General features: G+C 71.9%; 29 protein-coding genes, 1 tRNA gene and 3 pseudogenes. 17 read left to right on the forward strand and 16 right to left on the reverse strand.

Features of this window, described 5'->3' with window-relative positions; genetic code table 11:
* The 4 genes and pseudogenes from ATM97_RS34730 to ATM97_RS32020 form a co-directional block, all read left to right on the forward strand.
* Positions 1 to 129: pseudogene (locus ATM97_RS34730) on the forward strand (1-phosphofructokinase); the annotation flags it as partial.
* Between the two features lie 175 nt (positions 130 to 304).
* A complete protein-coding gene (locus ATM97_RS32010; RefSeq protein ID WP_218721953.1) occupies positions 305 to 2,500 on the forward strand; it encodes a fructose-specific PTS transporter subunit EIIC in 2,196 nt (731 codons plus the stop codon).
* A 26-nt stretch (positions 2,501 to 2,526) separates the two neighbouring features.
* Positions 2,527 to 2,784, forward strand: coding sequence for an HPr family phosphocarrier protein (locus ATM97_RS32015; RefSeq protein WP_218721954.1), 258 nt, complete (start codon positions 2,527 to 2,529; stop codon positions 2,782 to 2,784).
* Between the two features lie 137 nt (positions 2,785 to 2,921).
* On the forward strand, positions 2,922 to 3,674 hold the full coding sequence (locus ATM97_RS32020; protein ID WP_218721955.1) for a thioesterase II family protein: 753 nt from the start codon (positions 2,922 to 2,924) through the stop codon (positions 3,672 to 3,674).
* A 42-nt stretch (positions 3,675 to 3,716) separates the two neighbouring features.
* Here the strand turns inward: ATM97_RS32020 and ATM97_RS32025 are convergent.
* The 6 genes and pseudogenes from ATM97_RS32025 to ATM97_RS32050 all read right to left on the reverse strand — a co-directional run.
* A pseudogene (locus ATM97_RS32025) lies at positions 3,717 to 25,022 on the reverse strand (type I polyketide synthase); the annotation flags it as partial.
* A 5-nt stretch (positions 25,023 to 25,027) separates the two neighbouring features.
* Positions 25,028 to 40,789 carry a type I polyketide synthase gene (locus tag ATM97_RS32030; RefSeq protein ID WP_218721957.1) on the reverse strand — a complete coding sequence of 5,254 codons (15,762 nt, stop codon included), beginning with the start codon at positions 40,787 to 40,789 and terminating at the stop codon, positions 25,028 to 25,030.
* The gene (locus ATM97_RS32035) at positions 40,786 to 51,558 is read right to left on the reverse strand and encodes a type I polyketide synthase (protein WP_218721958.1); all 10,773 of its coding nucleotides are present in this window, start codon (positions 51,556 to 51,558) and stop codon (positions 40,786 to 40,788) included. The genes ATM97_RS32030 and ATM97_RS32035 overlap by 4 nt, the downstream gene beginning before the upstream one ends.
* Before the next feature lie 24 nt (positions 51,559 to 51,582).
* On the reverse strand, positions 51,583 to 66,120 hold the full coding sequence (locus ATM97_RS32040; RefSeq protein ID WP_308248696.1) for an SDR family NAD(P)-dependent oxidoreductase: 14,538 nt from the start codon (positions 66,118 to 66,120) through the stop codon (positions 51,583 to 51,585).
* A 1,006-nt stretch (positions 66,121 to 67,126) separates the two neighbouring features.
* Entirely contained in the window at positions 67,127 to 67,339 is a 213-nt protein-coding gene (locus tag ATM97_RS32045; RefSeq protein WP_218721959.1) for a ferredoxin, read from the reverse strand.
* A complete protein-coding gene (locus ATM97_RS32050; RefSeq protein ID WP_218721960.1) occupies positions 67,336 to 68,778 on the reverse strand; it encodes a cytochrome P450 in 1,443 nt (480 codons plus the stop codon). Before ATM97_RS32050 ends, ATM97_RS32045 begins: the two co-directional genes overlap by 4 nt.
* A 117-nt stretch (positions 68,779 to 68,895) precedes the next feature.
* On the opposite strand from ATM97_RS32050, the gene ATM97_RS32055 reads away from it, so the two are divergent.
* Complete coding sequence (locus ATM97_RS32055) at positions 68,896 to 69,606, forward strand: TetR/AcrR family transcriptional regulator (RefSeq protein ID WP_218721961.1); 711 nt, start codon at positions 68,896 to 68,898, stop codon at positions 69,604 to 69,606.
* Positions 69,607 to 69,731: 125 nt separating this feature from the next.
* On the opposite strand, the gene ATM97_RS32060 is transcribed toward ATM97_RS32055, so the two are convergent.
* Positions 69,732 to 69,805, reverse strand: a tRNA-Met gene (locus ATM97_RS32060).
* Positions 69,806 to 70,169: 364 nt separating this feature from the next.
* Between ATM97_RS32060 and ATM97_RS32065 the strand changes: the two genes are divergently transcribed.
* Positions 70,170 to 70,715 (forward strand): transglycosylase family protein, encoded by a 546-nt coding sequence (locus ATM97_RS32065; protein WP_218721962.1) that lies wholly within the window; start codon positions 70,170 to 70,172, stop codon positions 70,713 to 70,715.
* Positions 70,716 to 70,785: 70 nt separating this feature from the next.
* Here the strand turns inward: ATM97_RS32065 and ATM97_RS32070 are convergent, their stop codons facing one another.
* Positions 70,786 to 73,770 (reverse strand): UPF0182 family protein, encoded by a 2,985-nt coding sequence (locus ATM97_RS32070; protein ID WP_218721963.1) that lies wholly within the window; start codon positions 73,768 to 73,770, stop codon positions 70,786 to 70,788.
* A gap of 157 nt (positions 73,771 to 73,927) precedes the next feature.
* Here ATM97_RS32070 and ATM97_RS32075 point away from each other — a divergent pair, with 157 nt between their 5' ends.
* Complete coding sequence (locus ATM97_RS32075) at positions 73,928 to 74,506, forward strand: PPA1309 family protein (protein WP_218721964.1); 579 nt, start codon at positions 73,928 to 73,930, stop codon at positions 74,504 to 74,506.
* Here the strand turns inward: ATM97_RS32075 and ATM97_RS32080 are convergent, their stop codons facing one another.
* On the reverse strand, positions 74,507 to 75,532 hold the full coding sequence (locus ATM97_RS32080; RefSeq protein WP_218721965.1) for a PDZ domain-containing protein: 1,026 nt from the start codon (positions 75,530 to 75,532) through the stop codon (positions 74,507 to 74,509). It lies immediately after the preceding gene.
* A gap of 127 nt (positions 75,533 to 75,659) precedes the next feature.
* Here ATM97_RS32080 and ATM97_RS32085 point away from each other — a divergent pair, with 127 nt between their 5' ends.
* The 3 genes from ATM97_RS32085 (at position 75,660) to ATM97_RS32095 (ending at position 79,553) form a co-directional block, all read left to right on the forward strand.
* A complete protein-coding gene (locus ATM97_RS32085) occupies positions 75,660 to 77,057 on the forward strand; it encodes a zinc-dependent metalloprotease (protein ID WP_218721966.1) in 1,398 nt (465 codons plus the stop codon).
* A gap of 214 nt (positions 77,058 to 77,271) precedes the next feature.
* Positions 77,272 to 78,144 (forward strand): TOMM precursor leader peptide-binding protein, encoded by an 873-nt coding sequence (locus ATM97_RS32090; protein ID WP_218721967.1) that lies wholly within the window; start codon positions 77,272 to 77,274, stop codon positions 78,142 to 78,144.
* A 59-nt stretch (positions 78,145 to 78,203) separates the two neighbouring features.
* The gene (locus ATM97_RS32095; RefSeq protein ID WP_374104927.1) at positions 78,204 to 79,553 is read left to right on the forward strand and encodes an ABC1 kinase family protein; all 1,350 of its coding nucleotides are present in this window, start codon (positions 78,204 to 78,206) and stop codon (positions 79,551 to 79,553) included.
* A 178-nt stretch (positions 79,554 to 79,731) separates the two neighbouring features.
* Here ATM97_RS32095 and ATM97_RS32100 read toward each other — a convergent pair whose 3' ends face one another.
* From ATM97_RS32100 to ATM97_RS32110, 3 genes are all read right to left on the reverse strand, one after another.
* A complete protein-coding gene (locus ATM97_RS32100) occupies positions 79,732 to 80,025 on the reverse strand; it encodes a WhiB family transcriptional regulator (RefSeq protein ID WP_374104928.1) in 294 nt (97 codons plus the stop codon).
* Positions 80,026 to 80,162: 137 nt separating this feature from the next.
* On the reverse strand, positions 80,163 to 80,489 hold the full coding sequence (locus ATM97_RS32105; RefSeq protein ID WP_218721969.1) for a hypothetical protein: 327 nt from the start codon (positions 80,487 to 80,489) through the stop codon (positions 80,163 to 80,165).
* Between the two features lie 109 nt (positions 80,490 to 80,598).
* Positions 80,599 to 82,755, reverse strand: coding sequence for an ATP-dependent DNA helicase UvrD2 (locus tag ATM97_RS32110; RefSeq protein WP_218721970.1), 2,157 nt, complete (start codon positions 82,753 to 82,755; stop codon positions 80,599 to 80,601).
* Between the two features lie 253 nt (positions 82,756 to 83,008).
* Here ATM97_RS32110 and ATM97_RS32115 point away from each other — a divergent pair, with 253 nt between their 5' ends.
* A complete protein-coding gene (locus ATM97_RS32115) occupies positions 83,009 to 83,239 on the forward strand; it encodes a mycoredoxin (RefSeq protein ID WP_218721981.1) in 231 nt (76 codons plus the stop codon).
* Between the two features lie 14 nt (positions 83,240 to 83,253).
* Here the strand turns inward: ATM97_RS32115 and nudC are convergent, their stop codons facing one another.
* The 4 genes from nudC to ATM97_RS32135 all read right to left on the reverse strand — a co-directional run bounded on the left by nudC (position 83,254) and on the right by ATM97_RS32135 (position 92,790).
* On the reverse strand, positions 83,254 to 84,147 hold the full coding sequence (gene nudC, locus ATM97_RS32120) for an NAD(+) diphosphatase (protein ID WP_218721971.1): 894 nt from the start codon (positions 84,145 to 84,147) through the stop codon (positions 83,254 to 83,256).
* A 33-nt stretch (positions 84,148 to 84,180) separates the two neighbouring features.
* Positions 84,181 to 85,236: a TrkA family potassium uptake protein gene (locus tag ATM97_RS32125; RefSeq protein ID WP_218721972.1), complete on the reverse strand. Its 1,056-nt coding sequence runs from the start codon at positions 85,234 to 85,236 to the stop codon at positions 84,181 to 84,183.
* 79 nt (positions 85,237 to 85,315) lie between these two features.
* Positions 85,316 to 88,963, reverse strand: coding sequence for an ATP-dependent helicase (locus tag ATM97_RS32130; protein ID WP_218721973.1), 3,648 nt, complete (start codon positions 88,961 to 88,963; stop codon positions 85,316 to 85,318).
* A complete protein-coding gene (locus ATM97_RS32135) occupies positions 88,960 to 92,790 on the reverse strand; it encodes an ATP-dependent helicase (protein ID WP_374104929.1) in 3,831 nt (1,276 codons plus the stop codon). Before ATM97_RS32135 ends, ATM97_RS32130 begins: the two co-directional genes overlap by 4 nt.
* An 88-nt stretch (positions 92,791 to 92,878) precedes the next feature.
* Between ATM97_RS32135 and ATM97_RS32140 the strand changes: the two genes are divergently transcribed.
* The 6 genes and pseudogenes from ATM97_RS32140 to ATM97_RS32165 form a co-directional block, all read left to right on the forward strand.
* Positions 92,879 to 93,670 carry an alpha/beta fold hydrolase gene (locus tag ATM97_RS32140; protein WP_218721974.1) on the forward strand — a complete coding sequence of 264 codons (792 nt, stop codon included), beginning with the start codon at positions 92,879 to 92,881 and terminating at the stop codon, positions 93,668 to 93,670.
* Positions 93,671 to 93,675: 5 nt separating this feature from the next.
* A complete protein-coding gene (locus tag ATM97_RS32145; RefSeq protein ID WP_218721975.1) occupies positions 93,676 to 93,966 on the forward strand; it encodes an MGMT family protein in 291 nt (96 codons plus the stop codon).
* Positions 93,967 to 95,373: 1,407 nt separating this feature from the next.
* Positions 95,374 to 97,116 (forward strand): NTP transferase domain-containing protein, encoded by a 1,743-nt coding sequence (locus ATM97_RS32150; protein WP_218721976.1) that lies wholly within the window; start codon positions 95,374 to 95,376, stop codon positions 97,114 to 97,116.
* Positions 97,117 to 97,584: 468 nt separating this feature from the next.
* Positions 97,585 to 98,112 (forward strand): DUF3558 domain-containing protein, encoded by a 528-nt coding sequence (locus tag ATM97_RS32155; RefSeq protein WP_308248697.1) that lies wholly within the window; start codon positions 97,585 to 97,587, stop codon positions 98,110 to 98,112.
* 9 nt (positions 98,113 to 98,121) lie between these two features.
* The gene (locus ATM97_RS32160) at positions 98,122 to 98,499 is read left to right on the forward strand and encodes a hypothetical protein (RefSeq protein ID WP_218721978.1); all 378 of its coding nucleotides are present in this window, start codon (positions 98,122 to 98,124) and stop codon (positions 98,497 to 98,499) included.
* A pseudogene (locus ATM97_RS32165) lies at positions 98,499 to 99,591 on the forward strand (hypothetical protein); the annotation flags it as partial. The gene ATM97_RS32160 and the pseudogene ATM97_RS32165, both read left to right, overlap by 1 nt.

Genomic DNA, 99,591 nt, shown 5'->3' on the forward strand with positions numbered 1-99,591 from the left:
GTCGCCTACGGCAGCGCGGCCACCGCGCTGCCCGGGACCGAACTGCCCGGTCCGGCCGATGTCGACCTCGACGCGGTCACCGCCCGCCCGCTCCGAACGGCCTCCGATCGCCCACCGGGCTCGGCATGAGTACCGCGCGCCGACCCCCTGACGACCGCCGTCCGCCGCGGCACCCCGGCCGACGACGCACCGCGGCCCGGCTGCCGCACTGCGCCCGGCCCCGCCCGTCGACTCCCGTTCGCCCCACCCGCCCCCACTGCCGACCTGCTGACCCGCTCCACCCCCACTCGCGAAAGACACCACGATGGCCGATTCGATCATCACCACCGACCTGATCACGCTCGACACCGATCTCGGCGCCGACAAGGACACGGTGATCACCGCGCTCGCGGGCAGGCTCGCCGCAGCGGGCCGCGCGAGTGACGCCGACGCGGTGAGCCGGGCGGCGCTGGACCGGGAAGCGCAGTCGGCCACCGGGCTCCCCGGCGGCATCGCCATCCCGCACTGCCGCGCGGCCGCCGTCACCACCGCGTCCCTGGCCTTCGCCCGCCTCTCCCCCGGCGTCGACTTCGGTGCCCCCGACGGCCCCGCCGACCTGGTGTTCCTGATCGCCGCGCCCGAGGGAGCGGGCGCCGAGCACATGAAACTGCTGTCGTCGCTGGCCCGCGCCCTCGTCCGCCCGGCCTTCGTCGCCGACCTGCGAGCAGCCGCGACACCCGCCGACATCGTCGCCCTGGTCGACGGCGTCATCAACCCACCGCCCGCCCCGGCACCGGGCACCACCATCGCGACGGGCGCCACCGCGCCACAGACACCCGATGCCCGCAACTCCACCAGCGGCTCCCCGGCCGCGAGCACCGCCCCTGGCACTGCCACCGCAGCCGGCACAGGCGCACCGGCCGCCGAAACATCCTCGGCCACAGCCATCGCCGCTCCGACGGGAGAATCGGTCTCGGCCGCAACGACTGGCACTGCGACCGCCGGAACAGTCGGCGCCGCACAGACTTCCGCCGGGAGCGCGGCCGAGGGGGCGCGACCGAGGATCGTCGCGGTCACCGCCTGTCCGACCGGCATCGCCCACACCTACATGGCCGCCGACTCCCTCGTCGCCGCGGGCGAGCGCGCCGGGGTCGATGTGGCCGTGGAGACCCAGGGCTCCAGCGGCGGCGACAAGCTGGACCCCGCCACCATCGCGGCGGCCGACGCGGTCATCTTCGCGACCGACGTGGGCGTGAAGGATCGAGGCAGGTTCGCGGGCAAGCCGGTCGTCGAGTCCGGCGTCAAGCGGGCCATCAACGAACCGGACACGATGATCGCGGAGGCGGTGGCGGCGAGCGCCACGCCGGGCGCGGCCACGGTCGGCGGGTCGGCACCGGCACCGGCGGCCGCGGCGGCCAAGGGGATCGGCTGGGGTACCCGGCTGCGGCAGATCCTGCTCACCGGCGTCAGCTACATGATCCCGTTCGTCGCGGCGGGCGGTCTGCTGATCGCGCTGAGCTTCCTGCTCGGCGGGTACGAGATCTCCGACAGCGCGAAGGACATCGTGCTGAACAACTCGATCACCGACCTGCCCGACGGCGGCCTGGCCACCTATTTCGGCGCGGTCCTGTTCCAGATCGGCGCACTCGCCTTCGGCTTCCTGGTGCCCGCGCTGGCCGGCTACATCGCCTTCGCGATCGCCGACCGGCCCGGGCTCGCACCGGGTTTCACCGCGGGCGCCATCGCGGTGTTCGTCGGGGCCGGGTTCCTCGGTGGTCTGGTCGGCGGTCTGGTCGCCGGTTTCGCGGCCCTGTGGGTCGGCAAGCTGCCGGTACCGACGTGGGCGCGCGGCCTGATGCCCGTGGTCGTGATCCCGCTGCTCGCCTCGCTGATCGTCGGCGTCGCGATGTTCGTCCTGCTCGGCAAGCCGCTGGCCGCCGTGACCAACGGACTCACCGATTGGCTCAACGGCCTGTCCGGCACCTCGGCGATCGCGCTCGGTGTCATCCTGGGCGTGATGATGTGCTTCGACCTCGGTGGGCCCGTCAACAAGGCGGCCTATTCCTTCGCGGCCGCGGGCCTGTCGGTGACCGACACCGCGACGCTGCGGATCATGGCCGCGGTCATGGCGGCGGGCATGGTCCCGCCGCTGGCGATGGCGCTGTCGACCACCGTGCGCCCGCGCCTCTACACCGAGGCCGAGCGGGAGAACGGCAAGGCCGCCTGGCTGCTGGGCGCCTCGTTCATCTCCGAGGGCGCGATCCCGTTCGCCGCGGCCGACCCGCTGCGCGTGCTGCCCTCGATGATGCTCGGCGGCGCGGTCACCGGCGGCCTGGTGATGGCGACCGGGGTGACGCTGAGCGCACCGCACGGCGGCATCTTCGTGTTCTTCGCGATCGGGCACCTGGCCTGGTTCGTGCTCGCGCTGCTGGCGGGCACCGTGGTCGCCGCGCTCAGCGTCACCCTCGCCAAGGAGTTCACCCGCAAGCAGTCCGTGTCCCCCGTCCTCACCACCGCGTAACCCGTTCACCCACAAGGAGATATCCCATGGCCAGCACCACCGTCACCGTCGGCTCCTCGGTCGGCCTGCACGCCCGTCCCGCCGCCCTGATCGCCGAAGCGGTCGGCGCGGCCGGGGTTCCGGTCACCCTCGCGCTGGTCGGCGGCGACCCGGTCGACGCGGGTTCGGCGCTGATGATCATGACCCTCGGCGCGGGCCAGGGCGCCGAAGTGGTGATCACCAGCGACGACCAGCCGACCCTGGACAAGATCGCCGAGATGGTCGCCAGCGACCTCGACGCCTGACCATCCGGCAGCCGCGCGGCCACCCGTCGACCGGGTGGCCGCGCCGCGTTCGGCCGCCGCCGACAGGCGTACCGGCGTTACTCCCGGGTACATTCGAGGAGCTCGTACTTCGGTTCTCTCGAAAGGCCCTCTGCCCTATGGGTACTCGCTGGCTGCGTCGCCTGTCCCCCGCCCCGGGCGCGGAATCCCGGAAGCTGGTCTGCTTTCCGCACGCCGGCGGTTCCGCCCTCGCGTACGGGCCGCTGGCCAAGTCGCTCGGCACGGACTACGACGTGCTCGCCGTGCAGTACCCCGGTCGCCAGGACCGGCGGCAGGAACCGCTCGTCGACAGCATCTCGGGCCTGGTCGACGGGTTGGCGTCCGAGCTGATCGAAGCCGTCGACGGCGACGAGAACTTCTTCGTCTTCGGCCACAGCATGGGTTCGGTGGTCGCGTTCGAGGCATGCCGTCGGCTGGAGCGGGCGGGCGCGACCGCGCGCGTGCTGTTCGCCTCCGGTCGCCGCGCCCCCTCGGCTCCGCAGCCGGGAACCGTGCATCTGCTGGGCGATCGGGAACTGGCCGCCCAGCTGCTGGACTTCGGCGGCACCCCGCCTGCCTTGCTCGCCGATCCCGAGTTCCGCCGGTTGATCCTGTCGATCACGCGCAACGACTACCGCGCCATCGAGACCTACACGTGCCCGCCCGAGACCACCGTCGCGAGCCCGATCGTCGCGCTCGCGGGCGTGAGCGACGCCGACGCGCAGCTCGCCGACATCCAGGCGTGGGGTACCCACACCACGGGCGACTTCGTCGCGACGACCTTTCCCGGCGGCCACTTCTACCTCGACGCGAATCTCGACGGCATCGGCCGCCTGATCCGCGAGCACAGCGCCCGCGCCTTGTCGCGGTAGCCGCGTGGCCGGGTGCGCCGCTCGCGCACCCGGCCACGCGGTTCAGGACCCCAGCCAGTCCTCGATGGCGGCGGCGGTATCGGCGGACCCGCTCTCCAGGACGGTGAAGTGGTCGGCCTCGACCGGCACCACCGTGTGCGCCGGATCCCAGGCCCTGGCATGCCAGTCCGGCCGCTCCGCCGTGCTCGCCAGGAACGACTGCGCGCACTGGATGAGCAGGGCCGGGGTGGCGACCGTTCCAGGCACCATCTCCTGCATCAGCTGGACGTACCAGCCCATACCGGAGAGCCGGGCACTGTCGAATCGGCCGAACTCGGCCTCCCGCGACACCATGTGCTCGGCCATCTCCCGCAGCAGCCATTCGCCACCGTCGTGCACCCGGTAGGTGTCGATCATCGCGACGCCCTCGGGCACCGGACCCTGCGCCGCCTCCAGGTACTCGGTCACGAGGTAGGCCAGCAGCCCACCCGAGGAGTACCCGAGCAGGACGAACGGCTCGCCCTGCGCCGCGTCGAGGACACCGCAGGCCAGCGTCTCCAGTGCCGCCTCCGGGGTCGCGGGCAGGGGCTCGTCGGCCGCGAAGCCGATCGGCGGCAGCACCACGACCTCGCGACCGGCCCGCAATTGCGCGGTGACCCTGGCGTACTGGTGCGCGCCGCCGGTGGCCAGCGGCGGGTTGATGCAGATGATCCGCGGAAGATCCGAACCCGCCGCCAGCCGGGTCGGCGCCGGGAGTTCGTCCAGGTCCGCCGCCGAGGCGAACCGCTCCCGCAGCTGCGCGGCGACCCGCAGCAGGGCGAAGCCGGTGCGGGCCCGACCGCCCTGCACCGCGCCACGGAACATCCCGTACAGCGATTCGTCGGTGCCCGATCGCTGCCCCGGCTGCGCGACCGCGGCCAGTTCCGCGCGCAGGAAGCGGGCCAGCCCCGCCGGTGTCTTCTGGTCGAAGATCGCGGCGGTCGGCAGCGTCAGCCCGGTGGAAGCGTTGAGGGTGGTGCGCAGTTCCATCGCGGCCAGCGAGTCGAAGCCGGACTCGAGGAAGTCCCGCTCGGCGTCGAGCGCGTCGGCGCTCTCGTGCCCGAGCAGTCGGGCGGCGGTCTCGAGAATGTGCTTCTGGAGCCACTGTTCCTGCTCGGCCTCGGACAGGTGCGCCAGCTGTGCGCGCACCGCGCCCGCGTCGGGTGCGCCGCCGCTGGGCCTGCGCCCGGCCCGCCGGACCAGGTCGCCGAGCACCGGCGGCACCGTCGCCCTGGTCCGCAGGACGGCCGGGTCGATCTCGACCAGCACCTGCGCCGGTCGGTCGGCCGCCACCGCGGCATCGAACAGGGCGAGCGCCTTGTCCGCGGCCAGCGGCGGTAGACCCTGGCGACGCATCCGCTGCCGGTCGGCCTCGCCGAGCCACTGCGCCATGCCCGTATCGATGCCCCACAGACCGTAGGCGAGCGAGGTGGCGGGCAGCCCAGCGCCGTGCCGGTGCGCGGCGAGCGCGTCGAGGAACACATTGGCCGCCGCGTAGCCGCCCTGGCCCGCGGGCAGGATCGACCCGGCCACCGACGAGATCAGCACGAAGGCCGACAGCGCGGTATCGCGGGTGAGCTCGTGCAGGTGCCACGCGGCGTCGGCCTTGGCGCCGAGGGAGACGTCGATCTGCTCCGGTGTCAGGGTGTCGACGAGGCCGTTGTAGGCCGTGCCCGCCGCGTGGACGATCGCGCCGAGCGGATGGGCGGCGGGGATCGAGGCGAGCAGCTCGGCCACGGCGTCCCGGTCGGCGACATCGCAGGCGGCGATGCGGGCCTGGGCACCGAGCGCCGCCAGCTCGTCGACGAGCCCCGGCGCGGCGTCCGGACCGCGCCTGCCGACCAGCAGCAGGTGCCGCACCCCGTGTTCCACCACCAGGTGCTCGGCGAGCAGACGGCCGATCCCGCCGGTGCCACCGGTGATCAGGACGGTGCGGTCGGGATCCCACGGCGTCGCGCGGTCGGTGGTCGCGACCGCGCGGACGAGCCGCGGTACCCAGGTCCCATCCGCCCGCACAGCCACTTCGGGTTCGCCGGTCAGCGCGGCGGCGACCAGCTGGTCCGTCGGCTGATCCGCGGCGGCCTCGAGCAGCACGATCCGGCCGGGGTTCTCGGCTTGCGCCGCTCGCACCAGCCCCCAGACCGCCGCGGCGGCCGGGTCGTTCGCGCTGTCGGTGACCATCGCCAACGTGCTCGCCGCGTAACGCTGTTCCTCCAGGAAGTCCTGGAGGACGCCGAGGGTCCCGTGCAGCGCGGCCCGCAGCCGGTCGGGCGTCTCGGCACCGTCGACCGCTACCCGGTGGACGACGACCGAGGCCGCCGCCTGCGCGTCCCACTCGACCCAGGACGCCGTGGCCGGGGTGAGCGCCGGCCCGGGCCGCCAGCTCATCTCGTAGCGCGCGTCCCGCGCGGACCGGGCAGGCGCGGACAGCAGTTCGGCCGACATCGGTCGCAGCGCCAGCGACCCGACCGACAGCAGCGGCGCGCCGGCGGCGTCGGCCATCGTCAGAGTGACGGTGCCCTGGTTGAGCCAGCTCAACCGAACCCGCACCCGCCGAGCGCCTTCGGCGTGCACCCGCACCGACGACCACGCGAAGGGCACGAGCGTTGGCCGCTCGGCGGTCTCGTCGACGCCGTCCGGCAGCCCGAAGGACAGCGCGTGCATGGCCGCGTCGAGCAGTGCCGGGTGCACGCCGTAGCCCTGTGCCGAGGTCTGTTCGGGCAGGGCGACCTCGGCGAAGAGGTCCTCGCCGCGCCGCCACAGCGACCGCAGTCCCTGGAAGGCGGGGCCGTAGTTGTACCCGTGGTCGGCGAGTTCGGCGTAGGCGCCGTCCAGCCGCACCTCGGCGGCGTCGGCGGGCGGCCAGTGCGCGAAGTCGGCCCAGGCCGTGGCGTCGGACGCCGCGGCGGGGCGCACGGTGCCCTCCGCGTGGTGGGTCCACGGGATCGACGGATCGTCGTCGTCGCCGCGCGAGTAGATGTCGAGCCTGCGATGACCGTTGTCGTCGCCGTCGCCCACGATGACCTGCAGGTGCGCGCCCGCGTGCCCGTCGAAGACGAGCGGCGCCAGCAGCGTGAGTTCCGCCAGCTCCGGGCAGTCGACGAGTTCCGCGGCGTAGGTGGCCAATTCGACGAATCCGGTGCCGGGCAGCAGCACTACACCGAGCACGTCGTGGTCGGCCAGCCACGGATGGGTCGCCGTGGACAGGCGGCCGGTGAGCCGCACTCCGCCGCTCTCGGGCTGCGCCACCAGCGCACCCACCATGGGGTGTTCGGTGGCGCGCAGGCCGAGGGTGTTGGCCTCGCCGGTGCCCAGCGGGCTGGTGGCCCAGAACCGGCGGTGCTGGAAGTCGTAGGTGGGCAGCTCCGTTCGGGTGGCCCCGGTTCCGTCGAGATAGCGCACCCAGTCGACGGTCCCGCCCGCGACGTGGAGCCGGGCCAGGCCCGTCACCAGGGTCGTGGGGTCGGCCTTGTCGCGCCGGGTCAGCGGGAGGACGGTGGCGGTGTCCAGGGTCTGCGCCACCATCGGCGTCAGGACGGCGTCGGGTCCGGCCTCGCCGAACCGGGTCACCCCCAGCTCCGCCATCGCGGTGACGGCATCGGCGAAGCGCACCGTGGCCGCGACCTGGCGCACCCAGTACGCCGGATCGGACATCTCGTGCTCGACGCGAGTTCCGGTGACCGTCGACACCAGCGGGATGCCGGGCCGCTGGAAGGTCAAACCTTCGACCACCGAGGCGAAGTCGGCCAGCATCGGCTCCATCAGTGCCGAATGGAAGGCATGCGACACCCGCAGCCGGTGTGTCCGCCAGCCGTTCTCCGCACACACCGCGACCACGGCCAGGACCGCGTCCTCGACACCGGAGAGCACCACCGAGGACGGACCGTTGACCGCCGCGATCGACACCCCGGCGGTCAACAACGGCAGCACATCGGCTTCCGGTGCACCCACCGCGACCATCGCCCCACCCGCGGGCAACGCCTGCATCAACCGGCCACGCGCGGCGACGAGCACACAGGCGTCGGCGAGCGAGAGCACCCCCGCCACCTGCGCGGCCGCGATCTCACCGATCGAATGACCGGCCACCACATCGGCGTGCACGCCCCAGGATTCGAGCAGCCGGAACAACGCCACCTCGAACGCGAACAACCCCGCCTGCGCGAACACCGTGTCATCGACCAGTGCGTCGTCGGCCAGGGCCTCGCCCAGCGAAACCGACTGTTCGAGTAGCGGTTCCAAGCGATCGACGATGCCGTCGAAATGCTCGGCGAACACCGGATACACCCGGAGTCCGGCGGCCATGCCCGCCCACTGCGCACCCTGCCCGGAGAACACGAGACCGGTCGATCCCGCGACCACCCGGCCGCTCACCACACCGGGAGCACCCTCGGCTACCGCCCGTGCCCCCGCGAGCAGACCGTCGCGTCCGTCGGCGAGGACCACCGCGCGATGCTCGAACGCTCCGCGCGTGGCGACCAGCGAGAACGCGACGTCGAGCGGATCCTGACCGTGCTCGGCCACATGGTCGGCCAGGCGGGCAGCCTGACCGGCGAGCGCCGCCCGACCGCGGGCGGAGACCACCCACGGTACGACGCCACCGGCCGGAGCGGCCTTCACCGCCGGAGCCGAATCCGCCACCGGCGGGGCCTGTTCCACGATGACATGCGCGTTCGTGCCGCTGATGCCGAACGAGGACACCCCCGCGCGCCGCGGCCGATCCAGCGCGGGCCACTCGACCGATTCGGTCAGCAGGCGGACATGTCCTTCGGACCAATCCACCTTGGTACTGGGCTGATCCGCGTGCAGAGTGCGCGGCAGCACCCCGTGCCGCATCGCCATGATCATCTTGATCACGCCACCCACACCGGCCGCCGCCTGCGCGTGACCGATATTGGATTTCAGCGAGCCCAGCCACAACGGACGATCCTCGGCGCGATCCTGGCCGTAGGTGGCCAACAGGGCTTGCGCTTCGATCGGATCACCCAATGTCGTTCCGGTGCCATGGGCTTCGACGACGTCGACCTCGACGGCCGAGACTCCCGCATTGGCGAGCGCCTGGCGGATCACCCGCTGCTGCGAGGGACCGTTGGGCGCGGTGAACCCATTGGACGCACCGTCCTGGTTGACCGCCGAACCCGCGAGCACCGCCAGCACCTGATGGCCGTTGCGGCGAGCGTCGGACAGCCGCTCCAGCACGAGCACACCCGCGCCCTCGGACCAGCCGACACCATCGGCGCTGTCCGCGAACGATTTACACCGCCCGTCCGGCGACAATCCACGCTGACGGCTGAACTCCACGAATGTCTCCGGCGTCGCCATGACGGCCACACCACCGGCCAGCGCCAGGTCACACTCCCCCGACCGCAGCGACTGGGCCGCGAGGTGCATCGCCACCAGCGACGACGAGCACGCCGTATCCACCGACACCGCGGGACCTTCCAACCCGAGCGTGTAGGAGATCCGGCCCGAGACCAGGCTGCCGGTGGCATTGCCGCCGTTGCCCTGCGCGTAGTCGTGGTACATGACGCCGGTGAACACGCCGGTCGAACTCCCGCGCAGCACAGCGGGATCGACACCGGCCCGTTCGAGGGCCTCCCAGGTCGTCTCCAGGAGCTGGCGCTGCTGTGGGTCCATCATCGTCGCTTCGTTGGGGCCGATTCCGAAGAAGTCGGCGTCGAAGTCGGCGGCGGTGTGCAGGAAGCCGCCCTCGCGGGTGTAGGACTTGCCCGCCCGACCGGGTTCCGGATCGTAGAGGCCCGCGATGTCCCAGCCACGGTCGGTGGGCAGCGGCGTGATCGCGTCCCCACCGCGACGGACCAGGTCCCAGAGATCCTCGGGCGAGGCGACGCCACCGGGGTAGCGGCACGCCATGCCGACGACGGCGATCGGGTCACCGTCGGCGGACCTACTCGCGGTGACCGCGACATCCTGACCGGTCCCGGCGAACTCGGCGGCCAGGTAGTCGGCCAGTGCCTGCGGGGTCGGGTAGTCGAACACCAGAGTGGCAGGCAGCGGCAGACCTGTCACCGCCTTGAGCGAGTTGCGGAACTCGATCGCGGTGATCGAGTCGAAACCCAGTTCGCTGAACGCCTTGTCGGCCGCGACCGCGTTCAGGTCCTGATGCCCCAGCACCGTCGCGACCTGGCCGCGCACGATCTCCACGAGCACACCCGGACGTTCACCTTCGGGCGTGCCCGCCAACCGGGTGCGCAGCGCGGTCGCGGCGCCGGAGGCCGCCTTGCGGCGGTGCGGAATCAGGCCGGTGAACAGGGCGGGCGTGGCGAATCCGGCACCGCGCAGGGCATCGAGATCCATCCGCGCGAGCACCAGTGTGGCCGTGTCGATCCGGGTGGCGGCGTCGAAGAGGGCCAAGCCCTGTTCCGGTGACAGCGGCAGCAGGCCCGAGCGGGCGATCCGCTGTCGGTCGACGTCACCGAGCTCGCCCGCCATACCGGCGTCCCACATGCCCCACGCCAGCGATGTCGCGGCCAGACCGACGGCGCGGCGGCGCGCGGCCAGCGCGTCGAGCGTGGCATTGGCGGCGGCGTAGTTGCCCTGGCCGGGGTTGCCGAAGGCACCCGCGACCGAACTGAACAGCACGAACGCCTTGAGGGCGAGATCGGTGGTCAGCTCGTGCAGATACACGGCCGCGTCGACCTTCGGCCGCAGGACGGTCGACAGCCGGTCCGGGGTCAGCGAGCCGATGGCACCGTCGTCGAGGACACCCGCGAGGTGGTACACGCCGGACAGTGGCCGCGCCGCGGGGATATCGGCGAGCACGGCCGCCAGCGCCGCGCGATCGGACACGTCACAGGCGGCGAACACGACCTCGGCACCCGAATCCAGCAGCGCCGCATGCAATTCGGCAGCCTCCGGACCGGTCTCGCCCCGCCTGCTCACCAGCAGCAGACGACGGACGCCGTGCGCGGCGACCAGGTGCCGGGCGAACAGACCACCCAGCGCCCCACTCGCACCGGTGACGAGCACGGTCTCGTCCGGACCGAACAGCGTCTCCTCGGCGGACGCGCCCGCCGGAGCGGAGGTGCGGACCAGGCGCGCGGCGTACACGGCACCGTCGCGCACCGCCACCTGCGGTTCACCGGCGACCAGCAGTCCGCCGATCACGGTGTCCAGCAGTGCATCCGGGGCGGCGTCGACCAGAATGATCCGGCCCGGGTTCTCCGCCTGCGCGGATCGCACCAGACCGCCGATCGCGGCACCGGCCAGGTTCGAGAGGGGCTCGCCCGACACCGAGACCGCGCCGCTGGTCCGGACGATCAGGACCGATTCCGCGTAGGCGGGCTCGGTGATCCAGGACTGGAGCACGCCGAGGACGTCGCGGGTCGCGGCGTGAACGGCGGCCGGGTCATCACCCGCCGGACAGTCCAGGATCACCGCCGGCGGTACCTGCGCACCCAGATCCGGCCACGCGACCGTGGCGATCTCGTTGTCCGGCAGCGAGATCGGTGTCCAGTCGATCCCGAACAGCGCCGAGGCGGTGATGTCGGTCCCGGTGGTGAGCTGCGCGGGGTCGATCGGCCGGGAGGCCAAGTGTCGCACGGTCGCGACCGGCGCGCCGGTCGCGTCGGCGAGGTCGATGGCGACCCCGCTCGCGCCGACCCGGACGAGCCGAACACGCAGGGCGTCGGCCCCGGTCGCGTGGACGGTGACGCCCGACCATTCGAACGGCAGCGCGATGCCCGCGCCGTCGGAAGGCAGATCACCGGCGACCCGCAGCGCGTGCAGGGCGGCGTCGAGCAAGGCCGGGTGCAGGCCGAACCGCTGCGCGTCCACGCGGGCCTGATCGGGCAGCGCGAGCTCGGCGTAGACGGCATCGCTGTCGCGCCAGACCGCGCTCAGCCCACGGAAGACCGGTCCGTAGTGGTAGCCCTGCCCGTCGAGGGTGTCGTAGACGCCGTCGAGGTCGACCACGGTGGCACCAGCGGGCGGCCACTGGGTGAGATCCACCGGCACGGTGTCGCTGTCCGCCGCGAGCACGCCTTCGGCGTTGACGGTCCACGTGGCCGTCGCGCCGTCGGGACGCGAGAAGATCCGCACGGTGCGTCGGCCCGGCTCGTCCTCGGCACCGACGACGACGCGCACCGCGACACCCGCGGCGTCCGGCAGCGCCAGCGGAGCCCGCAGGATCAGCTCCGCCAGGGTCGGGCAGCCGACCTCGGCGCCGGCCTGCAAGGCGAGCTCGACGAACCCGGTGCCGGGGAACAGCACCGTGTCCAGCACGGCGTGGTCGCCCAGCCAGGGCTGAGTCCGCGTCGACAGCCGTCCGCTCAACGCGACGGCGTCGGTCTCCGGCTGCGCGACCACCGCCGATACCAGCGGATGAGCACTGGCGACGAAGCCGAGCGCGCGGGCATCACCACCGGGCGAACTGTCGGTCAGCCAGTAGCGTTGACGCTGGAAGGCATAGGTGGGCAGGTCGACGCGGCGCGCGCCGGTCCCGGCGAACATCGCCGCCCAGTCGACCTCGGCACCGGACACGTACAGCCCGGCCAGTCCGGCCGACAGGGTGACCGCGTCGGCGTGGTCGCGGCGGGCCAGGGCCACCATCGTGGTGGTCTCCGTGGATGTCTCGACGATCTGGCCGATCATCGGCACGAGCACGGCGTCCGGCCCGACCTCGGCGAACCGGGTGACCCCCGCGTCGATCATCGTGGCGACCGCGTCGGCGAAGCGCACCGTGTCACGGACCTGGCCGACCCAGTACGCCGGATCGGACATCTCCTCGCCGACCTGATCGCCGGTCACGGTCGACACCAGCGGCAGGCTCGGGCTCGCGAAAGTCAAACCCTCGACGACCGAGGCGAATTCGGCCAGCATCGGCTCCATCAGCGCCGAATGAAACGCGTGCGAGACTCGCAGACGGTGTGTGCGCCAACCGTTCTCACCGCATGCCTCGACCACCGCGCGCACCGCAGTGTCGAGACCGGAGAGCACAACGGACGACGGGCCGTTCACCGCGGCGATCGACACCCCGTCGATCAGCAACGGCACCACGGCGGCTTCCGGCGCACCCACCGCGACCATCGCCCCACCCGCGGGCAACGCCTGCATCAACCGGCCACGCGCCGCCACCAACGCACACGCGTCAGCGAGCGACAGCACCCCGGCCACCTGCGCGGCCGCGATCTCACCGATCGAATGACCGGCCACCACGTCCGGGCGAACGCCCCAGGATTCGAGCAGCCGGAACAGCGCCACCTCGAACGCGAACAACCCCGCCTGCGCGAACACCGTGTCGTCGACCCGATCGGAATCGGCGAGCGCGTCCGAGAGCGAAACCGGCTGCGCCAGTAGCGGGTCCAGCTGCGCGACGATTCCATCGAATTGCTCGGCGAAGACCGGGTAGACGCGCAATCCGGCGGCCATGCCCGCCCACTGCGCACCCTGGCCGGAGAACACCACACCCGTCGAACCGGACACCACGCGACCGGTCACCACACCCGCGAACGCTTCGCCACGGCCCAGCGCGGCCGCACCGGCCAGCAGACCTTCCCGCTCGGCGGCCAGCAGCACGGCGCGATGGTCGAATCCGACGCGCGAGGTCACCAGCGAGAACCCGATATCCACCGCCGCCGCGTCCCGCCCGGTCACCTGCGATGCCAGGCGGCTCGCCTGCTCCGCGAGCGCCGCGTCGCTGCGCGCCGACAGCACCCACGGCAGCACACCGCCGACGGGCGCGACCGGTTCCGCGGGCACGGGCGCCCCCGGCGCGGCCTCGACGATGACGTGGGCATTGGTCCCGCTGATCCCGAACGACGACACACCCGCGCGCCGCGGCCGATCCACCTGCGGCCACGCGACCGACTCGGTCAGCAACCGCACCTCGCCCTCGGACCAATCCACCTTCGTGGAGGGCTGATCCACGTGCAGGGTCCGGGGCAGCACGCCGTGGCGCATCGCCATGATCATCTTGATCACGCCACCCACACCGGCGGCGGCCTGGGCATGGCCGATGTTCGACTTCAACGAGCCCAGCCACAGCGGACGATCCTCGGCCCGATCCTGGCCGTAGGTCGCCAGTAGCGCCTGGGCCTCGATCGGGTCACCCAACGTCGTTCCGGTGCCATGGGCTTCGACCGCGTCGACCTCGGCCGGGGAGACGCCCGCATTGGCCAGCGCCTGCCGGATCACCCGGCGCTGCGACGGGCCGTTCGGGGCCATCAAGCCGTTGGACGCGCCGTCCTGGTTCACCGCCGAACCCGCGAGCACCGCCAGCACCTGGTGCCCGTTGCGGCGGGCGTCGGACAGCCGCTCCAGCACCAGCACGCCCGCGCCCTCGGACCAGGCCACACCGTCGGCCGCCTCGGCGAACGACTTGCAGCGTCCGTCCGGGGACAACCCGCGCTGACGGCTGAACTCGATCAGCGTCTCCGGCGTCGCCATCACCGCGACACCACCGGCCAGCGCCAGGTCACACTCCCCCGACCGCAGCGACTGCGCCGCCAGATGCATCGCCACCAGCGACGACGAGCACGCCGTATCCACCGACACCGCAGGGCCTTCCAGCCCCAGGGTGTAGGCGATCCGGCCCGACACCAGCGAGCCGGTGACATTGCCGCCGTTGCCCTGCGCGTAGTCGTGGTACATCACGCCGGTGAACACACCGGTCGAACTCCCGCGCAGCTCCGGCGGATTCACCCCGGCGCGTTCCAGCGCCTCCCACGACACCTCCAGCAGCAGACGCTGCTGCGGGTCCATGGCGATGGCCTCGTTCGGACTGATCCCGAAGAACTCGGCGTCGAACTCGGCCGCCGAGTACAGGAACCCGCCGCGGCGGGCGTAGGTCTTGCCGGGCGTGCCGGGAACGGGGTCGTAGATGCCGTCGATGTCCCAGCCACGATCGTCGGGCAGGTCACCGCTGGTGTCGGTACCCGAGGTGACCAGGTCCCACAGGTCCTCGGGCGAGGCGACGCCGCCCGGGTAGCGGCAGCTCATCGCGACCACGGCGATCGGGTCGTCACCGGCCGACCGGCTGGCGGTGACCACGACGTCCCGGCCGGTTCCGGTGAACTCCTCGGCCAGGTACTGGGCGAGGGCCTGCGGGGTCGGGTAGTCGAAGACGAGGGTGGCGGGCAGCGGCAGCCCGGTCACGGCCTTGAGGCCGTTGCGGAACTCGATCGCGGTGATCGAGTCGAAACCGAGTTCGCTGAACGCCTTGTCGGCCGCGACCGCGTTCATGTTCTGGTGCCCGAGGATCGCGGCGACCTGGCCGCGCACGATCTCGACCAGCACGCCCAGCCGTTCGCTGTCGGGCGTGCTCGCCAACCGGGTACGCAGCGCGGTCGCCGTGCCGGTGACGGCCTTGCGACGCTGCGCGATCAGACCGGAGAACAGCGCGGGCAGGGCGAGACCGTGACCGCGCAGCACCTCCAGATCGAGGCGGGCGACCAGCGGCGCGGCGACCTCGGTGCCGGCCACCGCGTCGAACAGGGCCAGGCCCTGCTCGTCCGACATCGCCAGCATGCCCGAGCGAGCCATCCGCTGTCGCTCGACCGCACCGAGCTCGGCCGCCATGCCGCCGTCCCACATGCCCCACGCCACCGAGGTACCGGGCAGACCGGTGGCCCGGCGATGGGTGGCGAGCGCGTCCAGGAAGGCGTTCGCGGCGCCGTAGTTGCCCTGACCGGCATTGCCGAACGCACCGGCCACCGAGCTGAACAGGACGAACGCCCTGAGCGGGAGGCCGGCAGTGAGCTCGTGCAGGTGCGCGGCGGCGTCGACCTTGGGGCGCAGGACGGTGTCCATGCGGTCCGGGGTCAGCGCGGCGATCGCACCGTCGTCGAGGACACCGGCGAGATGGAAGACGCCGGACAAGGGCTGTGCCGCGGGGATATCGGCGAGCACGGCGGCCAGCGCCGCGCGGTCGGCGACATCGCAAGCGACGAACTCGACCTCGGCTCCCGAATTCTCGAGCGCCGCGCGCAATTCGGCGGCACCCGGGCCGGACTCGCCCCGCCTGCTGAGCAACAGCAGGCGCCGGACACCGTGCCGCGCCACCAGGTGCCGGGCGAACAACCCGCCCAGCGCACCGCCGGCACCGGTGAGCAGCACGGTCTCCTCGGCCCCGAAGAGCTCGGCGTCCGCCGAAGTGTGTGCCGCAGTGGCGATTCGAGTGAGCCGGGCGACGTGGACCACACCCTCACGCAGCGCGACCTGCGGCTCGGCCGTGTCCAGAATCCCGCCCAGGGACGCGTCGGTGTCGGCCGAATCGGCGTCGAGCAGGACGATCCGGCCCGGGTTCTCGGCCTGGGCTGCGCGCACCAGGCCACCGACCGCGGCGCCGGCGAGGTTCGTGATGTCCTCGCCCGCCACCGACACCGCGCCCACGGTCCGGACCACCAGGACCGCGTCGGCGAAGCGCGCCTCGGCGCCCCAGTCCCGCAGCACCGCGAGCACCTGATGCGTGGCGGCGCGCACAGCGGCGGGATCATTGCCGCTCGGGCTGTCGAGCACGACCGCGGCAGGCACCTGCTCGCCGAGGTCGGCCCACGACACCGCACCGATCTCGGCGTCGGACACCGTGATCGGGGACCACACGACCTGGAACAGCGCGGAGGAGACAACGGACGCACCCGTGGTGAGCTGCGCCGGATCGATCGGCCGTGCTGCCAGGTGCCGCACGGTCGCGACGGGCGCGCCGGTCGGGTCGGTCAGATCCAGCGCGACCCCGTGGTCGCCGACCCGGGTGAGGCGGACGCGCAGCGCGTCGGCGCCGCTCGCGTGCGCGGTCACCCCGGACCACTCGAACGGCAGGGCCAGCTCGCCGCCCGGCACGGTGGCATCGCCGGCCAGCCGCAGGGCGTGCAGGGCGGCATCCAGCAGGGCCGGGTGCAGGCCGAAGCGCTGGGCCTCGGCCCTGGCCTCCTCGGGCAGCTCGACCTCGGCGTAGAGCAGACCGTCGGCGCCCCGCCAAGCCGCGCGCAGAGCCTGGAACGTCGGGCCGTAGTGGTAGCCCTCCTCGTCGAGCGCGTCGTAGACGCCCTCGACGGGGAGCGCGGTGGCGCCGGCGGGCGGCCACTGAGCGAACTCCGCCGGGGTGCTGTCGGTGTCGGCCGCCAGGACGCCTTCGGTATTGAGGGTCCAGGCCCCCGCGTCGGCGTCGTCGTCAGGGCGGGAGAAGATCCGCACCGCCCGACGGCCCGCCGGGTCCTGCGCGTCGACGACGACGCGCACCGCGACTCCGCCGGAGTCCGGCAGCGCCAGTGGCGCCCGCAGCGCCAGTTCCGCCAGAGTCGCGCAGCCGACCTGATCGCCCGCGTGCAGGGCGAGTTCGACGAATCCGGTGCCGGGGAACAGCACCGTGTCCATGACCCGGTGATCGGCGATCCACGGCTGCGATTCGGTCGAGAGGCGGCCGGTGAGGGTCACCGCGTCGGAGTCCGGCTGCGAGACGACGACCGAGGCGAGGGGATGCCCGGTGGCGACGAGACCCAGGGCCTTGGCGCTGGTCCCGGTCGTGCCTTCGGTCAGCCAGTAACGGCGCCGTTGGAAGGCGTAGGTGGGCAGGTCGACTCGGCGGGCACCGGTACCGGCGTAGAGCGCGGCCCAGTCCACCTCGCCGCCGACGACGTACAGCCCGGCGACCGCGCTCAGCACGCCCACGGCGTCGGCGCTGCCGCGGCGGGCCGTCGCCACCACGGACGCGTCCTCGACGATCTGCGTGATCATCGGCACGAGGGCGGCATCGGGCCCGACCTCGGCGAACCGGGTCACCCCCGACGCGGCCATGGTGGCGACGGCGTCGGCGAAGCGCACCGTGTCACGGACCTGGCCGACCCAGTACGCCGGATCGGACATCTCCTCGCCGACCCGATCGCCGGTCACGGTCGACACCAGCGCGATACTCGGCGCGGCGAAGGTCAAACCCTCCACGACCGAAGCGAAGTCGGCCAGCATCGGCTCCATCAGCGCCGAATGGAAGGCATGCGAGACCCGCAGCCGATGGGTACGCCACCCACGCTCGGCACACACTTCGGCCACCGCAGCTACCGCAGTGTCGACACCGGAGAGCACCACCGCAGACGGTCCGTTCACCGCCGCGATCGACACCCCGTCGACCAGCAACGGCAGCACATCGGCTTCCGGTGCGCCCACCGCGACCATCCCGCCACCCGTGGGCAACGTCTGCATCAACCGGCCACGCGCCGCCACCAACGCACACGCGTCAGCGAGCGACAGCACCCCGGCCACCTGCGCGGCCGCGATCTCACCGATCGAATGACCGGCCACCACATCGATTCGCACACCCCAGGACTCGAGCAGCCGGAACAACGCCACCTCGAAGGCGAACAGACCCGCCTGCGCGAAGACGGTCGCGTCGATCCGCGACTCGTCGTCCATGGCCTCGCTCAGCGGAACCCCCTGTCCGAGAAGAGGTTCCAGCTGGGCGACGATCCCGTCGAACTGCTCGGCGAAGACCGGGAAGGCTCGCAGTCCGGCCGCCATGCCCGCCCACTGCGCACCCTGACCGGAGAACACCACACCCGTCTTGCCCGCCACCGCCCGGCCGGTCACCACACCCGGCAGGATGTCGGCACGACCCAGCGCCTGCGCGCCGGCCAGCAGACCCGCCCGATCGGACGCGAGTACCACGGCCCGATGATCGAACGCGACGCGTGCCGTCACCAGCGACAGGCCGACATCGACCGCGTCCGAATCGTGCTCGGCCACATGGGCGACCAGATTGACCGCCTGATCGCCGAGCGCCGCGCCGGTGCGCGCCGACAGCACCCACGGCAGCACGCCACCGGCCGGGACAGCGGTCTCCACCGGGGCAGCCTGCGCCGCGTCGGGTGCCTGCTCGAGGATGAGGTGCGCGTTGGTGCCGCTGAGCCCGAAGGAGGACACACCGGCACGACGCGGCCGATCCAGCGCGGGCCACGGTGTCGGTTCGGTCAGCAGCCGAATGTGGCCCTCGGACCAATCGACCTTCGTGCTCGGCCGATCCACGTGCAGCGTCTGCGGCAGTACCCCGTGCCGCATCGCCATGATCATCTTGATCACGCCACCCACACCGGCGGCGGCCTGCGCGTGACCGATGTTGGACTTGAGCGAACCCAACCACAGCGGACGATCCTCGGCGCGATCCTGGCCGTAGGTCGCCAACAGGGCCTGCGCCTCGATCGGATCACCCAACGTCGTTCCGGTGCCATGCGCTTCGACCGCGTCGACCTCGGCGGGCGAGACTCCGGCATTGGCCAGGGCCTGCCGGATGACCCGGCGCTGCGACGGGCCGTTGGGCGCGGTCCAGCCGTTCGAGGCACCGTCCTGGTTGACCGCCGACCCGGTGATCACGCCGAGCACCTGGTGCCCGTTGCGCTGCGCGTCCGACAACCGTTCGAGCACCAGTACGCCGGCGCCTTCGGCCCAGGCGACCCCGTCGGCCCCGTCGGCGAACGACCGGCACCGCCCGTCCGGCGACAGCCCGCGCTGACGGCTGAACTCGAGGAACATGTCCGGTGTCGACATCACCGCCACACCACCGGCCAGCGCCAGATCACACTCCCCCGACCGCAGCGACTGCGCGGCCAGATGGAGCGCGACCAGCGACGACGAGCATGCCGTATCGACCGTGACGGCAGGCCCTTCCAGGCCGAACACATACGACACCCGGCCGGAGACCAGGCTGCCGCCCGCGCTGTTACCGGTGCCCGCACCCTGCGCGTAGTCGTGGTACATCACGCCGGTGAACACACCGGTGGCGCTGCCCCGCAGGCCCGCCGGGTCCAGCCCGGCCCGCTCGAGCGCCTCCCAGGACACCTCGAGCAGCACCCGCTGCTGCGGGTCCATCGTCAGCGCCTCGTTCGGGCTGATGCCGAAGAATTCGGCGTCGAATTCCCCTGCGGAATAGAGGAATCCGCCCTGCCGGGTGTAGGTCTTCCCGGCCTTGCCCGGTTCGGGGTCGTAGATGTCGTCCAGGTCCCAGCCGCGATCGGTGGGCAGACCTCCGGTGGCGTGGCCGCCCGAGACGACCAGTCGCCACAGGTCTTCCGGCGAGGTGACCGCACCCGGGTAGCGGCAGCCCATCGCGACCACCGCGATCGGCTCGGCGTCGACCGTCCTGGTCGCGGTGACCGCGACCTCCGCCACCGTGCCGGAGAGCTGGGAGTCGACGAACTCGGCGACCGCCTGCGGGGTGGGGTGATCGAAGATGAGGGTGGCGGGCAGCCGCAGGCCGGTCGCCGCGTTGAGCTTGTTGCGGAACTCCACCGCGCCGAGTGAGTCGAAACCGAGTTGCTGGAAGGCCTGGTGCGATTCCACCGCCTCGGCCGTGGCATGCCCGAGGACCTCGGCCGCCACCGTCTGGACGAGGGCGAGCAGGGTGCTGTGCCGGTCGGCGTCGGACAGCCCGGCCAGTTTCTGCGCGAAGGCGCGGCCCGCGCCGCTGCGGGCGCTGGTGCGGCGCACGGGAATCGGCGCGATGCCGCGGAGCAGGGCGGGCAGCTGCTCGCCCCGGGACCGCAGCACGGCCGGGTCGACGCGCAGGGCCACCAGCTGGGCGGTCTCGGTCGCGACGGCCGCGTCGAACAGGGCTAGGCCGTCGGCCTCGGACAGCGGCGGGAACCCCTGCCTGCGCATCCGGTCGAAGTCGTCCGCGGACAGCTCCGCGCCCAGCCCGCTGGTGCGTACCCACAGGCCGTAGTCCACCGAGGTCGCGGGGAGTCCGGCGGCGCGGCGGTGGGCCGCCAGCGCGTCGAGGAAGACGTTCGCGGCGGCGTAGTTGGCCTGGCCCGCGGTCAGGACCAGCCCGCCGACGGAGCCCAGCAGGACGAACAGCGACAGCGGCTGATCGCGGGTGAGTTCGTGCAGGTGCCAGGCCGCGTCGACCTTGGGCCGGAACACCCGGTCGAACCGTTCCGGTGTCATCGCCTCGATCACGCCGTGGTCCGCGGTGGCGGCCGAATGCACCACGCCCACCAGCGGCTGTTCGGCGGGAACCGACGCGAGCAGCGCGGCCAGCGCGTCACGGTCGGACACGTCGCACGCGGCGACGGTGACCTGGGCGCCGAGCTCGACCAGTTCGGCACTCAGCTCGGCGACACCGGGCGCGTCCCGGCCGCGCCGCGAGGTCAGCAGCAGGTGGCGGACACCGTGCACGGCCACCAGGTGCCGGGCGATCACCGCGCCGATGCCGCTGGTGCCGCCGGTGACCAGCACCGTGCCGGACTCGATCGGGCGCGCGACCGCACCGGGCGCGTGGCGGGTCATCCTGGGCACGAGCAGGGTGGTGCCGCGCAGGGCAGCTTCCGGTTCGCCGGCCGCGCTCGCCGCCGCGACGGCCGACGGCTCGTAGTCGCCGTCGAGATCGAGCAGCTGGAATCGTCCCGGGTGTTCGGCTTGCGCGGCCCGCAGCAGGCCCCACACCGGCGCCTGGGCCAGGTTCACCTGATCGGTCGCACCGATCGTGACGGCATTGCGGGTGAGCACCACCAGGCGAGCGGCGACCAGGCGCGGGTCCGCCAGCCAGCGCTGCACCGTGTCGAGGGCGGCGGTGATCGCCGCGCGCACGGCCGCGGGCGGCGCGCCGTCGTGGTCGGCGCAGTCGTACAGCACGACCTCGGGAACCGCCGGATCCTCGGCGGCGTCCAGGTCGGCGAGCAAGGCGTCGACATCGGCGAAAGCCGCTGTTGTGTCGGCACTTCCGGTGCCGAGCACAGCCACCCGACCCGGCTCGGTCGCGGGCAGCGGGACGCCGACCCAGTCGATGCCGAACAGGGCCTCCGAGATCTGGTCGGCGCCGAGGCGTTCGGCCGACACCGGCCGCGAGACCAGGGCGCCCACCGACAGCACCGGCAGGCCGTGCTCGTCGGCGACCTGCATCGAGTGGCTACCGGTGCCCCGCACGATGCGCACCCGCACCGACGCCGCGCCGCTCGCGTGCGACACCACCCGGTTCCAGGTGAACGGCAGTTCCGGCGCGGCGACTTCACCCCGGCGCCGGGCTTCGACGATGCCGACGTGCAGTGCCGAGTCGAACAGCGCCGGATGGATCAGGAACCCGTCGGCAGCGCGGCGATCGGGCAGCGCGACCTCGGCGAACAATTCGTCACCACGCTGCCACGCCGCCTGCAAGCCCTGGAAGAACGGCCCGTATTCGTAACCCGCTTCGAGCAGTTCGTCGTAGGCGCCGTCGATGACCAGCGGCTGGGCGCCCGCGGGCGGCCAGGCGATGAGGTCGAAATCGACGTCGGACTCCTCCGGGGCCAGAACGCCCTCGGCGTGGATCGACCACGGCCCGCCCGCGATCTGACGCGAGTGCACACTCAGGCGTCGGCGTCCGGCCGCGTCGGCGTCGGACACCACCACCTGCACCGAGACACTCCCCTGCGCGGGCAGGGTGAGCGGGGTGTGCAGGACGAGTTCGTCCACCACCGGGCAGCCGACCAGACCGCCCACGTAGCAGGCCAATTCGACGTAGCCGGTGCCCGGCAGCAGCATCACGCCGAACACGCTGTGGTCGGCCAGCCAGCGCACCGAGTCCACCGACCAGCGGCCGGTGAAACTCACCGCGCCCGATTCCGGATGGGCCACCACGGCACCGAGCAACGGGTGCTCGGCGATCTCGAGCCCGACCGAGGTGGCGCCGCTGAGGTCGGCGCCCAGCCACGACTCGGCGATCACCCGCTTGGCGTCGAGCCAGAACCGTTCGTGCTGAAAAGCGTAGGTGGGCAGATCGACTCGCCTGCCGCCGTCGACCGGACCGGTCCACGCCACCTCGGCGCCGGACACGAACAGCGCGGCGACCCCGGCCAGCACCGACGACGCGTCGGCCTTACCCTTGCGCGCCATCGGAACCATCACCGTGGCCGCGGCATCGGCGGCCGGATCGTCGAGGGTCTGCGACACCATCGGAGTCAGCACCGCGTCGGGCCCGACCTCGGTGAACCGGGACACGCCGAGCGCCGACATGGTGGCGACCGCGTCCGCGAAGCGCACCGTGCCCCGGACCTGGCCGGGCCAGTACGCCGGGTCCGACATCTCGTCGGTGACTCGCGCGCCGGTCACCGACGACACCAGCGCGATGGTGGGCCGCGAGAACGTCAATCCCTGGACCACCGCGCCGAATTCGGCCAGCATCGGATCCATCAGCGCCGAGTGCGACGCGATCGAGATCCGCAACCGGTGCGTGCGCCACCCGCGCTCGGCACAGGCGTCCTTGGCGGCGAGGACCGCCTCCTCCACACCGGAGAGCACCACCGACGCCGGACCGTTGACCGCCGCGATCGACACCCCGTCGGTCAGCAAGGGCAGCACGTCGGCTTCCGGCGCCCCCACCGCGACCATCGCCCCACCCGGGGGCACCGCCTGCATCATCCGGGCGCGCGCGGCCACCAGCACGCACGCGTCGTCGAGCGACATGACCCCGGCGACATGCGCGGCGGCTACCTCACCGATCGAGTGACCGGCCACCACATCGGCCCGCAGGCCCCACGATTCGAGCAGCCGGAACAGCGCCACCTCGAACGCGAAGACACCGGCCTGGGTGAACACCGTGTGGTCGAGCAAGGTGTCGTCGTGCAGGGCCGCGCGCAGCGACTCCGGTTGGGCCAGCAGCGGTTCCAGCCGGGCGACGATCGCGTCGAAGTGCTCGGCGAAGACCGGGTAGACCCGGAGTCCGTCGGCCATGCCCGCCCACTGCGAGCCCTGCCCGGTGAACAGCACGCCGGTGGTGCCGGGGACGGCCCGGCCGGTCACCACGCCGGGAACCCGGGTGTCCGCGGCCAGGGCCCGGACACCGGCCAGCAGGGCGGCGCTGTTCTCGCCGAGGACCACGGCGCGGTGGTCGAAGACGCCACGGGTCGAGGTCAGTGAGAAGGCGACATCGCGCGGATCCAGCGCGGGCGCCACGGCCGCCAGGCGGGCCGCCTGATCGGCCAGCGCCGCGCCGCTGCGGGCCGACAGCACCCACGGCAGCACCCCGGGGACCGGGGCCGGTTCGGGCTGCTCCGGCGCAGGCGGAGCCTGTTCCAGGACGAGGTGCACGTTGGTGCCCGCGACACCGAACGAGGACACCCCCGCTCGACGCGGCCGGTCCAGCGCGGGCCAGGGCACGGCCTCGGTCAGCAACCGCACGTGCCCGGCCGTCCAATCGACCTTGGTGCTGGGCTGATCCACGTGCAGCGTCTTGGGCAGCACACCGTGCCGCATGGCCATGACCATCTTGATCACGCCACCCACACCGGCAGCGGCCTGTGAGTGCCCGATGTTGGATTTCAGCGAGCCCAGCCACAGCGGGCGGTCGGCGTCGTGGTCCTGACCGTAGGTCGCCAGCAGCGCCTGTGCCTCGATCGGATCGCCCAATGTCGTTCCGGTGCCGTGCGCTTCGACGACGTCGACCTCGCTCGCCGCGACGCCCGCGTTGGTCAGCGCCTGGCGGATGACCCGCCGCTGCGAGGGACCGTTCGGGGCGGTCAGACCGTTGGAGGCTCCGTCCTGGTTCACTGCGGACCCGGCGATCACCGCGAGCACCTGATGACCGTGGCGCTGAGCGTCCGACAGCCGCTCCAGCACCAGCATGCCCGCGCCCTCGGCCCAGCCGACGCCGTCGGCGGCCTCGGCGAACGCCTTGCAGCGCCCGTCCGGGGAGATGCCGCGCTGCCTGCTGAACTCGATCAGCGTCTCGGGGGTGGCCATCACCGCGACGCCACCGGCGAGCGCCAGATCGCACTCGCCCGATCGCAGGGCCTGGGCGGCCGAGTGCATCGCCACCAGCGACGACGAGCACGCGGTGTCCACGGTGACCGACGGCCCTTCCAGGCCGAGGACATAGGAGATCCGCCCCGACGCGACGGCGCCGGCGTTCGCGTTGGCCGGATAGTCGTGATACATCATGCCGACGTAGACGCCGGTGCTGCTCCCGCGCAGCGCGGCGGGATCGAGCCCGGCCCGTTCGAAGGCCTCCCACGAGGTCTCCAGCAGCAGGAACTGCTGCGGGTCCATCGTCGCGGCCTCCTTCGGGCTGATCCCGAAGAACGCCGGGTCGAATTCGCCAGCGGCATGCAGGAACCCGCCCTCGCGGGTGTAGACGCTGTTCGGCCGCTCGCCGGTGTGGTCGTAGAGACGCTCGGCGTCCCAGCCACGGTTCACCGGGAACTCCGAGGCGGCGTCCACCCCGTCGGCGACCAGCCGCCAGAGGTCCTCGGGCGAGGCGACGCCGCCCGGGTAGCGGCAGGCCATGCCGACGATCGCGATCGGCTCGCGCAGGGCGGCGTCGAGCTTGCGGTTGCGGGCGCGCAGCCGCTCGGTCTCCTTGAGCGAGACCCGAAGGGCGTCGGCGAGTTTCTGAATGTTGGTGTCGGGCTTCGTCATCGCCGTCAGTCCTCTGAGGAGTTGTGGTAAGCCAGATCGATCAGGTCATCGATGTCGAGGTCGTCGATCGACTCCTCGGTGATGGGCCGATCGGGCTCGTCGTGGCTGTGCTGACCCTGGGCAAGATGCAGGAGCGCGTCCAGCAGGCCCGCGTCGCGCAGCCGCGCGAGGGGGATGGTCTGCAGGGCCCGGCGGATCTCGGCATCGGGGTGATCGGCGTGCGGTTGCCGGTCGGTCAGCTCGTCGTGGAGGTACTCGGCGAGCGCCGCGGGTGTCGGGTAGTCGAACACCAGCGTCGCGGGCAGTGCCAGACCGGTGGCGGTCTTGAGGGCGTTGCGGAACTCGATCGCGGTGATCGAGTCGAAGCCGAGTTCGTTGAAGGCCCGATCCGCGTCGACGGCGTGGGCGTCGCGGTGGCCCAGGGTCGCGGCGACCTGACCGCGGACGATCTCGACCAGCACGCCGTGTCGCTCGCCGTCCGGGGTCTCGGCCAACCGGGCGCGCAGCCCGGCGCTCTCGTCCACGGCTGCGGTCCGGCGTGGCGCGGTCAGCCCGGCCAACAGGGCGGGGGCGAAGCCCGCGTCGCGCATGGTGGCCAGGTCGAGCCGGGCCAGGATCGGGGCCGCCGTGTCGAGGCGGGTCGCGGCGTCGAACAGGGCCAGGCCCTGCGCTCGCGACAGCGGCAGCATGCCCGTGCGGGTCATGCGCAGCCGATCGACCTCGCCGAGTTCGCCTGCCATGCCGCCGTCCCACAGCCCCCAGGCCAGGGACTGACCCGGTCGGCCGGTGGCCCTGCGGTGCGCCGCGAGCGCGTCGAGGGCGGCGTTGGCCGCGCCGTAGTTGCCCTGCCCGGTATTGCCGAACGCGCCTGCCGCCGAACTGAACAGCACGAAGGCTTTCAACGGCAGGTCGCTGGTCAGCGCGTGCAGGTGCAGCGCGGCGTCGACCTTGGGGGCGAGGACGGTGTCCATCCGGTCCGCGGTGAGCGAGGCGACGGCGCCGTCGTCGAGGACGCCCGCGAGGTGGAACACCGCGACGAGCGGGTGCTCGGCGGGGATGTCGGCCAGGACGCGGGCGAGCGCGTCGCGGTCGGCGACGTCGCACGCGTCGATGTCGACGTGCGCGCCCGCGCCCTCGAGCTCCGCCCGCAACTCGGCGGTGCCGGGCGCGGATTCGCCCCGGCGACTGAGCAACCGGAGTCGGCGGACCCCGTGCGCATCCACGAGATGCCGGGCGAACATCCGACCCAGTAGGCCACCGGCACCGGTGATCAGCACGGTCTCCTCCGGCGCGACAGCGGGGCTCGCGACCGTGCCGCTCGCGGCGGCACCGAGGCGGGCCAGCCGTGCGGCGGTGACCTGCCCGTCGCGCACCGCGACCTGCGGTTCACCCGTGGCCAGGATCCCGCCCAGCAGCCCGTCGAGATCGGCGTCCGCGTCGATCGAGACGACCCGGCCGGGGCTCTCGGACTGCGCCGAGCGCACCAGGCCACCGACCGCCGCGCCGGCGAGATTCGTGATGTCCTCCCCGGCGACGGAGACCGCTCCCTCGGTCCGGACGACGAGCACCGAATCCGCGAACCGTTCGTCGCCGAGCCAGGTGTGCAGCGCCGACAGGACGAGATGGGTCGCGGCGCGGATGTCGGCGGGTTCGTTGCCCGCCGGGCAGTCCAGGACCGCGACCGCCGGCACCTCGACACCGAGGTCGGTCCACGCGACAGCGTCGATCTCGGTGCGCGACACCGCGATCGGCGTCCACTCGACCCGGAACAGCGCGTTGCCCACGGTGGACGCGCCCGCCGTGAGCTGGGCGGGATCCATGGGGCGGGACGCCAGGTGACGCACGGTGGCCACCGGCGCGCCCCACTGGTCGGCCAGCTCGAGCGTGGCGCCGTGGTCGCCGACCCGGGTGAGCCGGACCCGGACGGCGGTCGCTCCGGCCGCGTGCACGGTGACACCCGACCATTCGAACGGCAGCGCGATGCCGTCCGTGGGCAGGTCGGCAGCGGCGAGGAGCGCGTGCAGGGCCGAGTCGAACAGCGCCGGGTGGATGCCGAAGCCGTCGGCGCCGACCGATTCGGGCAGCGCGACCTCCGCGAACACCTCGTCCCCGCGCTGCCATACCGCGCGCAGGCCCTGGAAGAACGGGCCGTATCCGTAGCCCGCGTCCAGCAGGTCGTCGTAGACCGTGTCGAGCGGCAGGGGCTGGGCGCCGGCGGGCGGCCACGCGGTGAGCGCGGCGGTGGGGACCTGCGCGTCGGTCGCGAGAAGGCCGTCGGCGTTCAGGGTCCACGCCGCGTCGCCGTCGTCCGGACGGGAGAAGATCCGCACCGCACGCTGTCCGGCGGGGTCCTGGTCTCCGACCACGAGGCGCAGTGCGAGACCACCGGTCTCGGTGAGCACCAGCGGTGCCTGCAGGACCAGCTCGGCCACCGTCGAGCAGCCGACCTGCTCGGCGGCGTGCAGCGCGAGTTCGACCAGCCCGGTGCCGGGGAACACGACGGTGTCGAGCACCCGGTGGTCGGTCAGCCACGGCTGCGCCTGCGCCGACAGGCGACCCGTGAGGGTGACCGCGTCGGAATCGGGGTGCGTGATGACCGCCGACACCAGGGGGTGGCCGGTCGCCAGCAGTCCCATGGATCGGGCGTCGCCCGCGGCGGCGCCTTCGGTCATCCAGTAACGGCGACGCTGGAAAGCGTAGGTGGGCAGGTCGATTCGCCGTGCGCCGGACCCGGCGTACAGGGCGGACCAGTCCACCGGCGTGCCGGCGACATGCAGCCGGGCCAACCCGGTCAGCAGGGTCGACGGATCGGCGTGCTCGCGGGCGCACAGCGCGACCGTCGTCGCGGTGTCGAGAGCTTGCGCGACCATCGGCGTGAGCGCCGCGTCGGGCCCGATCTCGGCGAACCGGGTGACCCCCAGCTCGGCCATCGTGGCGACCGCGGCGGCGAAGCGCACCGTGTCGCGGACCTGCCCGACCCAGTAGGCCGGGTCCGACATCTCGTCGCCGATCCGGGCACCGGTGACGGTGGAGACCACGGGCACGTTCGGTCGGCCGAACGTCAAACCTTCGATTACCGAGGCGAAGTCGGCCAGCATCGGCTCCATCAGCGCCGAATGGAACGCGTGCGAGACCCGCAGCCGGTGGGTCCGCCAACCGTTTTCGGCACAGCGCTGCACCACCGCGGAGACCTCGGCGTCGATGCCGGAGAGCACGATCGAGGACGGGCCGTTGACCGCGGCGATCGACACCCCGTCGATCAGCAACGGCAGCACATCGGCTTCCGGCGCGCCCACCGCGACCATCGCGCCGCCGGTGGGCAGCGCCTGCATCAACCGGCCACGCGCCGCGACCAGCACGCACGCGTCGTCGAGCGACAACACCCCGGCCACGTGCGCGGCCGCGATCTCACCGATCGAATGACCGGCCACCACCTCGGCCCGCACACCCCACGACTCCAGCAGCCGGAACAACGCCACCTCGAAGGCGAACAGGCCCGCCTGGGTGAATACCGTCCGGCCGCTCAGCTCCTCGTCACCCAGGGCGACAGTCAGCGAATCAGGCTGTCCCAGCAGTGGTTCCAGTCGAGCGGCGATGCCGTCGAAGTGCTCGGCGAAGATCGGGTAGCCGCGCAGTCCGTCGGCCATGCCCGCCCACTGCGCACCCTGCCCGGAGAACACGAAGCCTGTCGAACCCGACACCACCCGGCCGCGCACCACCCGCGTGGGCTCGGTGCCGTCGGCCAAGGCCCGCAGCTCCGCAGACCGGTCGGCGCGATCTCCGGCCAGCACGACGGCCCGATGCTCGAAGGCGCCGCGCGTCACGGCCAGCGAGTAGCCGACGTCGATCGGGTCGAGATCGTCCATTCGGGCGACGAGCCGAGCGGCCTGATCGGCCAGCGCCGCACCGCTGCGCGCGGACAGCACCCACGGCGTCGGCCCGTCGGGCCGGTCGGTCGGCGTGGTCGAATCCGCCACCGGCGGTGCCTGTTCCACGATGACATGCGCGTTCGTGCCGCTGATGCCGAACGAGGACACCCCCGCGCGCCGCGGCCGATCCAGCGCGGGCCACTCGACCGATTCGGTCAGCAGGCGGACATGTCCTTCGGACCAATCCACCTTGGTACTGGGCTGATCCGCGTGCAGAGTGCGCGGCAGCACCCCGTGCCGCATCGCCATGATCATCTTGATCACGCCACCCACACCAGCCGCCGCCTGCGCGTGACCGATATTGGATTTCAGCGAGCCCAGCCACAACGGACGATCCTCGGCCCGATCCTGACCGTAGGTGGCCAACAGGGCTTGCGCTTCGATCGGATCACCCAATGTCGTTCCGGTGCCATGGGCTTCGACGACGTCGACCTCGACGGCCGAGACTCCCGCATTGGCGAGTGCCTGGCGGATCACCCGCTGCTGCGAGGGACNTGCCTGGCGGATCACCCGCTGCTGCGAGGGACCGTTGGGCGCGGTGAACCCATTGGACGCACCGTCCTGGTTGACCGCCGAGCCCGCGAGCACCGCCAGTACCTGATGGCCGTTGCGGCGAGCGTCGGACAGCCGCTCCAGCACGAGCACGCCCGCGCCCTCGGACCAGCCGACACCATCGGCGTCGTCGGCGAACGACTTGCATCGCCCGTCCGGTGACAGCCCGCGCTGACGGCCGAACTCCAGGAACATGTCCGGGGTCGCCATCACGGCCACACCACCGGCCAAGGCGAGTTCACACTCTCCCGACCGCAGCGACTGCGCCGCCAGATGCAGCGCGACCAGCGACGACGAGCACGCCGTGTCCACCGTGACCGACGGCCCCTCCAGCCCGAACACGTAGGAGACCCGGCCCGAGACCAGGCTGCCCGCGGCGCTGCTGCCGGTACCGGAGCCCTGCGCGTAGTCGTGGTACATCACGCCGGTGAACACCCCGGTCGCGCTGCCCCGCAGCACCGCCGGATCCAGACCGGCGCGCTCGAGCGCCTCCCACGAGACCTCGAGCAGTACCCGCTGCTGCGGGTCCATGACGGTGGCCTCGTTCGGGCTGATCCCGAAGAAGTCCGCGTCGAATTCCGCGGCGTCGTAGAGGAATCCGCCGCGGCGGGTGTAGGTCTTGCCCGGCTTGCCGGGTTCGGGGTCGTAGATGCCGTCGAGGTCCCAGCCGCGATCGAGCGGCATGTCCCCGGTGGTGTCGCCGCCGGAGGTCACCAGCTGCCACAGGTCCTCGGGTGAGGCGACGCCGCCCGGGTAGCGGCAGCTCATGGCCACCACCGCGATCGGCTCGTCGTCGGCGCGGACCCGGCCGACCACGCGTTCCTCGGCCGCCCCCGTGCCGGAGAGCTGGGAATCGAGGAACTCCGCGACGATCCCCGGAGTGGGGTAGTCGAAGATGAGCGTGGCGGGCAGGTGCAGACCGGTCGCCGCGTTGAGCTTGTTGCGGAACTCCACCGCGCCGAGCGAGTCGAAGCCGAGCTGCTGGAACGGCCGATCGGCGACGACGGCCTCGGCCGAGGCGTGCCCGAGGATGTCGGCGGCCACCGACCGGACCAGGTCGAGCAGGGCGCCGCCGCGATCGGCATCGGAGAGCCCGGCGAGCTTGCGCAGGAACGCCTGGCCTGCCGCCGTGCGGGTGGGACGACGTGCCGGGGCCGGTGCGATCGCGCGCAACAGCGCCGGGATCTGTTCGTCCCTGGTGCGCAGCACAGCCGGATCGACGCGCAGGGGTACCAGCTGGGCGGTGTCGGTGGCGATGGCCGCGTCGAACAGCGTCAGCCCCTCCGCCTCGGTCAGCGGCGGGAAGCCCTGCCTGCGCATCCGGTCGAAGTCGGCCTCGGACAGTTCGGCGCCGAGCCCGGTGGCGCGTGCCCACATGCCGTAGTCGAGCGCGATCGCGGGCAGGCCGAGCCGGTGCCGGTGCGCGGCGAGGGCGTCGAGGAAGACGTTGGCCGCCGCGTAGTTCGCCTGCCCGGCGGGCAGGACCAGGCCGCCGGCCGAGGACACCAGGACGAACAGCGACAGCGCGCGCTCGGCGGTGAGTTCGTGCAGATGCCAGGCGGCGTCGGCCTTGGGCCGGAACACCCGCTCGATCCGCTCCGGAGTGAGCGCCTCGATCAGCCCGTTGTCGGCGGTGCCCGCCGCGTGCACCACACCGACCAGCGGATGCTCGGCGGGCACCGAGTCGAGCAGGGCGGCCAGGGCGGCGCGGTCGGCCACATCGCACGCGGCGATGGTGACCTCGGCGCCGAGTTCGACCAGCTCGGAACGCAACTCGGCCGCACCGGCCGCGGTCGCACCGCGCCGCGAGGTCAGCAGCAGGTGCCGAACACCGTGCGCGGCGACCAGGTGCCGCGCGAACACCGCGCCCAAACCGCCGGTGCCACCGGTGATCAGGACCATGCCGGTATCGAGCGACCGCGTGATCGTGCCGGCGGTATGGCGGGTCAGGCGCGGGACGAGCAGCGTCGTCGCGCGCAGTGCCGCCTCGGGCTCCCCGGCCGCGACGGCCGCCGCGATCCGGACGGGGTCGGGATCGGCATCCAGGTCGAGGAGCTGGAAGCGGCCGGGGTGTTCGGCCTGCGCGGCGCGCAGCAACCCCCACACCGGCGCCTGCACCGGGTTCACCTCGTCGGTATGGACCGCGTGTGTGGTGAGCACGACCAACCGCGCATCGTCGCAGCGGGGATCGGCGAGCCACCGCTGCACGGTGTCGAGGACACCGGCCAGGGCCGCGCGAGCCGCCTCCGGCACCGCGCCCTCGGGGTCCGGCGCGACGAGCAGAACGAGCTCGGGGATCACCGGCTCTTGCGTCGCGTCGAGGTCGGCGAGCAGGGCCGGGAGATCCGGGTATCCGCGTACCTCGCCCGTGCTCGAGGCACCGAGCACCGCGATGCGCTCCGGTGCGACCGTCGCCGTCGGCATGGCGTACGGCACCCAGTCGACGGCGAACAGCGATTCCGCGATCCGGTCCGCACCGAGTCGTTCGGCCGAGACCGGGCGCGAGATCAAGGCGCCCACCGACAGCACCGGCTGTCCCTGGTCGTCGGCGATCTGCAGGGCATACCTGGTGCCGTCCAGCACGATGCGAACGCGCACCGCGGCGGCACCCGCCGCGTGCACGACGACCTGGTTCCAGGTGAACGGCAGTGCCGGGAAGCCCTCGACGCCGCCGCGCAGCCCGTGGATGATCCCCGCGTGCAGCGCCGAGTCGAAGAGCGCGGGATGGATGCCGAAGCCCGCGGCATCGCGCGGATCGGACAGCGACACTTCGGCGAACAGCTCGTCGCCACGCTGCCAGGCGGCCTGCAAGCCCTGGAAGAACGGGCCGTATCCGTAACCGACATCGAGCAATTCGTCGTAGGCGCGGTCGACGTCGATCGGCCGCGCGCCGGCCGGGGGCCAGGCGGTCAGCTCGAAATCGGCGGTCGTGTCCGCCGGTGCCAGCACGCCTTCGGCGTGGCGGGCCCACGGACCGTCGACGCGGTGCCGTGAGTACACACCGAGCCGTCGGCGGCCGGTGTCATCGGCGGCGGCCACGACGACCTGCACCGCGACACTGCCGTCGGCCGGCACCGTCAACGGGGTGTGCAGGACGAGTTCGTCCACCATCGGACAGCCGAGCAGTCCGCCGACATAGCCGGCCAGCTCCACGAAGCCGGTGCCCGGTAGCAGCACGACACCGAGCACGCTGTGATCGGCCAGCCACGGCACGGTCGCCGGGGACCAGCGGCCGGTGAAACTGATTCCGCCCGACTCCGGATGTGCCACCACGGCGCCGAGCAGCGGATGATCCACCGTGTCGAGACCGACGGAGGTGACCCCACCCAGCTCGGCGCCCAGCCACGATGTCGCCAGCGCCTGCTTGGCATCGAGCCAGAACCGCTCGTGCTGGAAGGCGTAGGTGGGCAGGTCGACGCGGCGCGCACCGGTACCGGCGAACACCCCGGCCCAGTCCACGACCCCGCCGGAGACGAACAGACCCGCGACGCCGTTCAGCACCGACGACGCGTCTGCGCGGTCGCGGCGCGCCAGCGCCACCACCGTCGCGGCGGTGTCGTCGACGATCTGGGTGACCATCGGGGTGAGCACGGCATCGGGTCCCACCTCGGCGAACCGCGTGACCCCCAACTCGGCCATGGTGGCGACCGCGTCGGCGAACCGCACCGTCGCCCGGACCTGCTCGACCCAGTAGGCCGGGTCCGACAGCTCGTCCTCGACCCGGCGTCCGGTCACGGTCGACACGAGCTCGATGCTCGGCCGCGAGAACCGCAATTCCCCGACCACCGCGGCGAATTCGGCGAGCATCGGCTCCATCAGCGTCGAGTGGAAGGCGTGCGAGACCCGCAGCCGATGGGTACGCCATCCGCGCTCGGCACACACCTCGGCCACGGCCGCGACGGCATCCCCTGGACCGGACAGCACGACCGCGCCGGGGGCGTTGACCGCGGCGAGGGATACCGACTCGCCCAGCAGGGGCGACACCTCGGCTTCCGGCGCACCCACCGCGACCATCGCCCCGCCCGTGGGCAGCGCCTGCATCAACCGGCCGCGGGCCGCCACCAGGGCGCAGGCATCGCCGAGGGACAACACGCCCGCCACGTGTGCGGCGGCGATCTCACCGATCGAATGACCGGCCACCACATCCGGGCGAACGCCCCAGGATTCGAGCAGACGGAACAGGGCCACCTCGAAGGCGAACAGGCCCGCCTGCGCGAACACCGTCCGGTCGACCGCCTCGTCGTCCGCGAGCGCGTCCACCAGCGAAACCGACTGTTCCAGCAGCGGATCAACGCCGGTGACGATCTCGTCGAAAGTCCGCGCGAACACCGGATACGCGGCACACAGCTCGGCCGCCATACCCGCCCACTGCGCGCCCTGACCGGAGAACACCAGACCTGTGGCGCCCGCCACCGCCCGGCCGGTCACCACACCGGCGGCGGCCGAACCGGTGGCCAGCGCCGCGATTCCCGCCCGGAGACCAGCCGCGTCCTCGGCCAGGACCACGGCGCGATGCTCGAACACACCGCGCGTGGCGACCAGCGAGAACCCGACATCCTGTGGAGTGAAACCGAATTCATCCACCTGCGCACCCAACCGCGCGGCCTGCGCGGCGAGGGCATCGTCACCGCGCGCCGACAGCACCCACGGCAGCAGCCCCGCGGCAGCGCCGGGCGACACCGAATCCGCCACCGCCGGAGCCTGTTCCACGATCACGTGCGCGTTGGTGCCGCTGATGCCGAACGAGGACACGCCCGCGCGACGTGGCCGATCGACCTGCGGCCACTCGACCGCCTCGGTCAGCAGTCGCAGGTGTCCCGCGGACCAGTCCACCTTGGTGCTGGGCTGGTCCACGTGCAGCGTCTTGGGCAGCACACCGTGCCGCATGGCCATGATCATCTTGATCACACCACCCACACCGGCAGCTGCCTGCGAGTGCCCGATGTTGGATTTCAGCGAGCCGAGCCACAGTGGACGATCCTCGGGGCGGTCCCGGCCATAGGTGGCCAGCAGGGCCTGCGCCTCGATCGGATCGCCCAGCGTCGTCCCGGTGCCGTGCGCTTCGACCACGTCGACCTCGACCGGCGAGACCCCGGCATTGGCCAGCGCCTGCCGGATCACCCGCCGTTGCGACGGACCGTTCGGCGCGGTCAGACCGTTCGACGCGCCGTCCTGGTTCACCGCCGACCCGGCGACCACCGCCAGCACCGGATGACCGTTGCGGCGCGCGTCCGACAGCCGCTCCAGCACGAGGACCCCGACACCCTCGGACCAGGCGACACCGTCGGCGGCATCGGCGAAGGACTTGCTCCGCCCGTCCGGCGCCAGCCCCCGCTGACGGCTGAACTCCACGAACGTCTCCGGCGTGGCCATCACCGCGACACCACCGGCGAGCGCGAGATCGCACTCCCCCGAGCGCAGCGACTGCGCCGCCAGATGCAGCGCGACCAGCGACGACGAGCACGCGGTGTCGACGGTGACCGACGGCCCTTCCAAGCCGAACACATACGACACCCGGCCGGAGGCGAGGGAACCGGAGTTCGCGTTGACCGGATAGTCGTGATACATCATGCCGGTGAAGACGCCGGTCGCGCTGCCGCGCAGTACCGCCGGATCCACCCCGGCCCGCTCGAAGGCCTCCCACGAGCTCTCCAGCAGCAGGAACTGCTGCGGGTCCATCGCCGCGGCCTCGTTGGGGCTGATGCCGAAGAAGGCGGGGTCGAATTCGCCCGCGCCGTGCAGGAATCCGCCCTCGCGGGTGTAGGTGGTGTTGGGCGTCTCACCGGTGGGGTCGTAGATCCGCGCGGTGTCCCACCCGCGATTCACCGGGAACTCCGTGACCGCGTCGACGCCGTCGGCGACCAGTCGCCACAGCTGCTCGGGCGTGCTGACGCCGCCCGGGTAGCGGCAGGCCATACCCACGATCGCGATCGGATCGCCGTCGACGGCCCGGTCCGCGACGACCGCGATCTCGGTGGCCGTGCCCAGGAATTCCTCGGCCAGGTGCTCGGCCAGCGCCTGCGGTGTCGGGTAATCGAAGACGACCGTGGCGGGCAGGGCGAGACCGGTGACGGTCTTGAGCCGGTTGCGCAGCTCGACCGCGCTCAGCGAATCGAACCCGAGATCCTGGAAGGCCCGGCCGGGATCGATCGCGGCCACGCTGTCGTGACCGAGCACGGCCGCGATGTGCGTGCGCACGGTGTCGAGCACCAGCTGCCGTTGCCGGTCGATGTCCGCCCCGGCCAACCGAATCCGCAAGTCCGACACCATTGTCGAGGTGGCGACGCGGCGCGGCGCGGGCGCCAGGTCGCGCAGGAGCGGGGGCAACAGCCCGGCCTCGGCCTGGGCCCGGATCGCGGCGGTGTCGAGGACGGCGATCACCGCATGCGGTGCGCCGTGGGCGATGGCCGCGTCCCATCCGGCCAGCGCCTGCGCGTCCGGCATGGCGGTGAATCCGCTGCGGCTCATCCTGGCCACGTCGGTGTCACCGAGCTGCCCGGACATCCCGCTCGAGCGGGCCCACAGCCCCCACGCCAACGACTGACCCGCCAGCCCGGCGGCCCGGCGATGCGCCACCAGCGCGTCGAGGAAGGTATTGGCGGCGGCGTAGTTGCCCTGCCCGGGTCCGCCGACGGTGCCCGAGGCCGAGGAGAACACCACGAACGCGGACAGGTCCAGGTCCGCGGTCGCCTCGTGCAGATACCAGGCGGCATCCGCCTTCGGCGCCAGAACGGTGTCGATCCGCTCGCCGGTCAACGAGGCGATGACCCCGTCGTCGAGGACACCGGCGGCATGGATCACCCCGGTCAACGGCCACTGCTCGGGCACCTCACCCCGCAGCGCGGCCACGGCGGCGGCATCGGTGACATCACATGCCAGCACCCGCACCTGGACGCCGGACTCGGCCAGCTCGGCACACAGCGCCGCCGCGCCGTCCGCCCGCGGACCCCGACGGCTGACCAGCAGCAGCGACCGCACCCCGTGCTCGGCCACGAGGTGGCGCGCGATCACGCCACCGACACCACCGGTGCCACCGGTGATCAGCACCGTTCCCTCGCCGAAGGCGGTGGTAGCGGCGGTACTCGTAGTGTTCACGCCGGTGCGCCGGGTGAGTCGGGCGGTGTGGGTGACGCCCGCCCGGACGACGACCTGGGGTTCGCCCACGGCCAGGACGGTGGCCGCGAGATGCTCGTCGACGACGGTGTCCGCGTCGACCAGCACGATCCGGCCGGGATCCTCCGACTGCGCGGAGCGCACCAGGCCCCATACAGCGGCACCGGGGAGGTCGAGGAGGTCTTCGCCGGGAAGCGCGATCGCGCCGCGCGTGACGATCAGCAGGGTGCTCGTGGCGAAACGGTCCTGTGCCGGCCACTGCTGGATCACGGTGAGGATCCGGGCGAGTTCGGTGTGGGTGGTCGCCACCGTGTCCGCGCCGGTGCTCCCGGTCCCGCCGGCTCCGGCGTCGACGACAACCACCGGCGGGACCGGCGACGCCGCGTCGAGCCGCTCCCATCGGCCGATGGTCGCGGGTGTCGTGGCGGGTTCGGCCGTGACCGGTGACCAGGTCAGTTCCAGCAGCGGCGCGGCGGGTTTGCCCACGCCGGCGGTCAGCTGGTCGAGCGGCGTCCGCCGGGTGGTCAGCGTTCCCGACAGCACGGGCAGGCCCTGCTCGTCGGTCGCGGTGAAGGCCACCGATGATCCCGTCGAGGCCAGCCGCACGCGCAGCACGGACGCGCCGGCCGCGTGCAGCGAGACCGACTCCCACGAGAAGGGCAGCACCACCTGTCCGGCGGGGATCGCGAACGGCGACCGTGCCGCATCGGCAGCGCTGTCCATTACCCCGGCGAGCAGACCGGCCTGCATGGCCGCGTCCAGCAGCGCGGGATGGATACCGAATCCTTCCGCGCGGGCGCCGGTCTCGGCGTCGACGGCGACCTCGGCGAAGACCTCGGCACCGTGGCGCCACAGCGCGCGCACGCCCTGGAAGGCCGGACCGTACTCGTATCCCCGCGCCAGCAGCTCGGCGTACGCGGACTCGACGTCGACCTCGGTCGCGGCGGGCGGCCAGGTCGGCGCGGCGGTCAGGCTCGGCGCCGGCTCCCCGGCGAGCAGACCGCGCGCGTGCAGCAGCCACTGTCCGTCGCGGTCGTGCTCGCCACGCGAGTAGATCGAGACCGACCGGTGCGGGGCGTCGTCGTCGGCCCCGCCCACCACCACCTGGACCTGCACCCCACCCGCGGCGGGCAGCAGCAGCGGGGCCTGCAAGGTCAGTTCCTCGACCACCGGATATCCGGCCTCGGCACCGGCGCGCAGCGCCAGCTCCACGAATCCGGTACCCGGCAGCAGGACCGAGCCGGCGACCACGTGGTCGGCCAGCCACGGCTGAGTCGCGACCGACAGCCGCCCGGTCAGCAGGACACCGCCGGATTCCGGTTCCGACACCACCGCGCCCAGCAGCGGATGGCGCACGGCACCCAGCCCGGCCCACGCGACGTCGGCGGCACCGGCCGAGGTCTCGAGCCAGTAGCGACGGCGCTGGAAGGCATAGGTGGGCAACGAGACCCGCGCGACCGGCCGCGCGGCGAAGAACGCCGCCCAGTCGACGTCGACGCCGACCGTGTCGACACTCACCGCGCAGCGCACGAACTGTTCGACCTCGGCCTGTCCGCGCCGCGCGCCCGCGACCACCAGTGACCGCGCCTCGATCTCGTCCGGCAGGCACTGCCGGGTCATCGCGGACAGCACCGCGTCCGGGCCGATCTCCACGAACCGGCGCACGCCCGAGGCCACGAGCGTGTCCACGCCGCGGCCGAACCGCACGGCCTCGCGCACCTGCCGGACCCAGTAGGCGGGCTCGAGCACCTCGTCACCGGCGAGCTCGCCGGACAGGTTCGAGACCAGGGGAACCTGCAGACGCCGATAGGTCACGCCCCGGGCGACGGACTCGAATTCGGCCAGCATCGGGTCCATCCGAGCCGAGTGGAACGCGTGCGACACCGTCAGCCGCGAGGTCTTGCGGCCGCGGTCGGCGAACAGCCGCTCGAGCGCGGTCACCGCGTCTTCGTCACCGGAAACCACCACGGCGGTCGGCGAATTCACCGCCGCGACGGACACCGTGTCCACAGAGGCGGTCAACACCTCGGCGACCTCGGCCTCGCTCGTCGCGACGGCCAGCATGGCGCCGCCTTCCGGCAGCCGCCCCATGAGACGGCCACGCGCCGCCACCACCCGGCACGCGTCCGGCAGCGACCACACGCCGGCCAGGTACGCGGCGGTCAGCTCACCGATCGAATGACCGAGCAGCACATCCGGTGTCACCCCGACGGATTCCCACAGGCGGTACTGCGCGACTTCGTAGGCGAACAGGGCGGGCTGGGTGTACTCGGTGCGATGCAGCGAGCCGTCGGCGCCGTCGAACATCAGCTGCCGCAGCGAGACTCCCAGCAGCGGATCGAACTGCGCGCACACCTCGTCCAGCGCGGCCGCGAACACCGGGAACGCCGCATACAGCGCACGTCCCATCCCGTCCTGCTGCGCGCCCTGGCCGGTGCACAGGAACGCGGTCTTGCGCAGCACCGCCTGGCCCGTGGCCACCCCGGGCGCGGGCGAGGACTCCGCCAGGGCGGTCAGTCCGGCGAGCATCCCGTCCCGGTCGGCGGCCACGAACGCACCGCGCCACTCCAGCCGGGCACGCGTGGTCGACAGCGAGTATCCGAGATCGTCGACCCGCAGTGCGGGCTGCTCGGTTACCCATCGCAGCAGCTTGGCGGCCTGATCACGCAGGGCCGGAGCGGATTTCGCGGACAGCAGCAGCGGGGTGACACCGAGCGCCACGGCGGGCGGCGGGTCCTCGTCCGACGGCTCGACGGCGATCTCGACCGGAGCGGGCGCCTCTTCCAGGATGACGTGGGTGTTGGTGCCGCTGGCGCCGAACGAGGACACGCCCGCACGACGCACCCGCTCGCCGGCGGGCCACGGCTCCGCCTCGGTGAGCAGCCGGACCGCCCCGGCCGACCAATCCACCTGCGGGGTGGGCGCGTCGACATGCAGTGTCGGGGGCAGCATCTCGTGCCGCATCGCCTGCACCATCTTGATCACGCCGCCGACGCCCGCCGCGGCGGAGGTGTGGCCGATGTTCGACTTGAGCGAGCCGATGCGCAGCGGATCGCCGGTGCGATCGCGGCCGTAGGCGGCGATCAGGGCCTGCGCCTCGATCGGGTCGCCGAGGGTGGTGCCGGTGCCGTGCGCTTCGACGGCGTCGATGTCGGCGGGCGTCAGCCCGGCGTTGGCCAGGGCCTGGGCGATCACCATCTCCTGCGAGGGACCGTTCGGCGCGGTCAGCCTGCTGCTGGCGCCGTCCTGATTGACCGCTGTACCGCGCACGACCGCGAGGATCGGGTGGCCGTGGCGCCGGGCGTCGGAGAGCCGCTCGACCACGAGCATGCCCAGGCCCTCGGAGAACCCGGTGCCGTTCGCCCCGGCCGCGAACGCCTTGCAGCGCGCGTCCGGTGACAGCGCCCGCTGGCGGCCGAAGGCGATGAGCAGGGTGGGATCCGACATCACGGTCACGCCACCGACCAGCGCGAGCGATGTATCGCCCTGCCGCAGCGCCTGGCACGCGAGGTGCAGGGCGACCAGTGAGGACGAGCAGGCGGTGTCCACCGACAGCGCCGGACCCTTGAGGCCGAAGGTGAACGACACCCGCCCGGACAGCACGCTGGCCGAAACACCGGGATAGGCATGACCTTCCGCCTCGGCAGTCAGGCCGGGCGAACCAACGCGCGGACCGTAGTCCTGATGGATCACGCCGGCGAACACGCCGGTGTCGCTGCCGCGCAACGACACCGGGTCGATGCCCGCGTCCTCGAGTGCCTCCCACGCGGCTTCGAGGAACAGCCGCTGCTGCGGGTCCATCGCTTCGGCCGCGCGCGGGCCGATCCCAAAGAAGGCGGCGTCGAAGTCGCCCGCCGCGTCCAGGAACCCGCCCTCGCGGGTGTAGATGCTGCCCGCCGCGTCGGGGTCGGGGTCGAACAGGCGCTCGAGGTCCCAGCCGCGATCGGCCGGGAACGGGCCGACCGCGTCGGTGCCGGTCGCGACGAGGTCCCACAGCTGGTCCGGCGTCTCGACACCGCCGGGATACCGGCAGCTCATGCCCACGATCGCGATCGGTTCGGCGGCCCGTTCCTCGAGCTGGTCGATGTGCTTCTTGGCGGCGCGGAGGTCTCCGGTGAGCTTGCGCAGATACCGGCTGAGTCGTTCCTCGTTGCTGGTGCCGGGGTTGCTCATGCTGGGCCAAACTCCTCGTCGATCAAATCCAAGAGCTCACTGCCGGACGGCAGGTCGAGATCGTCGTACTCGGTGTCCGGCCAGCGGCCGGACAGGTAGGTGCGCAGGCGGTTGTTGACACCGCGCAGACCGGCGACGGTCTCGTCGTCGTCGCCCGCGGTGGCCAGGATCCGGTCGAGCAGCGACTCGAGCCGGGCGATGTCGTCGGGCGCCGCCGTTGGCGCGGCCGGTGCGGTCACCGTGGTCCGTGCCAGCAGGTAGTCGGCGAGGTCTGCGGCGGTCGGGTAGTCGAACGCCAGGGTCGACGGCAGCGACAGACCCGTCAGGTTCGCCAGCCGGTTGCGGAACTCGACGGCGCCGAGCGAGTCGAATCCGAGTTCGTCGAACCCGCGATCGGGGGCGATCTCGTCGGCCGAGGCGTAGCCGAGCACGGCGGCGACGGTCTCGCGCACCAGATCCAGGACGAGTCCGCGGCGCTTGGCCTCCGCCACCCCGTGCAGGCGCTCCCCGAGCGTGGGTTCGGTGCTCGTGGTCGCTGCGGCGCGGTCCCTGGTGCGGACGAAGCCGCGCAGGGCGCCGGGCACCGGGCCGGTGTGCGCTTCGATGCGGAGCTTGTCGGTGTCCAGGTGGACCAGGGCCTGCACCGGTTCGGCGCTGGTCAGCGCCTCGTCGAACAGGCGCAGGCCGTCGGCGCGGTCCAGCGGGGCCAGGCCGAGGCGTTCCATCCGGCTCAGGGCGAGCCGGTCCAGGGTGCCGGTCATGCCGAGGTCCGGCTGCCACGGCCCCCACGCCAGCGACAGCGCGGGCAGCCCCTCGGCCCGGCGCCGGATGGCGAGAGCGTCCAGGAAGCTGTTCGCCGCGGCGTAGTTGGCCTGCCCCGCCGAGCCGAGCACGCCGGCGATCGAGGAGAACAGGACGAACGCGGACAGCTCCAGGTCCCGGGTGAGTTCGTGCAGGTGCCAGGCCGCGTCGGCCTTCGGCGCGAACACCCGATCGACCTGATCGGCGGTCAGGGCGTGGAACGTGCTGTCCGCCAACAGGCCCGCGGTGTGGACGACGCCGGTGAGCGGATGCTCGGCGGGCAGGTCGTGGAGCAGCTTCGCCAGCGCGTCGCGGTCGGTGACATCGCACGCGGCGATGCGCACCTCGGCGCCCAGCCCGGCCAGTGTCCGCGCGAGTTCTGCCGCGCCCTCGGCATTTTCACCGCGCCGCGACACCAGCAGCAGCCGCCGCACACCGTGTTCGGTGACCAGGTGCCGGGCCAGCAACGCACCCAATCCTCCGGTGCCGCCGGTGATCAGCACGGTGCCCGGACCGAAGGAGACCGGCGCGGTGGCCGGTGCGGTCACCGGTTCCAGTCGCGGCGCCAGGACGCGATCGCCGCGCACCGCGATCTGCGGTTCGCCGGTCGCGACCGCGGCCAGGATCGCGTCGGCCGAGACCGGTGCCGCGTCGGCGTCGACCAGGACGATCCGCCCCGGGTACTCGGTCTGCGCGCTGCGGATCAGGCCCGTGACCGCGGCCGCCGCGATCTCGGGCGTCTCCTCGGGCAGCCCGGCCGCCCGCCGGGTGACGACCACCAGCCGTGATCGGGCGAACCGGTCGTCGGCCAGCCAGCCGCGCACCGTGTCCAGCGCGGCCCGCACCCGGTCCCCCGTCAGCGCGTCCTGCGGCGCCGCCGCCGCTTCGGACCAGACGACGAGGTCGGGCACCGCTGCCGCCGCGGCGAGTGCCGCCAGATCCGGGTAGCGCTCGTCGACACCGAGGATCGGTGCGGCGCCGAGCACGGCGGCGCTGCCGGGCGGTGCGAGGCCGTCCGGCGTCGCGGCCGCGGTCCAGCGCACTCCGTATCGGCCTGCCCGGCCACCGGCCAGGTTGGCGCGGAACTGCTGGACGTCGTAGGAACGCATGACCACTTCGTCGATGGAGACGACCGGGTTGCCGTCCTGGTCGACGGCGACGACGGTGATGGTCTCGCTGTCGCGCTGGATGGCCATCACCCGCAGCGACGTCACCGTCGCGGTGGTGTGGAAGCGGGTCGCGCCCCAGCGGAACAGCAGTTTGCCCTCGGCGGGGTTGTTCGCTTCCGCGGACCAGATCAGGCAGACCAGTCCGGCGTGCATCACCATGTCGAACAGTGCCGGATGCAGCCGGAACCGGTCGACCGGGACCTCCGGGCTCAGGGTGACCTCGGAGAAGATGGTGTCCCCGGTGCGCCACGCGCCGTCGATCCCGTAGAACGACGGCCCGTATTCCAGGCCGGCCACCCGGCCCACCTGGGCCGGAATCCAGGCGGGATCGACCGGTGTGGCCCCGACCGGCGGCCACGGTTCGGCGCGCAGCATCGCCATCAGCCCGATGTCGGTGAGCTGATGACCGCTCAGCACGCCGCTGGCATTGCGCGTCCATGCGGTGTCGGCCGCGTCGGCGAGGCGGTAGTGGAAGGTGAACGACCGGCGGCCCGCCGAATCCGGTTCCCGCACCAGGACCTGGAGCTCCACGGCGCCCTCTGGCGGCGGCAGGATCGGCGCCTCGAGGGTCAGTTCCTCGACCGCGCCGCACCCGATGCGAGCCCCGGCGACCAGCAGCATCTCCATGAGCGCGGCACTCGGCACGAGCACGACGCCGTAGGTCATGTGGTCGGCGATCCAGGGATGGGTGCGCAGCGACAAGCGGCCGGTGAACAGCCACTCGTCGCGATCGGCCACCCGCACCACGTCGGTGAGCAGCGGGTGGTCCGCCGACCCCGTGCCGGAATCGCCCGGCGCTGGGTCGAGCCAGAACCGCCGATGCTCGAAGGCATAGGTGGGCAGGGTGACTCGGGCTGCGTGGCCCGCGGTGAACAGTGCGTTCCACTCCACCTTCGCGCCGGCGGTGTGGGCCTGGGCGAGCATGGTCAGGAACTGCTCGACCTCGTCGTGCTCGCGCCGGGCCGCCGCGGCCACCACCGCGCGCTGCTCGAGCTCGGCGGGCAGGCTCTGGCGGGTCATCGCCGCGAGGACGGCGTCGGGGCCGATCTCGAGGAATCGGCGCACCCCCGAGGTCACCAGGGTCTCGACGCCCGGCGCGAACCGCACCGCGCCGCGCACCTGCGCGGCCCAGTACGCGGGAGCCAGGATCTCATCGCCGGCGAGCGCGCCGGAGACGTTGGACACCAGCGGAATCCGCGGCGAGTGGTAGGTGACACCCGCCGCGACCGTCACGAATTCGGCCAGCATCGGTTCCATCCGAGCCGAATGGAACGCGTGCGAGACCCGCAGCCCGCTGGTCTTGCGCCCCTGCTCGGTGAACCGCCGATCGAGGGCGTCGACGACGTCTTCGTCGCCGGAGATCACCACGGCGGCAGGCCCGTTGACCGCGGCGATCGAAACCCGATCACCGAATTCCGCGATGGCCGTGGCGACTTCGGCTTCAGTCGCGGCGACGGCCAGCATCGCCCCGCCCTCGGGCAGCGCGTCCATCAGCGCGCCGCGGGCCGCGACGAGCGCGCAGGCGTCGTCGAGCGACCACACCCCCGCGACGTGCGCCGCGGCCAATTCCCCGATCGAGTGTCCGATCACCAGGTCCGGGACGAGCCCGAACGACGCCACCAGCCGGTACAGCGCCACTTCGAAGGCGAACAGCGCGGGCTGGGTCAGCCGGGTCCGGTCCAGGACCCCGCTCGCCGTGGCGACGCCCTGATCGTCGGCCAGGACTCCGGTGAACATCGCCTGCTTCAGCGAGCACCCCAGCAGCGGGTCGAACCGGGCGCACACCTCGTCGAGGGCGGTCGCGAAGACCGGGAACGCCTCGGCCAGACCCGCGCCCATGCCGACCCGCTGCGCGCCCTGACCGGTGAACAGGAACGCGGTCTTCCCGGCGCCGACCGTGCCGGATAGCACGCCGGTCGCGGCGGTCCCGGCGGCCAGCTTGCCCAGGCGGTCCAGCAGGTCGTCGCGGTCACGGCCGAGGACCGCCGCGCGGTACTCGTGCTGCGCGCGGCCCGTCGCGAGCGAGTACGCGACGTCGACCGGATCGGTGTCGGGATGCTCGAGCAGCCAGGTCCGCAGGCGCGCCGCCTGGGCCGCCAGCGCGGTCCGGCTCTTGGCCGACACCAGCAGCGGCACCGTGCGCGGACCGTCGGCGGCGCGCGCGGCGACGGTCGACCGGGTGGCGGGTGCTTCCTCGAGGATGGCGTGGGCGTTGGTCCCGCTGACACCGAACGACGACACACCGGCCCGGCGCACCGGCCCGCCCGCACGCCACGGTTCCGGCGCGGTCAGCAGGCGCACCGACCCCGCCGACCAATCCACATGCGGGGAGGGCACGTCCGCGTGCAGGGTGGCGGGCAGCGTTTCGTGCCGCAGCGCCTGCACCATCTTGATGACGCCGCCGACACCGGCCGCCGCGACCGTGTGCCCGATATTCGATTTGATGGAGCCGATGCGCAGCGGTTCGCGCTCGCCGCGGTCCTGGCCGTAGGCGGCGATCAGCGCGTTGGCCTCGATCGGGTCCCCCAGCGGGGTGCCGGTGCCGTGCGCTTCCACCGCGTCCACGTCGGCGGGGGTGAGTCCGGCACTGGCCAGCGCTTGGGCGATCACCCGCTCCTGGGAGGGGCCGTTCGGCGCGGTCAGCCCGTTGCTGGCGCCGTCCTGGTTGACGGCCGTGCCGCGCACCAGGGCGAGGACATCGTGGCCGAGGCGCCGGGCGTCGGAGAGCCGTTCCAGCACCAGCACGCCGACGCCTTCGGAGAACGCGACGCCGTCGGCCGCGTCGGAGAACGCCTTGCACCGCCCGTCCGGCGAGAGGCCGCGTTGCCGGGCGAAATCGACGTAGAGGTAGGGGGTCGCCGCGACGGTCACGCCGCTGGCCAGCGCCAGCGAGCTCTCGCCCTGGCGCAGCGCCTGGCAGGCCAGATGCAGGGAGACCAGCGACGACGAGCACGCGGTGTCCACGGTGACCGCGGGCCCTTCGAGTCCGAGGACGTAGGCCACGCGCCCGGAGATCACACTGCTGGTGGTGCCGGTGAGCCGGTAGCCCTCCAGGTCGCCGACCACCCGGTCGACGTAGCCCGAGGCTCCCGCGCCGGCGAACACGCCGGTATCGCTGCCGCGCAGGGAGATCGGGTCGATCCCCGCGTCCTCGAGCGCCTCCCAGGAGACCTCGAGCAGCAGTCGCTGCTGCGGGTCCATCGCGGACGCCTCGCGCGGGCTGATCCCGAAGAAGCCGGGATCGAAATCGCCCGCGTCGTAAAGGAATCCGCCGCGATTGGTATAGACGGTCCCGGGCTTGTCGGGGTCGGCGTCGAGCAGGCGCGGCAGATCCCAGCTGCGATCGGCGGGGAATTCGCCGGTGGCGTCGATGCCGGACGCGACGAGATCCCAGAGCTGCTGCGGTGATTCGACGCCGCCGGGGAAGCGGCAGGCCATGCCGACGATCGCGATCGGCTCGTCGGCCCGTACCCGGCGCACGGTCTTGGCGGTGGGACCGCCGGTCGCCGGGGTGACGCGGGAGCGCACCAGCTCGGCCACCGCCGTCGGGGTCGGGTGGTCGAACACCAGGGTCGACGGCAGTTGCAGGCCGGTGGCCTTGCCGAGCCGGTTGCGGAACTCCACGCCACCGAGGGAGTCGAAGCCGATCTCGTCGAAGCGCTGGTCCGGCCGGATATCGCCGCCCGACTCGTGGCCGAGTACCGCGGCGGCCTGGGTCAGCACGACATCGAGGATCAGTTCGCCGCGACGCGCCTCGGGGACCTCGGCCAGCTGGGCAGCCAGGGCGCCGACCGGCGCGGCCGCCGCGTGCGCCGGGCGGGTCGAGCGTCGCACGTAGCCGCGCAGGACGGCGGGCACGGCGGCGGGGTCGGTCTCGCGGCGCAATGCCGCGGCGTCGAACCGGATCGGTGCCGGCCGCGCCTCGGTGTGCGCGAGCGCCTCGTCGAACAGACGCACGCCGTCGACGTCGGCGAGCGGGCTCAGGCCCAGCCGATCCCACCGCGCGAGGGCGGCCTCGTCCAGACCACCGGTCATCCCGCTGCCCTGGTTCCACGGCCCCCACGCCAGTGACGTGGCGGCCAGACCCGCGGTCCGTCGCCGCTGTGCCAGGGCGTCGAGGACGCCGTTCGCGGCGGCGTAGTTGCCCTGCCCGGCCGAGCCGAGCACCGTCGCGATCGAGGAGAACAGCACGAACGCCGCCAGAGTCCGGTCCCGGGTCAGCTCGTGCAGATGCCAGGCGCCGTCGACCTTGGGGGCCAGTACCCGGTCCACCTGGTCGTCGGTCAGCGTCGCCACCGTGCCGTCCGCGAGCACGCCCGCGGTGTGCACCACACCGGTCAGCCCGGTGCCGATGCTGTCGAGCAGGTCGCGCACCGCGTCCCGATCGGTCACATCGCAGGCGACGATCCGCGTCTGGGCGCCCAGGCGCGCCAGCTCGGCCACCAGGGCGGCGGCGCCCGCGGCCGCGGGGCCGCGACGGGAGGTCAGCACCAGGTCACCGACACCGTGCGCGGTGACGAGGTGGCGGGCGAACAGGGCGCCCAGCCCCCCGGTCCCGCCGGTGATCAACACGGTCCCGTCGCCGAAGGACACCGGTGCCGCGTCCGTGGTGGCCGCGCGCACCAGTCGCGGTGTCAGCAGCCGACCACCACGCACCGCGACCTGCGGTTCGCCGGAGCGCACCACGGCCGCGATCCGGTCCGCGTCGACAGGGGTGGCCGGGTCCACATCGACCAGGACGAAGCGGTCCGGGTTCTCCGACTGCGCACTCCGCAGCAGGCCCCACAGCGCGGCCGCGGCGAGGTCGGGTGTCTCACCGGTCAGTCCCGCGCCGCCGGTCGTCACGACGACCAGCCGGGTGTCGGACAGCCGGTCCTCGGCGAGCCAGCGTCGCAGCGTCGCCAAGGTGTCGCGGACGCTCGACCGCACCGCTGCCGGGTCGTCGGAGACCTGTGCCCCGAGAGCCCGCCACACCACGACAGCCGGAACAGGTTCAGCCGCAGCGAGATCCGCGATCGAGGCGGCCGCGTCGAGCCCCGGGACAGCGGTGCCCGCGAGCGTGACCATCGCGGGCACGGGCGCCGGGCCCGCGCTGTCCGCCTGCTCCCATCGCACCTGGTACAGCTCAGCTTCGGCACCGGCGACCGTGCTCCGGAATTCCTTGACGTCGTAGGGACGCATCACCACCGCGTCGACCGAGACGATCGGTGCGCCTTCGGGATCGATCGCCGCGACGGAGATGGTCTCCGGCCCGGACGCGACCGCGATGACGCGCAGCGAGGTCACCGCCGCGGGCCAGGGCCCCGACTTGTGGAATCGCGCGCCGCCCCACCGGAACAGCAATCGGCCGGTGTCGGGATCGGGATTCCCCTCGTCCCAGAGCAATCGGGAGAACCCGGCGTGCATGACCATGTCCAGCAGGGCCGGATGCAGGTCGTGGCGGCCCGCCTCGGGTGCCGCGTCGAGGTTCAGGGCGATCTCGGAGAAGACCGTGTCGTCACGCTGCCACGCGGCGCGCACACCGAGGAAGGCGGGACCGTACTCGAGCCCGGCGTCCCGGGAGATCCGCGCCGGAAGTCCCGCGCTGTCCACGATGTCGGCGTCGGCGGGCGGCCAGTCCTCGTCGCGCAGGCGCTGCGCCAAGGCCGAGTCGCCGTCCCAGCGGGCGGCCAGCACGCCGGTGGCGTTGTGCACCCAGTCCGACTCCGGCGAGGTGCGGAAGTAGAACTCGAACGGGCGGCGCCCCGAGTCGTCGGCGGCCTGCACCAGGACCTGCAGCTCGATCTCGGTGTCGTCGGTCGGCAGGATCGGCGCCTGCAAGGTGAGTTCGTCGACGACCTCGCAACCGATCCGCGCCCCGGCGGCGAGCAGGAACTCGATCAGGGTCGCGCTCGGCACGACGACCACGCCGTAGGTCATATGATCGGCGATCCACGGATGGGTGCGCAGCGAGAGCCTGCCGGTGAGCAGCCACTCGTCGGTACCCGCCACCCCGACCACACCGGTCAGGATCGGATGATCCGACGCGCCCGCCGCAGCGCCCTGGTCCGGCTGTAGCCAGTAGCGCCGACGCTGGAAGGCGTAGGTGGGCAACGACATCCGTGGCACCGGCCGGCCCGCGAACAGCGGAGCCCACGTCACCGGCACACCCGCGACCTGCAATCGCGCCAGCGCCGTGACGAACTGCGCCACCTCGTCGGCGGACCGACGCGATGTCGCCGCCGCGGTCGCGACCGACTCGACCTCGGGAACCTCGGCCAGGCACTCCCGGGTCATCGCCGTGAGCACCGCGTCCGGGCCCAGCTCCACGAAGCGCCGCGCGCCCGCCGCGACCAGCGCGTCCACGCCCGGCGCGAACCGCACGCAGCCGCGCACCTGCCGCACCCAGTACTCCGGATCGGTCACCGCGGCGTCGGCGAGCGCACCGGACTCGTTCGACACGATCGGCACCCGCGGCGTCGCGTACGCGACGCCCTCGGCCACCGCGCGGAATTCGGCAAGCATCGGCTCCATGCGCGCCGAGTGGAAGGCATGGCTGACCCGCAACCGACTGGTCCGCACCCCGTCGGCGCCGAGCCGCCGCTCGATCTCCTCGATCGCGTCGGCCTCCCCGGACAACACCGACGACGTCGGCCCGTTCACCGCCGCGATCGACACCCGGTCACCGAGGCCGGCGACGATCTCGCCCGCCCGGTCGGCGGTGACCGCCGCCGCGAGCATCGCCCCACCCACGGGCAACGCGCCCATCAGCCGACCCCGCGCCGCCACCAGCGCGCACGCGTCCGGCAACGTCCACACCCCGGCGACGAACGCGGCCGCCAGCTCACCGATCGAGTGCCCGATCAGGAAATCCGGTGTCACACCGAAGGATTCGACCAGCCGGCACATCGCGACCTCGAAGGCGAACAGCGCGGGCTGGGTGAATTCGGTCCGGTCGAGCACGCCGTCGGTGTCGGTGAACATCACCTCGCGCAACGACCGCCCGAGCAGCGGATCGAATGCCGCGCAGAGCTCGTCGAGCGCCGCCGCGAACACCGGGAACGCCCGATACAGCTCCGCGCCCATACCGATTCGCTGCGCGCCCTGACCGGTGCACAGGAAGGCGGTGCGCTCCGGGGTGGCCTTCGCCTCGAGCACGCCGGGCGCGCCCGCCGCCAGCTCGGCCAGCCCGGCCAGCACGTCGTCGCGGTCGCGGCCGACGACCGCCCCCCGCCACTCCAGCAGCGCCCGCGAGGTCGTCAGCGCGTGCGCGACGTCGCGGACGTCCCGGTCGGGATCGTTGATCAGCCACTGCCGCAGGCGATCCGCCTGGGCGCGCAGGGCGTCGGGAGACTTGGCCGACAGCACCAGCGGAACGATCTCCGCCTCGGTGGGTGTCGCGAGTGGCTCGGTGTCGTCGACGACCGGCTCGGCGGGCGCCTCCTCGAGGATCAGGTGCGCGTTGGTGCCGCTGGCCCCGAACGAGGACACCCCCGCCCGCCGGGTCCGCTCCCCCGCAGGCCACGGCTCGTTGTCCCGCAACAGCCGCACCGTGCCCGCCGACCAATCCACATGCGGCGTCGGCGCGTCCACGTGCAGGGTCTTCGGCAGCACCTCGTGGCGCAGCGCCTGCACCATCTTGATCACGCCGCCGACGCCCGCCGCCGCCGAGGTGTGGCCGACGTTCGACTTGAGCGAGCCCAGCCGCAGCGGCGCACCCGCGCGCCGCGCGCCGTAGACGCTGATCAGCGCCCGTGCCTCGATCGGATCACCGAGCATCGTGCCGGTCCCGTGCGCCTCGACAGCGTCGATGTCGGTGGGCTCGAGCCCCGCGTTGGCCAACGCCTGCGCGATGACGCGCTCCTGGGACGGACCGTTCGGCGCGGTCAGGCCGTTGCTCGCGCCGTCCTGGTTGACCGCGCTGCCGCGCACCACCGCCAGCACGGGGTGGCCGAGCCGCCGCGCGTCCGACAGCCGCTCCAGCACCAGCACGCCGAGCCCCTCGGAGAACCCGGTTCCGTCCGCCGCGGCCGCGAACGCCTTGCAGCGGGCGTCCGGGGACAGGGCCCGCTGCCGCGCGAACGCGATCAGCAGGGAGGGATCCGACATCACGGTGACGCCACCGGCCAGCGCGAGCGTGGCGTCGCCCTGACGCAGGGCCTGGCAGGCCAGATGCAGGGCCACCAGCGAGGACGAGCACGCGGTGTCGACCGAGATCGCCGGGCCCTTGAACCCGAACGAATAGGCGATCCGCCCGGACAGCACGCTGTTCGACACACCCAGGTAGGCATGGCCTTCCGTCTCGGCGCCGATGGTCGCCGAGCCGATGCGCGGACCGTAGTGCTGGTGGATGACACCGGCGAACACGCCGGTGTCGCTGCCGCGCAACGACACCGGGTCGATGCCCGCGTCCTCGAGCGCCTCCCAGGAGGCTTCGAGCATCAGCCGCTGCTGCGGGTCCATCGCGGCCGCCTCGCGCGGGCCGATCCCGAAGAACGCCGCGTCGAATTCGCCGACGGCGTCGAGGAATCCGCCGTCGCGCGTGTAGACGGTGCCCGGCGCGTCGGGGTCCTCGTCGAAGAGCCGGTCCAGGTCCCAGCCACGATCGGCCGGGTAGGCCCCGACCGCGTCCACGCCGTCGGCGGTCACCCGCCACAGGTCCTCGGGTGACCGCACGCCGCCGGGGTACCGGCAGGCCATGCCGACGATGGCGATCGGCTCCTGCGACCGGTCGGTGAGCTCACGAAGCTGCTGCTTGGTCTCGTACAGCTCTTTCGCGGTCTTCTTGAGGTACCGGCGTAGCTCGTCGTTGTCGGCCATCGGTGGAACTCCTGCTCGTTCAGCTCAGCTGAGGTTGTCGATGAAGTCGAATAGCTCGCGGTCGTCGGCGGCATCGAGGCCGGCGATGTCGACCTCGCCGGGGTCTCTGCCTTCGAGCCTGCGCACCAGCGCGGCCAGCTTGTCGGCGATCCCGGACCGGTCCGCGGCGGACAGGTCGGCGGTGTCGAAGCTGCGGGCGAGCGCGTCGACCTCGTCGGTGATCCGCTGCGCGGGGTCGTCGACGGGGGCGATCTCCCGGCGGACGAATCCGGCCAGCGCTTCCGGGGTCGGGTAGTCGAACATGGCGGTCGCGGGCAACTGCAGGCCGACAGCGGTTTTCAGCCGGTTGCGGAATTCCATGACGCCGAGCGAGTCGAATCCGAGATCGCTGAACGGCTTGTCCGGGGCCGTCGCGGCCGCGCTCGCGTGACCGAGCACGGCCGCGGCCTGGGCACGGATGACGTCGAGGACGAGCCGGTCCTGTTCGGCGACACCGCGGCCGAGCAGCCGCGCCGCCAACGACGCCGCGTCGTTCGACGCCGCCCGCGACCCGGTCACGTCGCCGACCCTGCGCCGGGTCGGCCGGGCCAGGGCGCGCATGACCGGCCGGACCTCGCCGGGATCGACCGCACCGAACGCGCCCGGGTCGATCCGGACCGCGACGAACGCGGACCTGCCGCCCGCCAGGGCCGCGTCGAACAGCGCCATGCCGTCGTCGGTGCCCAGCGGGAGCAGACCTTCGCGCCGCAACCGGACGAGGTCGGCCTCGCCGAGGCCGCTGGTCATGCCGCTGCTCTGCTGCCACGGACCCCACGCCACCGAGGTCGCGGGCAGCCCGCGCACCTGGCGGTACCGGGCCAGCGCGTCGAGGAAGACGTTGGCTGCGGCGTAGTTGGCCTGCCCCGGATTGCCGATGACACCGGAGACGGACGAATACAGCACGAACGCCGACAGGTCCAGGTGCGCGGTCGCCTCGTGCAGGTTCCACGCGGCGTCGACCTTCGGCCGCAGCACTCGGGCGATCCGGTCGGCGGTCATGGTGGCGAGCAGGCCGTCGGCCAGCACGCCCGCGCAGTGGACGACGGCGGTCAGCGGATGCTCCGCCGGGATCGCCGCCAGCACCGCGTCCAGGGCGGCGCGGTCGGCCGCGTCACAGGCGACCACGTCGACCTGTGCGCCGAGTTCGGTGAGCTCGGCGACGAGTTCGGCCGCACCGGGAGCCGCCGGACCCCGCCTGCCCGCCAGGACGAGTCGCCGCGCGCCGTGCGCGGTGACCAGGTGGCGCGCGGCCACGGCGCCGAGCCCGCCGGTGCCGCCGGTGATCAGCACAGTGCCCTCGGGCCGCAACGGTGTCGGCACGGTGAGGACGTTCTTGCCGATCCCCCTGGCCTGGCTGAGGTGCCGGAATGCCTCGGGCGCCCGGCGCAGGTCCCACGCCGTGGTCGCGCTCGGCGTGAGCGCACCGCGCTCGAACAGGTCGACGAGCGCGGCCAGGATCTCCCGGAGCCGGTCCGGGCCCGCCTCCATCAGCATGAAACTCGCGTACCGCACACCCGGGTGGGCGGCCGCCACAGCGGCGGGATCGCGGCGGTCGATCATGCCCATCTCGACGAACCGGCCACCGCGCGGGAGCAGCCGCAACGACGCGTCCACGAAATCGCCTGCCAGCGAATCGAGCACGATGTCGACACCGCGACCGCCGGTGACGGCATGGAACTTCCGCTCGAAGTCCAGGGTCCGCGAGTCACCGATTTGATCGTCGTCGAAGCCCATCTCCCGCAGCACATTCCACTTCGGTGTGCTGGCGGTGACCAGCAGACGCAGATCCCAGTGCCGGGCGAGCTGGACAGCCGCCATGCCGACGCCACCGGTGGCCGCGTGCAGCAGCAGGGTCTCGCCGGGTCGCGCGGCGGCCAGGTCGACGAGGCCGTAGTAGGCCGTCGCGTACACGATCGGCACGGCCGCGGCCTGGGTGAACGACCAGCCGCGCGGCATCCGCGCGAGCAGCCGGTGATCGGTCACCGCGACCGAGGCGACGCCGGGGGTGAAGCCGAACACCCGGTCACCCGGCGCGAATTCGGTGACGTCGGGCGCGACCTCGAGCACGATGCCCGCGCCCTCGCCGCCGATGCGGCCGTTCGGATCGGGATAGGTACCCAAGGCCATGAGCACATCACGGAAGTTGAGCCCGGCCGCCCGCATGCTCACCCGCACCTGTCCCGGGGCGAGAGCGGTGCGCGGGCGCTCGACCAGCGCGAAGTTGTCGCTGGACAACGTGCCCTTGTCGAGCGGGGTCAGCGCCCACTCCACCGCGTCCGGCACCTCGAGCGCGCCCCCGCCGGGGTGCAGTCGGGGCAGGTACGCGCTGCCCCGCCGCACGGCCAGCTGGGATTCGCCGTCGGTCGCCACAGCCAGGGCCACGGCGGCGCGGTAGTCGGCCCAGGAGTCGACATCGACGAGCAGGATCCGGTCCGGGTTCTCGCTCTGCGCGGTGCGCAGCAACCCCCAGGCCGCCGCGACGGCCAAGGCCACCTGCTCGCCGGGGTGCACGGCGACGGCCCGGCTGGTCACGACGACGATGCGTCCGTCGTCGGCCAGCAGGCGCTGGACCCGCACGGACAGCTCCGTCATCGCAGCACGCACGGTGGCGGGCAGATCGGTGCCGGTCGACGCGCCGTCGAGGCGCACCACCGTGGCGGTTCGACCGTCGATCGTGACGGTCTCGGCGTCGTCGGAGGTGGTCCAGTCGCCCAGGCCGAGGGCGACGGTGGGCTCGGGGGCGGCGACCCAGTCCAGCTCGTAGCCCACACTGTCCGCGCGGCGGGTGACCGTGCCGAGCGCGTCGGTCGACAGGGACCGCAGGGTCAGCAGGCCGACCTCGGCGACCGCCGTACCCGCCTGGTCGGCGAAGGTCAACGTGATCCGCGCACCGCCCGGACCGGTCCCGGCCGAGGTCGCGCGCACGCGCAGCGTGGTCGCTCCCGTGGCACGCAGAACGACGTTCTCCCAGGTGAACGGGACGGCGACGGTGCCGGTGGGCTGGTCGGGAACCAGGCCACCGAGCAGGATCGCGTGCAGGGCCGCGTCGAGCAGTGCCGGATGCAGGCCGAAGGCGGCGGCGTCCGCGCGCACCGACTCCGGCAGGACGACCTCGGCGAACACCTCGCCCTCGCCGCGCCACAGCGCGGTGAGCCCGCGGAAGGCCGGACCGTACTCGTAGCCGCGCTCGGCCAGGCCCGCGTAGGCGTCCGCGAGCGCGATCGGGGCGGTGTTCGGGGGCGGCCAGGTCACCAGGTCGGATCCGGCGGCGGAGGTCGGCGCGGCGGTCATCGTCGCGACGGCGTGCCGGACCCACCGGTCCGAATCCTCGCCTGCCGCCCGCGAATACATCGACACCGTCCTGGCGCCCGCGTCGTCCGGTCCGCCCGCCACCACGCGCAACTCGGCGGCGGTCTCGGTCGAGAGGGGCAGCGGCGCCTCGATCACGAGCTCGGTGAGCAGCGGACACTCCACCACGGTGCCCACGTGCAGGGCCAGTTCCACGAGCGCGGCGCCGGGCAGCAGCGCCACCCCGGCGACGGCGTGATCGGCCAGCCAGGGATGACCGGCCTGCGAGAGCCTGCCGGTGAACACCACGTCCGGGGAATCCGGCAGCCGCACCATCGCGCTCAGCAGCGGGTGGGCCGCGTCGTCGAGCCCCGATTGCCGGACATCGGCGGCCTCGACCGGCCGCACCCAGTACCGCTGATGCTGGAAGGCATAGGTGGGCAGGGTCACTCGTCGTGCGGCCCGGCCGGCGAACACCGGCGTCCAGTCCACCGGCAGCCCCACGGTGTGCGCCTGGGCCAGCGCCGTGACGAACCCGGCCGTCTCCGCGACCGAGCGCCGCGACGATGCCAGCACCGCCGACTTCGCCTCCAGCTCGGGGTGTTCGGCCAGGCACGACCGGGTCATCGCGGTGAGCACCGCGTCCGGGCCCACCTCCACGAACCGGCGCACTCCGGACTCGACCAGCGCGTCCACCCCGGGCGCGAAGCGCACGCAGCCGCGCACCTGGGCCACCCAGTACTCCGGGTCGAGTACCGTGTCGCCCGCCGCGGCGCCGGTCACATTGGACACGATCGGCAGCAGCGGCGCGCGATAGGTCAGACCCTGGGCGACCGTGCGGAATTCGGCCAGCATCGGATCCATCCGGGCCGAATGGAACGCATGACTGACCCGCAACCGGTGCGTGCGGCCGCCACGTTCGGCGAACAGGCGGGCGAGCTCGTCGACCGCGTCCTCGTCGCCCGAGAACACCACCGCCTCCGGGCCGTTCACCGCGGCCACCGCCAGCCGGTCACCGTATCCGGCCACCAGTTCCATCGCCTCGTTCTCGGACACCGCCGCCGCCAGCATCGCCCCGCCCTCGGGCAGCGCGCCCATGAGCCGGCCTCGGGCCGCCACCAGCGCGCACGCGTCGGCGAGCGACCAGACACCGGCGACATAGGCGGCCGCCAGCTCGCCGATCGAATGACCGGCGACGACATCCGGGAGCACACCGCACGATTCGAGCAGCCGGAACATCGCCACCTCGAAGGCGAACAACGCGGGCTGGGTGAACTCGGTGCGGCTCAGCCCCGCCTCGGGGGCGTCGAACATCACCGCGCGCAACGATCCGCCGAGGTGGCGATCGAGCTCGGCGCAGACCTCGTCCAGCACGGCCGCGAACACCGGGAAGTCCCGGGACAATTCGGCGCCCATGCCGGGGCGCTGCGCGCCCTGCCCGGTGAACAGGAAGGCCGTCTTGCCCTGTCCCACAACACCTGCGACCGACCTGGACGATCCCGTCCCGGCCGCGAGGTCGGCGAGCCCGTCCAGGAGCTCCTGGCGGTCGACGCCCAGCGCGCCACCGCGCCACTCCAGCAGCGCCCTGGTATCGAGCAGGGCCGACGCCACGTCCCGCAGGTCGGCGTCCGGGCGCTCGATCAGCCACTGCCGCAGCCGATCCGCCTGCGCCCGCAATGCCTGCTCGGACTTCGCCGACACCAGCAGCGGGACGATCCCGGAGGGGGCGGCCGACGCTCGCGCGGCGAGCGGAACCACCGGCGGTTCCTCGAGGATGACGTGCGCGTTCGTGCCGCTGATCCCGAACGAGGACACCCCCGCCCGCCGCGGCCGCGCACCGGCGGGCCACCGTTCGGCCTCCGCCAGCACCCGCACCGACCCGGCCGACCAGTCCACATGCGGCGACAACGCGTCGACGTGCAGGGTCTTGGGCAGGGTGTCGTGGCGCATGGCCTGCACCATCTTGATCACGCCACCCACGCCGGACGCGGCCTGCGAGTGTCCGATGTTCGACTTGAGCGAGCCGATGCGCAGCGGCTCGTCGCGGTCCTGCCCGTAGGCCGCGATCAGGGCCTGCGCCTCGATCGGATCGCCCAGGGTGGTGCCGGTGCCGTGCGCTTCGACCACATCCACGTCCGCCGGCGTCAGGCCCGCGTCGGCCAGCGCCGCCGCGATCACCCGTTCCTGCGACGGTCCGTTGGGCGCGGTCAGGCCGTTGCTCGCGCCGTCCTGGTTGACGCCGGTGCCCCGCACGACCGCGAGCACGTTGTGGCCGAGCCGCCGCGCGTCCGAAAGCCGTTCCACGACCAGCACGGCCGCGCCCTCCGACCACGAAACGCCGTCGGCCGCCGCCGAGAAGGACTTGCACCGACCGTCCGAGGCCAGCCCCCGATTCCGGGAGAACTCCAGGAACACCATCGGCGTCGCCATCACGGTCGCGCCGCCGACCAGCGCGAGGGAACTCTCCCCCTGGCGCAGGGCCCGGCACGCCACATGCAAGGCCACCAGCGACGAGGAGCACGCGGTGTCCACCGTCATCGCGGGGCCCTCCAGCCCCAGCGCGTAGGACACCCGCCCGGACGCCACACTGCCCACGGCCCCGGTCACGACGTAGCCCTCGACCTCGGGGGTCTGCCGGGTCAGCGTCTCGTAGTCCTGGTACATCACGCCCGAGTACACCCCGGTATCGGTGCCGCGCAACGACATCGGATCGATGCCCGCGTGCTCGAGCGCTTCCCACGACACCTCGAGCAGCAGTCGTTGCTGCGGGTCCATCGCGATCGCCTCGCGGGGCGCGATCCCGAAGAAGTCCGCGTCGAAGTCGGCCGCCCTGGTCAGGAAGCCGCCCTTCCCGGAGTAGGTCGTGCCCACGTGATCGGGGTCGGGATCGATCAGCCGATCCAGCGCCCAGCCGCGATCCGCCGGGAAGTCGCCGATGGCGTCGGTGCCCGTGGACACCAGCTCCCACAGCTCGTCCGCGGAGGCGACCCCACCCGGGTACCGGCACGCCATGCCGACGATGGCGATCGGTTCGTCCGCCCGCGCCCGCCGACCCGGCCGCGCAGCCGGGTCGCTCGCCGCCTTCGGCTCGACCCGCGACTGCACCAGCTTCGCCACGGCCGCCGGGGTCGGATGATCGAAGACCAAGGTCGACGGCAAGGTCAGGCCGGTCGCCTTGCCCAGCCGGTTGCGGAACTCCACCGCACCGAGCGAGTCGAAACCCAGCTCGCGGAACGGTTTACCCGCGTCGACCGCCTCACCCGAATCGTGGCCGAGTACCGCGGCCACCTGGTCGCGGACCACCGCCAGCACCACGGCGGGGCGCTGCGCCTCGGGCACGCCCGCCAGGCGCGCGCCCAGCGAACCCACCGCGTGGAGGGTGGGCGTGGGGGCCACGGCCGGGCGGCGGACGAAACCGCGCAGGACGGCGGGGACGGTGTCGGGGTCGGACTCGCGACGCAGGACGGTCGCGTCGAACCGGATCGGGACGAGGCGGGCGTCCGGGCGAGCGAGCGCGGCGTCGAACAGGCGCAGTCCCTCGTCGTCACCGAGCTGTCCCAGGCCCAGCCGGTCCCAGCGCGCGACGGCGACGCGATCCAGCGCGCCGGTCATCCCGCCCGCCTGGTTCCACGGACCCCAGGCCAGCGCGGTCGCGGGCAGACCGGCGGCGCGACGCTGTTCGGCCAAGGCGTCCAGGACACCGTTGGCCGCCGCGTAGCTGCCCTGTCCGGCCGTGCCGAGCAGCCCGGACACCGAGGAGAACACGAGGAACGCCGACAGCTCGCGGGTCTGCTCGTGCAGGTGCCACGCGCCGTCGACCTTCGGCGCCAGGACCCGGTCGATCTGGTCGTCGGTCATCGCCTCGACGACGCCGTCGTCGAGGACGCCCGCGGCGTGCACGACGGCGGTCAGCCGCCCGTCGGCGGCGATGGTGTCGAGCAGGGACCGGATGTCGTCGGCGTCGGCGACATCGCAGGCCACGACGCGGACGTCGGCGCCCGCGCGCCGCAGCTCGTCGACCAGGTCGGCGGCGCCGGGAGCCGCGGGACCCCGGCGCGAGGTCAGCACCAGGCTGCGGACCTCGTGCGCGGTGACGAGGTGGCGGGCGAACAGGGCGCCCAGTCCGCCGGTGCCGCCGGTGATCAGCACCGTGCCGTCGCCGAACGACGTGGCGCCGGTGTCCGCCGACGCGGACGTGCGCGTCAGCCTGGGTACCAGGAGCTCCGTGCCGCGGACGGCGACCTGGGGCTCCCCCGACCGGGTGACGGCCGCGATCCGCTCCGCGTCCAGCGGCGCGGCGGGATCTTCGTCGACGAGGACGAAGCGCCCCGGGTGCTCCGACTGCGCGCTGCGCACGAGGCCCCACACGGCGGCCGCGCCCAGATCTGGCGTTTCGCCGGGAAGGGTGGCGCCCGCGGTAGTGACCACGACGAGGCGAGGCGATCGCTCGTGGGCGAGCCAGGACTTCAGCGTCGCGAGGGTGGTCAGGACGCCGTCGCGGACCGCCGCCGGCGTCTCACCGCTGGGCGCCCGCCACACCACCGCATCCGGAAGCTGTTCAGCGGCAGCCAGATCGGTCACGGTGACGGAGACGTCGATCCCCCGCACCACCGTGCCCGCGAGCGCCGCCATCGACGGCGCGGACCCACCGGTGACCACGACGGGCTCCCAGCGCACCTCGTACAGCTGTGCGTCGTCGTCGGCCAGTGCGCTCCGGAAGGCGTTCACGTCGTAGGGACGCATCACCACCGCCTCGACCGACACGATCGGCGTGCCGTCCGGATCGACGGCGGCGACGGATACGGTCTCCGGGCCGGTCGCCACGGCGATGACCCGCAGCGAGGTGACCTCGGCCGTCGGCGCGTGGAAGTGGACCCCGCCCCAGCGGAAGAGCAGCTTGCCGGTGGCCGCGTCGGCGGCGGCGTCACGCCACACCAGCTGGGCGAGTCCGGCGTGCAGGGTCATATCCAGCAGCGTGGGATGCAGGCCGTAGCGGCCCGAGTCCCCCGCCGTGTCGGTGACGAGGGCGAGGTCGGCGAAGACCACGTCGTCTCGTCGCCACGCGGCGCGCACGCCGGTGAACGCCGGGCCGTACTCGAGGCCGGAGCCGTTCGACATCAGCGCCGGAATCTCCTCGGCGGCGATCGGTTCGGCATCCACCGGCGGCCACTGCTCGCCGCGCAGGCGCGCGAGCAGGGCCGAATCGCCGGCTCGCGCCGACAGCGCACCGGTCGCGTTGCGCGTCCATGCCCCCTCCGGCGAGGTCCGGAAGGAGAACTCGAACTGGCGCGATCCCGACGCGTCGGGCGCCCGCACCAGTACCTGCAATTCGACCTCGTCCGTGCCGGACGGCAGGATCGGCGCCTGGAGCGTGAGCTCCTCCAGCACACCGCAACCGATTCGATCACCGGCCGCGAGCAGGAACTCGGCCAGGGCCGCGCTGGGCACGACCACCACGCCGTAGGAGGCGTGATCGGTGATCCACGGCTGCGCGCGCAACGACAGACGGCCGGTGACCAGCCACTCGTCGGTACCCGCCAGGCCCACCACCTCGGTGAGGATCGGGTGACCCGAGGTCGAATGCGGCGCGTCCTGCACCGGCGGCAACCAGAACCGGCGATGCTGGAACGCGTAGGTGGGCAGCGGAATCCGTCGCGCCGCGCGATCCGCGAACAGCGCAGTCCAGTCGACCCGAACACCGGCGACATGTGCCTGCGCGAGACCGGTGACGAACTGCGTCACCTCCTCGGCCGACCGTCGCGCGGTGGCGACCACCGTCGACTCCGGTTCGACCTCCGGGTGCTCGGCCAGGCAGTTCCGGGTCAGCGCCGACAGCACCGCGTCGGGACCCACCTCGACGAACCGGCGCACGCCGCCGGCGGCGAGCGCGTCCACGCCCGGCGCGAACCGCACACAGCCCCGCACCTGGCGGACCCAATACTCCGGGTCGGTGAGCTCGTTCCCGGCGAGCTCACCGGTCAGGTTCGACACGATCGGCACCCGAGGCGTGGAGTAGGCCATAGCTGTTGCTACAGAACGGAATTCGTTCAGCATAGGGTCCATGCGCGCCGAGTGGAAGGCATGGCTGACGCGCAATCGGCTGGTCTTGACGCCGGCCGCCACGAGTCGCTGCTCGATCTCCTCGATCGCGTCGGCATCGCCGGACAGCACCGTCGAGGACGGGCCGTTCACGGCCGCGACCGCGACGCGATCGCCGACGGCGGCGACGATCTCGACCGCGCGCGCTTCGTCGATCGCGACGGCGAGCATCGCGCCGCCCGTGGGCAGGGCGCCCATCAACCGACCCCGCGCCGCCACCAGCGCACACGCGTCCGGCAGCGACCACACTCCCGCCACATAGGCCGCGGCCAGCTCACCGATCGAATGGCCGATCACCGCATCCGGTGTCACACCGAAGGATTCGAGCAGCCGGTACAGCGCCACCTCGACGGCGAACAAGGCGGGCTGGGTGAACTCGGTCCGGTCCAGCACCGCGCTGTCGCCGTGGAACATCACCTCGCGAAGCGACTGGCCCAGCACGGGATCGAAGTGCTCGCACAGCGCGTCGAATGCGGTCGCGAACACCGGGAACGCCGCGTACAGATCGGCGCCCATGCCGATCCGCTGTGCGCCCTGACCGGTGAACAGGAAGGCCGTCCGTCCCGCACCGGCGCTGCCGTCGACGACACCGGCTCCGGTTCCCCCAGCGGCGAGGTCGGCCAACCGCGCGAGGATCTCATCGCGATCGCGACCGAGCACGACACCGCGCGCATCCAGGTGCGCGCGGGTGCTGACCAGTGAATAGGCGGCGTCGGCGACCTCCACCTCGGGGTGGTCCGACAGCCACGCGTGCAGTCGCGCGGCCTGCGCGCGCAAACCCGGCTCGCCCTTCCCGGACACCAGCAGCGGCGTGATCGTCGCCGTCCGCGCGAGCGCGTCCTCGGTGACCGGTGCGGCCGGCGCTTCCTCGAGAATGACATGCGCGTTGGTGCCGCTGATCCCGAACGACGAGACACCCGCTCGCCGGAGCCGCTCCCCGGCGGTCCACGCTTCGGGTTCGGTCAGCAGACGCACCGCGCCCGCCGACCAATCCACATGCGGCGACGGCGAATCGAGATGCAGGGTGTGCGGCAACCGCTCGTGCCGCATCGACTGCACCATCTTGATCACCCCGGCCACACCCGCGGCGGCCACGGTATGGCCGATGTTCGACTTCAGCGAACCGATGCGCAGCGGCTCGCGGTCCGCGCGACCCTGGCCGTAGGTGGCGATCAGGGCCTGCGCCTCGATCGGGTCACCGAGGGCGGTTCCGGTCCCGTGCGCCTCGACGACATCCACGTCGGCCGCCGTGATTCCCGCGTTGGCCAGCGCCTGCGCGATCACCCGTTCCTGGGAGGGACCGTTCGGCGCGGTCAGGCCGTTGCTCGCGCCGTCCTGGTTCACGGCACTGCCGCGGACAACGGCCAGCACCTGGTGGCCGGATCGCTGCGCGTCCGAGAGCCGTTCCAGCACCAGCACGCCGGAGCCCTCGGACCAGGCCACGCCGTCAGCGGCGGCCGAGAAGGGCTTGCACCGGCCGTCCGGAGCCAGGCCGCGCTGGCGGGCGAAGTCGACGTGCAGGTACGGGCTGGCCGCGACGGTGACGCCACCGGCGAGGACCAGCGAACTGTCCCCCTGACGCAGCGCTTGGCACGCCAGATGCAGCGCCACCAGCGAGGACGAACACGCCGTATCCACCGTGACCGCGGGCCCTTCCAGGCCGAACACGTACGCGATCCGGCCGGAGATGACGCTGTGCGAGGTACCGGTGAGCCGGAACCCCTCCAGGTCACCGGTCACCCGGCGCGCGTACCCCGAGGAGCAGGCGCCGACGAACACGCCGGTGTCGCCGCCCCGCAGTGAGGTCGGGTCGATGCCCGCGTCCTCCAGCGCTTCCCAGGCGGTTTCCAGCAGCACGCGCTGCTGCGGGTCCATCGCCAAGGCCTCACGCGGGCTGATGCCGAAGAAGCCGGGATCGAAATCGCCCGCACCGTCGAGGAATCCGCCGTGGCGGGTGTACACGGTGCCCGGGGTACCAGGATCAGGGTTGTAGAGGCGGTCGAGGTCCCACCCGCGATCGGTGGGGAATTCACCGATGGCGTCGCGTCCCGCGATCATCAGATCCCACAGATCCTCCGCGGAGGCCACCCCACCGGGGAAACGCGCGCCGATGCCGACGATCGCGATCGGTTCGTCGGTGGTCGTGCGCCGCGAGACCCGGTGCCGGTCCTGCCCGCGCCCGGCGACACGGGCCCGCAGCAGCCCCGCCACCGCTGTCGCGGTCGGATAGTCGAAGACGAGGGTGTCGGGCAGCGGCACACCGGTGGCCGTGGTCAACCGATTGCGCAGCTCCACACCGCTGATCGAGTCGAAGCCGGTCTCGGTGAACGGCAGGTCGGGGTGGATCGCCGTCGGCGACTCGTGGCCGAGGACCGCGGCGGCCTGCTGCCGCACAATGTCGAGAACCAGTGCGTCGCGCTGGAATTCGGGTGCGGCGGCGAGAGTCCGCGCCAGTTCGGTGTCGTCCCGAGCATCTACCCGGACCTGATCACCTTGATCCCCAGCACCATTCGCCGTGGTCGTCGGCTGCGCGCCGTTGTGGCCCGCCACTCCGAATGCCGGATCTTCGTGGCCCAGAGCCCCCCGCCCTGGGGCGCTGAACCGGGTGCCGTCGCGCTCCGGGTCGTCGAGCTGCGTTGCCGGGACCCCTGCGGTGCCGTCACCCGCTCCGCTGAGATCCGGTGCCCTGAGTCCTGTGGCATCGCGCTCGGTGGGGGAATAGACGCCCGGGGGAAGGGTCCTCGGGGTTCCGGACCAGAAGTTCCGGCGCTGGAATGCGTACGGCGGCAGATCGACTCGCGATCCGCCGGTGACGAGTGCGTCCGGTCGGACCGGCAGGCCTGCACAGTAGGCCTGGGCGAGCAGGGCGACGAACCAGTCCGGACCATCCTCACCCAACCGCCGCGAACCGAGCACCGCGACGGTGTCGGAGGCCATGTCGGCGAGATCGGGGGCGAGGGTCGGGTGTGGGCTCATCTCGACGAATCCGGTGATGCCGTCGGCGATCAGCGCGGATATCACCTCGGCGGACCGGCCAGGGGCAGGCTGCGATCGGAGCCAGTACTCGGCATCCAGGTCCGCGGGATCGACCGGATCGGTCGAGGCCGTGGAGCGGAACGGGACCGACCCCGAGCGTGGTCGGATCGACGCCAGGTCTCGCCGCTGTCGGGCGGCGTCCTCGGTCCGCGACCGGACGACCACCACGCGCGCCGCGTCGTCCAGCGACAGCCCACCGGCGATGTGCGCGGCGGCGATCTCGCCCAGCCCGTCGCCGAGCACCAGATCCGGTGCAACGCCCGACGCCTGCCACCGCCGAGCCATCGACACCATGACCGCGAACAACACCGGCTGCGCCACGTCCGGGCGATCCGCCGACGGCGCGCCCTCGTCGCCGCGCAGCACCGCGCGCAGCGACCAGCCCACGTACGGCGCCAGCGCCGCTTCACAATCCGCGATCGACTCGGCGAACGCCGGGTCCGACGCCAACAGCCCCAGCGCCAGACCGGCCCACCTGCTGCCCTGCCCGGGGAAAACGAACGCGACCTTTCGCGGCGCCGCCTCGACGATCGTCGCCCCGGACCCCGCCACAGCCGCCAACGAGGCCAGCAACTCCGCACGATCCCGGCCGACCGCGTACCCGCGCCACTCCATCGCGACCCGGGTGGTCACCAGCGAATGCGCGACATCGACCACATCCAGCTCGGGACGGCCGCCCAACCACTCCCGCAACCGCTCCGCCTGGGCCCGCACACCGGTTTCGGTGCGCGCGGACAACACCCACGGCACCACCCCGACGTCGACCCCACCGCGTGCAGTGCGCGCGGCGGCGAATTGCCCACGGTGAGTGGTAGAAGGGGCGACAGCTGTCCCGTGGTGAGGGATGACCGCCGGGGCTTCCTCCAGGATCACGTGGGCGTTCGTACCGCCCATGCCGAACGAGGACACTCCGGCCCGGCGCACGGTGTCGGTCGACCAGCCCTCGTTGGCGGTCACTACGCGCAAGCCCAAGTCGTTCAAGGGAATTCGTGGATTGGGTGAGTCGAAGTTCAGGCTGGGCACCAGGTCTGCGCGACTCAGGCTGAGGGCGGTCTTGATCAGGCCCGCGATGCCGGCGGCGCCTTCCAGATGGCCGATGTTGGTCTTGACCGAGCCCACGGCCAGCGGGGCGTCCGGTGCCCGGTCCGCGCCGTAGATGTCGCCCAGGGCCGCAGCCTCCACCGGATCGCCCGCCGGTGTTCCGGTGCCGTGCAATTCGACGTACTGCACCGAGGACGCCTCGACCCCGGCCGCGCGCAATGCGGCGCTGATCGCCGCCGCCTGCCCCGCCCGGCTCGGGGCGCTCAGTACCCGGCGCTCGTTTCCCGTGTTCACCGCGCTGCCGCGGATCACGGCGTGGACACGGTCGCCGTCGGCGATCGCCCGGTCCAGCGGTTTCAGCACCACCATGCCGCCGCCCTCGCCGCGCACGAACCCGTCGGCCCTGGCGTCGAAGGTGTAGCAGGCGCCCCGCGTCGACTGCGCGCCGAACTGCTCGATCCGCGCGCCGCTGGACGGTGACAGGATCAGGTTCAGGCCGCCGGCCAGCGCCACCTCGCTCTCGCCGCTGCGCAGGCTCTCACAGGCCAGGTGGACCGCGACCAGCGACGATGCCTGGGCGCTGTCGACCACGAGACTCGGTCCGCCGAAACCGAAGTGGTTCGAGATCCGGTTGGCCATGATGCCGCGCCCGGTCCCCCACAGCGCGTGTCTGCTGACGCCGGGACCGCCGCGCAGGGCCATGACCTCGGCGAAATCGCTGCCGGTGCTGCCGAGGAACACGCCATAGGGCCGCGACCGGTGCCCCGGCGCCGCCAGCCCGGCGTCCTCGAGCGCCTCCCAGCTCAGCTCCAGCGCCAGCAGCTGCTGGGGATCGACCGCACGTGCCTCGTTGGGCGAGACACCGAAGAAGTCGGCATCGAAATCACCTACGGTGTCGAGGAATCCGGCCCGCTCGGTGATCGCGTCCCGACCGGCGGGCGCGGTCCCGATCGCGGCCCGCCCCTGACTGAGCAGCTGCCAGAACCCCTCGAGATCAGCGGCGCCCGGCAATCTGCAGGACATACCGACAATCGCGACGTCGAACGTCGAACCGGTCACCTCTGAACATCCTTCCGCGAAACACGCTAATTCCCCCGAGCCCCCTGCCGAGTATGTGTGGGGGCTACCAGATCGCGGAGCGGGTCATGTCACCATCGATTCGTAGTACTAACTAATAAGTTCGACGACTCAGACGATTCGTGCGTCGACACAACGAATCTCGATGCGGTCGAGCAGAAGGGGCGCGGAGATCCTCCGCGGATTGCCGTGGTCGCGCTGTGGGTGCGGACCCGGCTGGAGTCGGCCGTTCGGCCGGAAAGCTGACGCGCTACGTCGCCATTCCGGCGGCCCGAGGCGCGGGTCTGAGGGCGTCTCGGCCGGGCGAACCGGCGCGCTGATCCCTCTCGAAAGGTTCGAACGGCAGAACAGGACTCATTGAACTGCACAGTATTTGGGGTATCTCGAGCTTGTCAACCGTCCGGTTTCTTCCCGTTCATCGCGCTGATTACTCACAAAGCTTCCCACGATCCGAGCCGCTTCGCAGTGTTCGGTGGCTGGAATGTTGCCCGGCACTGGTACCGCTCGACCGTTCCGCGCCGATCGCGCGACGGCCCGGCCGCCCGCGCTCGCGCTCCGCCGGGCCTCACCGGCCCATCATTACCGGATTGCCCTGCGCACCTCGGGATTCGGACCCGAGGAACTCGGGGACTGGTGGCAGCGCCACCGGCCACGGCGAACGTCGCCGGGAACGGTCCCGCCGTGACCGACGGACGGGGGTCTTCCGACGTCCCGCCCGCAGGCTCGACTGTGCGGCACGCACCCTGCCCGACAAGGGTTCCCGGCCGCCACTCGAACGGCCGGGATCGGTTTGCTGACGATGCTGTTCACACCCGCCGGTGCCGTCGACCGGCTCCCGGCCGTCCGAATCGGGGACCCCGGCCGGGCTCGATTGCCGGTGCGCACTTTTCGACGCGTACACCGTGGGCCGCGCAGCCATGCCGGTAGTCACGGTAAGGCCGACCGATGGGAGGCGGCGCCGGGCGAGAACGGCCGCCGTAGGGGGTCGTCAGTACGCGGGCGGTCGCGGCGCCTCCAAGCGAAGGGCCGCGACCGGGCAGGTGTCGACCGCGAGTCGGATGGTGTCGAGTTGGTCCTCGCTGACCGGACCCAGCACGGTCGCCTTGCCTTCGTCGTCGGTCTCGTAGACGTCGGGCGCCAACGCGACACAGAGCGCGTGGCCCTCGCATCGGTTCCGGTCGACGCTGATCCTGGGCGTCATACGGCCGAGGACGATTCGGTCGCGCGGGCGTGCCGTGGCCGGAGGTCGATCGGCAGGCCGTCGTCGGGAGTGGGCCCGGTGCCCCAGGTCAACGGTGGCTGATAGCCGACGGGAACACTCCACTCGTATCGAAGCAGCATTCGGTGCATGATGGATTTCACGGTCATCCCGCCGAAGTACAGACCGATACACTTGTGCGCCCCGCCGCCGAAGGGGGACCAGGCATAGCGGTGCACCTTGTCCTCGCGCCGATCCGCGGCGAACCGTTCCGGGTCGAACTCGTCCGGTCGCGGCCACCACCGCGCCAGCCGCATCGACGGATATGCGCCGAGGAGGATGTCGGTACCCGCCGGGATGTAGTGACCGAGGATCTCGGTGTCCTCGATCGCCTGGCGAATCAGCATTCCCGCCGGGGCGTACATGCGCAGTGTTTCCTTGAACGCGAGATCCAGCGACGGCAGGCGATCGAGGTCGTCGTAGTCGAGCGAGGCTTTCCCCAGCGCGAGCGATTCCGCGCGCAGCCGCTCCTGCCAGTGCGGATCGGCGCCGAGCAGATAGGTGAGCATGGAGGCCGTGACGGCGGTGGTGTCGTGCGCGGCCATCAGGACGAAGATCATGTGGTTGACGACGTCGGCGTCGGAGAACACCTCCCCGTCCTCGCTCCTCGCGCGACACAACACGCTGAACAGATCGTTCCCCGCTCCGGCGCGTTTGGCGGGCAGTCGGGCACGGAAGTACTCCTCGAGGACCCGGCGGCCACGTAACCCCCGCGACCACGTACCGCCCGGCACCTGCGCCCGGATCAACGCCTGGCCGCCGACCACTGTGTGCTCGAACGCGCGCTCCAACTGTTCGGCGCGCGAACCCATTTCCTCGCCGACGAAAACCTCGGTCGCCAGGTTCAGCATCATCTGCTTGACGGCGTCGTACAACCGAAAGCCGTTGCCGGGCCGCCACGATGCGAGGTCCCGATCGATGCCCGGCCCCATCAGGTCGAGGTAGCTGATCAGTCGAGGCCGCGTGAACGCCTGCTGCATGATGCGCCGGTGATACATGTGCTCATCGAAGTCGAGCAGCATGATGCCACGTCGAAAGAACGGCCCGATCCAGAATTCCCAGCCCTTCTCGCTGGAGAAGGCCTTGTTCCGGTCGGCCCAGACGGTCTCCAGCGCGGCCGGGCCCAGCGCGCAGACGGCGCGGTGGCCGAACACCTGCGTCCAGGAGACCTCGCCGTACTTGTCGAAGGTGCTGCGCGCCCATGCGAGCGGGTCGGTGTAGACCCGCAACGACTGGCCGATCAGAGGTAACCCCGCGTTGCCCGGCACCGGAAGCAGACCGCTCCCAGCCGGTGGCTCGGCGAGCGGCATGGTTCTCGACGGATACAGGTCGGCCAAGTCGGCGGCACGCTGTTGAATCCTGCGGCGAATGTCGTGGTGCATGTGGTGTCCTTTCGCGGCGCTGCGAAGGTTCGACGGAGGCCCGGTGACAGCCACCAAATTGGTGACACTCCGTCACCAATTAGCTCTCTTGCCGCCCGCCTTTGTCAAGATGGAGCCATGACCACCTCCCAGACCTGGGGCGGGCGCACTGCCCAGGCGCGCCGTGCCGCGCGCCGCCAGCAGCTGATCGACGCCGCCATCGACATCTGGGCCGACAGCGGCTGGGCGGCGGTGAGCCTGCGCAGCGTATGCGCCAGGGCAGGGCTGAACGATCGATACTTCCGGGAGAGCTTCGCCGATCGAGACACGTTGCTTGCCGCGGCATGGGACCAGGTGCGCGACGAAACGACGGCCACCCTGGCCACGGCGATCAGTGATCGCGGGAGTTCACCACCGCTCGAAGTGCTGCGTCGCGCAGTCGAAGCCGTGGTCACCAGCTTCGCTACCGACCAACGCCGCACCCAGGTCCTGTTCGGCGACCACGCGGGCAGCGAAGTACTCGAGCGCCGTCGCCGCGACCTGATATTCCTCGTCACCGATATGCTCGCGACGGGCATGCGGCCGTCGCTACGAAACGGCGTGAACTACGACGAGTTCCACCGCACCGTGCTGATGGCCGTCGGCGGTTTCGTGGAGTTGACGACCGCGTGGCGTGCGGGCACCATCGCCATCGACCCCGCCGGGATAGTCGCCCAGACAACCCGCTTCGGCGAGATCCTCGCCGGCCACTACCTCGAGCCCGACCCGCCGTCACATCGGGCAGACCCGCGCGACGCCGGTACCGACTCCACCCTGGTTCGATTGCCCACTACCGCATCCGACGACTGAGGACCGGACTACCGGCCCCTAGCCAGGACCGCGAGGCGCGGAGATCGCGTGCCGCATCCGCGCAGTCAGTCGACGAAAATGCCTCAGGCCGGAAGATCTTTCGATCTTCCGGCCTGAGGCGCTTGTAGCGGGGACAGGATTTGAACCTGCGACCTCTGGGTTATGAGCCCAGCGAGCTACCGAGCTGCTCCACCCCGCGTCGGTGAATACAACATTACACACGGGTTAGCGCGGATGCCAAATCGTGAGGTCAGGGCAGGTTTTCCCGGCGCTGCACGCGATCTTCGACGAGCTGCCGGGCCGCGCGGAACCGCACATTGTGACCGGCGTCATATTCTCGCTCGACTCGACGAGCGGCGCGTGCGGAGAGCCGGATTCGCGTGACCGGGGTCACTATTTCGGCGTGATCTCACGCACATAACGGACCAATAACAGACCGACCGGGATCTAGGTATTCCCCCACGCTATGCAGCGTAAACATTGGTAAGACGGCTATTTCATTCATACAATTGTCTCGTTATCAAGATGTGATCGTCATGGATTTCTTGGTTAGCGTCTCCCCCATGACTGAGACCCGGAAATTCCGCACCCGTGCCCTTGGCGTCGCCGCCATCACCGGCGCCCTGGTTGCCGTTCCGTTCAGCCTGGCCACCGGCACCGCCTCCGCCGCGACCCACAACTGGGACGGTGTCGCGCAGTGCGAGAGCGGTGGCAACTGGGGTATCAACACCGGTAACGGCTACTACGGTGGCCTGCAGTTCTCGCAGAGCACCTGGGCCGCCAACGGCGGTCAGGGCTCGGCGCACAACGCCAGCAAGGAAGAGCAGATCCGCGTCGCGGAGAACGTGCTCGCCAGCCAGGGCGTCGGCGCGTGGCCACACTGCGGCCGCTACCTGCAGGCAGGCACCTCCGAGCCCGAGCCCGCCGTCGAGGAGCCCGCCGCCGAGCTCCCGGTCGAGCTGCCCGCCCAGACCAAGACCGACGTCCAGAACGCCGTCGACCAGGCCAAGGCCGCGGGTCAGGCACTGGCCGACCAGTACGGCGTCGCCGGTCAGTACCAGGACCTGCTCAACGCCAGTGCCCCGCTGATCGCCTCGATCGGCGGCTGATCCACCGTTCCCCCTGCACGAGAAAGGCCCCGCCATCCGGCGGGGCCTTTCTCGCTCTCGCTGCCGACGACTACCGGCCGCCGGCGTCCTGGTACGCCTTCACCGCGGCGTCCAGTTCTTCGAGCGCCTTACCGAAGTCGGTGAAGTTGCCCGTGCGCATCGCCGTGCGCACCGCCTCGATCTTGCGGCTGAGCTCGGCGGCCGCGGCCTCCTGGGCGGTCGACCCCGGCGGGGTCGTCGTTCCGGGCGGCGGGGTCGTGCCGCCGTTCGGCGGAGTGGTGGTGCCCTGGTCCACCGGCGGCGTGACGCCCGGTTTCGGCTTCACGGCCGGATCGCCGCCGAACGGCGTCGCCAGCGAACCGGCGCCCGGCATGACCTGGTTGAGCGCCTCGGCCAGCGTCGCCGCGTAGCCGACCTTCACGCTGCCCGCCGCGTCGCGGTAGCTCACCAGCACGCGCAGCAGCTGCGGGAACGTCGAGGATCCGGTGTTGCGTTCGTTGTAGAACGGCTCCACGTAGAGGATGCCGCCGTCGGCCACCGGCAGCGTGAGCAGATTGCCGTAGCGGATCTTGTTGGAGTTCGACAGCAGGGTCTTCTCACGAGACACCGCGTCTGCGGTGGTCATCGAGTTCTGGGTCTGCTGCGGACCCTGGGTCTGGGTCTCGACCGGCAACTGCAGCACGGTGAACTTGCCGTACCCGTCGGGGTCGGAGCGCACCGAGATGTAGGCGGAGAGGAACTGACGGTTGTAGCCGACCATCGCCGAGGTCAGGTTGAACACCGGCTTGTTCGTCTTCGGATCGCCGAGCAACACGTAGTACGGCGGCTGGTTGAAGGTGCCGCCCTCGATCGTGGGATCGCTGGGGACCGACCAGAACGCGTTGTTGGTGAAGAACTCACGCGGGTTGTCCACGTGGTACTTGGTGAGCATGTCGCGCTGGACCTTGAACAGATCCTCCGGGTAACGGAAGTGCGCCCGCAGCTCCGGCGAGATCTCGCTCTGCGGCTTCACCGCGTTCGGGAACACTCCGCGCCAAGCCTTGAGGACCGGGTCGGTGGAGTCGGTCTCGTACAGGGTGACGGTGCCGTCGTAGGCGTCGACGGTGGCCTTCACCGAGTTGCGGATGTAGCTGACCTCCTTGCGCGGGATGACGCGCCCGGTCTTCTTGTCGATGCTGTCCTCGACCGCGCCGTCGAGCGAAGTCGACTGGGCGTAGGGGTACTTGTCCAGCGTGGTGTAGGCGTCGACGATCCAGACGATGCGCTTGTCGACGACCGCCGGGTAGGCGTTGCCGTCGGTGGTCAGCCACGGGGCGACCTTCTGCACCCGGTCACGCGGACCACGGTTGAACAGGATCTTGGAATCGTCGCTGATCGCCGAGGAGAACAGGATGTTGCGCTCGGCGTATTTGGCGGCGAAGGCCAGCCGGTTGAACCAGTTGCCGATCGGCACGCCGCCGCTGCCCTCATAGGTGTAGGAGGCCTGGTCGGAGTCGTATTCGCGAGGCGCCTGGCCCTCGGCGGTGCCGACGATCGCGTAGTCGGGATCGGTCTGGGCGATCAGCTCGCCGTAGTAGATCCGCGGCTGCTCGACCTTGATCTGCTGATCGTCCATCTTGGTGAACAGATCGCTCACCATGAACAGCGGATAGCCGGAATCGCTGCCGCCCACCACGCTCGGCGCGTCGGACTGCGGCTTGTTCACCCGGTTGGCCGGCGCGGCGACGAAACCGTTGCCGTGGGTGTAGACGGTGTGCTGGTTGATCCAGTCCTTCTGGTTGCCCGAGAGCGCGGCCGGATGCAGCTCACGCGCGGCGACGATGTAGTCCTGGGTGTCGCCGTTGAGGGTGTAACGGTCGATGTCGAGCGACTCGGGGAAGCCGTAGAAGTTCTTCCGCTGCTGGAGCTGGGTGAACGTGGGCGAGAGGATGTTCGGGTCGAGCAGGCGGGCGTTGCCGATGGTGGCCGCGTCCGCGGGAACCTCGAGCGGGCTCTTCTTGCTCTCGCCCTGATAGTCCTGGTATTCGACCCTGTCGTCGGTGATGCCGTACGCCTGGCGCGTCGCCATGATGTTGCGCTCGATGTACGGGCTCTCCTTGTCGGCGGCGTTCGGGCGCACCGAGAACTGCTCGACCACCATCGGCCACACCGCGCCGACCAGGATCGACGAGAGCACCAGCAGGGCGGCCGCCATCGCGGGCACCCGCAGATCGCGCAGCACGATGCCGGCGAAGAACGCGATCGCGCAGATCACCGCGATCGAGAGCAGGATCAGCTTGGCCGGCAGCACCGCGTTGATGTCGGTGAACGACGGACCGCCGAAGGTCGGCTCCTTGCGGGTGCTCGACAACAGGTCGTAGCGGTCGAACCAGTACGCGACCGCCTTGAGCAGCACGAAGATACCGGCGATCACGGCCAGCTGCACGCGCGCGGCCCGGGTCAGCGTGCCCTCGCGACCGGCCAGGCGCAGGCCGCCGAAGACGTAGTGGGTCACCAGGTTCGCGAAGAAGGCGATCACCACGGCGACGAACAGCCAGTTCAGCACCATCCGGTAGAACGGCAGATCGAAGGTGTAGAAGCCGATGTCGAGATGGAACTGCGGGTCCTGCTGGCCGAACTCACCACCGTGCAGGAACAGCTGCACGGTCGCCCAGTTCGACTGCGCCACCAGTCCCGACAGCAGACCCAGCAGCACCGGGATGCCGATGCCGAACAGCCGCAGCCTGCCCATCACGGTGGTGCGGTAGCGCGCGATCGGGTCGTTGGGCCCGGCGACGGGCACGAAGACGGGCCGCGACCGGTAGGCCAGCAGCAGCGCGGCCCAGACCACCAGGCCGACGAACAACGCGACCACGACGAACAGGAGCAACCGCGTGCGCAGCACACCCAGATACACACTGCGATAGCCGACCTCGCCGAACCACAACCAGTTGGTGTAGGCGTCGGTGAGCCGGGGCCCGAGCAGCAGTAACGCCGCGAGGACGACTGCTGTCACCAGCAGCACTCGGCTGCGTCGGGACAACGAAGGTAAACCGGTGGGGGGCCGCATGCCCACGGTGCCACTCTCCAAGGGTCCGGCGGCGACCGCGCCGCTGATCGGCGCAGCACCGCAGTCCGATGTTGCGGATGGTCCGTTGCCGGACCGTTGGCGCCCACTCTACGGAAATCGGACACCGTGCAAGCGCCTGGGCCGAAAATGATTGGATGGGCGGGTGACCGATGACCAGCACGCCGAAGTCGTCCTCGCCCGTTGTGTGCGCGAGGTCGTCGAGTTCGCCGACGCCGAGGGCTGGGGTAACCCGCCGCAGATGTTCGCCCTGGTGCCGACCGCCGACCTCGCCGCGGCCGAACCCGATCTCCAGGATCAGCTCGACGACGGCAGCGAACTCACCCCGATCGCGCAGGAAGCCTTTCCCGACGACATCACCGGCGGGTCGATGGCGCTCGACGAATTCCTCGCGACCACCACCTGGCCGCCCGCCGTCGAGGGCTGCGTGCTGGTCCAGGAGATCGTGGTGCTCCCGCCCGACGCCGAGAGCGACCTCGACGAGGCGCTCGTTCCGCTGCTGGCCGACGACGAGGCCGCCGACGCGGCCGGGCGCGCCGCGGCGCACGCCCATCCCGGCCGCCGGGACGCGCGGCTCATCGCCGGCGTGCTGCGCCAGGGCACCTCGCTGTGCCTGCTGCAGATCCGCCCCGAGGACGACGACGGTTTCGGCGACCTCGACCTGCGCACCTACCCGAATCTGGCGCCGGGCCTGGTCGAGGCCCTGCACCACACGCTGGAGTGATCAGCCGCAGCTGACGGCCTCGCGGCCGGCGTCGATGTCGGCCAGCGAGGTCACCGCGCTGTCGAGCGTGTCGACCTTCACCAAGCGCAGCCCCTCCGGGGCGCGCTGCCTGGCCTCGTTGCAGTTGTCGGCCGGGACCAGGAACGTCTCGGCACCCGCCTCCCGGGCGGCGATCATCTTGTACTGGATGCCGCCGATCGGACCGACCTTGCCCTCCTGGTCGATGGTGCCGGTCCCGGCGACGAACCGGCCGCCGTTGAGCTCACCGGGCGAGAGCTTGTCGATCAGCGCCAGGCTGAACATCAGCCCGGCCGAGGGTCCGCCGATGTCGGCGAGGTTGAACTCGACCTGCAGCGGCGGGCGGCCGCCCTCCCCCGGCGTGATGCCGAGGTAGCCCTTCGTCGAGTCGTCGGGACGAGGCGCGAGGGTGATCGGCGTGGTCTGCTGGGCGTCGCCGCGGCGGTAGACGACGGTGATGGTAGTGCCGGGGCCCTTGGTGGAGACCAGGTCGACGACGTCCTTGGGCGCGGTGATCGGCGTGCCGTCGATGCTGATCAGCTCGTCGCCGACCTGCAGCACGTCCTTGGCCGGGCCCTCGTCCCCGAGTCCGCGCACCAGCACGACCGTCGGCATCTTCAGGTAGTGCAGCGCGGCGACCTCGGCGTTGCTCTCGGAGTCCTTGAAGTCCTGCTGATTGGACTTGTCGACCTCCTCGCGCGACACCCCGGGCGGGTACACCTCCGCGCGTGGGACCAGTCCGTGCTCGCCGCTGACCCAGAAGCCGAACGCCTCGAACAGGTTGAGTCCGTCGCGGACGGACACCGTGGTCATATTGAGGTGCCCGCTCGTCGGATCCAGCGGCGCGCCCGTGACGTCGACCACCTGCTTGCCCTCGACCTCGCCGAGGGTGTCGAAGGTCGGCCCGGGTCCGAGCGCGACGAACGGCACGGTGACCACGCTGCCGACCACACCGAGGACGAGCACGGGTACCAGGGCCACGATCAGGGTGAGGATCCGACGATTCACTCGGACCACAGTAGTGATCACCGGCCGTGACCGACGGGAGTGGCACGCTTTTGCCGGGTACCCGGTGCCATCGATTTCGCGAAGCGCGAACACCGTGGCCCCCTGGTGTCCGCGTAACGTATGAGGTATGAGCGATCTCCCCTTCGGCTTCTCGAACCGCGACGACGACGAATCGGGCAAGCGTCGCGACGAGGCGAACGGCCCCGGCGGAAACGATCCGTTCGGGTTCGGAGCTGCGGGCGCGGGCGGCTTCGACCCGTCGCAGCTGGGACAGATGCTGACCCAGCTCGGGCAGATGATCAGCGGCATGGGCCAGGCGGGCGGCCCCGGCGGCGCGCAGGCCGGGCCGGTCAACTACGACGTGGCCAAGCGGCTGGCCCGCCAGCAACTCGGCGCCACCGTCGCCCCGATCGCGGCGAAGACGACCTCCGCGGTGACCGACGCGGCGCACCTGGCCGAGCTGTGGCTCGACGGCGCCACCGTGCTGCCCGCGGGCGCGAGCAAGACCGTCGCCTGGACGGCCAACGACTGGATCGAAGAGACTCTGCCGACCTGGAAGCGCCTGTGCGATCCGGTGGCCGAGCAGATCTCGGGCATGTGGACCGCGCAGCTGCCCGAGGAGGCCAAGCAGTTCGCCGGGCCGATGGTCGGCATGCTCGGGCAGATGGGCGGGCTGGCGTTCGGTTCCCAGCTCGGTCAGGCCCTCGGCCAGCTGGCCAAAGAGGTGCTGACCTCCACCGATATCGGTCTGCCGCTGGGCCCGGCCGGTACCGCCGCGCTGCTGCCGACGGCGATCTCGGCGTTCAGCGAGGGCCTCGAGCAGCCCGAAAGCGAGATCATGGTCTTCCTGGCGGCCAGGGAGGCCGCCCACCAGCGACTGTTCGCGCACGTGCCGTGGCTGCGTCAGCAGGTGCTGGGCGCGGTGGAGGACTACGCGCGCGGCATCAAGATGGACTTCTCCGCGCTGGAGGAAGCCGCGCAGAACATCGACCCGATGTCGCTGAGCGATCCGTCCAAGCTCGAGGAACTGCTCTCGCAGGGCACCTTCGAGCCGCAGACCACCCCCGAGCAGAAGCAGGCGCTCGAGCGCCTGGAGACCTTGCTCGCGCTGATCGAGGGCTGGGTCGACGTGGTGGTCACCGACGCCGTCGGCGAGCGACTGCCCGGCGCGAGCGCGCTCTCGGAGACGCTGCGCCGCCGCCGCGCGACCGGCGGACCCGCCGAGCAGACCTTCGCCACCCTGGTCGGCCTGGAACTGCGTCCGCGCAAGGTCCGCGAGGCCGCCGCGCTGTGGCGCCGTCTCACCACCGATGTGGGCATGGACCGCCGTGACGGCGTGTGGGCGCACCCCGACCTGCTGCCCGACTCCAGCGACCTGGACTCCCCTGCCGGCTTCATCGACTCCGTGATCGGCGGCGGCACCGGCGCTTTCGACGATCCGCTGGCCCAGCTGGCCGAGACCGAGGCGCGCGAACGCGACGAGGCCGAGCGCGGCAAGACCGATCCCGACACCGACCAGTCCTGAGCAGAGCCGACCCGCCACCACGACCGCCGAAAAATCTGCGGATCATGGTGGCGCGACACGGTTTCCGGGGTGACACCCGCCCAGAAACGCCGTCACGACCGGCCGGACACGAGTTGTCCACAGGCCGACCGTCCGAGCGCGACACGCCGAAAGCCTGTGGATAACCGCACTTTTCGCGCACCGTCGGACCCGGGCCCGCGCCGATACTTGCGCCATGACGACCACGACGCCACTGCGCGGACCGATGTTGCACCCGCGGGTGATCACCCTGGTTCGGCCCTCCGGGACCGTGCAGCTGGGGTGGGACCCGGAACGAGCGCTGCTGCTCGAGACCACCGAGCTCGACACCGGCACCGTCCTCGCGTTCCTGCGCCTGCTCGACGGCCTGCAATCGCTACCCCAGATCGTCTGGCGCGCCGGCGAATTCGGCATCGCGCCGGCGCGTACGGTCGCACTCGTCAGCGCGATCGACGAGGCCGGGCTGCTGCTGCAACCGGAGCGCAAACAGGGCACGGTGCGCGGTGTCACCGTGCACGGTCTCGGGCCGCTGTCGGACGCGGTGACGATCGGGTTGCGGCGCATGGGCATCCGGCCGACCCGCTCGCGGGAGTACCGCCCGGGCACGGCGGTCGGGGCCGGCGGCAATCTGGTGGTGCTCACCGACGCGCTGATGGTCGATCCACGGCTGTCGGTGGACCTGGTGCTGCGCCGAATACCGCACCTGCAGGTCCGGATCCGGGACGGTATCGGCGTGGTCGGTCCACTCGTGCTGCCGGGCGAGACCAGCTGCCTGCGCTGCGCCGATCTGACCCGCACCGGGTTCGACGCCGACTGGCCGCACCTGGCGGCGCAGCTGCTCGGCCGCACCGGGCACGCCTCACCGGCCGGGATCGCGGCGACCACCGCCCTCGCACTGGGCGAGTTGGAGACCATCGTCGCCTGTTCACCCCGCCAGGATCCGGGCACGCTCGACGCCACCATGGAACTCAATCTCGACACCCACGAGGTGCAGCGACGCCCCTGGCCACCGCATCCGGACTGCGGCTGCCGCACCCTGTCCACGACCGAGCCGGGAACGGGCCTATGAGGGCTCCCACAGTGCGGTGTGAGCATTCTTATGGCACACCACCGGCAAGTTCGGCCATGATGGGTAGCGTGTCCGAGATCGTGCGCCGCAGTTCCAGCCGCAATGCCAAGTTGGCCAAAATTCCGCTCGGCATCGCCGGACGAGCCGCCGTCGGCTTCGGCAAGAAGCTCGTGGGTGGTGACAAGCAGCAGATCAACGCCACGTTGAACCAGAAGGCCGCCGAGCAGCTGTTCACCGTGCTCGGCGAGCTCAAGGGCGGGGCGATGAAGTTCGGCCAGGCGCTGAGCGTGATGGAGGCCGCGGTCCCGGAGGAGTTCGGCGAGCACTATCGCGAGGCGCTCACCAAGCTGCAGGCCGCCGCACCGCCGATGCCTGCCGAGACGGTGCACCGGGTGCTGGACCAGCAGCTGGGCACCAAGTGGCGCGAGCGCTTCCAGTCCTTCGACGACACCCCCGCCGCTTCGGCCAGCATCGGCCAGGTACACCGGGCGGTGTGGTCGGACGGGCGCGCCGTCGCGGTGAAGGTGCAGTACCCCGGCGCCGACGAGGCGCTGCGCGCCGATCTGAAGACCTTGTCGCGAATGACCGGCCTGCTGTCCTCGGTCATCCCCGGCGCCGATGTGAAGCCGCTGCTGGCCGAGATCACCGAGCGCACCGAGGAGGAGCTCGACTACCGCATCGAGGCCGCCAACCAGCGCCGTTTCGCCGCCGCCTTCGAGGGCCACCCGCAGATCGTGGTGCCGCGGGTGGTGGCGGGCGCCCCGAAGGTGATCGTCACCGAATGGCTCGACGGCACCCCCGTCTCCGCGCTCATCGCCGCGGGCGCGGCCGACCCGGAAGGCACACGGGCGCAGCGCAACCGGATCGCCGAGCTGATGGGCACCTTCCATTTCTCCTCCCCGGAGCGAGTGGGCCTGCTGCACGGCGACCCGCACCCGGGCAACTTCCTGGTGCTCACCGACGGCAGGCTGGCCGTGCTCGATTTCGGCGCCTGCGCGCCGATGCCGGACGGCTTCCCCGAGATCCTGGGGCGGATGCTCGCCCTGGCCGTCGCGGAGGACCACGCCGCGCTCACCGAACTGCTCTACGAGCACGGCTGGGTGATCCCGGGCCGCACGGTCACCCACGAGGAGATCGAGGCGTACCTTCGCCCGTTCAGCGACCCGATCCGCACCGACACCTTCCACTTCACCCGTTCCTGGATGCAGCGGGTCGCGGGCAAGGCCTCGGAGTTCACCAGCCCGGAGATGAAGACCGCGCGTGCCCTGCAGCTTCCGGCCGAATACCTGACGATCTTCCGGGTGCTCGGCGGTTCGGTCGGCATCCTGGCCCAGCTCGACGCGGAACTCGGGTTCATGAACCTGGTCCGCACCTGGGTCCCGGGTTTCCGCGCCGAACGCGCCTCCTAGTCCGTCACGCGGGGCCGGCGTCACCCACCGGTGGTGGGCGCACTCCCCGGACATCACCACCCTGGTCGTCGCTGTCGCCGACGACCGCACGGTCACACGTACCGGCCGCCGATGACAAACGAACCGCTCACCAGGACTCGGTGAGCGGTTCGTTTGCGGTACAGGCCTTTTCCGGGGTTCATGCCGGGATCGCGACCTTGCGCGGACGGCCACGCGGGCGCTTGCGGGCGATCACGACACCCTGGTCGAAGATCTCGCCACCCCAGACACCCCACGGCTCGGCGCGGTCGATGGCCGCGGTCAGGCAGCCCTTACGGATCGGGCAGGACGCGCACAGTTGCTTGGCCTGCTCGAGGTCGTTCGGGCTCTCGGCGAACCACAGATCAGGGTTTCCGGCCCGGCAGGGCAGGGACGCCACGTTTCGGCATGTCACGTCAGCAGTGGCCGTCGGCCATTCCTGGGCGGTGAACACGTCGTTCTCCTTCAGCTCGTTTGCAGCGGTTGTTCGTTCGGTGTGCGAACCCGGTGCCAACGGCTGAAGAGCCGAATGAAAAAGGCCACGGATTTCGCTTCTCGCGATCCGTGGCCAGGAGGTCTGGGAGGAGTTCCCTACCTAGTTCGACATTTCTGCCGAGACCTGATCACGGTCGCTGGGTGGACACGGAGGCGGATTGCGCCGGCGAACTCGGGTGCGTATCCGAATTCAACGGCCGGAGCTGCCGGTGCCTCGAAGGCCGCCGGCTGCCAACCCACGCTGGGCTTGTCCTGGAGACGAATCGGGGTGTGCTGATGGACGACAGTCATCGGCACAGCTTTGGTATCGACGCCGGACAGACCGGTCCCCTGCAGAGCGAGGACCCCCCGGGAGGCCGACACCATGGATGCGTTCACCAGGACGCGATTGCCCATCGCGTCGAACGTGGTGTTGCTGTTCATCTGACTGCCTCCCTCCTGAACTCGTGTGCTGATAGAAACTCGCGCCGAGATCACTCTCGGTGCGTGTTCTCCACCATAGGCAATGATCGAGAACCGAACAACCTATTTTCTACCTGCGGTTTTGTGTCGTGGCCCGCATTCGGGACGCGACGATGGCGAGCACATCCGCGCCGTACTGCTCGATCTTCTTCGCGCCGATGCCGGCGATCGCGGCCAGGGCCGCGTCGTCGGCGGGCAGCTGCTCGGCGATCGCGGTGAGCGTCGTGTCGGTGAAGACCACGAAGTCGCGCACCCGCAAGACCTCGGCCTTCTCGGCCCGCCACTCCTTGAGCGCGTCCAAGAGCTGGGGGTCGAGTTCGGCCGGGCAGCGGCGACAGCGGCCCAGCATGGTGGCGTAGGTGCCGATCAGCGGTTTCGCGCAGACCCGGCACAGCGGGCGCTTGCCGTCGGCGTCCTTCGGGCCGGTCGCGGTGGCGGCGATGCGGGAGGCGGGCGAGTCGTCGGGAACAAGGCCGTTGAGGAACCGCGAGCGCCTGCGCACCCGCCTGCCGCCCTCGGTGCGGGCCAGCGCCCAGGACACGGCGAGGTGTTCGCGCGCCCGGGTGACGCCGACGTAGAGCAGCCTGCGTTCCTCTTCGAGCGCCGCCTGATCGGACGGACTGCCGTCGTCGCCGAGGACGTGCTGGATCGGCAGGGTGCCGTCGGCGACGCCGACCAGGAACACGGCGTCCCACTCCAGGCCCTTGGCCGCGTGCAGTGAGGCCAGAGTGACGCCGTCGACGGTCGGCGGATGCTTCGCCTCGGCCCTGGTCGCGAGCTCGCGCAGCAGTCCGGTGAGGTCGATCTCCTCGTCGTGGCCGACCAGTTCCTCGGTGAGCTGCACCAGCGCCAGCAACGAGGACCAACGTTCCTTGGCCTGCGCGCCCGCCGGTTCCTCGGCGGTGAGCCCGACCGGGGCGAGCACGGCGCGGACCAGTGTGATCAGCTCGGCGCCGCTGCGCGACTCGTCGGGCAGGTCGTCGCGCGCGTCGGCCTGTCGCAGCGCCTGCACCGCCTGGCGCACCTCCTGGCGCTGGAAGAAACCCTCGCCGCCGCGCACCTGGAACGGGATGTCGCGCGCGCTCAGTGCCTGCTCGAACGGTTCGGACTGGGCGTTGATCCGGTAGAGCACGGCGATCTCGGCGGCCGGGGTGCCCGCCGCGATCAGCTTCTTGATCCGGCCCGCGACGGCCGCCGCCTCGGCGGGCACGTCGGGATATTCGGCGAACTCGGGTTCGGGACCGTCGGGCCGCTGGCCGATCAGGGCCAGCCTGGTCCCGGCGATGCGCCCGCGCGCGGCGCCGATCACCCGGTTGGCCAGCGATACCACCTGCGGGGTGGAGCGGTAGTCGCGTTCGAGCCGGATGACGGTGGCGTCGGGGAAGCGACGGGAGAAGTCGAGCAGGTAGTTCGGGGTGGCGCCGGTGAAGGAGTAGATGGTCTGGTTGGCGTCGCCGACGACGGTGAGGTCGTCGCGTTCGCCGAGCCAGGCATCGAGCACCCGCTGCTGTAGCGGGGTGACGTCCTGGTATTCGTCGACCACGAAACTGCGGTAGCGGCCGCGGAATTCGTCGGCGACGGCCGGGTAGTCCTCGAGCGCGGCGGCGGTGTGCAGCAGCAGATCGTCGAAGTCCAGCAGCAGACCGTCGGCGGAGGTCTTCATCGATTCGTAGCCCGCGTAGACCTGGGCCACCCTGGTGACCTCGACCGGCGCGTCCCGATGGTGCCTGGCCGCGGCGGCGGGGTAGTCCTCCGGCGCGATCAGCGAGGCCTTGGCCCATTCGATCTCGCTGAGCAGGTCGCGGATCAGTTCGGTCGAGGTTCCCAGGCCGGCGCGGTGCGCGGCCTGCGACACCACCGGGAACTTGCTGTCGAGCAGGCGCCACGGCACGTCACCGACGACCTGCGGCCAGAAGTACCGCAACTGCCGCAGCGCGGCGGCGTGGAAGGTGCGGGCCTGGACCTGTCCGGCGTCGCCGCCGAGCCCCATCGAGCGCAGCCGGTTGCGCATCTCCCCCGCCGCCCTGGCGGTGAAGGTCACCGCCAGCACCTGGTCGGCCTTCACGTGCCCGCCCGCGATCAGATGCGCGATGCGGTGGGTGATCGTCCTGGTCTTGCCGGTCCCCGCGCCGGCTAGCACGCACACCGGGCCTCGTGGCGCCCGCACCGCGGCGGCCTGTTCCGGGTCGAGGGCGGTGAGATCGAGTGCTGGCACGGGCACCATCATGACAGCGCCCGCCGACAACCGGGCCCGACGGCCGCCGACCCGCGCCTACGGCGTGCCGTCGCGCAACGTGCGCTGGGCACCGGCGAAGCCGCCGACGCCCGCCCGGCGGCCCGAAAAGGCTCCGGTCGCAGTTCTCCACGGCCACGAGCGCCCGGTTGGCCAGCGCGACGCCGGCCCGCGGTGGCACCAGCGGAACACCACGCCCACCTCAGACGTTGCACATCCCGTGACTGAAGCAACCACTGATCTGACGATGTACTCGACCACCTGGTGCGGCTACTGCCGTCGCCTCAAGACCCAGCTCGACGAGGCGGGCATCACCTACACCGTGATCGACATCGAGGACGACCCCGCTTCGGCCGAATTCGTCGGCAGCGTGAACAACGGCAACCACGTCGTCCCGACCATCAAGTACCGGGACGGCTCGACGGCGACCAACCCGTCACTGTCGCAGGTCAAGCAGGCCCTGGCCGCCCTGGCCTGAGCGCCGCGCGCCGGCTACTCGGCCCAGGATTCGATGATCGTGCGAGCGATCGAGATGGAACCGGGCACCAGTAGCCGCGCGCCCTGCTCGCGCGCCGCGGTCCAATCTCCGGCCCGCAGCGCCGCGCGGACCTCGTCGCGGGTGAACCAGTGCGCCTCGGCGATCTCGCCGTCGGAGAACACCAGCTCCTGCTCCGGATCGCCGACCGCGGCGAAGCCGACCATCAGCGAGCGCGGGAAGGGCCACGGCTGACTGCCGAGGTAGGTGACCTCGCGCACGTCGACGCCCACTTCCTCGCGGATCTCCCGCTCGACGCAGTGCTCGAGCGATTCGCCCGCCTCCACGAATCCGGCCAGCAGCGAGAACATGGTCGCGGGCCAGGCGTGCTGGCGGGCCAGCAGCACCCGGTCGGCGCCGTCGTGCACCAGGCAGATGATGGCGGGGTCGATCCGGGGGAATTCCTCCTCGCCGGTGGCGGTCAGCCGGGACCAGCCCGCCCGCGCCGAGGTCGTCGAGGTGCCGTCGCCACCGTGGTAGCCCGCCCGGTCGTGCCAGTTGAGCAGCGCGTAGGCGGTGGCGAGCAGGTCGGCGGTGAAGTCGTCCACAGCGCCGAGGGCCCGCAGGTCCTTGAGCGTCCCGTCGAGCTCGGGCTCGCGCACGGCCCACAGGTGACTGTCCTCGGCGACACCGAGGAACACCGCGCCTGCGCCTGGCTCGTCGGCGATCGTGATCGCCGCGTCCAGGACGACGCCCGCGCTCTCCACCCGCACCCGTCCCCGCGCGTCGACGCGCAGGACCTTGGCCTTGCCCCACCCCTCCCGCAGCGCGTCGGGGTCGAGCCGGACGTGCTCGGCTCGATCGATCGTGGAACGCGACAGCAGCGGAACGTCTTTCAACCGGAACGACACACGTCCGAGCCTAGCCGGTCGCGCGGTCCCGGATCACTTGCCGGTGTGCCGGATGTAGAGCAGCTTGTCGCTCGCCTCGAGCGCGTCGACCTCGGGCTCGCCCACCCGGATCAGGTTCCCGTCCCGCACCACGCCGAGCACGATGTCACTGAGATGGCGCGGCGAGCCACCGACCTCGGCCGGTTCGACCTCGCGTTCGGCCACGGCGAAGCCCTGCTCGGGCGTGAGCAGATCCTCCATCATCTCCACGACGGTGGGCGTGGTGGTGGCGATGCCGAGCAACCGGCCCGCGGTCTCCGAGGACACCACGACCGAGTCCGCGCCGGACTGGCGCACCAGGTGGGTGTTCTCCGCCTCACGGATGGCGACCACGATCTTGGCGGTCTTGTTCAGTTCCCGGGCGGTGAGCGTCACCAGCGTCGCGGTGTCGTCCCGGTTGGTGGCGACGATGACCGAGGCGGCCCGCTGGACGCCGGTCAGCCGCAGCACATCGGATTTGGTCGCCGAGCCGTGCACGGTGACCAGTCCCGCGCTTGCCGCCGCCTCCAGCGCCACCGCGTCGGTGTCGACGACCACGATGTCGGCCTGCTGCACCCCGTCGGCGAGCATGGCGTCGATCGCGGTGCGTCCCTTGGTGCCGTAGCCGACGACGACGGTGTGATTGCGCACGGTGTGCCTCCATCGCTGAATCTTGAACGCCTGCCGGGACCGTTCGGTGAGCACGCTGAGGGTGGTGCCGACCAGCACGATCAGGAACAGGACGCGCAGTGGCGTGATGACGATCGTGTTGATCAGTCGCGCCGAGGGAGTGATCGGGGCGATGTCGCCGTACCCGGTCGTCGAGAGCGAGACGGTCGCGTAGTACATCGCGTCCAGGAACGACAGTTCGTCGCCGGAGTTGTCACGGTAGCCGTCCCGGCCGATGTACACCACGGTCGCCGCGGCGAACAGCAGCGCGATCGCGAACAGGACGCGGCGGGTGAGCGACACCCACGGACTGGTCTGCACGGCGGGAATCCGCAAGAGACCGACCAGCGCGTAGTCCGGGCTGCTGCTGAGCCCGATCGGGCCACGTTTGTCGCCTAGCATCGCCCCCTCCTTTCGCTCGGCCCGTCACCGCTGGGCTCCGGCACAACCCGGGAGCCTACTGCGTGCGGGCGTCTCGGGCTCATTCGACATCAGGGACCGGCGCCGCGTCGCGGATGAGCTGTGCCAGTTCGCGCGGACCGGCCAGGTCGGTGGGCGCGATGGTGCGCCCGGACCGGACGTAATGGAATGCCGCGCCGACCCGTTCGAGCATCGTCGCCTCGTCGGCACCGGTGCGCGCGGCCATCAGCCGCGCCCAGGCGAGCCGGTAGACGGCCAGCTGCACCGCGACGGCGGCTTCGTCGGCGGGGCCGGGCTCGGCGCCGGTCTTCCAGTCGACCACCACCCAGCGGCCGCCGGGTTCGGCGAACACCGCGTCCATCCGCCCCCGGATGACGGTGCCGGCGATGCTGGTCTCGAACGGCACCTCGACATCGATCGGATTGCGGTGCGCCCACGGTGAGCGACGGAACGCGGCCTGCATGGCGGCGAGTTCGCGGTCGGCCCGGCCCAGTTCGGTGCCGCTGTCGGCGGCACCCGGCAGTTCGTCGAGACCCAGCAGCTGTTCGGTGCCGAACCAGGACTGCACCCAGGCGTGGAACGCGGTGCCGCGCCTGGCCATCGGGTTCGGCGGATACGGCAGGGGGCGGCGCAGCCGGGCCGCCAGGCGGGTCGGGTCGGCGCGCAGTTCCACCAGCGCGGTCGCGGGCAGCTGGCCGGGCAGCTCCACCTGCTGGTCGGCGAGTTCGGCCGCGGTGAACTCGGCGAGCAGCGCGTCGACGTCGGTGGCCCAGCCCTCCGGATCGTCCTCGTCGTCGGTCGGCTCGGGATCGGCCGGGCGGGAACGCAACCGCTCGAGTGCCGCGCGCACCAGCTCCGCGCCCTGTTCGATCGGATCGCGCCGGCCGCCGAGCGGATCGCGCGGCCAGGGGGCGGTGGGCGGGTTGTCGGCGAACGGGTTGACGGCGTCGGGCGCGGGCGGGTCGTCCCAGCGGGCGATGGTGGCGACACCGAAGGCGGCGCTGCCGGGGTCCTCGTTCGCCTGCTTCAGTTCGAGCAGGAAGTCCGACGGACCCTTCTGGGCGGTACCGGTCTCGGGCCAGTAGTAGGCCGAAACCAGCAGGACCCGTTCGGTTCTGGTGAGGGCCACATAGAACAGCCGACGTTCCTCGTCGAGGCGGCGGCTCTTGAGCGCGTCCTTGTGGTCGGCGATGGCGCGTTCGAGTTCGGCGCGGTCCCCGACCCGGCTCAGGTCCAGCACCGGCACGCCCTCGGACGCGTCGGGCTGGGCGCGGTCGCCGCGCAGGGTGGTAGGCAGTTCGGTGAGCGCGCCGAGCCAGGTGCTCAGCGCGGTCGTCGAGGGGAACACCGACGCGCTCACGTGCGGCACCGCGACGACCTCCCATTCCAGCCCCTTGGCCGCGTGCACGGTGAGCACCTGCACCCGATCACGGGCGACCTCCACTTCGCCCGGTTCCAAGCCGTTCTCGACCGATTCCGCCGCGGTGAAGAAGGCGAGCAGACCGCTGAGCGAGGCGCGCGAGTCGGCCGCGTAGCCGGCCACCACCTCGGCGAACGCGTCGAGGTGCTCACGGCCCGCGCCACCGCCCGCGATGGCCCGTCTGGCCTGGGTCTCCACGCCGACGCCGATGGTGCGCTCGACATCGGCGACGAGCTCGACCAGTGGCTGCCCGCTGCGTTCGCGCAGGGCGCTCAGTTCCGCACCGAGCGCGACGATGCGGGCGAACCCCGCCTCCGAATACTGATCGGGCGCACCGGGATCGGCGATGGCGTCGGCCAGGCCCGCTTGTTCGGTGGGTTCCGGTGCCACCTCCCGCAACGCGCTCGCCAGTCCGGCGGCGTCGGTGATGGCGGCGGACGCGTCGCCGGACAGGCTGCCGATCGACAGCATCCGCGCCCGCCGGGCCAGGGCGGCGAGATCGGCGACGCCGAGCCGCCAGCGGGCGCCGGTGAGGATGCGCACGGCGGCGCTGCCGGTGCCGGGTTCGGCGATCAGCCGCAGGGTGGCGACGATGTCGGCGACCTCCGGTGTCGCGAGCAGCCCACCGAGACCGACGATTTCGACCGGAAGTCCTTGCTCGCGCAGCGCCTCGGCCAGCGGCGCGGCGTCGGCGTTGCGCCGGATCAGCACCGCCGAGGTCGGTGGCGGCTGGTCGGCCGCCCTGGCGTTCGCCCATTCGTGGGCGATCCGTTCGGCGATCCAGTCCCGTTCCTGGGCAACGGTTTCGGTGAGCGCCAGTTCGACGACACCGGGCTGCGCCTCGGGTTTGGCCCGCAGCGCGTCGACGGTCGCCCCGCCCGCGGCCTTGGCCCGCAGGCGCAGCGGATCGGCGACCAGGTTCGCCAGGGCGAGGGCTTGCGGCGGGTTTCGCCAGCTGGTCAGCAGCGGCAGGATCGGCGCGGGGGCACCGGAAGCTTCGGGGAAGTCGGTCGCGAAACGGGGCAGGTTGGCCGCCGACGCGCCACGCCAGCCGTAGATCGACTGCATCGGGTCACCGACCGCGGTGACGGCGAGAGACCTGTCGGTTCCGCTCGACGCGTGGCCGCCCGCCGACCCGCTCTCCGGCCGACCACCCTCGCGGCTCGCCGATACAGCCGCAGCCCCGGTGACACCGAAATCACCCGCCGCCGCGAGCGAGTGATCCGCGGGGTCGACGGGTCCGGTGCCGAGGAGATCGGGCTCTCCCGCACCGAGATGATCCGGGCCCCAGAGCGTCTCGGGTCCCGGTGCCGGGGCTGTCGACGAACCGCCGCGAACCCGCACAGGACGCGGCCGATCCTGGCGCACGGCGTCGGCATCGCCGAACAGCGCCGACAGCAGAACCCGCTGGGCGTGCCCGGTGTCCTGGTATTCGTCGAGCAGCACCAGCTTGAACCGGGCGCGTTCGGCGGCCGCCACCTCTGGATGGTCGACGGCCAGCTGCGCGGCCAGCGACATCTGGGAGCCGAAATCGAGGGCGCCACGGCGGTTCAGCGCCTCGGCGAGCTGACGGACCAAGGGCAGCAGCGCGACCCGCTCCCGCTGCGCGTCGACCACGGCGGTCAGCGTCTTGCTCGGCCCGCCGCGCTGCCGCGGCCCGGCGGGCAGGGTGTACACCAGTTTCTCCAGCTCGGCGTGTGCCTCGGCGAGCTGCTCCGGTTCCACCAGGTGCTCGGCGAGCTGGCCGGACAGCGCCAGCACCGCCTCGGTCACCGAGACCGGGGTGCGGTCGGTGTCGAGGTCGCCGTCCCAGGACCGCACCACCTCGTGCGCGAGCTGCCACAACTGGGTCTGGGTGAGCAGCGCGGCCGACGGCTCGACGGGCAGCAGCAGGCCGTGCGCGGTGAGCAGCCTGCCCGCGTACGAGTGATAGGTGCTGATCTCCGGTTCGGCGCCGGAGATCAGCGTGCGCAGCGCACCGGTCGGGTCGATCTCACGCACCAGCGGCGCGCCGGCCAGGCGGGCCAGGCGGGTGCGGATACGCGAGGTCAGCTGCTGGGCGGCCTTGCGGGTGAAGGTGAGGCCGAGCACCTCGTCCGGGGCGACGAGCTGGTTGGCCACCATCCACACCACGCGCGCGGCCATGGTCTCGGTCTTGCCCGCGCCCGCCCCCGCCACGACCAGTGTCGGGCCCGGCGGCGCGGCGATGACCGCCGCCTGCTCGGCGGTCGGTGGCGGCAGCCCGAGCGCGTCGGCCAACCGCTGCGGGGTGACGCGCACGCCGCTCACTCGTCGGTCACCTGCCGTCCGGTGTCCTGCACCGGGCAACTGCCCGCGACCGGACAGTGCCTGCACCCGTCGTTGCGCACGGCCAGGTAGCCGGGCCCACGCGTGGCGGCCGCCGCGTCGTGGATCGTCTCGCGCCAGGTGTCGAGCCCCTCGGCGTCCAGCGCGGTCTGCGCGCGTTCGGTGGCACCGGTCTTGTGATGTGGCTTGGCGACATAGACCAGCCTGGCCCCACCGGGATCGGCGGGCGCGGCCGATTCCGCCTCGTCGAGCGCGCCGTGCGCGGCGGCGACCTGGTAGGTCGCCAGCTGGGCGTGCTCGGCGACGGCCTTCGCGCTGACCGGTGTCTTGCCGGTCTTCACATCGACGATCACGAAGCGCCCCTGCGCGTCCCGCTCCAGACGGTCGATCCGGCCACGGATCCGCACCGCGCGTTCGTCGTCCGACCGCGCGGGCAGCACGCAGTCCACGGGTACCTCGACACCCGCCTGGGTGAGCTCGCCGCGGGTGGTCCTGACCCAGGACAGGAAGGTCTCCAGCATCGCCTCGGTGCGGCGCAGCTCCTGCCGGGAGTGCCAGCCGGTGGCCGGGTCGACCGACTTCCACGCCTGGTCCAGCGCCGCGCGGACCTGTGCCTCCGGCACGTCACCGGCCAGCGCCTGCACCAGGGTATGCACGAGATTGCCCTTGACGGCGTGCGGATTGTCGCCGTCGGTGCCGCCGTGGCGTTCCAGCGCCCAGCGCAGCGGGCAGGTGCGCAGCAGTTCGACCGTCGACGGGGACAGGCCGATCGGGGAATCGTCGTCGTCCCACAGTCCCTTGTCCGAGCTGAGCTCGGCGGTGCCGTACCAGTCGCCGGGATCGGTACCGGGGACACCGGCGTCGGCGAGCCGGGCCAGCTGGTGGGCGGCCCGGTCCCGCCGGTCCGGGGCGGTGGTGGGATCGCAGACCACGCCGCGCAGTTCGGCGACCAGGGCGTGCATCACCAGCGCGCGACCGGGATCGGCGACGGGCAGCGCGCCGGGTTCGCCGGTGTCGTCGTCGCCGAGCAGTTCGGTGAGGAAGCGCGAGGGCACCAGATCCTGGTCGCCCGCCGCGGATTCGACGGCGGTGACCAGCAGCGATCGCCGGGCCCGGCTGCACGCGACGAGCAGCAGCCTGCGTTCCTCGGCCAGGATCGGCGCGGCCCGGCTCGTGGTCGCCCCGAGGTCGACACCGGCGACCAGGTCGACGAGATCCTCGGTGTGCAGCAGCGTTCCCCTGGCGCGCGGGTTGGGCCAGATCCCCTCCTGCACCGCGGCCACCGCCACCACATCCCACTCCCGGCCCGCCGCCGCGTGCGCGCTGAGCAGCGACACGGCCTCACCCTCGGCGGTCAGCGGCCTGCCCTGCTGGGGAATCTGCTGGTGCAGCAAGTATTCGACGAAACCGTCGATGCTCGCCTTGGGCAGCCGGTCGACGTAACCCGCCGCGGCGTCGAACAATTCGACGGCGGCGTCGAGGTCGCGGTCGGCCTGCATGCCCGCCGCGCCGCCGCGCCGGGACTGGCGGAACCAGCGCCGTTCCAGGCGGGAACTGGTCCACAGTGTCCACAGCACGTCCTCGACGCCCTGGCCGCTGGCCTGGGTCTCCCTCGCCTTACGCACCGCCCGCAGCACCCGCTGCAGCGGCGCGGCCTCCACTTCGGTGAGTCCGTCGAGCAGCCGCTCCTCGCCGATGCCGACGATCAGGTCGCGCAGGACCTCCGCCGAGGACTGGTCGATGAGCGGCACCGCCGGGGGTTCGGGTTCGGGCCGGGGCGGGCCGACGACGGGCGGCGGTGCGGCGGGCGGGTTTTCGGCGTCGAGCAGGTCGATGTCGTCGGGCAGGCGTTCGGCGATGTCCCAGTCCGGTTCGGGTTCCGGGCGCAGCGGATCGTCCGGGTCGGCCTGCGGCGGCAGCCATTCGCCGTCGATCGGATCCGGTTCCGGTTCGGGTGCTTCCGGTGGGGGCGGCGGTGTTTCGTCCCAGAGCAGGAATTGGTCGGCGTCGGCGTAGGGGTCGGCGGCGGCCAGCGCGCCGGTGCGCTCCAGGTCCAGGACCGTGCGGCGGATGCCACGGCGCAGCCGCCGCAGGGCGATCTGATCGGCGCCGCCGAGGGGACCGGACAGCAGGTCCATGGCGTCCTCGGGCGAGAACATGGCGTCGATCGCGCGCCTCGAACCCGGTCGTGACGAGTCCCCGGCCAGCAGCACACGCAGCGCCAGCACCATCCACGCCGCACCGCGCCTGCGGGCGAGCGGTTCGGCCACCGCCGGTCGGCGCACCGGAACACCCGCGGCCAGCAGTGCGCGCCGCAGCGGTGCGAGCGAGAGCGGGACCGAGCGCACGATCACCGCCATGGCGGACCACGGGATGCCATCGGTCAGATGCGCCCGGCGCAGGTGATCGGCGATCAGCGCCGCTTCCTTGGCCGCGGTCGACAACACCCGGACCCGCACGCTCGACTCGACCTCGTGGTCGGGCACCTCGTCGGCCCGGCCCGGTGCCGCCGTCGAACCACCGCCGAAGTCGCCGGACCGATCCGGTCCCGCGTCGTCGGTGTCGCTGGACGTCGATGGCCGGGACTCACCGCGGCGCCTGGACTCGGCGTGGCCCCTCGTGTCGAGCAACTCCGGCATCGGCCGACGACCAGCCGAATCCCCTTCGGTACCACCGTGCTCGGTGGATTCCGGCGGAGCGGCCTGCCCGGGTAGCACGCGGTGACGCGCACTTCCCGGCAGTCGCGCCGCGATCCGCGCGGTGGCCAGGCGGATGGGTTCGCCGCTGCGGTGGTTGTGCCGCAAGATGATTCGCCGCTGCGGCACCGTGTCGATATCGATCAGGAAGCGGGAGTCCGCCCCGCGGAAGGTGAACACGCTCTGGTCCGGGTCACCGGTGACGACCGTGCTCGCGCTGCCGCTGCCGATGGCGCGCACCAGGGTCGCGGCCTGCGGGTCGAGGTGCTGGGCGTCGTCGACGAGCAGGTAGCGGATCCGATCGCGTTCGGCGGCGAGCAGATTCCGGTCACCGGCCAGCGCGTCGAGGGCCGCGCCGACGAGTTCGGCGGCGTCGAGGGCGGGCGCTGTCGCCTCGGGAGCCGCGACGCCGACCGACCAGCGCAGCATCGACGCCTGTTCGTAGCGCTGGAAGAACCGCCCCGCCGCCACCCAGGCGTCGTTGTCGTGTTCCCGGCCCAGCGCCATCAGATCCTCGGGGCCGAGCCCGCGTTCGGTGGCCCGCAGCATCAGGTCGCGCAGTTGTTCGGCGAATCCGCCCAGCGCGAGCGCGGGGTGCAGCCGGGGCGGCCACAGTCCGCGCGCGCCCGCCTCGATGTCGGCGAGGTCGCCGCGCAGCATCTCGCGCAGCACGGCGTCCTGTTCGGCGCCGGTGAGCAGTCTCGGCGGCGGGTTGCCGTGCAGCTCGGCGTGGCGGCGCAGGACCGAGAACGCGTAGGAGTGCAGCGTGCGCACCATCGGTTCCCGGCTCGCGCCCGGGATGCCGCCCGCGTGCGGTCCGAGCTGGACGGTGATCGCGTCGCGCAGCGCGGCGGCGGCCTGCTTGGTGTGGGTGAGGACCAGCACCGACGAGGGGTCGGCGCCGTCGGTGATCCGCGCGGTCACCAGGTCGACCAGCAGCGCGGTCTTGCCGGTACCGGGGCCGCCGAGGACCTGCCAGGGCAGCCAGCCGGGGCGCGACGGCGCGGGCTGGGCCTGCTCGGCGAACAGCGCGCGAACAGCGGCGCCCCAGGCTCGCGGCCGGGGCGCCCGCGTCGTCCGGCGCACGAGTCGCACCGAGCTATCCGATCGCACCACGTCGGCTATTGCAACAGACCAGTACGACACGCCAGCACTCCCCTGCCGGGGGGACACGCTGCGCGATGGTGCGCGACCGGCCAGAATGGCTGTCGTGTCCTCGCTTCATGTGTACCGTTTCGGTCCCGCCGACGGCCCTGCCGTCCTCGCCCTGCACGGTCTCACCGGCCACGGCAACCGCTGGGAAACCCTGGCCACCGAGCACCTGCCCCAGGCCCGGGTCATCGCTCCCGACCTGCGCGGACACGGCCGCTCGACCTCGCTGCCACCGTGGGACTTCGAGACGATCGTCGACGATCTGGCGGCCCTCGTGCGGGCGGAGACCGACGGTCCGGTGGTCGTCGTCGGCCACTCCTTCGGCGGCGCGGCCGGCATCCACCTGGCCCGTCGTCATCGCGACCTGGTGCGGTCGCTGATCCTGCTCGACCCCGCGATCGGCATCGATCCGAAGCTCATCGAACAGGTCGCCCTCGCCAACCTCGCCTCCCCCGACTACACCGACCTCGCCGAGGCCAGGTCCGACAAGCAGCACAGCGCGTGGAGCCCCGACGAGGTCGACCCGGCGCTGCTCGAACGCGAGCTGGCCGAGCATCTGGTGCCCACCGAGGGCGGCCGGGTGGGCTGGCGCATCTTCCAGCCCGCGATCACCTCGTACTGGGGTCAGCTCGCGCGTCCGTTCGTGCTGCCGCCCGCCGACCTGACCACCGTGCTGGTCCGCGCGGCCAAGGTGCAGCCGCCCTATGTCACCGCCGAGTTCCTGGCCGCGCTGTCCGCTCACCTCGGCGACCGGCTCACCGTCGAGGTGTGGGAGTGCGATCACATGATCGCCCAGGCCCGCCCCGCCGAGGCGGCCGCGCTGATCGCCGCGGCACTGTAGCGGCGATGGCGGCGACGACGGAGGAGCAGGTCGAACGAGTCCGCGCACTGGTCGCGGCCATCCCGCCCGGCCGGGTGTCGACCTACGGCGATATCGCCCAGGGGGCGGGTCTGTCCTCGGCGCGCACCGTCGGCTGGATCATGCGCACCGACTCCGCCGACCTCCCCTGGCACCGGGTGATCGGCGCGTCCGGCCGCCCCGCCGCCCACCTCGCCGCCCGGCAGTTGCGTCTGCTCGCCGAAGAAGGGGTGCCGATCGTCGACGGTCGCGTCGACCTCCGCACAGCCCGGCTCTGAGCGTTACCCGGCCGTCGGTTCGCGCTCGATCACGCGACGCGGCCACCGCAGCGCCCGTCGGTTCGCGCTCGATCACGCAATGCCCGCCGGTCGTGCTCGATCCGCGACCGATCCGACCCGCCCCGAAGCGATGGCCGTCGGCCGGGCGGCGACTCAGTGCTCATCCGGAAAGGACTGCTGCACAGTCGGATCCGAGGGCGCTACCGGTCTAGCCGGAGGTGTGACCGGGGAGGAGCGGCGAGCCGGGTCCTCCGCGTAGGTATCCGCCGAGGGCGAGTGCACCGGGGGCCGGTCCCCCGGCCGCACCGGCGGCGGCGTCAACGGCGCACCGACATCGGAGCGCCGCACGGGCCCCGCTGTTTTGGTCGGCGCCGAGTGCCGTTCGTCTACAGCAGGTTTCGATGCATTCGGCGCACTGGTTCGCGCGTCCGGGGCGCTGGGTCTCGTGTCCGGGGCGCCGGGCCTCAGGTCAGGACCGCCAGGCCTCAGGCCCGAGGCGCCGGGCCCCGTGTCAGGACCGCCGGGCCTCAGGTCAGGATTGCTGGGCCGCACCGCAGTGCCGTTGGGCCGCACGGCAGGACCGTTGGGCCGCGAATCGAGACCACCGGGCGGCGCGCTCAGCTCACCAGGTCGCGCCGCCGCTCCGCTGGGCGCGTCCTGCGGTCGCCGTGCTCCCGCATCTGGGCGCTTCGGCGTCCGCTCGGGGTGGGGCCCACTCCCCGATGCCGCGGGCCCACCCCGCCAGTTCCCGGGCGTCTGCGCCCCACCGAACTGCTCACGCCCGGGCGTCTGCACCCCACCGGACTGTTGAGGTGCGAGTGGATGCGCCCCACCCGACGGTTGAGGCACGGGCGGCTGCACCATGCCCGACTGTTGAGGCACGAGCGGATGCACCCCACCCGACTGTTGATATCCGGGCGGCTGCGCCATGCCGGGCTGCTGGATCGCGGGCGACTGCGCTCGGCCGGGCTGCTCGTACGCCGCCGCCGGAGTGTGCGAAGGACTCACTCCCGCCTGTGCGCTGCCCGGCGGATACGCCGACAATCGCCCCGCACCGACACCACGTTTCGTCGGCGACCGCGAGGACTTGATCCACCAGAACACCAGCGCACCGAGGATCGCGAACACCACCGACCACACGAGGTAGACGACCAGGATTCCCATATCGCGTTCGACGAGTCCGACCACCACCCCGAGCGCGCCGAACAACCCGCCGAGTGTGACGACCACGAACAGGAATCCGCGGATCACGTCGCCGAGCATCGTCGGCTGACCCGGTCCACCTGCACCGGACATCCCCACCCCCTTGCCGGACCGCGACGCGACGCCGCCGTCGGGCGCTCGAGCATCGACGTCACGCCCCGCTAGCATGACTTTCGTGCCGATTACCCTACGCCGGATCAGCCGATGACCGCCGCCGATGCGATCGTGCTCGCGGGCGGACGCGCGAGCCGGATGGGCGGGGTGGACAAACCCGCGATCGTGATCGGCGGCCGATCGATGCTCGACGCCGCGCTGGCCGCGGTGGCCGACTGCGGCCGGATCGTGCTGGTCGGTCCACATCGGCCCGCGCTGGATCCCGGGGTGCAGCAGGTCAGGGAGGTCCCACCGGGTTCCGGCCCGGTCGCGGCGATCGGCACCGGGTTCAGCGCGCTCGGCCCCGACCCGGCGCCGTGGATCGTGGTCCTCGCCGCGGACATGCCGTTCCTCACCCCCGACACCGTGCGCGAATTACTGCGCCGCGCAGCCGAATCGACCACCGACGCGGTCTTCGCGATCGACGCCTCCGGCCGACCCCAATACCTCGTCGGGGTCTGGCGTCGCACCGCCCTGGCCGCGGCACTGGCCGGGCTGGACGCGCTGGAGAACCAGCCGATGAAGGCGATCGTCCCCACCGAGACCACCCTGATCGAACTGCCCGGCACCGGCGACTGTGACACCGAGGAGGAGGTCCGCCGCGCCCGCGAGACGATCGCCGACCGCGCCGCCACCCGCCTCGACCTCACCGCGGCCAGGGCCCGCATCGCCGCCGAGCTGACCCCGCTGGTCGCCTACGAGGCCGAGCTGGGCGAAGTGAGCGGCGCCGCCCTCGCCGCCCCGATCGTCGCCGCCGGCGCGCTGCCCCGCTTCGACGTCTCCGCGATGGACGGCTACGCCGTGTGTGGCGACGGGCCTTGGCAGTTGCGCCGCGATATCGGTTTCGCGGGCGGCGCCCGCCCGGTCGGCCTGCTGCCCGGCGAAGCGGTGCGCATCGCCACCGGCGCGCACGTCCCCGACGGCACCACCTCCGTCCTGCGTGACGAGTTCGCCGACGTCACCGGCGACGAGCTCACCCGCCGCCCCGACACCCCGATCCGCAGCGATATCCGCACCCGCGGCGAGGACCAGATGGTCGGCGATCTTCTCGCTCCCGCAGGCACGCGCGTCACCGCCGCCCTGCGCTCGGCGGCCGCCTCCGTGGAGGTCACCGCGGGCCTGGTCCGTGGGCCCGTCCGGGCCCGCATCGTCATGACCGGCGACGAGATCCGCAGCAGCGGCCCGCTGCAAGCCGGTCAGACCCGCGACTCGATCGGCCCCGTCCTGCCCGACCTGCTCGCCGGCCTCGGCGTCACCGTGCTCGACCGAGTCCACCTGCGCGACACCGACCACGGCTTCGACGACATGCTCACCGCCACAGCCGGTTTCGATCTCCTGGTGGTGGTCGGCGCCACCGGCGGCGGCGCCGCCGACCAGCTCCGCTCCGCCATCGCCCGCGCCGAGGCTCGTGTCGTCGTCCCGCGACTGGCCATGCGCCCCGGCGGCTCCACCATCGTCGCCGAACTCCCTACCGGCCCCACGGTTCTCGGCCTCCCCGGCAATCCCTTCGCCGCGATCGCCGTCCTGCTCGCCCTGACCCCCGCCATCGTCGCCGCCCGCACCGCCGCACCCCCACCCCGCCCGGCCTACGGCCCCCTCCACAACGCCGCCGAAACAGCGGGCCCCGTCCAGCGCATCACCCCCGCCCGCCACACCCCCGAAGGCGGCTGGACCGCCGACACCTCCGTCCGCACCGCCCACTTGGCCGGCCTCATCGACCGCGACGGCCTCGTCATCGTCCCGCCGGATGCCCCCGACGGCACCATCGTCGAATTCCTCCCACTGCCCCATTGAGCGGGCGAGCGGTCATCGTCACCGGACGTCGCCACCGCCGACCCGCTGTCACCTGACGACCTTGCGGGACAGGCGGATAGTCGCGGCCGACCTCCCGCTGTCGACCGCCACCGATACCAAGAACAAGCGCTACCGAATCACCGACTCCTACCTGCGTTTCTGGCCGGCCTTCCTGGAACGCGGCATTCCCCTCGTCGAACGCGGCCGTAACGACCTCGCCCTGTCCCGGATCGAGCGGTCCTGGACGTCATGGCGCGGGTCTCGGAGGGAACTGATGACCGACACAGCGCTTAGCGCAGCTCTCGACCACCATCGCGGGCGAAACCCCGCCGAACCAGGTCGGTTGAGCTGGGACGACGGTCCGGTAGAGTCGTCGCGATAGTCGGCGCCGGGGATCCGGCGGGGAGAATCGAACCATTCGGGGGAATCATGCACAGGTGGCGAAAGGCTGTCCCAGCTGTCGCGATCGTGGTCGGAGCGCTGGTCAGCGGGTGCGATGAGGCCGAGCCGGTCCAGACGGCACCGCCCGCCACTACCGCAGCAGCGGCTACGACGAGTGCCGATCCGAGTGCCGGGCTCTGGGACCCCTGCACGCTGCCCGATTCAGCACTGTCCGCCGCCGGGCTGAACACCGCCACCAAGGAGAAGGATGTCGCGGGGGTGGCGTTCGAGGGGTGGAAGGTCTGCGGGTGGCAGGATTCGGCGAAGACGTACTCGTTCACCATCTACGCGAGTAGCCACACTTTGGACGAGGTCCGCTCACGTGCCGACCGGACCGATTTCGTCACCGTCCGAGTCGGCCCGTACGAAGGTCTCCAATATCGCCCGTCAGGATCTGCGCATGACGCCGGGTGCTTCATCAGCCTGCCGATCGGCAGCCAGATGGTCGACTTCAGCGTCCTGAACCGACATAGTGCGCGCGCTGTCGCCAAGGAAGCCTGCCAGGAGACACGACGGATCGCCGATGCCCTGGTTCAGAACGTTCCTGCACACTGAGGCGGACCGATGCTGTCGAACATCGACCCGGCCGAATGGACGAAGCTGGACGCGCAGGCTGCCGCGGGCCAATTGTCCATCGATCCAGCAGTCGGCACGAACCTCGCACGGGTGTGCGACGACCATCTCGATGCGCTGGAGACAGTGCTGACGCGACTCCTGCAGATCGAACAGATCACCGGATTCGGCTCGTTCAACTCCAGCAAGATCCTCGAAAACAAGTTCTCGCAGACGGCAGCAGGCGGTGACCGGTCGCTCCGCGACACCATCACGCAGCACATCGAGGCCGTCACAACCGCCAAAGAAGTTGTCCTCAAGGCGATCGCCAACTTCCAAGCCCAAGACGACGACAACGCTGGGCAATACACCGGTCTCGGGGGGAACTGATGACCTATGAGGAGTACAAAGCGCGGGTGATCGCCGCGCAGGAGCAATGGAACCAGGAGCGCAGCGTCATCTATCTGACGCAGAACCTGGCGAACTTCTCCCAGATCTTCGCGGGCGAGACCCAGCCGAACCATCTCGTCGGAACGGTGGACAGCTACGACCACATGCAGCTGCCGGAGATTCTGAGCGCGGTGTCCGCGATGAAACCGGCTGTGGTGCAGAGCGCTTCGGAGGTGTGGAGCAAGATCGGCGCCGATCTGTCGACGACCATCGTCGCGTTCAACAAGGCGTTCGAGGCGACGACGAACGGGCCGAACGGATGGGTCGGTGAAGCGGCGACGGCAGCGGTCACGGCGGTGAAGAACTACGCCGCGCAGTCGGCCACGCTGCCCGCCGCCGCGACGGCGGTCAGCCTCAAACTCGCCGAGATGAAGACGGGTCTGGAGCAGACGCAGGCGCTGATGCCGGGGCTCACCGAGCGTCCGACCGTCGCGGGCAAGACCCTGCCTGCCGACGGCGAGATGAAGCTGGACCAGTTCGAGGGAGACGAGGCGCTACAGGAAGCGCGTCGCATCCTGCGCACCGTGTACAGCCAGGTCGCGGTGCAATCCGATACCGGTGTCCCGTTCATGCCGACCGCGCCGAAGGTCGTCGGCGGCGACGGCGGCGACCCGTCGATTCCGGGCGGCGGCGGCAGCGACCAGGGCACGCAGTCCGGTGGCACCACCGGGGATACGGCGGGCACGGGCGGGCAGACCACGGCGGGGACCGAGGACGGGCAGGCGTCGGAGAACACCGGGACCGAGGGCACGACCACCACCGACGACGGCGGCACGGCCGACGACTCGACCACGTCGTCGTCGACCGACGACACCACGGCGGCCTCGACCACGTCGCCGACGACGACCTCGCCCACGACCACCACCCCGTCGGGATCGCCGACGGGCACGAATCCGTCCACACCGGGGACCACCACACCGATCGGCACGACTCCCGGCGGCGGCCGGGGCGGGAGCAGTGGGTCGACCGGCGGGCGCGGCGGGGCGACCGCGCCGGGCGCTGGCCGATCCGTCACCGCCGCCCCGGTGGGCG

The sequence above is a fragment of the Nocardia sp. MH4 genome, assembly GCF_019266065.1.
GTDB classification, from domain to species: domain Bacteria; phylum Actinomycetota; class Actinomycetes; order Mycobacteriales; family Mycobacteriaceae; genus Nocardia; species Nocardia canadensis.

What these genes read in the sequence shown, in the direction of transcription:
- ATM97_RS32085 (WP_218721966.1), top strand. Translation starts at nt 75,660, where the DNA reads ATGAGCGATCTCCCCTTCGGCTTCTCGAACCGCGACGACGACGAATCG.
- ATM97_RS32045 (WP_218721959.1), bottom strand. Translation starts at nt 67,339, where the DNA reads ATGACGCCCAGGATCAGCGTCGACCGGAACCGATGCGAGGGCCACGCG.
- ATM97_RS32105 (WP_218721969.1), bottom strand. Translation starts at nt 80,489, where the DNA reads ATGAACAGCAACACCACGTTCGACGCGATGGGCAATCGCGTCCTGGTG.
- ATM97_RS32115 (WP_218721981.1), top strand. Translation starts at nt 83,009, where the DNA reads ATGTACTCGACCACCTGGTGCGGCTACTGCCGTCGCCTCAAGACCCAG.
- ATM97_RS32010 (WP_218721953.1), top strand. Translation starts at nt 305, where the DNA reads ATGGCCGATTCGATCATCACCACCGACCTGATCACGCTCGACACCGAT.
- ATM97_RS32050 (WP_218721960.1), bottom strand. Translation starts at nt 68,778, where the DNA reads ATGCACCACGACATTCGCCGCAGGATTCAACAGCGTGCCGCCGACTTG.
- ATM97_RS32015 (WP_218721954.1), top strand. Translation starts at nt 2,527, where the DNA reads ATGGCCAGCACCACCGTCACCGTCGGCTCCTCGGTCGGCCTGCACGCC.
- ATM97_RS32145 (WP_218721975.1), top strand. Translation starts at nt 93,676, where the DNA reads ATGGCGGCGACGACGGAGGAGCAGGTCGAACGAGTCCGCGCACTGGTC.
- ATM97_RS32090 (WP_218721967.1), top strand. Translation starts at nt 77,272, where the DNA reads ATGACGACCACGACGCCACTGCGCGGACCGATGTTGCACCCGCGGGTG.
- ATM97_RS32055 (WP_218721961.1), top strand. Translation starts at nt 68,896, where the DNA reads ATGACCACCTCCCAGACCTGGGGCGGGCGCACTGCCCAGGCGCGCCGT.
- ATM97_RS32125 (WP_218721972.1), bottom strand. Translation starts at nt 85,236, where the DNA reads ATGCTAGGCGACAAACGTGGCCCGATCGGGCTCAGCAGCAGCCCGGAC.
- ATM97_RS32095 (WP_374104927.1), top strand. Translation starts at nt 78,204, where the DNA reads ATGGGTAGCGTGTCCGAGATCGTGCGCCGCAGTTCCAGCCGCAATGCC.
- ATM97_RS32110 (WP_218721970.1), bottom strand. Translation starts at nt 82,755, where the DNA reads ATGATGGTGCCCGTGCCAGCACTCGATCTCACCGCCCTCGACCCGGAA.
- ATM97_RS32150 (WP_218721976.1), top strand. Translation starts at nt 95,374, where the DNA reads ATGACCGCCGCCGATGCGATCGTGCTCGCGGGCGGACGCGCGAGCCGG.
- ATM97_RS32160 (WP_218721978.1), top strand. Translation starts at nt 98,122, where the DNA reads ATGCTGTCGAACATCGACCCGGCCGAATGGACGAAGCTGGACGCGCAG.
- ATM97_RS32065 (WP_218721962.1), top strand. Translation starts at nt 70,170, where the DNA reads ATGACTGAGACCCGGAAATTCCGCACCCGTGCCCTTGGCGTCGCCGCC.
- ATM97_RS32020 (WP_218721955.1), top strand. Translation starts at nt 2,922, where the DNA reads ATGGGTACTCGCTGGCTGCGTCGCCTGTCCCCCGCCCCGGGCGCGGAA.
- ATM97_RS32140 (WP_218721974.1), top strand. Translation starts at nt 92,879, where the DNA reads ATGGCTGTCGTGTCCTCGCTTCATGTGTACCGTTTCGGTCCCGCCGAC.
- ATM97_RS32035 (WP_218721958.1), bottom strand. Translation starts at nt 51,558, where the DNA reads ATGGCCGACAACGACGAGCTACGCCGGTACCTCAAGAAGACCGCGAAA.